At 73.4% G+C, this 114752-nt stretch carries 95 protein-coding genes, 1 pseudogene and 1 riboswitch (1 of these 97 running past the window's edge); of the genes and pseudogenes, 40 read left to right on the plus strand and 56 right to left on the minus strand.

Annotated elements, in window-relative coordinates; genetic code table 11:
* Nucleotides 1-102: 102 nt before the first annotated feature.
* The 3 genes from ABZ861_RS02645 to ABZ861_RS02655 all read right to left on the minus strand — a co-directional run bounded on the left by ABZ861_RS02645 (nt 103) and on the right by ABZ861_RS02655 (nt 3610).
* Nucleotides 103-2043, minus strand: a complete 1941-nt coding sequence (locus tag ABZ861_RS02645; RefSeq protein ID WP_361622498.1) for a S53 family peptidase — start codon at nt 2041-2043, stop codon at nt 103-105.
* 239 nt (nt 2044-2282) lie between these two features.
* Entirely contained in the window at nt 2283-2906 is a 624-nt protein-coding gene (locus tag ABZ861_RS02650) for a DUF305 domain-containing protein (protein WP_361622500.1), read from the minus strand.
* A gap of 11 nt (nt 2907-2917) precedes the next feature.
* Nucleotides 2918-3610, minus strand: a complete 693-nt coding sequence (locus tag ABZ861_RS02655; RefSeq protein WP_361622503.1) for a DUF3105 domain-containing protein — start codon at nt 3608-3610, stop codon at nt 2918-2920.
* 673 nt (nt 3611-4283) lie between these two features.
* On the opposite strand from ABZ861_RS02655, the gene glnA (ABZ861_RS02660) reads away from it, so the two are divergent.
* Nucleotides 4284-5645 (plus strand): type I glutamate--ammonia ligase, encoded by a 1362-nt coding sequence (gene glnA, locus ABZ861_RS02660; protein WP_361622506.1) that lies wholly within the window; start codon nt 4284-4286, stop codon nt 5643-5645.
* 82 nt (nt 5646-5727) lie between these two features.
* On the opposite strand, the gene ABZ861_RS02665 is transcribed toward glnA (ABZ861_RS02660), so the two are convergent.
* The 3 genes from ABZ861_RS02665 to ABZ861_RS02675 all read right to left on the minus strand — a co-directional run bounded on the left by ABZ861_RS02665 (nt 5728) and on the right by ABZ861_RS02675 (nt 9321).
* Nucleotides 5728-6747, minus strand: coding sequence for a TolB-like translocation protein (locus tag ABZ861_RS02665; protein ID WP_361622509.1), 1020 nt, complete (start codon nt 6745-6747; stop codon nt 5728-5730).
* Entirely contained in the window at nt 6744-8246 is a 1503-nt protein-coding gene (locus ABZ861_RS02670; protein WP_361623565.1) for an MFS transporter, read from the minus strand. The genes ABZ861_RS02665 and ABZ861_RS02670 overlap by 4 nt, the downstream gene beginning before the upstream one ends.
* 166 nt (nt 8247-8412) lie before the next feature.
* Nucleotides 8413-9321, minus strand: coding sequence for an alkaline phosphatase family protein (locus tag ABZ861_RS02675; RefSeq protein WP_361623568.1), 909 nt, complete (start codon nt 9319-9321; stop codon nt 8413-8415).
* Between the two features lie 657 nt (nt 9322-9978).
* On the opposite strand from ABZ861_RS02675, the gene ABZ861_RS02680 reads away from it, so the two are divergent.
* Complete coding sequence (locus ABZ861_RS02680) at nt 9979-12978, plus strand: bifunctional [glutamine synthetase] adenylyltransferase/[glutamine synthetase]-adenylyl-L-tyrosine phosphorylase (protein WP_361622512.1); 3000 nt, start codon at nt 9979-9981, stop codon at nt 12976-12978.
* A 405-nt stretch (nt 12979-13383) separates the two neighbouring features.
* Here ABZ861_RS02680 and ABZ861_RS02685 read toward each other — a convergent pair whose 3' ends face one another.
* Both ABZ861_RS02685 and ABZ861_RS02690 read right to left on the minus strand, forming a co-directional pair.
* On the minus strand, nt 13384-14220 hold the full coding sequence (locus ABZ861_RS02685) for a phosphatase PAP2 family protein (RefSeq protein ID WP_361622515.1): 837 nt from the start codon (nt 14218-14220) through the stop codon (nt 13384-13386).
* A 78-nt stretch (nt 14221-14298) separates the two neighbouring features.
* Nucleotides 14299-15318 carry a LacI family DNA-binding transcriptional regulator gene (locus ABZ861_RS02690; RefSeq protein WP_361622518.1) on the minus strand — a complete coding sequence of 340 codons (1020 nt, stop codon included), beginning with the start codon at nt 15316-15318 and terminating at the stop codon, nt 14299-14301.
* A gap of 428 nt (nt 15319-15746) precedes the next feature.
* Here ABZ861_RS02690 and ABZ861_RS02695 point away from each other — a divergent pair, with 428 nt between their 5' ends.
* The 6 genes from ABZ861_RS02695 (at nt 15747) to pulA (ending at nt 28426) form a co-directional block, all read left to right on the plus strand.
* Nucleotides 15747-17021, plus strand: a complete 1275-nt coding sequence (locus tag ABZ861_RS02695) for an extracellular solute-binding protein (RefSeq protein ID WP_361622521.1) — start codon at nt 15747-15749, stop codon at nt 17019-17021.
* 101 nt (nt 17022-17122) lie between these two features.
* Nucleotides 17123-18127, plus strand: coding sequence for a sugar ABC transporter permease (locus tag ABZ861_RS02700; RefSeq protein ID WP_361622524.1), 1005 nt, complete (start codon nt 17123-17125; stop codon nt 18125-18127).
* Nucleotides 18128-18146: 19 nt separating this feature from the next.
* Nucleotides 18147-19055, plus strand: coding sequence for an ABC transporter permease subunit (locus ABZ861_RS02705; RefSeq protein WP_361622527.1), 909 nt, complete (start codon nt 18147-18149; stop codon nt 19053-19055).
* 322 nt (nt 19056-19377) lie between these two features.
* A complete protein-coding gene (locus tag ABZ861_RS02710; RefSeq protein ID WP_361622530.1) occupies nt 19378-21108 on the plus strand; it encodes a glycoside hydrolase family 13 protein in 1731 nt (576 codons plus the stop codon).
* Nucleotides 21109-21411: 303 nt separating this feature from the next.
* Nucleotides 21412-22788, plus strand: a complete 1377-nt coding sequence (locus ABZ861_RS02715) for an alpha-amylase family protein (protein ID WP_361622533.1) — start codon at nt 21412-21414, stop codon at nt 22786-22788.
* Nucleotides 22789-23002: 214 nt separating this feature from the next.
* Nucleotides 23003-28426 carry a pullulanase-type alpha-1,6-glucosidase gene (gene pulA, locus ABZ861_RS02720; RefSeq protein ID WP_361622536.1) on the plus strand — a complete coding sequence of 1808 codons (5424 nt, stop codon included), beginning with the start codon at nt 23003-23005 and terminating at the stop codon, nt 28424-28426.
* 80 nt (nt 28427-28506) lie between these two features.
* Here pulA and ABZ861_RS02725 read toward each other — a convergent pair whose 3' ends face one another.
* The 3 genes from ABZ861_RS02725 to ABZ861_RS02735 form a co-directional block, all read right to left on the minus strand.
* The gene (locus ABZ861_RS02725) at nt 28507-29196 is read right to left on the minus strand and encodes a TetR/AcrR family transcriptional regulator (protein WP_361622539.1); all 690 of its coding nucleotides are present in this window, start codon (nt 29194-29196) and stop codon (nt 28507-28509) included.
* Between the two features lie 266 nt (nt 29197-29462).
* Nucleotides 29463-31382 (minus strand): hypothetical protein, encoded by a 1920-nt coding sequence (locus ABZ861_RS02730; RefSeq protein WP_361622542.1) that lies wholly within the window; start codon nt 31380-31382, stop codon nt 29463-29465.
* A 49-nt stretch (nt 31383-31431) separates the two neighbouring features.
* Nucleotides 31432-31932, minus strand: a complete 501-nt coding sequence (locus ABZ861_RS02735; RefSeq protein WP_361622545.1) for a tetratricopeptide repeat protein — start codon at nt 31930-31932, stop codon at nt 31432-31434.
* Between the two features lie 159 nt (nt 31933-32091).
* Between ABZ861_RS02735 and ABZ861_RS02740 the strand changes: the two genes are divergently transcribed.
* The gene (locus tag ABZ861_RS02740) at nt 32092-32508 is read left to right on the plus strand and encodes a hypothetical protein (RefSeq protein WP_361622548.1); all 417 of its coding nucleotides are present in this window, start codon (nt 32092-32094) and stop codon (nt 32506-32508) included.
* A 79-nt stretch (nt 32509-32587) separates the two neighbouring features.
* Here the strand turns inward: ABZ861_RS02740 and ABZ861_RS02745 are convergent, their stop codons facing one another.
* The 5 genes from ABZ861_RS02745 to ABZ861_RS02765 all read right to left on the minus strand — a co-directional run bounded on the left by ABZ861_RS02745 (nt 32588) and on the right by ABZ861_RS02765 (nt 36993).
* The gene (locus ABZ861_RS02745) at nt 32588-34159 is read right to left on the minus strand and encodes a DUF1996 domain-containing protein (RefSeq protein ID WP_361622551.1); all 1572 of its coding nucleotides are present in this window, start codon (nt 34157-34159) and stop codon (nt 32588-32590) included.
* A gap of 191 nt (nt 34160-34350) precedes the next feature.
* On the minus strand, nt 34351-35349 hold the full coding sequence (locus ABZ861_RS02750) for an NAD-dependent epimerase/dehydratase family protein (protein ID WP_361622554.1): 999 nt from the start codon (nt 35347-35349) through the stop codon (nt 34351-34353).
* A 152-nt stretch (nt 35350-35501) separates the two neighbouring features.
* Nucleotides 35502-36254 carry a winged helix-turn-helix domain-containing protein gene (locus ABZ861_RS02755; protein ID WP_361622557.1) on the minus strand — a complete coding sequence of 251 codons (753 nt, stop codon included), beginning with the start codon at nt 36252-36254 and terminating at the stop codon, nt 35502-35504.
* A 114-nt stretch (nt 36255-36368) separates the two neighbouring features.
* Nucleotides 36369-36491, minus strand: coding sequence for a hypothetical protein (locus tag ABZ861_RS02760; protein WP_361622560.1), 123 nt, complete (start codon nt 36489-36491; stop codon nt 36369-36371).
* A 139-nt stretch (nt 36492-36630) separates the two neighbouring features.
* On the minus strand, nt 36631-36993 hold the full coding sequence (locus ABZ861_RS02765; RefSeq protein WP_361623571.1) for an ArsC/Spx/MgsR family protein: 363 nt from the start codon (nt 36991-36993) through the stop codon (nt 36631-36633).
* A 175-nt stretch (nt 36994-37168) separates the two neighbouring features.
* Between ABZ861_RS02765 and ABZ861_RS02770 the strand changes: the two genes are divergently transcribed.
* Nucleotides 37169-37483, plus strand: a complete 315-nt coding sequence (locus tag ABZ861_RS02770) for a hypothetical protein (protein ID WP_361622563.1) — start codon at nt 37169-37171, stop codon at nt 37481-37483.
* Between the two features lie 216 nt (nt 37484-37699).
* Here ABZ861_RS02770 and ABZ861_RS02775 read toward each other — a convergent pair whose 3' ends face one another.
* The 3 genes from ABZ861_RS02775 to ABZ861_RS02785 all read right to left on the minus strand — a co-directional run bounded on the left by ABZ861_RS02775 (nt 37700) and on the right by ABZ861_RS02785 (nt 39625).
* Entirely contained in the window at nt 37700-38284 is a 585-nt protein-coding gene (locus tag ABZ861_RS02775; protein WP_361622566.1) for a hypothetical protein, read from the minus strand.
* 1 nt (nt 38285) lies between these two features.
* Nucleotides 38286-39209 carry a zinc metalloprotease HtpX gene (gene htpX / locus ABZ861_RS02780; RefSeq protein ID WP_361622569.1) on the minus strand — a complete coding sequence of 308 codons (924 nt, stop codon included), beginning with the start codon at nt 39207-39209 and terminating at the stop codon, nt 38286-38288.
* 158 nt (nt 39210-39367) lie between these two features.
* A complete protein-coding gene (locus ABZ861_RS02785) occupies nt 39368-39625 on the minus strand; it encodes a hypothetical protein (RefSeq protein ID WP_361622572.1) in 258 nt (85 codons plus the stop codon).
* Nucleotides 39626-39922: 297 nt separating this feature from the next.
* On the opposite strand from ABZ861_RS02785, the gene ABZ861_RS02790 reads away from it, so the two are divergent.
* Both ABZ861_RS02790 and ABZ861_RS02795 read left to right on the plus strand, forming a co-directional pair.
* Nucleotides 39923-40231 carry a hypothetical protein gene (locus tag ABZ861_RS02790; protein WP_361622575.1) on the plus strand — a complete coding sequence of 103 codons (309 nt, stop codon included), beginning with the start codon at nt 39923-39925 and terminating at the stop codon, nt 40229-40231.
* 1552 nt (nt 40232-41783) lie between these two features.
* Entirely contained in the window at nt 41784-41981 is a 198-nt protein-coding gene (locus ABZ861_RS02795) for a hypothetical protein (protein ID WP_361622578.1), read from the plus strand.
* 6 nt (nt 41982-41987) lie between these two features.
* Here ABZ861_RS02795 and ABZ861_RS02800 read toward each other — a convergent pair whose 3' ends face one another.
* On the minus strand, nt 41988-42278 hold the full coding sequence (locus ABZ861_RS02800; RefSeq protein ID WP_361622580.1) for a hypothetical protein: 291 nt from the start codon (nt 42276-42278) through the stop codon (nt 41988-41990).
* A gap of 140 nt (nt 42279-42418) precedes the next feature.
* Nucleotides 42419-43828, minus strand: coding sequence for a type I glutamate--ammonia ligase (glnA, locus tag ABZ861_RS02805; protein WP_361622583.1), 1410 nt, complete (start codon nt 43826-43828; stop codon nt 42419-42421).
* Nucleotides 43829-44035: 207 nt separating this feature from the next.
* Between glnA (ABZ861_RS02805) and ABZ861_RS02810 the strand changes: the two genes are divergently transcribed.
* The gene (locus ABZ861_RS02810) at nt 44036-44503 is read left to right on the plus strand and encodes an RDD family protein (RefSeq protein WP_361622586.1); all 468 of its coding nucleotides are present in this window, start codon (nt 44036-44038) and stop codon (nt 44501-44503) included.
* A 121-nt stretch (nt 44504-44624) separates the two neighbouring features.
* On the opposite strand, the gene ABZ861_RS02815 is transcribed toward ABZ861_RS02810, so the two are convergent.
* The 4 genes from ABZ861_RS02815 to lipB all read right to left on the minus strand — a co-directional run bounded on the left by ABZ861_RS02815 (nt 44625) and on the right by lipB (nt 48153).
* Nucleotides 44625-45323 carry a DUF4191 domain-containing protein gene (locus ABZ861_RS02815; protein WP_361622589.1) on the minus strand — a complete coding sequence of 233 codons (699 nt, stop codon included), beginning with the start codon at nt 45321-45323 and terminating at the stop codon, nt 44625-44627.
* Between the two features lie 199 nt (nt 45324-45522).
* On the minus strand, nt 45523-45723 hold the full coding sequence (locus tag ABZ861_RS02820) for a hypothetical protein (protein ID WP_361622592.1): 201 nt from the start codon (nt 45721-45723) through the stop codon (nt 45523-45525).
* Nucleotides 45724-46040: 317 nt separating this feature from the next.
* On the minus strand, nt 46041-47006 hold the full coding sequence (gene lipA / locus ABZ861_RS02825) for a lipoyl synthase (protein ID WP_361622595.1): 966 nt from the start codon (nt 47004-47006) through the stop codon (nt 46041-46043).
* A gap of 349 nt (nt 47007-47355) precedes the next feature.
* Nucleotides 47356-48153, minus strand: coding sequence for a lipoyl(octanoyl) transferase LipB (gene lipB, locus ABZ861_RS02830; protein ID WP_361622598.1), 798 nt, complete (start codon nt 48151-48153; stop codon nt 47356-47358).
* Between the two features lie 243 nt (nt 48154-48396).
* On the opposite strand from lipB, the gene ABZ861_RS02835 reads away from it, so the two are divergent.
* The gene (locus tag ABZ861_RS02835; protein ID WP_361622601.1) at nt 48397-49899 is read left to right on the plus strand and encodes a regulator; all 1503 of its coding nucleotides are present in this window, start codon (nt 48397-48399) and stop codon (nt 49897-49899) included.
* Nucleotides 49900-49969: 70 nt separating this feature from the next.
* Here the strand turns inward: ABZ861_RS02835 and ABZ861_RS02840 are convergent, their stop codons facing one another.
* The 3 genes from ABZ861_RS02840 to ABZ861_RS02850 form a co-directional block, all read right to left on the minus strand.
* Nucleotides 49970-51439, minus strand: a complete 1470-nt coding sequence (locus ABZ861_RS02840) for an NAD(P)/FAD-dependent oxidoreductase (protein ID WP_361622604.1) — start codon at nt 51437-51439, stop codon at nt 49970-49972.
* Nucleotides 51440-51720: 281 nt separating this feature from the next.
* Entirely contained in the window at nt 51721-52617 is an 897-nt protein-coding gene (locus ABZ861_RS02845) for a TIGR01777 family oxidoreductase (protein WP_361623574.1), read from the minus strand.
* 553 nt (nt 52618-53170) lie between these two features.
* Complete coding sequence (locus ABZ861_RS02850) at nt 53171-54355, minus strand: MarP family serine protease (protein ID WP_361622607.1); 1185 nt, start codon at nt 54353-54355, stop codon at nt 53171-53173.
* Between the two features lie 184 nt (nt 54356-54539).
* Here ABZ861_RS02850 and ABZ861_RS02855 point away from each other — a divergent pair, with 184 nt between their 5' ends.
* Nucleotides 54540-55244 carry a hypothetical protein gene (locus ABZ861_RS02855; protein ID WP_361622610.1) on the plus strand — a complete coding sequence of 235 codons (705 nt, stop codon included), beginning with the start codon at nt 54540-54542 and terminating at the stop codon, nt 55242-55244.
* A gap of 178 nt (nt 55245-55422) precedes the next feature.
* Here ABZ861_RS02855 and ABZ861_RS02860 read toward each other — a convergent pair whose 3' ends face one another.
* From ABZ861_RS02860 to ABZ861_RS02895, 8 genes and pseudogenes are all read right to left on the minus strand, one after another.
* Nucleotides 55423-55944 carry a DUF4240 domain-containing protein gene (locus tag ABZ861_RS02860; RefSeq protein ID WP_361623577.1) on the minus strand — a complete coding sequence of 174 codons (522 nt, stop codon included), beginning with the start codon at nt 55942-55944 and terminating at the stop codon, nt 55423-55425.
* Between the two features lie 56 nt (nt 55945-56000).
* Nucleotides 56001-56156, minus strand: a pseudogene (locus ABZ861_RS02865) (transcriptional regulator); the annotation flags it as partial.
* Nucleotides 56157-56385: 229 nt separating this feature from the next.
* Nucleotides 56386-59097 (minus strand): pyruvate dehydrogenase (acetyl-transferring), homodimeric type, encoded by a 2712-nt coding sequence (gene aceE / locus ABZ861_RS02870; protein WP_361622613.1) that lies wholly within the window; start codon nt 59095-59097, stop codon nt 56386-56388.
* 392 nt (nt 59098-59489) lie between these two features.
* Complete coding sequence (locus ABZ861_RS02875) at nt 59490-60113, minus strand: GntR family transcriptional regulator (protein WP_361622616.1); 624 nt, start codon at nt 60111-60113, stop codon at nt 59490-59492.
* A 318-nt stretch (nt 60114-60431) separates the two neighbouring features.
* Entirely contained in the window at nt 60432-62288 is a 1857-nt protein-coding gene (sucB, locus tag ABZ861_RS02880) for a 2-oxoglutarate dehydrogenase, E2 component, dihydrolipoamide succinyltransferase (RefSeq protein ID WP_361622619.1), read from the minus strand.
* A gap of 63 nt (nt 62289-62351) precedes the next feature.
* The gene (gene lpdA / locus ABZ861_RS02885) at nt 62352-63740 is read right to left on the minus strand and encodes a dihydrolipoyl dehydrogenase (RefSeq protein ID WP_361622621.1); all 1389 of its coding nucleotides are present in this window, start codon (nt 63738-63740) and stop codon (nt 62352-62354) included.
* A gap of 286 nt (nt 63741-64026) precedes the next feature.
* A complete protein-coding gene (locus ABZ861_RS02890) occupies nt 64027-65550 on the minus strand; it encodes a leucyl aminopeptidase (RefSeq protein ID WP_361622623.1) in 1524 nt (507 codons plus the stop codon).
* A gap of 443 nt (nt 65551-65993) precedes the next feature.
* On the minus strand, nt 65994-66758 hold the full coding sequence (locus ABZ861_RS02895; RefSeq protein ID WP_361623580.1) for an adenosylcobinamide-GDP ribazoletransferase: 765 nt from the start codon (nt 66756-66758) through the stop codon (nt 65994-65996).
* Nucleotides 66759-67664: 906 nt separating this feature from the next.
* On the opposite strand from ABZ861_RS02895, the gene ABZ861_RS02900 reads away from it, so the two are divergent.
* The gene (locus ABZ861_RS02900; protein WP_361622626.1) at nt 67665-68441 is read left to right on the plus strand and encodes a hypothetical protein; all 777 of its coding nucleotides are present in this window, start codon (nt 67665-67667) and stop codon (nt 68439-68441) included.
* Here ABZ861_RS02900 and ABZ861_RS02905 read toward each other — a convergent pair.
* Together ABZ861_RS02905 and cobT are read right to left on the minus strand one after the other, a co-directional pair.
* Nucleotides 68369-69136, minus strand: coding sequence for a hypothetical protein (locus ABZ861_RS02905; RefSeq protein WP_361622629.1), 768 nt, complete (start codon nt 69134-69136; stop codon nt 68369-68371). The two genes, ABZ861_RS02900 and ABZ861_RS02905, sit on opposite strands and share 73 nt — an antisense overlap.
* A gap of 698 nt (nt 69137-69834) precedes the next feature.
* Nucleotides 69835-71100: a nicotinate-nucleotide--dimethylbenzimidazole phosphoribosyltransferase gene (cobT, locus tag ABZ861_RS02910; protein ID WP_361622632.1), complete on the minus strand. Its 1266-nt coding sequence runs from the start codon at nt 71098-71100 to the stop codon at nt 69835-69837.
* A 189-nt stretch (nt 71101-71289) separates the two neighbouring features.
* On the opposite strand from cobT, the gene ABZ861_RS02915 reads away from it, so the two are divergent.
* On the plus strand, nt 71290-72372 hold the full coding sequence (locus ABZ861_RS02915; protein ID WP_361622635.1) for a class I SAM-dependent methyltransferase: 1083 nt from the start codon (nt 71290-71292) through the stop codon (nt 72370-72372).
* A gap of 228 nt (nt 72373-72600) precedes the next feature.
* Here ABZ861_RS02915 and ABZ861_RS02920 read toward each other — a convergent pair whose 3' ends face one another.
* Nucleotides 72601-73803 carry a bifunctional adenosylcobinamide kinase/adenosylcobinamide-phosphate guanylyltransferase gene (locus ABZ861_RS02920; RefSeq protein ID WP_361622638.1) on the minus strand — a complete coding sequence of 401 codons (1203 nt, stop codon included), beginning with the start codon at nt 73801-73803 and terminating at the stop codon, nt 72601-72603.
* 294 nt (nt 73804-74097) lie between these two features.
* On the opposite strand from ABZ861_RS02920, the gene ABZ861_RS02925 reads away from it, so the two are divergent.
* On the plus strand, nt 74098-74316 hold the full coding sequence (locus ABZ861_RS02925; RefSeq protein ID WP_361622641.1) for a hypothetical protein: 219 nt from the start codon (nt 74098-74100) through the stop codon (nt 74314-74316).
* 332 nt (nt 74317-74648) lie between these two features.
* Here ABZ861_RS02925 and ABZ861_RS02930 read toward each other — a convergent pair whose 3' ends face one another.
* The 3 genes from ABZ861_RS02930 to ABZ861_RS02940 all read right to left on the minus strand — a co-directional run bounded on the left by ABZ861_RS02930 (nt 74649) and on the right by ABZ861_RS02940 (nt 77527).
* A complete protein-coding gene (locus ABZ861_RS02930) occupies nt 74649-75764 on the minus strand; it encodes a trypsin-like peptidase domain-containing protein (protein ID WP_361622644.1) in 1116 nt (371 codons plus the stop codon).
* Nucleotides 75765-76112: 348 nt separating this feature from the next.
* Nucleotides 76113-76814 (minus strand): methyltransferase domain-containing protein, encoded by a 702-nt coding sequence (locus ABZ861_RS02935; protein WP_361622647.1) that lies wholly within the window; start codon nt 76812-76814, stop codon nt 76113-76115.
* An 83-nt stretch (nt 76815-76897) separates the two neighbouring features.
* Complete coding sequence (locus ABZ861_RS02940; RefSeq protein ID WP_361622650.1) at nt 76898-77527, minus strand: DUF3043 domain-containing protein; 630 nt, start codon at nt 77525-77527, stop codon at nt 76898-76900.
* 319 nt (nt 77528-77846) lie between these two features.
* Here ABZ861_RS02940 and ABZ861_RS02945 point away from each other — a divergent pair, with 319 nt between their 5' ends.
* From ABZ861_RS02945 to ABZ861_RS02960, 4 genes are all read left to right on the plus strand, one after another.
* Nucleotides 77847-78662, plus strand: coding sequence for a PspA/IM30 family protein (locus ABZ861_RS02945; RefSeq protein WP_361622653.1), 816 nt, complete (start codon nt 77847-77849; stop codon nt 78660-78662).
* A 163-nt stretch (nt 78663-78825) separates the two neighbouring features.
* The gene (locus ABZ861_RS02950; protein ID WP_361622656.1) at nt 78826-79104 is read left to right on the plus strand and encodes a hypothetical protein; all 279 of its coding nucleotides are present in this window, start codon (nt 78826-78828) and stop codon (nt 79102-79104) included.
* 55 nt (nt 79105-79159) lie between these two features.
* Nucleotides 79160-80455 (plus strand): histidine kinase, encoded by a 1296-nt coding sequence (locus ABZ861_RS02955; RefSeq protein WP_361622659.1) that lies wholly within the window; start codon nt 79160-79162, stop codon nt 80453-80455.
* A complete protein-coding gene (locus ABZ861_RS02960; RefSeq protein WP_361622662.1) occupies nt 80452-81129 on the plus strand; it encodes a response regulator transcription factor in 678 nt (225 codons plus the stop codon). The genes ABZ861_RS02955 and ABZ861_RS02960 overlap by 4 nt, the downstream gene beginning before the upstream one ends.
* Nucleotides 81130-81203: 74 nt before the next feature.
* On the opposite strand, the gene ABZ861_RS02965 is transcribed toward ABZ861_RS02960, so the two are convergent.
* Both ABZ861_RS02965 and nadA read right to left on the minus strand, forming a co-directional pair.
* Complete coding sequence (locus ABZ861_RS02965) at nt 81204-82076, minus strand: hypothetical protein (protein WP_361622665.1); 873 nt, start codon at nt 82074-82076, stop codon at nt 81204-81206.
* Between the two features lie 455 nt (nt 82077-82531).
* Nucleotides 82532-83716 (minus strand): quinolinate synthase NadA, encoded by a 1185-nt coding sequence (gene nadA / locus ABZ861_RS02970; protein WP_361622669.1) that lies wholly within the window; start codon nt 83714-83716, stop codon nt 82532-82534.
* Between the two features lie 340 nt (nt 83717-84056).
* Between nadA and ABZ861_RS02975 the strand changes: the two genes are divergently transcribed.
* Nucleotides 84057-84413 (plus strand): iron-sulfur cluster assembly accessory protein, encoded by a 357-nt coding sequence (locus ABZ861_RS02975; protein WP_361622672.1) that lies wholly within the window; start codon nt 84057-84059, stop codon nt 84411-84413.
* A gap of 39 nt (nt 84414-84452) precedes the next feature.
* Here the strand turns inward: ABZ861_RS02975 and ABZ861_RS02980 are convergent, their stop codons facing one another.
* The 7 genes from ABZ861_RS02980 to ABZ861_RS03010 form a co-directional block, all read right to left on the minus strand.
* Nucleotides 84453-85007 carry a helix-turn-helix domain-containing protein gene (locus ABZ861_RS02980; protein WP_361622675.1) on the minus strand — a complete coding sequence of 185 codons (555 nt, stop codon included), beginning with the start codon at nt 85005-85007 and terminating at the stop codon, nt 84453-84455.
* Between the two features lie 101 nt (nt 85008-85108).
* Complete coding sequence (locus tag ABZ861_RS02985) at nt 85109-85537, minus strand: MarR family transcriptional regulator (RefSeq protein ID WP_361622678.1); 429 nt, start codon at nt 85535-85537, stop codon at nt 85109-85111.
* Nucleotides 85537-85953, minus strand: coding sequence for a polyketide cyclase (locus ABZ861_RS02990; protein WP_361622681.1), 417 nt, complete (start codon nt 85951-85953; stop codon nt 85537-85539). Before ABZ861_RS02990 ends, ABZ861_RS02985 begins: the two co-directional genes overlap by 1 nt.
* A 515-nt stretch (nt 85954-86468) precedes the next feature.
* Entirely contained in the window at nt 86469-88745 is a 2277-nt protein-coding gene (locus tag ABZ861_RS02995) for a hypothetical protein (protein WP_361622684.1), read from the minus strand.
* 287 nt (nt 88746-89032) lie between these two features.
* A complete protein-coding gene (tgmC, locus tag ABZ861_RS03000; RefSeq protein ID WP_361622687.1) occupies nt 89033-90229 on the minus strand; it encodes an ATP-grasp peptide maturase system methyltransferase in 1197 nt (398 codons plus the stop codon).
* Nucleotides 90226-91203 carry an ATP-grasp ribosomal peptide maturase gene (gene tgmB / locus ABZ861_RS03005; RefSeq protein WP_361622690.1) on the minus strand — a complete coding sequence of 326 codons (978 nt, stop codon included), beginning with the start codon at nt 91201-91203 and terminating at the stop codon, nt 90226-90228. The genes tgmC and tgmB overlap by 4 nt, the downstream gene beginning before the upstream one ends.
* A 3-nt stretch (nt 91204-91206) precedes the next feature.
* Entirely contained in the window at nt 91207-91473 is a 267-nt protein-coding gene (locus tag ABZ861_RS03010) for a putative ATP-grasp-modified RiPP (RefSeq protein WP_361622693.1), read from the minus strand.
* A gap of 160 nt (nt 91474-91633) precedes the next feature.
* Between ABZ861_RS03010 and ABZ861_RS03015 the strand changes: the two genes are divergently transcribed.
* Entirely contained in the window at nt 91634-93004 is a 1371-nt protein-coding gene (locus ABZ861_RS03015; RefSeq protein ID WP_361622696.1) for a Tat pathway signal protein, read from the plus strand.
* Between the two features lie 13 nt (nt 93005-93017).
* Entirely contained in the window at nt 93018-93332 is a 315-nt protein-coding gene (locus ABZ861_RS03020) for a DUF6087 family protein (protein WP_361622699.1), read from the plus strand.
* A gap of 61 nt (nt 93333-93393) precedes the next feature.
* Here ABZ861_RS03020 and ABZ861_RS03025 read toward each other — a convergent pair whose 3' ends face one another.
* Nucleotides 93394-93609, minus strand: coding sequence for a hypothetical protein (locus ABZ861_RS03025; RefSeq protein ID WP_361622702.1), 216 nt, complete (start codon nt 93607-93609; stop codon nt 93394-93396).
* A gap of 181 nt (nt 93610-93790) precedes the next feature.
* Between ABZ861_RS03025 and ABZ861_RS03030 the strand changes: the two genes are divergently transcribed.
* A complete protein-coding gene (locus ABZ861_RS03030; RefSeq protein WP_361622705.1) occupies nt 93791-94765 on the plus strand; it encodes a carbohydrate kinase family protein in 975 nt (324 codons plus the stop codon).
* 122 nt (nt 94766-94887) lie between these two features.
* Here the strand turns inward: ABZ861_RS03030 and ABZ861_RS03035 are convergent, their stop codons facing one another.
* Nucleotides 94888-96264 carry an aminotransferase class V-fold PLP-dependent enzyme gene (locus ABZ861_RS03035; RefSeq protein WP_361622708.1) on the minus strand — a complete coding sequence of 459 codons (1377 nt, stop codon included), beginning with the start codon at nt 96262-96264 and terminating at the stop codon, nt 94888-94890.
* Between the two features lie 561 nt (nt 96265-96825).
* On the opposite strand from ABZ861_RS03035, the gene coxB reads away from it, so the two are divergent.
* The 4 genes from coxB to ABZ861_RS03055 all read left to right on the plus strand — a co-directional run bounded on the left by coxB (nt 96826) and on the right by ABZ861_RS03055 (nt 101281).
* Complete coding sequence (gene coxB / locus ABZ861_RS03040; protein ID WP_361623583.1) at nt 96826-97746, plus strand: cytochrome c oxidase subunit II; 921 nt, start codon at nt 96826-96828, stop codon at nt 97744-97746.
* Nucleotides 97743-99482: a cytochrome c oxidase subunit I gene (gene ctaD / locus ABZ861_RS03045; RefSeq protein ID WP_361622711.1), complete on the plus strand. Its 1740-nt coding sequence runs from the start codon at nt 97743-97745 to the stop codon at nt 99480-99482. Before coxB ends, ctaD begins: the two co-directional genes overlap by 4 nt.
* Complete coding sequence (locus ABZ861_RS03050) at nt 99479-99877, plus strand: cytochrome c oxidase subunit 4 (protein ID WP_361622714.1); 399 nt, start codon at nt 99479-99481, stop codon at nt 99875-99877. Before ctaD ends, ABZ861_RS03050 begins: the two co-directional genes overlap by 4 nt.
* 141 nt (nt 99878-100018) lie before the next feature.
* The gene (locus ABZ861_RS03055) at nt 100019-101281 is read left to right on the plus strand and encodes an Ig-like domain-containing protein (RefSeq protein ID WP_361622717.1); all 1263 of its coding nucleotides are present in this window, start codon (nt 100019-100021) and stop codon (nt 101279-101281) included.
* Between the two features lie 239 nt (nt 101282-101520).
* On the opposite strand, the gene ABZ861_RS03060 is transcribed toward ABZ861_RS03055, so the two are convergent.
* Nucleotides 101521-101922, minus strand: coding sequence for a hypothetical protein (locus ABZ861_RS03060; protein ID WP_361622720.1), 402 nt, complete (start codon nt 101920-101922; stop codon nt 101521-101523).
* Between the two features lie 195 nt (nt 101923-102117).
* Between ABZ861_RS03060 and ABZ861_RS03065 the strand changes: the two genes are divergently transcribed.
* From ABZ861_RS03065 to ABZ861_RS03090, 6 genes are all read left to right on the plus strand, one after another.
* Nucleotides 102118-102738 (plus strand): heme-copper oxidase subunit III, encoded by a 621-nt coding sequence (locus ABZ861_RS03065; RefSeq protein WP_361622723.1) that lies wholly within the window; start codon nt 102118-102120, stop codon nt 102736-102738.
* A 61-nt stretch (nt 102739-102799) separates the two neighbouring features.
* The gene (locus ABZ861_RS03070) at nt 102800-103609 is read left to right on the plus strand and encodes a c-type cytochrome (protein ID WP_361622726.1); all 810 of its coding nucleotides are present in this window, start codon (nt 102800-102802) and stop codon (nt 103607-103609) included.
* The gene (locus ABZ861_RS03075; protein ID WP_361622729.1) at nt 103606-104664 is read left to right on the plus strand and encodes a Rieske 2Fe-2S domain-containing protein; all 1059 of its coding nucleotides are present in this window, start codon (nt 103606-103608) and stop codon (nt 104662-104664) included. Before ABZ861_RS03070 ends, ABZ861_RS03075 begins: the two co-directional genes overlap by 4 nt.
* Nucleotides 104661-106298 carry a cytochrome bc complex cytochrome b subunit gene (locus tag ABZ861_RS03080; protein WP_361622732.1) on the plus strand — a complete coding sequence of 546 codons (1638 nt, stop codon included), beginning with the start codon at nt 104661-104663 and terminating at the stop codon, nt 106296-106298. The genes ABZ861_RS03075 and ABZ861_RS03080 overlap by 4 nt, the downstream gene beginning before the upstream one ends.
* Before the next feature lie 149 nt (nt 106299-106447).
* A complete protein-coding gene (gene trpD / locus ABZ861_RS03085; protein WP_361622735.1) occupies nt 106448-107512 on the plus strand; it encodes an anthranilate phosphoribosyltransferase in 1065 nt (354 codons plus the stop codon).
* Nucleotides 107513-107755: 243 nt separating this feature from the next.
* Nucleotides 107756-107872, plus strand: a riboswitch (SAM riboswitch).
* A gap of 271 nt (nt 107873-108143) precedes the next feature.
* Nucleotides 108144-109535 (plus strand): aminotransferase class V-fold PLP-dependent enzyme, encoded by a 1392-nt coding sequence (locus tag ABZ861_RS03090; RefSeq protein WP_361622738.1) that lies wholly within the window; start codon nt 108144-108146, stop codon nt 109533-109535.
* A gap of 61 nt (nt 109536-109596) precedes the next feature.
* Here ABZ861_RS03090 and ABZ861_RS03095 read toward each other — a convergent pair whose 3' ends face one another.
* Nucleotides 109597-109878: an Lrp/AsnC ligand binding domain-containing protein gene (locus ABZ861_RS03095; protein WP_361622741.1), complete on the minus strand. Its 282-nt coding sequence runs from the start codon at nt 109876-109878 to the stop codon at nt 109597-109599.
* Nucleotides 109875-110615 (minus strand): rhomboid family intramembrane serine protease, encoded by a 741-nt coding sequence (locus ABZ861_RS03100; protein WP_361623586.1) that lies wholly within the window; start codon nt 110613-110615, stop codon nt 109875-109877. Before ABZ861_RS03100 ends, ABZ861_RS03095 begins: the two co-directional genes overlap by 4 nt.
* A gap of 218 nt (nt 110616-110833) precedes the next feature.
* On the opposite strand from ABZ861_RS03100, the gene ABZ861_RS03105 reads away from it, so the two are divergent.
* The 4 genes from ABZ861_RS03105 to ABZ861_RS03120 all read left to right on the plus strand — a co-directional run.
* Complete coding sequence (locus tag ABZ861_RS03105) at nt 110834-111073, plus strand: hypothetical protein (protein WP_361622744.1); 240 nt, start codon at nt 110834-110836, stop codon at nt 111071-111073.
* 69 nt (nt 111074-111142) lie between these two features.
* Complete coding sequence (locus ABZ861_RS03110; RefSeq protein WP_361622747.1) at nt 111143-112492, plus strand: NYN domain-containing protein; 1350 nt, start codon at nt 111143-111145, stop codon at nt 112490-112492.
* 293 nt (nt 112493-112785) lie between these two features.
* Entirely contained in the window at nt 112786-113829 is a 1044-nt protein-coding gene (locus ABZ861_RS03115) for an NlpC/P60 family protein (RefSeq protein ID WP_361622750.1), read from the plus strand.
* 247 nt (nt 113830-114076) lie between these two features.
* Nucleotides 114077-114752, plus strand: partial view of an NlpC/P60 family protein gene (locus tag ABZ861_RS03120; RefSeq protein ID WP_361622753.1) — the 5' portion only. It continues 371 nt past the right edge of the window; the window shows 676 of its 1047 coding nt (coding positions 1-676); the start codon lies at nt 114077-114079; the stop codon falls past the right edge of the window.

Genomic DNA, 114752 nt, shown 5'->3' on the forward strand with positions numbered 1-114752 from the left:
CCGCCCATCACCATCGGCTCGTCGCCCAGCGGCAGCCGCCCTTGCCCGGCGGCCTCGACCAGGTCGCTGTCGTCGGCGACGGCGCCGAAGGGGGCTCCTGGGTCAGTGGCGACGGTAGGAGTCGACGTAGCCCCAGGCGGGCGAGCCGACGCCGGTGACGTCGTCGTAGCCCTTGACGGCCTTGAGCGAGCTGTCCTTGCCGAGGCTGCGGACGGAGATGCTCAGACCGCCGGTGGCGTCGTGGCCGTTGACGAAGTCGACGCGCGCCACGGCCAGGTCCTTGCCGGTCGGCTTGTCCACCACGTCGTGGTACAGCTTCGAGCCGTACCGGGAGTAGATCGACGGGTTGGCGAAACCGATCGCCTTGCCGCCGCGGGCCTCCTGGGCGAGGGCCTGCACGGCCGCGATGACCGGCGCGGCCAGCGAGGTGCCGCCGATGCGGTACTCGCTGTAGCCCAGCGTGCCGTCCGTCAAGGACTGCGTCTGGCCCACCAGGAAGCCGGTGTTCGGGTCGGCGATGGCCGCGATGTCCGGGACGACGCGGTTGCCGGCGGCGTTGTTGGCCGTGGCCAGCGCGGCCGGGACGACGCCCTTCTGGTAGTACGGCTGCGGCACGGTCTTGCTGGTGCCGCCGCCCGCACCGGAGGTGTAGGCGCCGGGGAAGCCCGTCCAGCTCTTGCCGTCCGCGGACAGCAGGGCCTTCTCGGTGCCCCAGCCGGTCTCCCACTTGTACGCGTCGCCCTTGCCGACGGCCAGCGACGTGCCGCCGACCGCCGTCACCCACGCCGAGTTGGCCGGGGTGTCGACCTGCTTCGTCTTGGTGTTGGCGACCTCGTCGCCGTTGTCACCGGAGGAGAAGTAGAAGCCGATGCCCTCCACCGCGCCGAACTGGAACACCTGGTCGTACGCGGCGGCCAGGTCCGGCGTCTGGTTGGCCTCGACGTCGCCCCAGGAGTTGGAGACGATGTCGGCCAGGTGGTTGTCGACGACCTTGCTCAGCGAGTCGAGCAGGTCGTCGTCGTAGCAGGAGGCGGCGCCGACGTAGGTGACGTCCGCGGCGGGCGCCACGGCGTGCACGGCCTCGACGTCGAGGGTCTCCTCGCCGTACCAGCCCGCCGCCCCGCACTCCGTCGTCTTGGTGTACTGCGCGGGGAGCACCTGGTGCAGCCGACTGGTCTTCCAGGCCGCGTCGCCGTTGCGCTTGGCGTAGTTCGCCGCGTCGAAGGCGATGGTCGGCGAGGCGTAGGCGTCGGTGATGGCGACGCGGACGCCCTCGCCGGTGTACTTGCCGGCGCCGTAGGCCGAGCGGAGCTGCTTGCCCGTGTAGCCCTTGATCGCGTACGGGATCTTCGTGCCGTACGCGGACGGCAGGCTCTTGGCGATCCGGGAGCCGTAGTACGAGGAGAACGGCCCGGAGTTCTTGAACACCGTCTCCGGCGGAGGGAGCTGGTCCTCGTGGTTCGCCTTGTGCGGGGCGTTGTCCAGACCGGTGACGGTCAGGACGGCGCCCTTCAGGCCCTCCGGCACGGTGGCCGACTGGGCCGGCGCGCGGTAAGTCCGCGAGCCCTTGGCGAAGTCGTGGAGCTGGGTGCCGAACGCCTTCTCGGCGGCGGCGACGTCACCGGTGACGGCGACGTAGTGCGCGGTGACCGAAGTGACCTTCAGGCCCGCCGACTTCAGCCACGACGTGACGGCGGCCTTCTGGGCCTTCGTCGCGCCGAACTGACGCTGCGCCTGCGCGGCGCTGAGGTACTTGCCGTACGAGGGCGAGGACGGGTCGGCGACCGCCTTCGCGTAGGCGGCGAGGCCGGCGGCGTCGCGGCCGGCCAGGAACACCCGGGCGCTGACCTGGGCGCCGTTCGGCGTGGAGCCCTTGTCCGCCTTGGCCGTCGCCCACAAGGGCTTGGTGCCCGCGAGCGCGTTGCGGCCCGAGTGGTCCGCGGCGTGTGCCGCGGGTATGCCGAGCACCAGCGCACCGGCGATCATGGGCAGCGTCGCCGCCATGCTCACCCCGGCGCGTACGGTGGCGCGGTTCGATCTCATAAAACCCCCTGCGATGCGGATCGCATCTGACGCAATGAGTGGTCGGTCTTCGTGCGATGCGCGCAGGGGCCGCGGCGGTTCGGCCCGGGGCTGGATCACACGAGCGAGGGCCACTCTTCCGGATGAACCGTACATGCCAGGGGAATGAAAGGGTCAAGAGAAACCCAAGGAACCGTCAGGCACCGTTCATCTGCGCCGAATTGAGGGCTCCGACGTCCGCATAGCGGACGTCTTCTTGATCAACTGATCGCGGCGCCACGCTTCTTGAGCATGTCGGCCATCAACTGGATCTCCGAGCGCTGCGCCTGCACCATGCCCTGCGCCAGCCGCCGCTCCACGCCGACCGAGCACCGGGCGGCGCAGCCCTCCGCCATGTGGACCCCGCCCCGGTGATGGGCCGTCATGAGCCGCAGATAGTCGATCTCGGCCTTCCGCCCGCTGAGCCGGCCCAGTTCGCGCAGCTCGGCGTTGGTCGCCATGCCCGGCATCAGCGCGCCGTCCTTGCCGGCAGGGGCGTCGCCCATGCCCATCCACGTCATCGGCGGATCCGCCGACACCTTCGGCAGCCCCCACAGGTCGAGCCAACCCAGCAGCATTCCCCGCTGGTTGGCCTGCGTCTGGGCGATGTCGTAGGCGAGGCGGCGCACTTCGGGATCCCGGGTGCGGTCGCGCACGATGTACGACATCTCCACGGCCTGCTGGTGGTGGACGGCCATGTCCCGGGCGAAACCGGCGTCCGCGGAGTCCGCCGCGGGGACCCGCAGCACGCTCCCCGCCCCGCTCCCGCCGCCGTGGTCCTCGGCGACCGCGTAGCTGATCGCGCCGGCCGCGACCAGCGCCGTCACGGCGGCCCCCGCGACCATCCCGGCGAGCCTCACTGGCTCACCCCGCCGGTGCAGGCCGCCCCCGGCTCCGGCGTCTGGGGTCCCTGCACGAACGCGGCGAAGAACTTGTCCAGGGCCGGGTCGTGCGCCCCGGTCACCGTGCGCTGGCGCCCCCAGGCGGAGAGCATGATCGGGTCCTTCTGGTCCGGGACCGGGCTCATCAGGGTGTACGGCGTGCCGTGCACCTTCGCCGCGAGCGCGGTCACGTCGGCCTTCGGGGCCTTGTCGTTGTACGTCACCCAGACCGCGCCGTGCTCCAGCGCGTGCACCGCGTGCACGTTCTGCACCGGCTTGTCGTAGACGTCGCCGTTGCAGTTCTGCCAGACCGGGTTGTGGTCGCCGCCGACCGGAGGCTCCATCGGGTACGTCACGGGGGCGGTGGTGTGGGTGCGGCCCAGGGCGCCCTGCCAGGTGCGCACGCCGTCCGCACCGGTCACGAAGTGACCCGCCCCCTTGGCGCCGCCGCTCGGGCCGGCCGCCTTGCCCGCCGTGTCGTCGCCTGAGCCGGCCTGGATCAGCGCCACGCCGCCGGCGGCCAGCGCGGCGACGGCGACCACGCCCGCCGCGACGGCGATCAGCCGGTTGCGGCGCCGGCGGGCCTGCTCGGCACGGCGCATCTGCTCGATGCGCGCCTTGCGCTGCTCGGCGCCGGCGGTCGTACCGGTCCTGTCGACGGAACCCATGGAGGCAGTCCTTCGCATGTGAAGTGTGAGGGGCGGTCGGGTGCGCCGATCGTAGTGCGGCGGGAGGGGTGCGGGGGAGAGCGCCGGGGCGGCGAACCCGGTGACCCTGGGGAACTCGGCGCCCCCGGAGAGCGTGGACCCCGGTGGCTCCGGTGGCTCCGGTGGCTCCGGTGGCTCCGGTATCTCCGGTGACCCCAGTGACTGCGGCGCTCCGGAGAACACGGCGACCCGGGCGACCCCGGCGACCCTCATGAACCCAGAGGCCCCGAGGCCCGCGCGCAGGCCGTCCCGCGCGCAGGCCGGACCGGGCGCGGACCGGACAGAACGCGAGCCGGACCGGGCGTAGGCCCGACCGGGCGCGGGACGGACCCGGACTCGGCCATGACGGATGACTGTGCGAGCGGGCAAGATGGGCGGCAGAGCGGCGCACCCGCACGGGCCGCCGCCCGCGGCCGCCCGCCCGCCGTGGACCGGCCGCCCGCCGTAGACCGCCGTAGACCGCTCCTCCTAGGGGTACGGCGTGGGCACGCCGGGCGTACCGGCCGGGCACGTGCGGACGATCAAGGTCCGCAACGCGCGTGAAACGCGGTTGTGGTGTGATGCTCGGGTGCCCGACCGCCTCCGCCCGACGGACGAGCAGGCGGCCTGACCAGCAAGGATGGGGAAGCGGAAGATGGACAAGCAGCAGGAGTTCGTGCTCCGGACCTTGGAGGAGCGCGACATCCGGTTCGTACGCCTGTGGTTCACGGACGTGCTGGGCTTCCTGAAGTCCGTGGCCGTGGCGCCCGCCGAGCTTGAGCAGGCGTTCGACGAGGGCATCGGCTTCGACGGCTCGGCCATCGAGGGCTTCGCGCGGGTCTACGAGTCCGACATGATCGCCAAGCCCGACCCGTCCACCTTCCAGATCCTGCCCTGGCGCGCCGAGGCCCCCGGCACCGCCCGCATGTTCTGCGACATCCTGATGCCGGACGGCTCTCCCTCCTTCGCCGACCCCCGCTTCGTGCTCAAGCGCGCCCTGGCCCGCACCTCCGACCTGGGCTTCACCTTCTACACCCACCCGGAGATCGAGTTCTTCCTGCTGAAGGACCGCCCGCTCGACGGCTCCCGCCCCACCCCCGCCGACAACTCCGGCTACTTCGACCACACCCCGCAGAACATCGGCATGGACTTCCGCCGCCAGGCGATCACCATGCTGGAGTCGATGGGCATCTCGGTGGAGTTCTCCCACCACGAGGGCGCCCCGGGCCAGCAGGAGATCGACCTGCGCTACGCCGACGCCCTGTCCACGGCGGACAACATCATGACGTTCCGCCTGGTCATGAAGCAGGTGGCGCTGGAGCAGGGGCTTCAGGCGACGTTCATGCCGAAGCCGTTCTCGGAGTACCCCGGCTCCGGCATGCACTCGCACCTGTCCCTCTTCGAGGGCGACCGGAACGCGTTCTACGAGTCGGGCGCCGAGTACCAGCTCTCCAAGGTCGGCCGCTCCTTCATCGCGGGCCTGCTGCGGCACGCCGCCGAGATCTCCGCGGTCACCAACCAGTGGGTCAACTCCTACAAGCGCATCTGGGGCGGCTCGGAGCGCACCGCGGGCGCCGGCGGCGAGGCCCCCTCCTACATCTGCTGGGGCCACAACAACCGCTCGGCCCTGGTCCGCGTCCCCATGTACAAGCCCGGCAAGACCGGCTCGGCCCGCGTCGAGGTCCGCTCGATCGACTCCGGCGCCAACCCGTACCTGACCTACGCCGTCCTGCTGGCCGCCGGTCTGAAGGGCATCGAGGAGGGCTACGAGCTGCCGCCGGGCGCCGAGGACGACGTCTGGGCCCTGTCCAACGCCGAACGCCGCGCACTGGGCATCGCGCCCCTCCCGCAGAACCTCGGCGAGGCCCTGAACCTCATGGAGAACAGCGACCTGGTCGCCGAGACCCTCGGCGAGCACGTCTTCGACTTCTTCCTCCGCAACAAGAAGCAGGAATGGGAGGAGTACCGCTCCGAGGTCACCGCGTACGAGCTGCGGAAGCATCTGCCGGTGCTGTGAGCCGCCGGGACGGCGGGGCGCCGGTCCTGCCCGGCGCCGGTCCGGCTCAGGCTGCCCCGGTTCGGGCCGCGTACGGGCCGGGTCAGTGGAGGTAGGACGGGGAGAGGGCGGCTCGGCTGATGCGGTGGGGGGCGCCCGTGCCGTCGGACGGGACGGTCCAGAGGTCGGCGCCGTAGTCGCCGGGGAGGGCGTAGACGAGGGTGCGGGCGTCCTTCCAGACCGCCTGGTCGTCCACGCTGCGCCGCTCCGCGAGCGGGGTCTCGCGCTGGGTGCGCAGGTCGAGGACGTACAGGCGCCACGGGGCGTCCTTGGGCAGGCCCGGGACGCGCTTCTTGAAGGCGATCCGGCTGCCGTCGGGGGAGAGGGAGGGGCACTCGACGTTCGCGCGCAGGACGGTGACCGTGCGCGTGCGCAGGTCGCCCCGGACCAGGTGGGTGCGGCCGCCGGTCGCCAGCGTCGCGTAGAAGGCGCGGTCGTCGGCGGCGAAGGTGACGCCCCAGAAGTTGACGTCGGGCGCCTTCAGGGTGCGGCCGTCCTCGATGATCCGGAACGCCTCCAGGCTGGGGATCAGCGCGCCGGTGCGGACGTCCGCAATGGCGGTCCGGGTGGAGAAGTCCGTCCCGGCGTACGAGTCGCCGCCCACGAACGCCGTCCACGCGGCGAAGTGGCCGCTGGGCGAGACGCGGGCGCGGGAGGGGATGCCGGGGACGTCGTAGCGGGCCCGGGTCCGCAGGCGCGCGTCCAGGATCAGGGCGCGGTAGGTGTCCGAGACCGGGCCGTGCACCGCCTGGAGGCACACGCCGGCGCCCGCGGCGGCGTAGAAGCGCAGGCACTTGACGCCCGAGGCGGTGCGCGGGCCTGCCGGGTCGGCGGCCGGGACCGAGGCCAGCTCGTCGCGGTGCGGGCCCCAGGCCATGGTGCGGAAGACCATGCGGCCGGGGGCGGTGAGCGCCACCGGGCCGGAGGCGATCGGCGGTCCGCCCGCCTGGGCCTGGTCGCGCCGGTCGGCCCGAGTCGAGGCGTGCAGGACGGCGGCCGCGGCCACCGCCGCGAGCACGGCCACCGCCGACAGCAGGATCAGGATGCGGTTGCGTGCCGTCATGCTCTCGCCGAGCCCCTCGTGTCGTCTCGCGTGCCGTTCGCCGTGTCGTCGGCCACGTCGTTCGCCATGCCGCGCGGCGCGTCGTCCGCCCCGCCCGCCCCGTCGTCCGCCCCGTTCGCCCCGTCGCCCGTCCCGCCCGCCCCGTCGCCCGTCCCGCCCGCCCCGTCGCCCGTTCCGTCCGCCGTGTCGTCCTGGGCGCCGTCCGTCGTCGCGTGCGCCGTCCGCGGCCGCAGGGTCGCGGAGTAGGCCGCGCACACCGCCAGCGCCGCCGCGGCGGCGGTCAGCGCCGCACGGTCGCCCCACACCGTCCAGGCCGCACCGAACGCCAGCGAGCAGCCGAACCGCGCCAGCGCCTGGCCGGTCTGCACCACGGCCAGGCCGGACGAGCGCAGTCCCGGCGGCACCCCCTCGGAGGCCGCCGCCATCAGCACGCCGTCCGTCGCCGCGTAGAACCCGCCGTGCAGCAGCAGCACCGCGTACGGCAGGGCCGTGCCGTGCCAGGAGGTGAGCAGCAGGCCGTAGACGAGGAGCAGGGCCGCGTGGCCGCCCAGGAACACGTGCCAGCGGCCGATCCGGTCCGCCAGCCGGCCCAGCGGCAGCGCCAGCAGCAGGAAGGCCGCCGCCGTGCCCAGGGGCAGCAGCGCGAACCAGCGGTCGGACACGCCGAGGCGCCGTTGCAGCAGAAGGTAGACGAACGAGTCGCTGACCGTCGCCAGGCCGAGCAGCAGCGCGCCGACGGCGATCCGGCGCAGGTCCCGGCGGCGGAGCAGCGCCAGGGCGGCGCGCAGGGTCGGGGGCGGCGGGTCGGCCGGGATCGCACGCGCCGCGGGTTCTCTCCGGGCGGCGCCGGGGGAGGGCGGGAGCGATGGGGCGGACGGGAGCGATGGGGTGGGCGGGAGGGACGGGGTGGACGGGGTGGACGGGAGCGATGGGGTGGACGGGACGAAGAGGATCAGGACCAGGACGCCCACGGCGGCCACGCAGAAGCTCACGGTGAACACCGCGTCGTAGCCGTCCACCGCGGCCCGCAGGATCCAGAACGCGGCCAGCGGGCCGAGCAGCGCGCCCGCCGTGTCCATGGCGCGGTGCGCGCCGAACGCCCGGCCGCGGTTCTCCGGAGTGCTGGACAGGGAGATCAGCGCGTCGCGCGGCGCCGTGCGCAGGCCCTTGCCGGTGCGGTCGGCGGCCAGCACCAGGCCGATCGGGGTGAGCGAGTGGGCGACCAGGAGCAGCGGCTTGCACAGGGCCGAGATGCCGTAGCCCAGGCCCGCCACCCACTTGTGCCGGCCCCCGCCCCGGTCGGCGAGGTGCCCGCCGACCAGGCGGACGAGGGCCGAGAAGCCGTTGTAGACGCCGTCGAGGAGCCCGAAGCCCAGCGGGGACAGGCCGAGGCCCGCCACCAGGTACAGCGGCAGCACCGCCGTCACCATCTCCGAGGACACGTCGGTGATCAGGCTGACGGTGCCGAGCGCGAGGACCGTGGGGGCCACCGCGGCCAGGCGCCGCCCGGAACCGGTCCGGGCGGCGCCGTGCGCGGACGCCGGTGCGCCCTCAGCGTCCGGACCGCCGTCAGCGCCCGGACCGCCGTCAGCGCCCGGACCGCCGTCGGCGTGCGCGGGGCGGGTGCTGCTCGGGGCGCTCGCCCGGCTGTCCGCTACGTACACGTCAGGAAGCCCAGACGCCGGTGATGTCGTGGGCGGAGGCCGCGTTGCCCGCGTGCGCGGTCAGGCCCTGACCGTCCTCCAGGGTGCGCAGCAGGTCGTAGTGGTTGTACGTGGTCGCGCTGCTGGAGCCGGGGGCCACCGGCTGCCCGTACAGGACCGTCGGGATGCGGTTGCCGCTGAGCTTGTTGTCCTCGTCGAAGGTGACGACGAGCAGGCTGTTGTGCGTCTTGGCCCAGGTGGCGTACGCGCCCAGGTTGTTCTTCAGCCAGGTGTCGCCCGTGGACACCGAGCAGTCGTGCATGTCGCTGCACAGGTTCGGGGTCACGAAGGAGAGCTGGGGCAGCGTGGAGTAGTCCGTCGGGAACTGCGCGAACGTCTTCGCCGACGATGTGGGCACGTTGCTGAAGCCGAACCACGGGTTGTGCTTGCGGGCGTAGTCGCCGCTGCTGCACGTGGTCGAGCCCTGGCTGGGCAGCGACTCGTTGTAGCTCGTCCAGGTGCGGCCGGCGGCGAGTTGCTCGGAGGCGAGGTTCGGCGCCGAGGAGAAGCCGGGCGTGTAGCAACTGTCGTCGGTGATGCCCTGGGTGGAGCCCGAGAACAGGGTGAAGTAGTTCGGCTGGCTGGGGTGGGTCTCGGCGTAGGACTGCGTGAGGTTGGCGCCGCCGGACTTGAGCGAGTTGATGTACGGGGCGCTGGAGGAGCCGATCACCTGGCTGTAGGCGTGGTTCTCCATGACCACGACGACCGTGTGGGCCGGGGCGGGCACCGCGCTCGCGGCCTGCGCGGACGAGGAGCCGGCCAGGCCGGTCCACAGGCCGGCGGCGGCGGTCGCCAGCGCGGCGGCGCACGCCATGGCGGTGCGGCCGCGGCGCGGTCTGGTCTTCTCGGACCTGCCGTTGTTGCCGGGCATTGCTGACACGTCGACCTCCGGGGCGAGGGGGCGGGGGAGCGGGGCGGCGGCGGTGCGGATGGAGCATGCTCACGCCAAGGCGCCGCTATTCCACGTCCGCCGACCCGGCAGGTGAAGACCGGGTGAACGGCCGCCGCGGGGCGGCCGCGGTTCGGCTGCGGTCTGGCCGTGGTTCGGTCGCGGTCTGGCTGTGGCTCGGCTGCGGTCTGGCTGTGGTTCGGCTGCGGTCCGGTTGCCGGGGGGCCGCGGTGGGGTTGGCGTGCCGCGTCCGGGCGCCGTGCGCCCGCCGCATCGCCGCCCGGGGCCGGCTCCGACTGCGGGGCAGCCGCCTGCCCCCTGCCGCCTGTGGCCGACCCTACGTGGGCTGTCGGCCGCGCGCCGTCCGCCGTCCGGGTGGCGGTATCGGTGGCGGGTGGCGGGTGGCGGGTGGCGGGTGGCGGGTGGCGGGTGCCGGTGCCGGCGTCCGGGAGCCGGTGTCGGGTGTCGGGCGCTCTCTGCCGGGTGAAGGCCGCGCGCCGTCTGCCGGGGGCGGTCCGGACGCCCTGCGTACGCCGTCCAGTGCCGCCCACCGGCTTGTCGGCGGGCTCCCCCGGAGCCGGGGAGCCGGGGGCGGGCTAGGCTCTGGCCAGGACCAGCTAGATCGGACGGGAGGCCCGGATGACGGCGGCGCCGGGGCGCAGGAGCAGTACCTTCACACGGCTGCTCCGGCACGGTTTCACCGATGCCCTGGCCGCCGAGCGGCTGCTGGAGAGCCCCGAGCTGGCGCCCGTGCGGAGCGACCCGGTGCTGCTGGAGGCGCTGGGCGCCACCGCCGACCCCGACCTCGCGCTGGGCGGCCTGGTCCGGCTGCTGGAGGCGCAGCCCGACCCGACCGCCCGGCGGGAGCTGCTCGACACCCTGATAGCGGCCAAGCCGCTGCGCGACCGGCTGCTCGGCGTGCTCGGCGCCTCCGCCGCGCTCGGCGACCACCTCGCCCGGCACGCTGGAGACTGGCGCGAGCTGGTCACCTACGAGCCCCAGGACCTGCACCCGGGCGTGGCCGAGTTCGAACGCGGACTGGCGGGCGCCGACGACCCGGTCGCGCTGCGCGTCGCCTACCGGCGCTGCCTGCTGTCCATCGCCGCCCGGGACGTGTGCGGCACCACCGGAGTCTCCGAGACCGCCGCCGAGCTGGCCGACCTCGCCACCGCCACCCTGCGCGCCGCGCTGCGCCTCGCGAAGGCCGCCGCGCCCGAGGACGCCGCCGCCTGCCGCCTCGCGGTCATCGCGATGGGCAAGTGCGGCGGCCGCGAGCTGAACTACGTCTCCGACGTGGACGTCATCTTCGTCGGCGAGGCCGTCCAGGACGGCGACGAGACCGCCGCGCTGCGGGCCGCCACCCGGCTCGCCTCGCACCTGATGCGGATCTGCTCCGAGACGACCGTGGAAGGGTCCATCTGGCCGGTCGACGCCAACCTGCGGCCCGAGGGCCGCAACGGCCCGCTGGTGCGCACCCTGAGCAGTCACGTCGCCTACTACCAGCGGTGGGCCAAGACCTGGGAGTTCCAGGCGCTGCTCAAGGCCCGGCCGGTCGCCGGCGACGCCGCGCTCGGCGCGGAGTACGCCGCCGCGCTCGCCCCGCTGGTCTGGCAGGCCGCCGAGCGGGACAACTTCGTCGCCGACGTGCAGAAGATGCGCCGCCGGGTGGTCGAGAACATCCCCGCCGCCGAGGTCGAGCGCGAGCTGAAGCTCGGCCCCGGCGGACTGCGCGACGTCGAGTTCGCCGTGCAACTGCTCCAGCTCGTGCACGGGCGGGCCGACGCCTCGCTGCGCGGCGGCGCCACGCTGGACGCGCTGTCGGCCCTCGCGGCGGGCGGCTACATCGGCCGCGCGGACGCCGTGCAGCTCGACGAGGCGTACCGCTTCCTGCGCTTCGTGGAGCACCGCATCCAGCTCCACCGGCTGCGCCGCACCCACCTTTTGCCCGAGGACGACGCCGGCCTGCGCCGCCTCGGGCGGTCCCTCGGGATGCGCGCCGACCCCGTCGCCGGCCTCACCCGCGAGTGGAAGCGGCACACCGGCGTCGTACGGCGGCTGCACGAGAAGCTGTTCTACCGGCCGCTGCTCGACGCGGTCGCCCAACTGGCGCCGGGCGAGGCGCGGCTGAGCGCCGAGGCGGCCCGGGAGCGGCTGGTCGCGCTCGGGTACGCCGACCCCGCCGCCGCGCTGCGGCATCTGGAGGCGCTGGCGTCCGGCGTCACCCGGAAGGCCGCCATCCAGCGGACGCTGCTGCCCGTGCTGCTGGGCTGGTTCGCCGACTCCGCCGATCCGGACGCCGGGCTGCTCAACTTCCGCAAGGTGTCCGACGCGCTCGGCAAGACGCCGTGGTACCTGCGGCTGCTGCGGGACGAGGGGGCCGCCGCCGAGAACCTGGCCCGGGTGCTCTCCGCCGGGCGGTTCGCCCCCGACCTGCTGCTGCGGGCGCCCGAGGCGGTGGCGCTGCTCGGCGACGGGGACGGCGGTGGCCTCGCGCCGCGCGGGCGGGCCCCGCTGGAGCAGGAGATCCTCGCCGCCGTCGGCCGCGCCGAGACCGCCGTGCAGGGCGTCGCCGCGGCTCGCGGGGTGCGCCGCCGTGAGCTGTTCCGCACCGCCGCCGCCGACATCATCGGTTCCTACGGCACCGAGGCCCAGCCCGCCGAGGCCGACGAGGGCGCGCTGGTGGACCGGGTCGGCGGCGCGGTCTCCGACCTGACGGCGGCGACGCTGGCGGGCGCCCTGCGGGCGGTGGTGCGCGAGGCGTGGGGCGACGTGCTGCCCACCCGGTTCGCGATCATCGGCATGGGGCGGTTCGGCGGGCACGAGCTGGGCTACGGCTCCGACGCGGACGTGCTGTTCGTGCACGAGCCGCGCGACGGCGTGGACGAGCGGGAGGCCGGGCAGGCCGCCAACCGTGTCGTCGCCGAGCTGCGGCGGCTGCTCCAGGTGCCGAGCACGGATCCGCCGCTGCTGGTCGACGCGGATCTGCGGCCCGAGGGGAAGTCCGGGCCGCTGGTGCGGACGCTCACCTCGTACCGGGCGTACTACCGGCGGTGGTCGCTGACCTGGGAGTCGCAGGCGCTGCTGCGGGCCGAGCCGGTGGCCGGGGACGCGGAGCTGGGGCGGCGGTTCGTCGAGCTGATCGATCCGCTGCGGTATCCGGCGGACGGGCTCGGCGAGGACGCGGTGCGGGAGATCCGGCGGCTGAAGGCGCGGATGGAGTCCGAGCGGCTGCCGCGCGGGACCGACCCGAAGCTGCACACCAAGCTCGGGCCGGGCGGGCTGTCGGACGTGGAGTGGACGGTGCAGTTGCTCCAGATGCGGCACGGGGCGGAGGCAGCGGGGCTGCGCACCACGCGGACGCGGGCCGCGCTGGCCGCGGCGCGCGAGGCGGGGCTGGTGTCGCCGGAGGACGCCTCTACGCTGGACGAGGCGTGGGTGCTGGCTGCTCGGGTGCGCAACGCGGTGATGCTGGTGCGGGGGCGGGCGGGGGACACGTTTCCCTCGGAGCCTCGGGAGCTTGCCGCGGTGGGGCGGTATCTGGGGTACGGGCCTGGGCATGTGGGCGACATGCTCGACGCGTATCGGCGGACTGCTCGGCTGGCTCGGGGGGTGGTGGAGGAGCTGTTCTACGGGACGTGAGGGTGGGGGCGGTTCCGTCTGGGGTGTGCTTGCGGTGCGCAAGGGCCTGCGGTGCGGGCGCCTGGCGTGCGTGGGGCTTGCTGTGCGTTGGCCGGCTGGCTGCGGTGCGTTGGGGGGCGCTTGCGGTCGTCTTCGGGGCGCGGGCCGTGGGGGTGCGGCCGGTCCGCCGCGCACGGACATACGGCCCGGAGATTCTGAGTCGAGGCTGGGTGAGACCGCAGTATGCGGCGGACCTTGGCCGCACCCCCACGGCCCGCTTCCGTTGTCGGGCGGCCTCCGCTGCGTGTTGGCTTGTGCCCGCTTCCGTTGTCGGGCGGGCTCCGCTGCGTGGGGGGTGCCTGCCTGGGTGCGGGTCGGGTGTGCGCTGACGGGGCGCTTTGGCGTCGGGTGGGGTGGGGTTCGTGGTTACGCTCTTGCCGGTTGCCACGTTCTTCTGGGGAGGGATGGGGGGAGGGCGCCGTACCAGAGGCGGGCTGTGGTGACGCCTGCGGTGAGGCACAGGGCGCCGCCTACCGCGTCCAGCCAGAAGTGGTTGGCGGTGGCCACGATGACGAGCAGGGTGGCGGCGGGGTAGAGGAAGGCCAGTACGCGGACCCAGGGGACGGTGGTCAGGGCGAAGATCGTCACGCCGCACCACAGGGACCAGCCGATGTGCATCGAGGGCATCGCCGCGTACTGGTTGGACATGTGCTTCAGGTCGCCGGAGGCCATGGAGCCCCAGGTGTGGTGCGCCTGGACCGTGTCGACGAAGCCCCCGCCGGTCATCAGGCGCGGGGGCGCCAGCGGGTACAGGTAGTAGCCGAGCAGGGCCACGCCCGTGGTGGCGAAGAGGGCCAGCCGGGCCGCCGCGTACCGGCCGGGATGGCTGCGGTAGAGCCAGACCAGGACGCCCACGGTGACCACGAAGTGCAGCGTCGCGTAGTAGTAGTTCATTCCGACGATCAGCCAGGCGACCGAGTCGGCCGCATGGTTGATCGAGTGCTCGACGGCGATGCCCAGGCGGTGTTCGAAGCGCCAGACGGCGGCCGCGTTGGCCAGTGCCTGCGCCTTCTGCTCCGGGACCGCGTTGCGGATCAGCGAGTACGTCCAGTAACTGACCGCGATCAGCAGGATCTCGAACCACAGGCGGGGGTGTCCCGGCTCGCGCAGGCGCCGGGCGAGGGCCGGGCGGGCGCCGTCCGCGACGGGGCGGGGAAGGACCTGCTCGGGGCCTTCCGGTCGCGTCGCCGTCGTGTCACCCATGAGCACAGAGTCTGCCAGAAAAGACCTTCTGCGCCGATCATCCCCCGGCCGGCGGTCCTCCGCATGTCCGGCCGCGGATCACGCCGGGGCCGCGGCCGTGGAGCCCCGCACCACCAGTTCCGGCATGAAGACGAACTCGCTGTGCGGGGCCGGGGTGCCGCCGATCTCCTCCAGGAGCGTGCGCACCGCGGCCTGGCCCATCGCCGGCACCGGCTTGCGGATCGTGGTCAGCGGCGGGTCGGTGAAGGCGATCAGCGGCGAGTCGTCGAAGCCGACGACCGAGACGTCCCGGGGGACGTCGAGGCCGCGCTGCCGGACCGCCCGGATCGCGCCCAGCGCCATCATGTCGCTGGCGCAGACGATCGCCGTGCAGTCCCGCTCGATGAGCGCCGCGGCGGCGGCCTGACCGCCCTCCAGGGTGTAGAGCGAGTGCTGCACGAGCTGCGACTCGATGACGTCCGGCGCCAGGCCGAGCTGGTCCTGCACGGCGCGGACGAAGCCCTCGATCTTGCGCTGCACCGGGACGAAGCGCTTGGGGCCGAGGGCCAGGCCGACGCGGGCGTGGCCCAGCGAGACGAGGTGGGTGACGGCGAGCGCCATGGCCGCGCGGTCGTCGGGGGAGATGAACGGCGCCTGCACCTTGGGGGAGAAGCCGTCCACCAGGACGTAGGGCACGCCCCGGGCGCGCAGGCGCTCGTAGCGCTCCATGTCGGCCGTGGTGTCCGCGTGCAGGCCGGAGACGTAGATGATGCCCGCGACTCCGCGGTCCACCAGCATCTCGGTCAGCTCGTCCTCGGTGGATCCGCCGGGCGTCTGGGTGGCGAGCACCGGCGTGTAGCCCTGGCGGGTGAGCGCCTGGCCGATGACCTGGGCCAGCGCCGGGAATATCGGGTTCTCCAGCTCCGGGGTGATCAGCCCCACCAGGCCCTCGCTGCGCTGCCGCAGCCGCACCGGGCGCTCGTAGCCCAGCACGTCGAGGGCGGCCAGCACCGACTGGCGGGTGGTGGCGGCGACGCCCGGCTTGCCGTTCAGGACACGGCTGACGGTCGCCTCGCTCACTCCCGCCTGCGCGGCGATGTCGGCAAGCCGTGTGGTCACAGGAGTGGACTGTACCGGTCGCCTGCCGCCGTTCCCACCGCTCGGGCGCCTGGGGCGGCCCGTCGAACGAGCCGCTGCGGGCTGCTGCGTCATCGCGTTCCCTCGTGTAGTGGCCGACGTCCCGGCGTCCCCGCCGCAACCGGATGATTCCCCGCACGACACGGTATGGCAAGAGCTTGCAGAGCCTTGCACAAGGGTCCGACGGTCTCTCCGACCCGGTGAATACCGGGGTGAACGGGGTCACGGCGAGGTCACGGCGGGGTAACCGTCGGAGCGGCTTGCGGTTTTTTTCTGCAAGGTCTTTCGGAACGCTTACATGGCTGTTACGTTCACGGTCGCCCGGCGGCGGCAACGGCGCGGTCGGAGTCGGCGGAGGCGGCGGACGGGGCCGTCCTCCACGCACGGGCTTTCACCCTCAAGGAGAACTCATGCGGCGTGGCATTGCGGCCAGCGCGCTGGCGGCGTCCCTCGCCCTCGCGGCGACGGCCTGCGGCGGGAGCGACAGCGGCAGCGACAAGTCGGACGGTCCGGTGACCCTCACCTGGTGGGACACCTCCAACGCCACCAACGAGGCGCCGACCTACCAGGCCCTGGTCAAGCAGTTCGAGGCCGCGAACAAGGGCGTCAAGGTCAAGTACGTCAACGTGCCCTTCGACCAGGCGCAGAACAAGTTCGACACCGCAGCCGGCGCCCAGGGCGCCCCGGACGTCCTGCGCTCCGAGGTCGGCTGGACCCCCGCCTTCGCCAAGAAGGGCTACTTCCTGCCGCTGGACGGCACCGACGCGCTGGGGGAGCGGTCGCAGTTCCAGCCCAGCCTGATCAAGCAGGCCCAGTACGAGGGCAAGACCTACGGCGTGCCGTTGGTCACCGACACGCTGGCCCTCGTCTACAACAAGGCCCTCTTCAGCAAGGCCGGCATCGCCGACGCGCCCAAGACCTGGGACGAGCTGAAGTCCGACGCCGCCAAGATCCAGGCCAAGACCGGTGTGGACGGCTACTGGGGCTCCACCCAGGCGTACTACGCGCAGTCCTTCCTCTACGGCGAGGGCGCCGACACCGTCGACGCGGCCGGCAAGAAGATCACCGTGGACTCGCCCGCCGCCAAGAAGGGCTACGGGACCTGGCTCGGCCTGTTCTCCGGCAAGGGCCTGCACAAGGCCGACATCACCGCCGACGCCTACGCCCACATCCAGGACGCGTTCGTCAACGGCAAGGTCGCCGCGATCCTCCAGGGCCCCTGGGAGATCACCAACTTCTACAAGGGCGCCGCCTTCAAGGACAAGGGCAACCTCGGCATCGCCGCCGTCCCGGCCGGCTCCACCGGCAAGGCGGGCGCCCCGACCGGCGGCCACAACCTCTCGGTCTACGCGGGCTCCGACAAGGCCCACCAGGCCGCCGCCCTGAAGTTCGTGCGGTTCATGACCTCGGCGAAGTCCCAGGAGACCATCGCCCTGAAGAACTCCACGCTGCCCACCCGCGCCGACGCCTACACCGCCCAGGTCAAGGCCGACCCGGGCATCGCGGGCTACCAGGGCGTGCTCTCCGCCGCCCAGCCGCGTCCGGCGCTGCCCGAGTACAGCTCCCTGTGGGGCCCGCTGGACACCGAGCTGCCCAAGATCGCCGGCGGTAAGGAGTCCCTGGACCAGGGGCTGGGCAACGCCGAGCAGGCCATCGCCAAGCTGGTGCCCGACTTCAGCAAGTGAGCCCGGGTGGCCCCCGGATCCTTCCTCTAAGGAGGGGAAGGATCCGGGGCCGCCGTTTCGTGCGCAGGCCCGACCCGAACCTCCCCCGAAGGTGTCGAACCATGACCGTCGCCATCGACCGCGCCACCGGACGGCGCCGCGGTGACCGCGCGCCCCGCCCCGGCCTGGGCCAGCGCGTCCGCAACGGATTCCAGAAATACTGGTACGCCTATGCGATGATCGCGCCGGTCGTCGTCGTGCTCGGCGCCATCGTCGGCTATCCGCTGCTGCGCGGCTTCTACCTGACGCTGACCGACGCCAACAGCCTCAACTCGGCGCGCACCATCGGCGTCAACCACATCGCCGCCACGTACAAGTTCGTCGGGCTCGGCAACTACCGGGACATCCTGTTCGGCCCGACCGCCTACGACCGGTTCTGGTCCCACTTCCTGTGGACCGTGGTCTGGACGGCCTCCTGCGTGGTCCTGCACTACGCCATCGGCCTCGGCCTCGCCCTGATGCTCGACCAGAAGCTGCGCGGGCGCACCGTCTACCGGATGCTGCTGGTGCTGCCCTGGGCCGTGCCGACCTTCGTCACCGTCTTCTCCTGGCGGATCATGCTCGCCGACTCCGGCGTGCTCAACCAGGTGCTGCACGCGCTGCACCTGCCCCAGCCGCAGTGGCTGGAGGACACCTTCTGGCAGCGCTTCGCCGCGATCATGGTCAACACCTGGTGCGGCGTGCCCTTCATGATGCTCTCGCTGCTCGGCGGCCTCCAGTCCATCGACGCCTCGCTCTACGAGGCGGCGGAGATGGACGGCGCGAGCGCCTGGCAGCGCTTCCGCCACGTCACCCTGCCCGGCCTGCGCTCGGTCAGCTCCACGGTGGTGCTGCTCGGCGTCATCTGGACGTTCAACCAGTTCGTGATCATCTTCCTGCTGTTCGGCAAGAACTCCGCGCCCGACGCACAGATCCTCGTCACCTGGGCCTACCAGCTCGGCTTCGGGCAGCAGCCGCGCGACTTCGCCCAGTCGGCCGCGTACGGCGTGCTGCTGCTGTCGATCCTCGCCGTCTTCACCTCCTTCTACTTCCGCTGGCTGAAGCGCAATGACCAGCTCGCCGTCTGACGCCGCAGGAGCCGCCGCCATGACCACCACCGCCGCCCCGGACACGACCGAGGCCCCGGCCGCCCCCGCCGCACCGCCCGCGCGGCGCACCCGCCGGCGCGGCGAGCGCGGCCCGCTGGGCGCCGCCCTGCTGCACGGCGGCCTGGTCGCGGCGAGCCTCGTCGCCGTGGCCCCGGTGGCCTGGCTGTGCTACCTGTCCCTCGGTCCGGGCAAGGAGGACTACCTGCACCCGGGCGAGATCCTGGGCAAGCTCTCCTTCTCGAACTACGGCTTCGTGCTGGCGCACACCGGCTTCTTCGACTGGTTCGAGTCCACGATGATCGTGGCCCTCGGCACCACCCTGATCGGCGTCTTCGTCGCCGCGACCACCGGCTACGCCGTCTCGCGCATGCGCTTTCCGGGCTACAAGCCGCTGATGTGGGTGCTGCTGCTCACCCAGGCGTTCCCCATCGCCATCCTGATCGTGCCGATGTACGAGATCTTCAGCGACCTCGGCCTCATCGACACCTACTGGGCCCTGATCGTCATCAACTGCACCACCGCCGTCCCTTACAGCGCCTGGCTGCTCAAGGGCTACTTCGACACCATCCCGTTCGAGATCGACGAGGCCGGACGCGTGGACGGGCTCAGCCCCTTCGGCGCGTTCTTCCGGCTGATCCTGCCGCTGGCCCGCCCGGGACTGGCCGTCGCCGCCTTCTACAACTTCATCACGGCCGTCGGCGAGGTCGCCTTCGCGACCACCTTCCTGCTGGACGACTCCAAGTACACCTTCGCCGTCGGCCTCCAGACGTTCGTCAGCGAGCACGACGCACAGTGGAACTACATGGCCGCCACCGCGGTGCTGATCGCGATACCCGTGTCGGTGTTCTTCTACCTCGTGCAGAGGAACCTCGTCACCGGCCTGACCGCCGGCGGCACGAAGGGCTGACGGCCCGCCGCGCGCACGGCCCCGCGCCGCGGACGGGTTCCGCGCCACGCCCGGCTTCCGCGCACGCACGGTTTCCGCGCCACGCGCGGCCCTCGCGCCCCGCACGGCTCCGCGCACGCACGGCTTCCGCGTTCCCGCGCGGGCGGTCGGGCGGGTGGGCGGTCGCGGCGTCCCACCGACCCCGCCGTCACCGGGGCCGCCGCCTCACCGCGACCGCCGCCTCACCGCCCGCCGCCGCACGCGCGCCCCGCTCCGGCCCGCCCGCCGCCGTCCGCGCCCCGCCCCCCCGACCCGCATTCCGCCACGCAGCAACAAGGACGCCATGAGCACGCAGCACACCCCTGCCCCGACCCCCCGCTCCGATACGGCCTTCGCCACCGTCGCCGCCCCGCGCCGCGACTGGTGGCGGGACGCGGTGATCTACCAGGTGTACCCGCGCAGCTTCGCCGACGGCAACGGCGACGGCATGGGCGACCTGGAGGGCGTCCGCGCCCGCCTGCCCTACCTGCGCGACCTCGGCGTGGACGCCGTCTGGCTCAGCCCCTTCTACGCCTCCCCGCAGGCCGACGCGGGCTACGACGTCGCCGACTACCGGGCCGTCGACCCGATGTTCGGCAGCCTCCTGGACGCCGACGCGCTGATCCGCGAGGCCCACGCGCTGGGTCTGCGCGTCATCGTCGACCTGGTGCCCAATCACTCCTCCGACCAGCACGAGTGGTTCCGTCGCGCCCTCGCCGAGGGCCCCGGCTCGCCGCTGCGGGCCCGCTACCACTTCCGCCCCGGCAAGGGGGAGCACGGCGAACTGCCGCCCAACGACTGGGAGTCCATCTTCGGCGGACCGGCCTGGACCCGGGTCGCCGAGCCGGACGGCGCCCCCGGCGAGTGGTACCTGCACCTGTTCGCCCCCGAGCAGCCGGACTTCGACTGGGAGCACCCGGCCGTCGGCGACGAGTTCCGCTCGATCCTGCGCTTCTGGCTGGACATGGGCGTCGACGGCTTCCGCGTCGACGTCGCGCACGGCCTGGTCAAGGCCCCGGGACTGCCCGACCTCGGCGCCCGCGACCAGCTCAAGCTGCTGGGCAACGAGGTCATGCCGTTCTTCGACCAGGACGGCGTGCACGCGATCTACCGGCAGTGGCGCGCGCTGCTCGACGAGTACGCCGGCGGGCCGCAAGGGCCGTCGGCGGACGGCCGGGAGGCGGGCGCGCGGATCTTCGTCGCGGAGGCGTGGACCCCGACCGTCGAGCGCACCGCCTGCTACGTCCGCCCCGACGAGCTGCACCAGGCGTTCAACTTCCAGTACCTGAGCACCGACTGGAACGCGCAGGAGCTGCGGAGCATCGTCGACAAGACGCTTGAGGCCATGCGCCCGGTGGGCGCCCCCGCCACCTGGGTGCTCTCCAACCACGACGTGACCCGGCACGCCACCCGCTTCGCCAACCCGCCCGGCCTCGGCACCCAGATCCGCACCGCCGGGGACCGCGCGCTCGGCCTGCGCCGGGCCCGCGCGGCCACCCTGCTCATGCTGGCGCTGCCCGGCTCCGCCTACGTCTACCAGGGCGAGGAACTCGGCCTGCCCGACGTGGTCGACCTGCCCGACGCGGTGCGCCAGGACCCGGCGTACTTTCGCGGCGAGGGCCAGGACGGCTTCCGCGACGGCTGCCGGGTGCCGATCCCGTGGACCCGCGAGGGCTCCTCCTACGGGTTCGGCGACGGCGGGAGCTGGCTGCCGCAGCCGTCCGGCTGGGGCGAGCTGAGCGTGCAGGCCCAGCAGGGCGTGCCCGACTCCACCCTGGAGCTGTACCGCTCCGCCCTCGCCGTCCGCCGCGCCCACCCCGACCTGGGCGCCGGCGACGGCGTGCAGTGGCTGCGCGCCCCCGAGGGCGTGCTGGCCCTGCGCCGCGGCGACTTCGTCTGCGTGGCGAACACGACGGGAGAGTCGGTGACGAGCCCGTCGTATGGCCGGGTGCTGCTGGCGAGCGGCGAGGTGACCGAGGCGGACGGCGAGACGAAGGTCCCGGCCGACACCACGGTGTGGTGGACGGCGGTCTGATCCGCCCCGAGGCCGACGCCCTCGCTCCGGGCCCGCCGTCCCCCGCGGACGGCGGGCCCGCCGTCTGTCCGCAGGCGCGCCGGAGGCCGAACTCCCCTGCGACGAGGCGGGTTTCGCCGGTGCGACGGGAATGTTACCGGGGGGTTGACCGGCGCTGTCCGGGCTCGTACGGTCTGCTCACTGCAAGTGGTTGAAAGGTTGCAGCAACTCCTCTCAAAGGATCGGGGACGTCCCCCAGCTTCCCCGTCCCCCCGGGCCCCCAAAGCCTCCTGCACCCCTCCTTCAACGGAGAAGGACCCCCCCATGGCCATCCGAAGAGCCCTCGCGTGCGCCGCCGCCCTGGCCGCGGCCGCCCCCGCCGTCCTGGCCAGTCCGGCCGCCGCCTCCCCGCCCGGCGCCAAGGACGTCACCGCCGTCCTGTTCGAGTGGAACTACGCCTCCGTCGCCAAGGAGTGCACCAGTTCCCTCGGCCCGGCCGGCTACGGGTACGTCCAGGTCTCCCCGCCCGCCGAGCACATCCAGGGCCCGCAGTGGTGGACGTCGTACCAGCCGGTGAGCTACCGGATCGCCGGGCGGCTCGGCGACCGCGCGGCCTTCCAGAACATGGTGAAGACCTGCCACGCGGCCGGGGTGAAGGTCGTCGTCGACACGGTGATCAACCACATGTCGGCGGGCAGCGGCACCGGCACCGGCGGCTCCTCGTACACCAAGTACGACTATCCGGGCCTGTACTCCGCTCCCGACTTCGACGACTGCACCGCGCCGGTCAGCAACTATCAGGACCGGTGGAACGTGCAGCACTGCGAACTGGTGGGCCTGGCCGACTTGGACACCGGCGAGGAGTACGTCCGCAAGACCATCGCCGGGTACATGAACGACCTGCTCACCCTCGGCGTGGACGGCTTCCGCATCGACGCCGCCAAGCACATCGCCGCCGACGACCTGGCGAACATCAAGTCGCGCCTGACCGACCCGAACGCCTACTGGAAGCAGGAGGTCATCTACGGCGCGGGGGAGGCGGTCCAGCCCACCGAGTACACCGGCAACGGCGACGTGCAGGAGTTCCGCTACGCCTACGACCTCAAGCGGGTGTTCACCAGCGAGAAGCTCGCCTACCTGAAGAACTACGGCGAGGGCTGGGGCTACCTGAGCAGCTCGGTCGCGGGCGTCTTCGTCGACAACCACGACACCGAGCGCAACGGCTCCACGCTGAACTACAAGAGCGGCGCCGACTACACGCTGGCCAACGTGTTCATGCTCGCCTGGCCCTACGGCGCCCCCGACGTCAACTCCGGCTACGAGTGGTCCGACCCGGACGCGGGGCCGCCCAACGGCGGCCGCGTCGACGCCTGCTGGCAGGCGGGCTGGAAGTGCCAGCACGCCTGGCCCGAGATCAAGTCCATGGTCGCCTTCCGCAACGCCACGCGCGGCCAGGCGGTCGTGAACTGGTGGGACGACGGCGCGAACGCCATCGCCTTCGGCCGGGGCGCCAAGGGCTACGCGGCCGTCAACCACGAGTCGAGCGCGCTGACCCGCACCTTCCAGACGTCCCTGCCGGCGGGCACGTACTGCAACGTCCAGAACAGCACCCAGGTGACGGTGAACGGCGCCGGCCAGCTCACCGCCACGCTCGGCGCGAACACCGCGCTGGCGGTCTACGCCGGCAAGTCCGCCTGCTGACGCCCCCGCCGCCCGGCCGCACCCCGTCAACCGCCGGGCGGCGGAGGCCCGTTCGCCTCTGAAATCTCTTGCGGATTCTTTCAGGACTCTTGCTGCAACCCTTTCCCCGGCGATACGGTCGCGCGGGCGTCCGGGGGACCCGGCCGACGGCCGGTGGCCGACCGCGGCGCGGAGCCGGACCCGTTCGAGCCGCGATCGCAAGGAGTTCACGCCCGTGACACCGAGATGGCCGGCGCCCCGAGGGCGCCGCTCCCCCCTGGGCAGACGCGTCGCCGCGGTCACCGCCGCCGCGCTCGCCGCCGCCCTGCTCCAGCCGCTCGCCGCGGGGGCCGCCACGCCGCCCGCGAAGCCGCCCGCGCCGCCGTCGGACGCGCGGCTCGCCGCCGAGCCGGCCCGGCACGGCGACACCCGCGAGCAGTTCTACTTCGTGATGCCGGACCGCTTCGCCGACGGCGACCGGTCCAACGACCGCGGCGGACTGACCGGTTCACGGCTGAGCACCGGCTACGACCCCACCGACAAGGGCTTCTACCAGGGCGGCGACCTCAAGGGTCTGACCCAGCGGCTCGACTACATCAAGGGCCTCGGCACCACCGCCATCTGGCTGGCGCCGATCTTCAAGAACAAGCCCGTGCAGGGCACGGGCAAGGACGCCTCCGCCGGCTACCACGGCTACTGGATCACCGACTTCACCCAGGTCGACCCGCACTTCGGCACCAACGCGGACCTCACCGCCCTCATCTCCCGGGCGCACGCCAAGGGCATGAAGGTCTTCTTCGACGTCATCGCCAACCACACCGCCGACGTCGTCGACTACGCGGGCGGCGCCCACGCGTACCGGTCCAAGGGCGCCTTCCCCTACCTCACCAGGGACGGCCGCCCCTTCGACGACGCCGACTACGCCGACGGCACGCGGAAGTTCCCCGCCGTCGACGCCTCCTCCGCCCCGTACACGCCGACCGTCCCGCCCGCCGAGAAGAACCTCAAGGTCCCCTCCTGGCTCAACGACCCGGCGATGTACCACAACCGCGGCGACTCCACGTACACCGGCGAGAACGCCTCCTACGGCGACTTCTCCGGGCTCGACGACCTGTGGACCGAACGCCCCGAGGTCGTCCGCGGCATGGAGAGGATCTACGAGCGCTGGGTGCGGGACTTCAGCGTCGACGGCTTCCGCGTCGACACCGTCAAGCACGTGAACATGGAGTTCTGGACCCAGTGGGCGACCGCGCTGGACGCCTACGCCGCCGCGCACGGCCGCCCGCACTTCTTCCTGTTCGGCGAGGTCTACTCCGCCGACGCCTCCGTCACCGCCCCCTACGTCACCCGGGGCCGGCTCGACGCCACGCTCGACTTCCCCTTCCAGGACGCTGCCCGCGCCTACGCCTCCCAGGGCGGCAGCGCCCAGCGGCTGGCCGCCGTCTTCGGCGACGACTACAAGTACACGACCGACAAGGCCAACGCCTACGAGCAGGTCACCTTCCTCGGCAACCACGACATGGGCCGGATCGGTTCCTTCCTGAAGCAGGACGACCCCAAGGCCGACGACGCCCGGCTGCTGGCGAAAGACCGGCTGGCCAACGAGGCGATGTTCCTCAGCCGCGGCAACCCCGTCGTCTACTACGGCGACGAGCAGGGCTTCACCGGCGCCAGCGGCGACAAGGACGCCCGGCAGACGATGTTCGCCTCCAAGGTCCCCGACTACCTCGACGACGACGAGATCGGCACCGACCGCACCCACGCGAGCGACTCCTACGATCCGCACGCCCCGCTGTACCGGCAGATCGCCGCGCTGTCCCGGCTCCGCAAGGCCCACCCGGCCCTGACCGACGGCGTCCAGACCGAGCGCTACGCCGCCGACGGCCCCGGGATCTACGCCTTCTCCCGCACCGGCGCCGACGGCGAGGAGTACGTCGTCGCCCTCAACAACGCCGACCAGGCGAAGACCGCGACCTTCGCCACCGGCGCCGCGCACACCGCCTTCCACGGCGTCTACGGCGCCCGCGGCGCCCTGCGCAGCGACGCCGACAAGAAGATCACCGTCACCGTCCCGGCGCTCTCCGCCGTCGTCCTCCAGGCCGCCGCACGCCTTCCCAGGCCCGCCGCCGCGCCCACCGTCGCCCTGACGCCTCCCGCCGCGGGGGCCACCGGCACGGTGGACCTGACCGCGACCGTCGGGGGAGGCGACCAGCGCGACCGGGTCGTCTTCGCCGCCCAGACCGGCGACGCCGCATGGCGGGTCCTCGGCTCCGCCGACCACGCCCCGTACAAGGTCACCCAGACTCTCGGCAAGGACGTGCCGGCCGGGACGGCGCTGCGCTACAAGGCGGTCGTCGTCGACGCGGCGGGCCGCACCGCGAGCGCCGCCGCCGCCTCCACCGCCGGCGCCCCGCCCGTCCAGCAGCCCCCCACCGCCTCCTCCCGCGACTACGCGATCGTCCACTACCGGCGCGCCGACGGCGACTACGCCGACTGGGGCCTGTACGCCTGGGGCGACCTCGCCGACGGCGAGGCGACGAACTGGCCGGCCAGCCACCCCTTCACCGGCCGCGACGCCTACGGCGCCTTCGCCTACGTCCGGCTCAAGCCCGGCGCCTCCAGCGTGGGCTTCCTCGTCATCGACAAGGACGGGAACAAGGACGTCTCCGCCGACCGCGCCATCGACGTCGCCGGGACCGGCGAGGTGTGGATCGAGCAGGGCAAGGACGCCGTCCTGACCCAACGGCCGGACTATCCGCCCCAGGACACGGCCAAGGCGGTCCTCCACTACCACCGCGCCGACGGCGACTACGCCGGCTGGGGCCTGCACGTCTGGACCGGCGCCGCCCAGCCCACCGACTGGTCGAAACCGCTGCCGCCGGTGAAGACCGACCCCTATGGCGCGGTCTTCGAGGTGCCCCTCGCCGCAGGGGCCGCCAGCCTCGACTACATCCTCCACAAGGGCGACCAGAAGGACCTGCCCGCCGACCAGTCCCTGGACCTCACGGCGGCGAACGGCCACGAGGTCTGGCTGGTGAGCGGCCAGGACAAGCCCCTGCTGCCGCAGCCGCCGGGCGCCTCCGCCGCCCTGGACCTCACCGCGTCCAAGGCGATCTGGATCGACCGGGACACGGTCGCCTTCAACGGCGTGGACGGCGCCGCCTCCACCCAGTTGCTGGCCTCCCGCGACGGCTCGATCACCGTCCAGAACGGCTCGCTGACCAGCGACGACGAGCGCTGGCTGCGGCTGGCGCCCACCGCGCTGACCGACGCGCAGAAGGCGCGGTTCCCGCACCTGAAGGGCTACGCCGCCTGGCGCGTCGACCCGCGCGACCGCGGCCGCGTCACCGACGCCCTGCGCGGCCAGCTCGTCCTCTCCCAGCGGACCGCCGACGGCGCCGTGCTGGCCGCGACCGGCGTCCAGCTCGCCGGCGTCCTCGACGACGTCTACGGCGCCCGCGCCGCCGGGGCCCGGCTCGGACCCGTCTTCCACGCCGGGCGGCCCACCCTGAGCGTATGGGCGCCCACCGCGCGGACCGCGGCCCTGGAGCTGGACGGCAGGACCGTCCCCCTGCACCGCGACGACGCCACCGGCGTCTGGTCCGTCACCGGCCCGGCGTCCTGGCGGAACAAGCCCTACCGGTACCGGGTCGAGGTCTGGGCGCCCAGCGTCCGCGCAATGGTGACCAACGAGGTCACCGACCCCTACTCGACCGCCCTCACCGCGAACTCCGAGCGCAGCCTCGTCGTCGACCTCGCGGACGCGTCCCTGGCCCCCCGGGGCTGGTCGCGGCTGGCCAAGCCCAAGGCCGTGCCGCTGAAGGACGCCCAGATCCAGGAACTGCACATCCGGGACTTCTCGATCGCCGACCCGACCGTCCCGGCCGGGCACCGGGGCACCTACCTCGCCTTCACCGACCAGCACGCCGACGGCGCCCGGCACCTGCGCGCCCTCGCGAAGGCCGGCGCCTCCTACGTGCACCTGCTGCCCGCCTTCGACTTCGCCACCGTCCCCGAGCGCAGGGCCGACCAGGCGAGCCCCGACTGCGACCTGGCCGCCCTGCCCGCCGACTCCGAGCGCCAGCAGGAGTGCGTGGCCAAGACCGCCGCGAAGGACGCCTACAACTGGGGCTACGACCCGTACCACTTCACGGTCCCCGAGGGCTCCTACGCCACCGACCCGGACGGCGCCGCGCGCACCGTCCAGTTCCGCCGCATGGTGCAGGCCCTCAACGGGGACGGCCTGCGGGTCGTCATGGACGTCGTCTACAACCACACCGCGGCCAGCGGCCAGGCCGACACCAGCGTCCTCGACAGGATCGTCCCCGGCTACTACCAGCGCCTGCTGGCCGACGGCAGCGTCGCCGACAGCACCTGCTGCGCGAACACCGCGCCGGAGAACGCGATGATGGGCAAGCTGGTGGTCGACTCCCTCGTCACCTGGGCCAAGGAGTACAGGGTCGACGGCTTCCGCTTCGACCTCATGGGCCACCATCCCAAGGCGAACATCCTCGCCGTCCGCAAGGCGCTCGACGCGCTCACCCCGCGCAAGGACGGCGTGGACGGAAAGAAGATCATCTTGTACGGGGAGGGCTGGAACTTCGGCGAGGTCGCCGACGACGCCCGGTTCGTCCAGGCCACGCAGAAGAACATGGCCGGCACCGGCGTCGCCACCTTCTCCGACCGGGCCCGCGACGCGGTGCGCGGCGGCAGCCCCTTCGACTCCGACCCCGGCGTCCAGGGCTTCGCCTCCGGCCTCTACACCGACCCCAACTCCTCGCCCGCCAACGGCACTCGGGAGGAGCAGAAGGCGCGACTGCTGCACTACCAGGACCTCATCAAGGTCGGCCTGAGCGGCGACCTCGCCGGCTACCGGTTCACCGGAAGCGACGGCCAGGAGACCACCGGTGCCGGGATCGACTACAACGGGGCGCCCGCCGGATACGCGAAGGCCCCCGGCGACGCCCTCGCCTACGTCGACGCCCACGACAACGAGTCGCTGTTCGACGCCCTCGCCTACAAGCTGCCGAAGGACACCCCGGCCGCCGACCGGGCCCGGATGCAGGTCTTCGCGATGGCGACGGCCGCCCTCTCGCAGGGCCCGGCGCTCTCCCAGGCGGGCTCTGACCTGCTGCGCTCGAAGTCGCTGGACCGCAACTCCTTCGACAGCGGCGACTGGTTCAACGCGATCCACTGGAACTGCGCGGACGGCAACGGCTTCGGCCGCGGGCTGCCCCCGGCCGCCGACAACCGGGACAAGTGGCCCTACGCCGCACCGCTGCTGACCTCGGTCCAGGTGGGCTGCCCGCAGATCCGGGGCGCCTCGGCCGCGTACCGGGACCTGCTGCGCATCCGCACCGCCGAGCCGGACTTCTCCCTGGGCACGGCCGCCCGGGTGCAGTCCCGGCTGTCCTTCCCGCTCTCCGGGAAGGACGAGACGCCCGGGGTGATCACCATGCGGCTCGGCGGCCTGGTCGTCGTGTTCAACGCGACGCCCCAGCGGCAGGAGCAGCGCGTCGGCGCGCTCGCCGGGGCGCGCTACCGGCTGCACCCGGTGCAGGCGGCGGGCGCGGACCCGGTGGTCAAGACCGCCTCCTACCAGGCGGCGACCGGCACGTTCACGGTGCCCGCCCGCACGGTGGCGGTGTTCCGGGACTGACCGGCCCTTCAGGGCGAGGCGCTCGCCGTAGCGGGCGGCTGTCCGGGAGGCGCCGCGTCAAAGGAAGTTCAGGCCGCTGTTCAGGAGGCGAGCGCGACGAGCCGGGCGACCAGGTCCCCGAAGGGGCCGTGGCCCGGCTCGTCCGCGAAGATCCCGCGCAGCAGCGCGGCTGTCTCCTCGTCGTGGGCGGCGCTGACCGCGGCGAGCGCCGCGAAGTCGTGCACCAACTGCGCCTCCAGCTCGGCCCGCGGGATGCGGCGGCCGTCCAGCCAGATCAGCGCCGTCGACTCGGCGAGCGAGATCCACGAGCGGACCACCAGCTCCAGCCGCACGGGCGGCGCCGGGACCCCCAGATGCCACAGGATCTGGTCGCGCGCGGCCTGCCGGACGGAGTCGACGAGCGCGTTCGTCCTCGACGACCCGACCGCCGGGCCGCCGCGCATCAGGGCGGAGAACCCCGGCCCGTGCTCGTCCACGAAGTCGAAGAACCGCCGCATCACCCGCAGCAGCCGGCCGCCCAGCGGACCCACCCGCGGCTCCTGGAACCGGGACGCCAGATCGTCCGACGCCCGCTGCAACGCGGCCTCGTACAGGCTCAGTTTGCCGGGGAAGTAGTGATACACGAGGGGGCGGGAGATGCCCGCGGCCGACGCTATCTCGTCGATGGAGACGTCGTCGGGCGAGCGCTGGCTGAACAGTTCGAGGGCCACGCCGATCAACTGCCGCCGCCGCTCCTCGACTCCCATCCTGCGCCGCACCCCGGTATTCATACGAACACCTTACCGATCGGATCCGGCCTGCGAACGGAGCGGTCCGGGCCCGCCGTTCACCCGGGACGGTCAGACGTCCAGCACCAGCCGGTCCCCGCGGGCCCGGGAGAGGCGGATCAGCATCGCGTCGCCGCGTCCGCCAGCGGCGCGTTCCGGTGGCCCACGCCGCCCTCCAGCACCCGCTGCCGACAGGTCCGGCAAGTAGCCCTGCGCACAGGAGTACGCGCGGGCATCCGGCAGTCGGCGTCGCCGTACGGCGAGCACCGCTACCCCAGTGCGCCGAGCGGCCGTCCGTTCTCCAGCCTTCCCTTCAGCTCCGCCTGGGCGCCCTGCCGGGCGCGGGCGGTGAGCAGGGGGCCCCGGGAGGAGGCGGCGATCTCGCCGGAGGCGGTGATCGACGCCGTGTCCGCGCCGCCCGCCGCGAGCAGGTACCAGGCGCCCGCCGCCGACTTCCACAGCACCCCGGCCAGCACGTGCGGGGCGCGGGCGCCGCAGGCGGGCACGTCCTGGGCCCTCGCCGCGAGCGCGCCGTACCGCGCGCCGGGCGTGCGCACCTGGGCCAGCACGCGGGAACCGGCGCCGCTCCAGGTCTCCGCCCGGGTGCACACCCAGGACGCGGCGCCGCTCGCGCCGGGCAGCGGCTGCTCGGCGTACCGCCAGGCGTTGACCGACCGCACGCCCTGGGAGCGCGCCGAGCCCAGCGAGCAGGCGAACGGCGCCCAGGCGCGCACGCCCGCCGGTTCCGCCGCCTCGTGCGGGGCGGCGGGGCGGCCCGCGGTCAGGTGGGCCGGGACCAGCTCGCCCAGATCGCTCAGCAGGCGCCGCCCGCCGTCGCCGGTCACCTGGAGCGCGTCCCACGAGGTGCACGCGCCGGACCGCAGCACCGGACTGGCCAGCGGCCCGGTGACGCCGTCCCGCAAGCCCAGGTCCGTCGCCGCCGACCCGGGCGCCATCAGGTCCCGCCGGGCCGCCGCGCGCACCCAGGGCGCCGTCAGATAGCGGACGTCGCCGTCGGAGCGGCCCAGGACCACCGCCGACGCCTCCGCGCCGCTCGCGCCGTCGACCCGGGCGAAGTCCAGCGCGGCCTCGGCCGTGGAGTCCTTCGGCTCGGCGTAACGGGCGATGCGCAGCCCGTCGTAGAGGATCACCACGCGGGCGCTGTCGACGTCGCCCGCGTAGAGCAGTCGGGGCGGTCCGGCGGGGCCGCCGGAGGGGGTGTCCGGGGTGGCCGAGACCCGCACGGTCTCGCCGGGCCGGGCCCACACGGCGAGGGCCCGGCGCAGCAGCGCCGCGTCGCCGGTCAGGTTCCCGCGCGCGGGCCACACGGAGAAGTCCAGGCGCGTGGAGGTCCGCCAGGCGGCGGGGGCGGCGCGGGTCAGTCTCGCCGGGTCCAGGGCCGCCTCCGCGGCCGGGTTGCGCGCGTAGGCGGGGGCGGCGGCGCCGTCCGGGTCCCAGCCGCCGCCGGGCAGCGCGGCCAGCGCCCCGCACACCGCGAGGGCCGCGGCGGCGCCGAGCGCGGCCCGGGTGTGCTGGCGGCGCCGCACCAGGTCGGTGGGCCGGACCTGGAGCGAACAGGGGTCGAACTCGGGGGAGTCCAGCACCGCGTACCGCGCGGGGAGCCGGTCGGCGGCGCGCAGCGCGCCGCGCGGGTCGGCGGCGCCCGCCGCCGCGAGCACCCGCAGCGCCGCGTCGTCCGGCAGCCGCTCCAGGCCGCGCAGCACGTAGGCGGCGCGGGCCGCGGCGGGCAGGGACGCCAGCGCCTGGTCGAGGGCGAGTTCGTCGGCGCCGCCGGAGCGCGGCGAGAGGCGCAGCCCCCACACCCGGGGGAGCAGCGGCGGCAGTCCGCCGCGCCGGGACCACCCCCGGCGCCCGCGCCGCCGGTCCGCCTCCAGCGCCCCGCGGACGACCTGGACGCGCAGGAAGGCGTAGCCCGCGTCGGCGCCGCGCCCGGCCGCCTGGGCCGGGATCGTCCGGGCGGACGAGGACCGGCCCCGGGGCAGGGTCCGCTGGACGAGGGAGTGCGCGGCCATCACCCGGCGCCCGCGGCCCAGTCGGGACGGCAGGACGAGGTAGGCGAGCCGGACGAGCCGCGGGTAGTGCGCGACGAGCGCGGCCTCCGCCTGCTCGACGCCGACGGACGACGGGGAGGCGGACGAGGGACGCGGGGCGACATCCTGTGACTGCACGTTCAGCAGAACGAGCGCGTCGGGGAATGGTCACCGCCGTACGGGTGACTCAGCCGCCGGACTCCACCAGCAGCCGGGCGTAGTTGCCCATCGACCGCTGGTAGCGCGGGAGATGGGGGGCGAGCGCGCCGAGCACCAGCGACAGGCCCTCGCGGTCGCGGCCCAGCGAGGACAGGCACAGCGCCAGCGCCGCCCGGACCGCGTCGTCCAACTCGTCGGAGGGAGCGTCCAGTTCGGGAGTGAGCAGCGTGACGCCCTGCTCCGGCTGCCCGACGTTCCGCAGCGAGCTGGACAACTGGATCTTGGCCCGGCGGCCGCGGTATCCGTCCAGGCCGAGGTCCAGCGCCTCGCGGTACAGCGGCACGGCCCGGTCGGAGCGGCCGGTGGAGTCCCAGGCGCAGGCCCGCTCGAACGGGCCGAGCGCGCTGCCCTCGGGCAGCTCGGCGACGAGCGCGTCGATCACCGCGCGGAAGGCGGGCGCCTCGTCCTCGGCGTAGTCGTCGAAGGCGGCCCAGGCGGCGGCCACCCGGTCTTCCCAGTCCTGGTTCATGGGCCCACTCCACCACACGGGCGACCGCGCTGCCCAGCCGATTTGAGCAGCGCGGGCCGCGCGCCCGTATCGAAGGGCGCGGGAGCCCTCGCCGGGGCTTCCGGCGGCATGCTCGAATCCCATGCCGCCGCGAGGCGGCAGCGGACAGCGGAGGAACAGATGAAGGTGACCCGAGCGATGCTCGCGGCGGCAGGCGCCGCGGCCGCCGCGGCGGTGCTGGCGGGCTGCGGATCCGGTGGCGGCACGGCCGCGAAGACGCCGCCCGTGGCGACCGGCAGCCTGGAGAGCCTGGCCGCCGAGGTGAAGTGCAAGCCGGACATCCAGACCGACGCCGACACCATCCGGCAGGCGATCTGCGTCAACTCCGCCGGGAAGTTCGTCCTGGCCACCTTCTCCACCGACCGCGGCCAGCGGGAGTGGATCAACGAGGCCAAGGACTACGGCGGTCACTACCTGGTGGGCCGCAAGTGGGTCGCCGTCGGCGGCGACAAGGTGGTCACCGCGCTGCGCGGCACCCTCGGCGGGGACGTGGAGGTCGGCGCCGACCACCACGCGCACGCCGGTCACGAGAGCTGAACCGCGCGCAGCACGAAGGCCGGTGACGGGATCCGTCACCGGCCTTCTCGCGTGCGTCGTCGCTCAGGACGTCAGGACGTCACCAGCAGCGCTGCCCGCGGTTGAGGCAGTCGGCGATCTTGTTCGCCAGGCCGCCGGTCGTGATGCTGATGAAGTCGTCGTGGTCGGTGGCCGGCTTGTGGAGCTGCTCCGGGAAGCCGTCCAGCGCGTAGGCGTTCTTCACCACGCCGTTCTGGATCGTGGGGGGCGGCACGTCGTACACCAGGCGCATGGTGAGCTGCGGAATGGCCTTGAAGCCGTTCTGGCAGTTGCCGTTCGCGTCGGCGAAGGCGACGTGCGTGCGGTGGTTGGCGCTGTCGATGTTCTGGCCGTCCCAGCAGCTCTGGAAGGCGAACGAGCGGACCACCTTGCTGCCCTTCGGGCAGATCGGATACTGCGAGGTGAGCTGGACCTTCTTCTCGAAGCCGGTGCAGCTCCAGTGGGCGTTGGCGTTCGCCAGGCCGTTGGTGGTGGTCTTGGCGTCACCGGTGATGATGCGCAGGAACTGCGGCATCGCGACGACCTTGGCCATCGGGCTGCCCACGTAGGTGATCTGGGCCTGCTGGGCGGTCAGGATCTTGCCGACGTTGCCCTCCTTGCCGCCGCCCAGCGCGTTCTGGTCGGCCTCCTGCGTGCCGTCCTGGAGGCGGAGCACCGGCCAGTAGTAGGCGGACAGGTCGTTCTTGTTCTGGCAGCTCGTGCCGCCTTGCAGGAACGTGTCGTTGCTGGAGAACGCGTTGATCTTCTGGTTGCCGACGTAGTCGTGGGTGTGGTGCGCGCCGTCGGTCACGCCGGGCGCCACGATGACGTTGTCGGAGTTGTGGTTCTTGTTGGCGTTCACTCCGCAGCGAGTGGTGAACGTGCCGTTCGACGCGTCGCGCATCTTGCGCGGCTTGGCGGGGACGTTGGGCTTGACCGTGGTGATGTCCACGAAGTCGGCCGCGACGGGGCCGTTGCCCGCCTGACCGCCGTTGCCGCCCTGCTGGCCGCCGTTGTTCTGACCACCGTTGTTCTGGCCGCCGTTGTCGCCTTGCTGGCCGCCGCCCTGCTGACCGCCGGTGTTCTGCTGGCCGCCGTTGTTCTGGCCGTTGCCGCCGTTCTGGCCACCGGTGTTCTGCTGGCCGCCGGTGTTCTGGTCGGCCGGGGCGCCGGTGCACGAGGTGAGCGTGTCCAGGTCGCCGGGAGTGTGCCCGCCGGCCCGGTTGATCTCCAGTTTGATCCGGTCGAAGATCGCGTGCCGCCGGTCCTTCAGCGGTCCGAGAATCGCGTTCTGGACGAAGCTCGCGTCCTTGGCCTGGGCGTCCCGCGTGGTCGCCAGGCGCTGGTAGGCGTCGGTGATCTGGCGGTCCAGGTTGGACAGTTCGCGCGCGACCTCGCCGCGGGCCCGCCAGGGCACGCTGTAGAGCTTCTGGCCGACGTCGGGGCAGGAGATCGTCGCCACCTGGGCGCCCGCGGCCTTCGTCCGGTTGGCCCAGGCGTTGTTGTGCGACTCGTGCGCGGATGCGTAGAAGTTCGCCCAGATCAGCCCGCCCCCGCCGAGCGCTAGGGCCGCCGAGGCGGCAATGGCCTTGGTGGCCAGCGGCGTACGGCGTTTTCGTGTGTTGCGTCCCATGGAACTCCTCTGACTTCCTTGCGGGGCAGCATCGAGGCGCCCGACAGGGGTGAAGCGGCGCCCTTCCATACGGACGCCGCCCCAGAGGTGTTCAGCCGAAACCCGAATCTCTTGCCGTCTCACGCGGCAGAGTCGCCCCAACTGGCCTTTTAAACATGGAAGTTGTTTTCGATCAAGGAGAGGCCGGGACCCTACAGCCCCAGCGCCCTTTTCTCCGCCGCCGGGTCCAGGCCCACCGGGGGCCGGTCCGGGCGCCTGGGCGGCGGGCCGCCAACGTCCCTCAGCCAGCTCCAGGTGTCGTCGACCGTCTCGGTCACCGGACGGCAGCGCAGCCCCGCCGCCACGGCCCGGGAGACGTCCGCGGAGTGCAGCGCGTCGTGCTCCTCGCTGCCCGGCGGCGTCCACACGGGCAGCTCGGTCCACGGCGCGATGCCCGCGGCGAGCACGGCCTCCGGATCCGTCCAGCGCAGCTCGGCGTCCGGCCCGGCGGCCCGCACGCACGCCTGGAGCAGCGTGCCCATGGTCGCGTGCCCCTGCGGGCTCATCAGGTTGTACGGGCCGCTCAACTCCCTTTCCACCGCGCCCAGAATCCACCCGGCGAGATCGCGGACGTCGACGTACTGCAACGGCAGGTCCCGCGGTCCGGGCGCCAGGACGGGACCGCCGCGGGCGATCCGCAGCAGCCACCAGGGCAGCCGGCCGATGTTCTCGTGCGGCCCGAGGATCAGGCCGGAGCGCACCAGCAGGGCGCGCTCCGGACCGAACGCGGCGGTCGCCGCCAGCTCGCCGCCGAGCTTGTCCCGGGCGTAGTCCGTCTGCTCCGCGTCCGGCGCGGCGCCCTCCACCAGCGCCGCCGCCTCGGTGTAGCCGGCGGGCGGGGCCCAGGCGTACACCGAGCAGCTCGACACGTACACATACCGCCCGGCGCGGTCCCGCAGCAGCCGCGCCGCCTCCCCGACCTGGCGGGGCGCGGCCGACCAGGTGTCGACGACCGCGTCCCACACGCCGTCGTGCGCGGCCAGGGCGTCGAGGCCGCCGGGCGTGGTGCGGTCGCCGCGCAGCGACCGCACCCCGGGGACGGGAGGCCGCCGCCCCCGGTTGAGCACCGTCACCTCCCAGCCCCGCCCGACCGCCGCCTCGACGACCGCCCGCCCCGCGAAGTCCGAACCGCCCAGCACCAGAAGTCTCATACGGCGACTCTGCCCCGTACGGCGGTGCGAGGGAACGGGAATCTGCCGTCGGCAGAGGCGGCGGTCGGCGGGCGCGTGGCCTCGGGTCAGCGAGCGGGCGGTGAGCGCGTCGCCTTCGGTCCGCGAGCGGGCGGTGAGCGCGTCGTCTTCGGTCAGCGAGCTGTCGGCGGGGCGTACTTGTAGCCGACCCGGCGCACCGTCTGGATCGCCGTGCGGTGGTCGGCGCCGAGCTTGCGGCGCAGCCGGGCCACGTGGACGTCGACGGTACGGCCGTCTCCCACGTGGCCGTAGCCCCAGACCGAGGTGACCAGGTGATCGCGGGTGTGCACCCGGTGCGGATGCGCGACGAGATGCGCGAGCAGCTCGAACTCAAGGTAGGTGAGGTCGAGTTGGCGTCCGTCCACTTCGGCGGTGCGGCGCTCGGCGTCGATCCGGACGAGCGGGTCGGCGCCCTCGTGGGGGCCGCGTGCTTCGTCGGCGGCGCGGGCGGAGTCGTCGTCGGGGCGCGTGTCGTACGCGGCGGCCGCGGCCCGGCCGTCGGGGAGGGCCGCGCCCCGCGCGTGACCGGGGACCGCGACCGGCGGGAACGGCGGCTGCCGGTCGGCCGGGACGAGCACCAGGTAGCCGACCATCGGCGGCCGGCCCGGCAGGGCGGGCAGGGTGTGCGGAGGGGCGGGGAACCAGGTGGCGCCCGGCGGCAGCAGATCCGCCAGGCTGGCGGCGGCCTCCCGCACGTCGACGACCTCGTCCCGGTCCACGGCCCGCAGCCGGTGGCGCGGTGCGGCGGCGGACGGGCCGGACGCGGCGGAGACGGCGGGAGCTGCGGGAGCGGACGCGGAGGAGGGTGCGGAGGCGTGCGGACCGGCGGGGAGGGCGGCTGTGGTCAGGGAACGGGTGGTCGCCATGAGGTCAGCTCTTTCGCGCGAGGCTTCGTCGGACGGGACGGCGGCCGCGAGTTCATGCTCGGGCACGCCGGGGTCGTACGTCGGTTCGCGCTGGCCGAAGGCCGGGGAACGGCTTTAGAGGGCCCGCGCGTTCACCGCGCGGCGACACAGCCGGTCGAAGTCGTGGTGCTGACGGGAGGGCCAGAAGGGCTGGAGGTCGTGCCGACCCGTCGCGATGCACTTCCGGAAGCTGGCCATGCCCCCATTGAAGCAGAAGCCGGGTCCGGACAGGAGCCCTCTCTCAGTGGTTGGACCGGAGTTGACGCCCCGTCCGTCACCCCCGTGTGTCACCCTCGCCCGAGCGCGTCCCGCACCGCCACTTCCGTCACCCCGTCCGTCACCCCCGTCCGAGCGCGTCCCGCACCGCCTCCTCCGTGCGCGCCACCACCGCGGTGCCGTCGTCGGCCGTGATGATCGGACGCTGGATGAGCTTCGGGTGCTCGGCCAGCGCGGTGATCCAGCGGTCCCGCGCACCGGCGTCGCGCGGCCACTCCCGCAGCCCCAGCTCCCTCGCCTCCGCCTCCTGGGCCCGTACGACGTCCCACGGCTCCAGCCCGAGCCGGCCGAGCACCGTCCGGATCTCGTCCGGGCCCGGCACGTCTTCCAGATAGCGGCGCACGGTGTACTCGGCCCCCTCCGCGTCGAGCACGCTGAGCGCTCCGCGGCACTTCGAGCAGGCCGGATTGATCCAGATCTCTATGGGCTCACGGTACGACGGAAACTCGTTCTCCGCCCGCGCCTCATCCGCCCCTGAAGCCCCTGTGACCAGGGGGCTTTGTCAGTGGCAGACCGTAGAATGGAAGCAGTGTTCGAGGGAGGTTCCGGGGCCGCCGCCGGTCCCGGTCAGACGCCCCGACCGCGACAGGAGGATCCCTGTGCCCGCTGCCGCACTGAAGCCGAAGCCGTTGCCGACCCAGTCCACCGCGAAGCGCTCCGTCCCACTCGACCTGCCCTACACCCCCGTGCAGAAGCGGCCGTTGCCGGCCGGTCGCCCGCGGGAGTGGTACGTCAGGCACAACCGCCGCCTGAAGGCGATGCGGCTCGCCATCGCCCTGCTCGACCTGGGCGTCTACCTGCCCGGTCAGGCCCGCGACGAGACGATACGCGCCGCCGCCGAGCTGATCGGCGTCCACCCGCCGTCGGACACCACGTGCCGTATGGTGCGGGCGCTGTTGCGCTCCACGCGCTGACGTCCGGCCACCGCCGACGCTGGGCGTCCGGCCCGGGGCGCCTCGTCCGAGAGGCGCCCCGGGCCGGACGCCGTCGGTGTACGGCGGCGCCCGAGCGGGCCGGGCGCTGCCCGTTCCGCCGGGCTGGGTGCTTCCCCGTCCCGCCGGGGTGAGTGCTCCCGGTTCACCAGTGCTGGCGCTCCCGGTCTACTCGGGCTGGGGCTGGGGCTGGGCTGCTCACAGCCCCGGCGCCCCCCATAGCGGGAACCAGCGGCTCAGGTCCGGCTCGATGCGCAGGTCGTCGGCGAGGGCGGTCTTCATCTGGAGTTCCAGGGCGTTGTCGCGGCGCCGGGCCTGGCCGGGCAGCGGGGCGAACGGGTAGAAGGCGCCCCGTTTGTAGAGGTACACCAGCGCGAGTCCGCGGCCCGCGTCGTCGCGGAAACCGGCCAGCGAGCAGAGCAGTTGCGGGCCGAAGCCGTTGGCCTCCAAGGCGCTGTTGACCGCGTGCAGGTCGTTGACCAGCTCGGGCAACTGGTCCGGGGCGCGCTGCGAGACCAGCCAGGAGTAGCCGTAGGCGTCCTGGGTCAGTTCCACCGGCGGCCCCGAGCGGCCGGCGTCCGCGTCCAGGAGTTCCCGCACCTCCCGGTGGGTCTGGTCGAAGGCCGCGCCCTCGACCGTCGCGAAGCACACCGCGCCGTGCCCGGTCGGCCGGAAGCCCGCCGCGGCCTGGAGCGTCACCGCCGCCGACGGCAGCCCGAAGAGCTGGTCGAGATCGGGCGGCGCGGGCGGGGTGCGGCCGAGGAGCACGTCCCAGAGCCGCACCTCAGACCGTCCTGCCCGGCGCCGCGGCCTCGCCCAGCTCGGCGGAGATCCGCCCCAACTGCTCCAGCCGCTGCTCCAGGCTCGGGTGGGTGGAGAAGAACCGGGCGATGCCGGGCTCGGCGCCGAGCGCCGGGGTGAAGTAGAACGCGTTGAACGCCTGGGCGGTGCGCAGGTCCTCGGACGGGATGCGGCCGATGTCGCCGGTGACCTTGGTGAGAGCCGAGGCGAGCGCGGAGGGGCGGCCGGTCAGCAGGGCCGCCGCCCGGTCGGCGGCCAGCTCCCGGTACCGCGACAGCGCCCGGATCAGCAGGAAGCTGATCGCGTACACGGCGGCCGAGACCCCCATCACCATGGCGAACAGCGCCAGCGTGTTCTGGTCCTTGCGCCCGCGTCCGCCGAAGATCTCCGAGTAGAAGGCGAACCGGACCACCAGTCCCGCGATCACCCCGAGGAAGGACGCGACCGTGATGACGGCGACGTCCTTGTGCGCCACGTGCGACAGCTCGTGCGCGAGCACGCCCTCCAGCTCGGCCGGCGCCAGCCGGCGCAGCAGCCCCGTGGTCACGCACACCACGGCGTTGTCCGGGTTGCGCCCGGTGGCGAACGCGTTCGGCATGTCCATGTACGACACGGCGACCACCGGCACGGGCATGTCCGCCATCGCGCACAGCCGGTCGATGACCGCGTGCAGCGCGGGGAACTCCTCCCGCTCGACCACCCTGCCGTGCATGGCGAACAGCGCGATCCGGTCGGAGAACCAGTACTGCGCCCCCAGCAGGGCCGCCGCGACCACCACGACCAGCACCCACGACTTGAGCAACACGATCAGCGCGGCCACGAACGCCACGTACAGCAGTCCCAGCAGGAACAGTGTGATCCCCATGCGCACGGTCAGTCGCCGGTCGCTCCGGAAGCGGCTCCGCATCCTGCATCACCCCGCAGTCAGGCACTCGTCCCGCATCCAGTGTGCACCTGCGGCGCGCTGTGGGCGGCCCTCGGTCGGGCCAGGGGGTGGCAAAGGGCGCGTGGGCGTACGCGTCGGGCGCGGGAGCGCGGGGGCGCGGGCCTCGGGCGCGGGGGCGCTCAGTACAGGGAGTGGGTCCGGGCGTAGCCGATGAGGAGGATCAGGGCGACGACGCCGCCCAGCACGAGGGCGGTGGACGCCCAGGACGAGCGGCGCGGCAGGACCGGGTCCGGGTCGGCGCGGAAGGGGGCCGGGCCGGGCGGGCTCGCCTTCCAGCGGGCGGCGAGCATCCGGGCCCGCGCGGAGGGCTCCTTGTGCAGCGCGGCGTCCGCCCACTGGATGTCGAACTCACGATCGAATGCGTCCTGCCCGGTCATCCCCGTCACCTCTCGCGTCCTCTATGTATGTCGGCTTGTATGCCGGCGTGTATGCCGGCGTCTGGGTCCGTCTGGGGGAGACGCGTGAGCGGCCGAAAGGTTGCCTCGCCGGGGACGGGGGCCGCACCTCTCCGCCTGCGAGGACGGCCGCCCGACGGGGTGATCGTTTAGACCGTTCGGCTCAAGATGCCAAGTGGCCGACACGCGGTTAGCCTCGGAACGAGGAACGCGCTGCGGCCGCGGCCTTCCGTCTCGTTCGCCGATCAGCGGCACGAGTGGCTGGAAGGAAGGTATTCCATGAAAGCATCACGTACGAGGCGTCTGAGCGCCCTGACCGCCGTCGGCGCTCTGCTGGCGGGCGGTGCGGCGGTGGGCGCCGCGGGCACCGCCTCGGCGGCCACGCCGACCGGCGCTACGACCTCGGCCACCGCCGTCGTCCACGGCTGCGGCGGCTACTGGAACAACTGCGGCTGGGGCAACCGCGGATCTTTCTACGGACCCGGCTTCGGTTACGGCTATGGCGGCTACGGTGGCTTCGGCTACGGTGGCCTCGGCGGTTACGGCTACGGCTACAACTCAGGCAGCGTCGTCGTGGTCGTGAGGTGAGCTGACGCCGGCGACACGCTCCCCCGACCGAGGGCCGCCGCCTGCGCGCGCAGACGGCGGCAATCTCGCGCGTCTGCGCGCATGCGCCGTTTGCAGCGGTGGGCTCGCGAAACCCCGATGTTGCAGATGAAGATGACCGGTAACTCGTAAATCTGCTCTCTGATCATCCTGCCGATCTCAGCAGCCCGCGGCCGCTGGCAACGCGCCGACGTCGATGATCTGATCGCCTCGGCCCGCCCCAATCAGCGACCGAACGAGAAGCATCACTCAGCCCGGAGAAGCCCCTGCTCAGCCAGTGTCGACCCTGCACGCGCGGGGATGGTCCTCCGCTGTGGATGTCGGTCGCGGCGCTGGTCAAGTCGACCCCGCACGCGCGGGGATGGTCCGCTTCCTCCCACCATGTACCTGGCGCGCCGCAGGTCGACCCCGCACGCGCGGGGATGGTCCGACCCGCGACGACGAGTGGATCCCCAGGACGCCGTCGACCCCGCAGGCGCGGGGATGCTCCCCGGTCGGGGTGCCGGTGACGAACACCTCGGCGGGTCGACCCCGCACGCGTGGGGATGGTCCTTGGTGCTACGCGTGTGTCGGCGGCCGCCCTTATGGGGCGTAACCCGAAGACGATCAAGCGGTATGTCGAGGCGCGTGTCAGCGGACGGAACCCGTTCGAGCGCGAGCCGCGGCCGAGGATGATCCCGGTCTGGGACTGCACCCTGGGCACCTTGGCAGCCTGGCTGGACATCACATTGCGGCGGATCGGCGGGGCCCCGACCTACGTGCTGACCGACAACGCGAAGACGGTCACCGTCGAGCACATCGCCGGGATCCCGGTCCGGCACCCGCAGATGGTCGCCGCGGGCCGGCACTACGGCTGCCAGGTCGTCAGTTGCGTTCCCTGCGATCCCGAGCCGAAGAGTGGAGCGGAGGCCACAGTCCGCATCGCGAAGGCCGACCTGGTCCCCACCGAGGCGAACCTGCTGCCCGCCTACGACACCTTCGCCGAGCCCGCGGACGCCTGCATGATCTGGGGCCGACACGCTGAACACGCGTCGGCACCGGGCGACTGGGCAGATCCCGGCGGACCGGCTCGTTATCGAACGCACTACCTCGCACGTCCCCCCGCTGGAGCCGTTGGATCGACCCGCACCGTGAGCTTCGACTCGGTGCGCTACTCGATCCCGCCTGGCTACACCGGCGCCAGGGTCTGGTGCCGAGGCGTCGGCTGGTGCCAGGGCTTCGCCGAGGAGCTGTCGATCACGGCCCGCACCAGCTCCGGTGACCTGTCGGAGATCTGGCGTCACCGGCTGTCCACAGCCGGCGTCCCACAGATCATTGATGCGCACTACCCCGATCACCCTAATGGCCGGTCGGTCCACCAGCCCAGGCTGCGACCGCGCTCGGAGGTGGAGATCGCGTTCGTGAGCATCGGCCCGGGAGCCGGGAGCCGGGAGCCGGCTGAAGGAGGCCGGACCTGTCGGGGCGTCCCGGATCCGCGCCAAGATGGCCCACGCCGTCGAGCTCGCCGCGGTCGGGGGCAGCGACCGGGTCGACCATGCCCTCGGGCTCGCGGCTGCGGCCGGGCGCTTCGCCAAGGGACGACCTGGTCTCCGTCCTGGAGCACATCGCGGCCAGCAAGCACGTCGGCCAAGTCGTCCGCGTGGACGAGGCCCACTCCGTCCGGAACGGCACCATCGCCTGGCGAGCCCTGGGCCGACAGCAGACGGCGGCCGGGGAGCCGAAGGCAGACTGACCGCAATCAGTCGCCGATGAACCACAGATACAGGTGCAGCCCGCGCTCGACGACCCGGCACAGCTCGCGAGCCTCACCGACCCAGTCACCGCCCAAGTCGACGGGAAGCCGATCGAGTTCGGACAGCAGCAGCGGCACCTGCCGCTGGTTGAAGACCGCATCCCCATACGGCGTCAGGGCCCAGAGCATCGGGAACTCCGCCGACTCCAGATCCGCGAAGGCGGCCGTCCACTCCACACTGGCTTCGGCGCGGGCCACGACGTTCCCGCTGTCGCCACGCACCGCCATATTGATCATCCGCCGAGCCTATCGGCGCCCACCGCGACCCACGAAGGAATTACCGGCCGTGACGTTTCCGCAGGCAGTGAACCCGCAGGTCAGTGCGGCCTCTCGGTGGTGCGCCCCCCGTAGGCGAGGGGCGCACCCACCGGTGTGGATCACACGTCGAAGTACAGCTCGAACTCGTGCGGGTGCGGGCGGAGCTGGAGGGGGGCGATCTCGTTGCTGCGCTTGAAGTCGATCCACGTCTCGATCAGGTCCGGCGTGAACACGTCGCCCTGGAGCAGGAACTCGTGGTCGCCCTCCAGGCGGTCGAGGACCGCGCCGAGGGAGGTCGGGACCTGCGCCACGTTGGCGTGCTCCTCGGGCGCCAGCTCGTAGAGGTCCTTGTCGATCGGCTCGGCCGGCTCGATCTTGTTCTTGATGCCGTCCAGGCCCGCGAGCAGCAGCGCCGAGAACGCCAGGTACGGGTTGCCGGAGGAGTCCGGGGCGCGGAACTCCACGCGCTTGGCCTTCGGGTTCGAGCCGGTGATCGGGATGCGCATCGCGGCCGAGCGGTTGCGCTGCGAGTACACCAGGTTGATCGGGGCCTCGAAGCCCGGGACCAGGCGGTGGTAGGAGTTCACCGTCGGGTTGGTGAACGCCAGCAGCGACGGGGCGTGCCGCAGGATGCCGCCGATGTAGTAGCGCGCGGTGTCCGACAGGCCCGCGTAACCGGCCTCGTCGTAGAACAGCGGGTCCCCGCCCGACCACAGCGACTGGTGCACGTGCATGCCCGAGCCGTTGTCGCCGAAAATCGGCTTCGGCATGAAGGTCGCCGTCTTGCCGTTGCGCCAGGCGACGTTCTTCACGATGTACTTGAAGAGCTGGAGGTCGTCGGCGGCGGCGAGCAGCGTGTTGAACTTGTAGTTGATCTCGGCCTGGCCCGCGGTGCCCACCTCGTGGTGCTGGCGCTCGACCTTCAGGCCGGCCCGGTCCAGCTCCAGGGAGATCTCGGCGCGCAGGTCGGCGAAGTGGTCGACCGGCGGCACCGGGAAGTAACCGCCCTTGTAGCGGACCTTGTACCCGCGGTTGTCCTCCAGCGCGCCGGTGTTCCACGCGCCGGCCTCGGAGTCGATGTGGTAGAACGACTCGTTCGCCGAGGTCTGGAAACGGACGCTGTCGAAGACGTAGAACTCGGCCTCGGGGCCGAAGTACGCGGTGTCGGCGATCCCGGTGGAGGCCAGGTACGCCTCGGCCTTCTTCGCCACGTTCCGCGGGTCGCGGGAGTACTGCTCGCCCGTGATCGGGTCGTGGATGAAGAAGTTGATGTTGAGGGTCTTGTCCCGGCGGAACGGGTCCACGCGCGAGGTGGACAGGTCCGCGCGCAGAGCCATGTCGGACTCGTGAATGGCCTGGAAGCCGCGGATCGAGGACCCGTCGAAGGCCAGCTCCTCGTCGGGGTCGAACGCCTCGACGGGCACCGTGAAGTGCTGCATGACGCCCGGCAGGTCGCAGAAGCGGACGTCGACGAACTTGACGTCCTCGTCCGCGATGAACTTCTTGGCCTCGTCGGCGTTCTGGAACATCCAGCTCCTCCTACTCCCGACCGTCCCGCCGGGGTGGTTGATCGTCCGTGCTGCCAGTGCGGTGGCACACGCTGCCTTGACCCTAGGGACGCGTGATTTCTCGGGCGTGACCCGTTTGTTTCACAGAAGTTAACCGGCCTGGGTGGGGTCACGTCCGCGGACACCCCGGCCGACCTCTCTCCTCCAGCCTCGCAGTACCGTGGTCATGTGGACAACAGGCAAGCAGTGGGGTCGTGGCTCTCCGGGCCGCGCGCGGCCATCGAGGACGCCGGCGGCGACCTCGGCTACCGGGGCGAGCGGCTGGGGCTCCCCGAGGAGGGGCCCGGATCGATCGCCCGTCCAGGCCGCCGACTGGGCGCCGTCGCCGTGGACTGGTGCCTGTGCATGATGATCGCATACGGTCTGATCACGCACGGTTACGGTCAGGCGACCGGCAACTGGGCGCTGCTCATCTTCTTCGTGCTCGGCGTCCTGACCGTCGGCACCCTCGGCTGCACGCCCGGCAAGCGCCTGCTCGGTCTGCGCGTGGTCGCCGTGCGCACCGGCCGGGTCCAGCCGCTGCGCGCCCTGCTGCGCACGGCCCTGCTGTGCCTGGCCCTGCCGGCCCTGATCTGGGACCGGGACGGCCGCGGCCTGCACGACCGGCTGGCGGGCACGGTGGAGGTCCGCCTCTAGGGCGGTCACCGCACCAGTGCGACCTGCGATCTCCCCGTACGACGGACGTACGGCTGTCCCGTACCGTACGACGAGGGGGCGCCCGGAGTGATCCGGGCGCCCCCTCGTCGTACGTACGGGGTCAGCGGGTCTTGCCGCCCCTCGGCATCCGCATGCCCTTGGGCATCGGGCCCTTCGGCAGCGGCATGTTGCTCATCAGGTCGCCCAGGGCGCGCAGCCGGTCGTTGGTGGCCGTCACCTGGGGGCCGGTCAGCACGCGCGGGAACTTCAGCATGGTCGTGCGCAGCTTCTTCAGCTCGACCTGGCCCTCGCCCTTGCCCACGATCACGTCGTGCACCGGGACGTCCGCCACCACGCGGTTCATCTTCCTCTTCTCGGCCGCGACCAGCGCCTTCGCCCGGTTCGGGTTGCCCTCGGCGACCAGCACGATGCCGGCCTTGCCGACCGCGCGGTGCACCACGTCCTGGGAGCGGTTCATCGCGACGGCGGGCGTCGTGGTCCAGCCGCGGCCGATGTTGTCCAGGACGGCCGCTGCGGCGCCCGGCTGGCCCTCCATCTGCCCGAAGGCGGCCCGCTCGGCGCGGCGCCCGAAGACGACCATGGTCGCGATCACGGCGAGCAGGATGCCCAGGATGCCCAGGTAGACCGGGTGGCCGATGAGGAAGCCGATCCCGAGGAGCACGCCGAAGGTGATGATGAAGACGCCCGCCAGTACCAGGCTGATCGTCGGATCAGCCTTCCGGGTCATCTTGAACGTCAGGGCGATCTGCTTCAGTCGCCCCGCATTGGCAGCCTCGGCTGCGGTTTCCTTCCTCGCCATGCCACGAAGTCTACGTGGCCCGGCGGGAGGCCGACGACGGCAGTGCCCGCAGGGGGCGGGGGAGGGCGGCGCGGCGCCGACGTGCCTGGTCAAACCGGTTCGGGACCGGGGGGTGAGTCGCGTCGGGCCCGGATCGGGAGCGGAATCTGGAGCCCGCGTCGGCGGAGCGAAATCAAGAACCCGCGTCGGTGGGGCGGGATCAGGAGCCCACGTCGGCGGACTGGTCGAGGAAGCGCTGAGCCTCGACGCGGTCCTTCGCGCGGCGGCGGTCCTCCAGGACGGAGGTCCAGGCGTTGCGCCGGGCGGTGCGCTGCCCGCTGCTCATCAGCAGCGACTCGACGGCGCGCAGGGCGTCGGTGAAGGACGGGATCGCGGTGGCGCGGACGGGCGCGGCCTGCATGGTGAAGGTCCCCCCTCGAGACGGGCTGCGGTGGTGTACGGGGTGTGATTCCAGGGTCACTGTTCGGTGTTACCAGGACGTGACCGGCCGGTCAAACGCCGGTGAAGCGGCGATTTCGCAGGCCGGCACGACGACGCGGCCCCGGCGTACGCCCTGATCTGGGGCGACGGCCGGGGCCGCGTCGAATCGGTCGCTACTCTTCGGTAGCGTCTTGTGCGGGAGTTCACACATATGCCACGCCTCGCTCGCCCCTGGTGGAGCGGCGGAGGGTGACGGTGGGTCAGGAGCGTCAGGGGAGAGTCAGGCCGGAGGAGAGTTCAGACGGCCTGGGCGGCGATGTAGGCGCCGCGCTTCTCGACGGCCATCTGGTACAGCCGCCCGGCGCGGTACGAGGACCGGACCAGCGGACCGGACATCACGCCGGAGAAGCCGAGCTGCTCGGCCTCCTCCTTCAGCTCGACGAACTCGTGCGGCTTCACCCAGCGCTCCACCGGGTGGTGGCGCACGCTGGGGCGCAGGTACTGCGTGACGGTGATCAGCTCGCAGCCCGCGTCGTGGAGCTGCCGCAGCGCCTCGCTCACCTCCTCGCGGGTCTCGCCCATGCCGAGGATGAGGTTGGACTTGGTGACCAGCCCGAAGTCGCGCGCCTCGGTGATGACCTTCAGCGAGCGCTCGTAGCGGAAGCCGGGGCGGATGCGCTTGAAGATGCGCGGCACCGTCTCGACGTTGTGCGCGAAGACCTCCGGGCGGGACTCGAAGACCTCGGCGAGCTGCTCGGGGACGGCGTTGAAGTCGGGGGCCAGCAGCTCGACCTTGGTCCGGCCGGCCTCGCGGCCGGCGGTCTGCCGGTGGATCTCGCGCACCGTCTCGGCGTACAGCCAGGCGCCGCCGTCCTCCAGGTCGTCGCGGGCGACGCCGGTGATGGTGGCGTAGTTCAGGTCCATGGTGACCACGGACTCGCCCACGCGGCGGGGCTCGTCGCGGTCCAGCGCCTCGGGCTTGCCGGTGTCGATCTGGCAGAAGTCGCAGCGCCGGGTGCACTGGTCGCCGCCGATGAGGAAGGTCGCCTCGCGGTCCTCCCAGCACTCGTAGATGTTGGGGCAGCCGGCTTCCTGGCAGACCGTGTGCAGGCCCTCGCTCTTCACGAGGTTCTGCATCTTCGTGTACTCGGGACCCATTTTCGCCCGGGTCTTGATCCACTCGGGCTTGCGCTCGATGGGGGTCTGGCTGTTGCGGACCTCCAGGCGCAGCATCTTGCGTCCGTCGGGTGCGACTGCGGACACGACCGGCTCCCTGTGACTTCGATTCTTCGGCGTACCCAGCGTACGCCCGTGCTTCCTGCGCCCCGCCTGTGAGGCCAACCTCAGAGACTCGGGGATCATTCCCGCCGTCGGGACGAGCGAGCGGTCGCCCGCGCGGCCCGGGTGGAGCCCGGGGCCGCGCGCGGCGGTCGGCTCCGGCTGTTCACGCCGTCCGGCGGTCGCCCGCGCGGGTCGGGCCTGGCCGATCGTGCCGTCAGGCGGTCGCCCATGCGGTCGGCCCCGGCTGTGCATGCCGTCCGGCGGTCGCCCGTGAGGTCGGCCCCGCCGCCCGTGCCGTCAGACCGCCTGTACTGTCGGACCGCCCGTGCTGTCAGGCGGTCGCCTTCTCGATCGTCCGCGGCCGGAGGTCCGCGTTCGCCAGGACGTCATCCAAGTGCCGCTCGACCGTCGGCAGCACCTCCTCGATCGGCACGTCGCGGCCCAGTTCGGACGCCAGCGAGGCGACGCCCGCGTCCCGGATGCCGCACGGGATGATCTTGTCGAACCACTTGTTGTCGGGGTTCACGTTCAGCGCGAAGCCGTGCATCGTGACGCCCTTGGCGACGCGGATGCCGATCGCCGCGATCTTGCGGTCCTCGCGGCGCTGGCCGGCGTTGGAGGGCGCGTACTCGGGGCCGTCGAGCCGGGGGTCGAACTCCTCGTCGGTCAACCGGGGGTCGAAGTCCAGCGCCAGGCCGCCGAGCGAGGGCCGCCGCTCGACCGGGTCGCCGAGCACCCAGACGCCGCTGCGGCCCTCGACCCGGGTGGTCTGGAGGCCGAAGTCCGCGCAGGTGCGGATCAGCGCCTCCTCCAGGCGCCGCACGTGCGCCACCACGTCCACCGGGCGGGGCAGCTTCTGGATCGGGTAGCCGACGAGCTGGCCAGGACCGTGCCAGGTGATCTTGCCGCCGCGGTCCACGTCGATCACGGGCGTGCCGTCCAGCGGGCGCTCGCTGTCCTGGGTGCGCCGCCCGGCGGTGTAGACCGGAGGGTGCTCCAGAAGCAGCACGGTGTCGGGGACCTCGTCGGCGAACCGGGCCGCGTGCACCCGGCGTTGCTCGTCCCAGGCCGCCTGGTACTCGACGGCCTCGGCGCCGAATCCCATGCGGACGAACCGCAGCTCACTCACGGCAAGCGCCTCCCTGAAGCTCGTAAGGCACGAAACATGCCCACGCCACTGTACGTCCGGCCGGCGGGCGTCAGTCGCGCGGGCGATCCTCACACGATCGGATGAAAGCTGGGCGGGGAACTCAGTCAGTCGCTCACTCTCCGCTACATTCACGCCGTTCACGAGGCCATCAGGGCTGCTCACCGGCGATTCCGGCGCCGTCCGGCCGCGAGGTCGCCCGAACGGCAGGAGAACGCACCGCAGATGACGGACCGACCCGCGCAGCGCACCCCCAACCGCCAGCTCGCCGCCCTCATCGCAGAAGCGGGGTTCTCCCACGCGGGTCTGGCCCGACGCGTGGACCAGCTCGGACTCGAGCACGGACTGGACCTCAGATACGACAAGACCTCGGTCACCCGCTGGCTGCGCGGGCAGCAGCCGCGCGGGGCCACGCCCGCCCTGATCGCCGAGGTGTTCACCCGGCGCCTCGGCCGCCGCCTGACCGCCCAGGACCTCGGCCTGGAGGCCTGCGCGCCCGTCTACGCCGGGCTGGAGTTCGCCGCGGCCCCCGAGGAGGCCGTCGACATCGTCAGCGGACTGTGGCGCAAGGACTGCGGCAGCCACGCCGAGCTGCGCAAGATCGCCTTCTCCCCGGCCGGGCTCGTGGTGCCCAGCCGGGACTGGCTGATCGGCCGCCCCGACGACCAGGTCGCCCGGGGCGAGCCGTTCGCCGGGCATGCGGCGCGGATCCCGGCGCAGGCCGCCGCGGCCGCCGCGGCGCCCGCGGACGTCCTCCCGCCCGTGCCGGGCGTGCCCCGCCAGCGCGGCCGGGGCGAACGGCCGCGGACCGAGCCGGAGGCCGGGCAGCCGGTCACCGCCGGGGACATCGCCGCGCTGCGCTCGGTCGGCGAGCTGTTCGGCGCCCTGGACGCCCTGTACGGCGGCGGCCACGCTCGCCAGGCCCTCGTGCGCTACCTGGAGCACGAGTGCGAGCCGATGCTGCGCGGCGTCTACGGCGAGCAGACCGGCCGCAGGCTGTTCGCGGCGGCGGCCGACCTCACCCGGCTGGCCGGCTGGACCTCCTACGACATCGCCGCGCACGGCATCGCCCAGCGCTACTTCGTCCAGGCGCTCCGGCTGTCCCAGGCCGCCGGGGACCGGCTCTACGGCGCCTTCGTGCTGGCCAGCATGAGCCGCCAGGCCGTCCACCTCGCCCATGGGCGGGAGGCGGTGCAGCTCGCGCGGGTGGCGCAGCAGGGACTCGGCGGCGCCGCGCCGCCCGCGATCCAGGCCCTGCTGCACGCGGCCGAGGCGCGCGGACACGCGGTGCTCGGGGAGACGCGCGCCTGCACGGCCTCCCTGTTGCGCGCCGAGCGCGCCCTGGAGGGCGCCCGGCCCGGCGACGAGGCGCCCGCCTGGGCCCGCCCCTTCGACGAGGGCCAGCTCGCCGACGAGTTCGGGCACTGTCACCGGGACCTGCGCCAGTACCGCGCCGCCGCGCAGCACGCCGAGCGCGCGCTGCACCTGCGCGCCCCGGCGTACGCCCGCAGCCGGCTGCTGTGCCGCGTCGTGCTGGCCACCGCCCGCCTCGGCCTCGGCGACCTGGACCAGGCGTGCCGGCTCGCCGCCGAGTCGGCGGCCCAGGCGGCCGAGATGCGCTCCGCCCGCGCACACGAGTATGTTCGGGATTTCGAACGCCGTCTGGAGCCCTACCAGGACGCGACCGCGGCACGCACCTACCGCGACCGGGTGGCCGCCCTGGGATGACGGACGGCCCCCCGGCATACGATCCCCGGAGCCCGGAGCCCGGAGCCCGGAGCCCGGAGCCCGCGTCCGCTCAGGCCGCCGCCGCTCTCGGGGCCGTCGGCGCCGGGTCGGCGCGGTGCAGGGAGCGGCCCGCGCCGAGGTCCGCCAGGATCGCGGTCGCGGCCCGCCGGGCCGAGCGCAGGGCGCCCTGGACGGTGCTGGTGTCGCGGTGGTCGCCGCACACGTACAGGCCCGCCAGCAGCCGCACCGGGCGCTGCGGGTCGTGCGGCGCCCGCATGGCGGGGACGGCCTCGGGCGTGCGGTGGACGGCGAGCGTCTCCCAGCGCGCGGTCGGGACGCCGTACAGGCGCGCGAGGTGGCGGCGGACCGCCGTGTCCACGTCGGCCGGGGGAGCGCCCAGGACCGTCGAGGAGACCAGGGCGCGGCCCGCCGGGGCGCGGGACGGGTCGACGCGGCTGACCACCGCCGTGTGCGCGACCGGCCCGCCGCGCTCGGAGTCGAGCAGCAGCGAGCCGCCCGTCGCGGGCGGCTCGTCCGTCGTGTGATGCACCACCGTCACCGGGTGGAAGTCCGGCACGCGCAGCCCGGGGAGCAGCGCGCCGGCGGTGCGCGCGCCGGTGGCGACCAGGACCGCGCGGCAGCGGATCTCGCCGTGTTCGGCAGTGGTCACGGAGGTGGTGGACACCCCGGTGACCCGGACGCCGGTGTGCACGGTTCCCGGCGGCAGGGCGGCGGCGAGCAGCTCCGGCAGCACCTGCGCCCCGCCCTCCGGCAGGCACAGCCGGCCGCGCGCGAAGGCGCGCAGCGCCAGGTCCGCGCAGCGGCTGGAGGTGGTGAGGCCCGGGTCGCACAGCAAGGCGGCCAGCAGCGGGCGCAGAAAGCCGTCGACGGTGCGGGCGGGCAGCCCGCGGGCCGCCAGCGCCTGACTCGCGGGCAGTTCGGGGCGGGCCAGGAGGCTTGGGGTCGGGGCGGCGGCGAGCCGGGCGAGGGCGGTGCGCAGCCTCAGGGGTGCGCCGATGCCGAGGGGCGCCGTGCGCTCGCCCGCTCCGGAGCGCGGGCGCGCCGGTACGGAGACGTCGGGGAAAGACGCGTCGGAGAAGGGGGCGTCGAGACGTGCCGCGGGGGCGAGGGCCGGAGGCCGTCCCGTACGGGACCGGGACGCGGCGGAGTGCCGTGGGGCGCTCGTGAGGGCGCGTACGGCGTGAAGTGCGCCCCGTGCGCTCCCCGCGCCCGCCGGGGCGCCCGCGCGGTGGCGCCGTCCCTCGCCGTGCAGCAGAACGCCGGGGGCGAAGGGGCGCAGGACGAGTGCGTCCAGCCCTGGGATCCGGCTCAGTTCGGGATAGGACGTGCACAGGAGCTGCCCGAACCGGTCGAGCCGGAAGCCGTCGACCTTCTCCGTCGACATGCGGCCGCCCACGTAAGGAGCGGCTTCCAGGACTGCGGTCGTTACTCCTGCGCTGGTCAGCTCATGCGCGGCGGAGAGCCCGGCGACCCCGGCTCCCACCACGACGACGTCCACCTGGTACGCGGGCTCAAGCACGTGCCCCTCCTCGAGGTTGCGCGACCGGTGGGGCGCCGATGCCCTCGACCGGTGTGAGGAATACCCGAGTTCGGCACGAGGGTAGGGTGCTGACCGGTCGGGCACAGTCGCGCATGAACAGGGCACGGTCGCATGACGGTCGCATACGGCCCTCAGAGGTGCGATGTGATCTTAAAAGATCTCAAACGGTCAGATGGGTTCGGACGTCCTCCCTTGCGGTCCTCCGCGCTCCTGCGCGGTCCTCTGTGCTCCTCCGCGGTTCTCCGCGGTCCGACGCGGCGTCAGAGCGCCGCCCGCACGGCGTCCTCGACGCGCGGGAACGCGAACGAGAACCCCGACGCCAGCAGCCGTTCGGGAACCACCCGCGCGCTGCCCAGCACGTCCCCGGCCATCTCCCCGAGCACGGCCCGCAGCACCGCCGCCGGCACCGGGAACGGCGCCGGCCGGTGCAGCACCCGGCTCATCGCCTCCGTCACCTCGCGGTTCGTCACGGGGTGCGGCGCGGTCAGGTTGACCGGCCCCGACAGGCTCTCGTCGTCGATGAGACGACGCAACGCCGCGACCTCGTCGTGCAGCGCGACGAACGACCAGTACTGCCGCCCGTCGCCCAGCCGCCCGCCCACCCCGGCCTTGAACAGCGGGAACATCCGCCCCCAGGCGCCCCCCTCACGGGAGACCACCAGGCCGGTGCGCGCGAACACCGTGCGGATGCCCGCCTCCTGCGCCGGCGCCGCCGCTTCCTCCCACTCCACGCACAGCCGGGCCAGGAAGCCGTCCCCGGGCGGCGCGTCCTCGTCGATCACCCGGTCGCCGGTGTCGCCGTAGTAGCCGATCGCGCTGCCGCCGACGTAGACCCGCGGGGGAGTGTCGAGTCCGGCGACGGCCTCGGCGAGCGCCGCCGTGCCGAGCACGCGCCCGTCCCGCAGCGTCTTCTTGTACGCGTCGGTCCAGCGGTGATCGCCCACTCCCGCGCCCGCAAGGTTGATCACGGCGTCGCACCCGGCGAGCCCGGCCGCGTCCACGTACTGCCCCTCCGGGTCCCAGCGGACCTCGTCGTCGGCGCGCGCCTCACGGCGCACCAGGCGCACCACCTCGTGGCCGTCGGCGACCAGGGACTTCACCAGGGCGCCGCCGATGAGACCGGACGCACCGGCCACCGCGACGCGCGAACGCTCCATGCCTTCCATGCGCCCATCCTGCCCGCTCCACCGCATCTGTACCGGCCACGCCCGCCCGTCCGCACACCGCCTGATGCGCCTGCCCCGGCCGCCGGTCCCGCCGGACCGCCCGCCGGTTCCGTCCGGACCGCCCGCCCGACGGGCCGCCCCGTTCCCGCCAAGCGGTCACGGCCGGTGGCCCGGCCGGGTGACCCGGGTCGGCCGGGCGGACCCCTCCGGGCCGGCCCCTGGGCGGTTCCGCGCCGGGTGGCTCGCGGGTGGCTCCGCGCCGTGTGGCTCCGCCTCGGGCGGCCCCGGGTGAAGCGCCTTCTGGGCGCCCCCTAGAGGGCGCTTCGCGCCGCGCCGCGCCGCGCCGAGCCGCGCCCGGTCCGGTCGCTCCGCGCCGTGCGCCCCCGAGGGTCCGGTCGCTCCGCGCCGCTGACCCTCGGGGGCGCTTCGGGTCGTGCCTACGGACTTGGGCCACCCTGCTCGCCGGACCGCCGGACCGCCGGACCGCCGGATCGGACGGGACTGATCCGGACCGGACCGGGTGCCGGGCGGCGGGTCCGGCGGTTCAGGAGGTGACCAGTGCGCCCGTGTCCACCGGGGTCGTGGCGGTGGCCGCTCGGCTCGCGTCCGTGGCGACCTCGGCGGCTGTCAGGGCGTAGCCCGTCCGGCTGTCGGAGGTGGAGCGGGCGAAGACCACGCCGTAGACCCGGCCGTCCGAGGTGAGCAGCGGGCCGCCGGAGTTGCCTGGGCGGACGGTGGAGCGGATCGAGTAGATCTCACGCGTCACCAGGCCGTCGTTGTAGATGTTCTGGCCCGTCGCCCGGAGCCGGTTCGCGACCGTCGCCGCCTGGAGGTTCAGGCCGCCGTCCTGCGGATAGCCCGCGACCACCGCCGCGTCGCCGCGCGCGGCGGTCCGGTCGAAGCGCAGGACCGGGGCGCTCAGCGCGGGCACGTACAGCACGGCCACGTCCCGCTGCGGATCGAACAGCACCACCCGGGCCGCGTACGCGGGCCCCGCGCCGCCGATCTGCACGCTCGGACGGTCGATGCCCGCCACCACGTGCGCGTTGGTCATCACGTGCCGGCGGGCGAAGACGAAGCCGCTGCCCTCGCGGCCCTGGTTGCCCGCCGCGCCCTCGATCTTCACGGTGCTGAACCGGGCGGCCTCCGTCGCACGGCGGGTCACGCTGTCGCCGGTGGGATCGGCGACCCCCGCCGTCGGCTCGTTCTCGAACGGGTTGAAGACCTGCGGGAAGCCCGCCTCGGTCAGCGCGGACGTGGCGCGCGAGAACCACGCCGGCGTGGTGTCCGGCATCGCGTTCTGCACGGCGCCCAGCAGCCGGGAGTCGCGGATCGCCGTCGTCACCAGGGCCGAGGACGACGCGCCCAGGACGCTCGCGGCCACCCAGGCCACGATGAGCACCGCCACCGCGTTGGCGGCGGCCCCGCCGATCCCGTCGGCCACGCGCAACGGCCCGCGGTTCAGCTCGTGCCGCAGCCGCAGGGCCACGCGCCCCGCCAGTTCGTGTCCCGCCACCGCCGGGACCAGCACGGTGAGCACGGCGGTGATCGTCGCCGTCCTCGTCCCGCGCGTAACGAGGTCCATCACCCACGGCAGCGCCCATACGCCGACGGCGGCGCCGCCCACGAACCCGGCCAGGGAGACGCAGCCGGCGACCAGGCCGCGCCGGTAACCGGACGCCGCGTAGCAGAGGATCACCAGCAACAGCACGAGGTCGAGCAGGTCCACGCATGCCGCCTTTCACCCGCCCCCCTGCGCGGGGGCGGGAACCCGTGATCAGTTACGCGCCCGCGGCCCGGCGAACCGGCGCCGCGCACGCGCACTTCCGAAAACGTCCCGGACCAGGACGATGGTTCCACCAGGTGGCACACCACACATCGCGGGCGGCCCGGATGGGGGTGACAGTGAGGTCATGCAGGGAGCGGACGACCAGGGAGCGGGCGACATGAGGCGGGCCGGGAACCGGCGGATACCGCGGGCGGCGCGCGGCGTCGGCGCGGCGGCGCACCGGAGCGCCCAGCGGTTGCGCCGGGCCCTGGTGACCTTGCTGTGCTGCCTGCCCGCTGCCGTCGCCGTCGCCGCGCTGCCGCTCGGCGCCCGTGGCGCGGAACGCGCCGTGCCCGCCTGGACGCGCGCCGAAGCGGACAGCCGGGCGGGCACGGTGCGCTCCGCGTCGGACCGGCCCCCCGCGCTCGACCAGGAGCGTCACACGCCCGACCGGCTTCCCGCGTCGGACCGGCCCTCCGTGCTTGACCAGCAGCCTCCCGCGTCCGGCCAGCGGCCTCCCGCGTTCGACCGGCCCCCGGCGTCCGATCGGCTTCTCCTGCCCGGCCCGGTGCACGGCGCGCTCGGGCCGATGTACGGCGCACCCCGCCCGCACCTCCTGCCGCGCTCGGCCTGGCTGGACGCCGCCGCGCGGCACACCCAGCCGGCGCCGCGCCACGACGACCTGCGGCACGACGACCTGCGGCAAGACGACCTGCGGCAAGACGACGTGCGGCACGACGACCGGTGCCGCCCCAACGTGCGGCACGACGACCGGCACCACCCCGACCTGCGCCGCCACGGCAAGAGCGCCGCCGTCTTCGGGCGCCGCACAAGCTCGCCCCGCGACTGAACCCGCCCCGGCGCCCCGCGCGAGCGGCTCCGCACCGACCGCCGCCGCGCGGCTCCGACGGTCCGCCTCCCGGCGTCCGCGACGCCTCCGCCCGCCGTCGGCGCCGGACCCGGCCGGGAGGGCGCCGGGGGCCCGCCGCCCCGCCCTCCCGACAGGGCGGGGGAGGCCGCCTGGGCCGTCACAGCTCCCGGAACCTGTTCCACAGTCCCGGATAGCGCTGGGCGAGCGCGCGGTCGTCCTCGAACTCCACCGGAGCGCCCTCCGGCTCGGCCGGGGCCGCCGCGATGCCGAGGTCGGGGGCGACGGCGCCGGTGAGCTGCTCGTACGCCTCGTCGGCCGCGTACCCCAGTTCCTCGCCGTCGCCGTCGATCTCCTCGTCGAAGTCGTTCAGGAGCCCGGCGAGCGAGTCCGGGTCGTGCAGGGCGCCCTCGTAGACCTCCCGGCCCTGGCCGATCAGCCAGCACCGGAAGAAGTCGAACGCGTCGTCGCTGGCCCCGTCCAGAAGCACCCACGCGGCGCCCCACAGGTCCCAGCGGTACGCGCGGTTGTAGCGGGCCTCGAAGTGACGGGCGAAGTCCAGGACCAGTTCCGGATCGAGTCCGAGCAGACGCTCCAAGAGCAGGTCTGCCTGCTCCTCGGGGTCCCCCTCGGCGGTCCTGCGCGTGTCGTCGATCAGCTCCCAGAACTCCGTCTCGTCCATCACGGGTCAAGCATCGGCCCTGGGACCGGGGCCCGCACGCGGAGTACGGCGGATCGTTACCAGCCGTACCGCGCGGCAGGACGCGCCGCGCCCCGCGCGAACCGCTCACGCGGCGTCCGCGCCGCCGACGTCTCCGCCTCCGGGCCGAGCGCGGTGAGCTGCGTGTGCGCGACCCCCTCGGATTCCACCGGCGGCGTCTACGTCACGCGTCCACGCGCGTCCGGGACGCCCGCGTCCGGGGCACCCGCGGCGGCCAGGGCCGTACGGGCCACCGCCGCAGAAAGCCCCAGAAAGCTCCAGAAAGCTCCAGAAGGCCCCACAGACCTCACGGCCGTACGGCCCCCAGACCCAGGCCCCCGCAACAGCACGCCCCCCGACAGACGGAGGGGCACGGCGTGATCGCCGTGCCCCTCCGCCCGTGTCGTGCTTCCCGGCCCGTCCCTACAGGCCGTACTTCTCCCGGGCCTCCTTGATGGCCGAGCCCTTCACCTCGCCGCGCCGGGACAACTGGGCCAGGGCGGCGACGACGATGGACTCCGCGTCCACGCCGAAGTGGCGGCGGGCGGCCTCACGGGTCTCCGACAGGCCGAAGCCGTCGGCGCCCAGCGAGGAGTAGTCCTGCTCGACCCACTGCGCGATCTGGTCCGGGACCTGGCGCATGTAGTCGGAGACGGCCAGCACCGGGCCCTCGGCGCTCTGGAGCGCACGGCGGACGAAGGGCGTCCGCTCCTCGCCGCGCAGCAGCGCCGCGTCGGCCTCCATGGCGTCCCGGCGCAGCTCGCCCCAGGAGGTCGCGGACCACACGTCGGCGGCCACGCCCCACTCCTCGGCGAGCAGCCGCTGCGCGGTCAGCGCCCAGTGGATCGCGGTGCCCGAGCCCAGAAGCTGGATCCGCGGGGCGTTGGCCGGGACGGTCAGGCCCGCCGACTCCGCCGTGTTGAAGCGGTACAGGCCCTTGACGATGCCCTCGTCGACGCCGGGGGCGGACGGCTTCGCCGGCTGCGGCAGCGGCTCGTTGTAGACGGTGAGGTAGTAGAAGACGTTCGGGTCCTCGCCCTCGGCGCCCTCGCCGTACATCCGGCGCAGACCGTCCTTGACGATGGCCGCGACCTCGTACGCGAACGCCGGGTCGTAGGTCAGCGCCGCCGGGTTGGTCGCCGCGATGACCGGGGAGTGGCCGTCGGCGTGCTGGAGGCCCTCGCCGGTCAGCGTGGTCCGGCCGGCCGTGGCGCCGACCAGGAAGCCGCGGCCGAGCTGGTCGCCGAGCTGCCACATCTGGTCGGCCGTGCGCTGCCAGCCGAACATCGAGTAGAAGATGTAGAACGGGATCATCGCCTCGCCGTGCGTGGCGTACGCCGTCGACGCGGCGATGAAGTCGGCCATCGCACCGGCCTCGGTGATCCCCTCGTTGAGGATCTGCCCGTCCTTCGCCTCCTTGTAGTACATGAGCTGGTCGCGGTCGACCGGCTCGTACGTCTGGCCCTTGGGCGAGTAGATGCCGAGCGAGGGGAACAGCGACTCCATGCCGAAGGTGCGGGCCTCGTCGGGGACGATCGGCACCCAGCGCCTGCCGGTCTCCTTGTCCCGGACCAGGTCCTTGACCAGGCGCACGAAGGCCATGGTGGTGGCCACGTTCTGCGAGCCGGAGCCCTTGTCGAAGGCGGTGAACGCCTTGTCGGCGGGCGCGGGCAGCGGCGCCAGCGGGTGGACGCGGCGGGCCGGGGCCGGGCCGCCGAGGGCCGCGCGGCGCTCCTGGAGGTAGCGGACCTCGGGGGAGTCGGCGCCGGGGTGGGCGTAGGGGACCTGGCCGTCGGCGAAGGCGCTGTCGGCGATCGGCAGGTCCAGCAGGTCCCGCATCGCCTTGAACTCGTCCGTCGTCAGCTTCTTCATCTGGTGGTTGGCGTTCTTCGACGCGAAGCCGGCGCCGAGGGTGTGGCCCTTGACGGTCTGGGCGAGGATCACCGTCGGGGCGCCCTTGTGCGCCAGGGCGGCCTTGTAGGCGGCGAAGACCTTGCGGGCCTCGTGGCCGCCGCGCGAGAAGTGGAAGCACTCGATGATCTTGTCGTCGCTGAGCAGCTTCGCCATCTCGGCCAGCGCCGGGTCGGCGCCGAAGAAGTCCTGGCGGATGTAGGCGGCGTCGCGGGTCTGGTACGTCTGGATCTGCGCGTCCGGCACCTGGCGCAGCCGGCGCACCAGCGCGCCCGTGGCGTCGAGCCGGAAGAGCTCGTCCCAGGCCGAGCCCCACAGCGTCTTGACCACGTTCCAGCCGGCGCCGCGGAACTGGGCCTCCAGCTCCTGCACGATCTTGAAGTTCGCGCGGACCGGGCCGTCCAGGCGCTGGAGGTTGCAGTTGACGACGAAGGTGAGGTTGTCCAGCTCCTCACGGGCGGCCAGCGCGAGAGCGGCCGTCGACTCCGGCTCGTCCATCTCGCCGTCGCCGAGGAACGCCCACACGTGCGAGGCGGAGACGTCCTTGATGCCGCGGTTCATCAGGTAGCGGTTGAAACGCGCCTGGTAGATCGCGGAGAGCGGGCCGAGGCCCATGGAGACGGTGGGGAACTCCCACAGCCAGGGCAGCCGCCGCGGGTGCGGGTAGGACGGCAGGCCGTCGCCGGCCGCCTCCCGGCGGAAGCGGTCCAGGTGGTGCTCGGTCAGCCGGCCGTCGAGGAAGGCGCGGGCGTAGATCCCGGGGGAGGCGTGGCCCTGGACGTAGAGCTGGTCGCCCGAGCCGGCGGCCGCCGGGGACTCCTTGCCCTGGAAGAAGTGGTTGAAGCCGGTCTCGTACAGCCACGCGGCGGAGGCGAAGGTGGCGATGTGGCCGCCGACGCCGTACTTGCTGCCGCGGGTGACCATCGCCGCCGCGTTCCACCGGTTCCACGCGGTGATGCGGGCCTCCAGCGCCTCGTCACCGGGGACGGCGGGCTCCGCGGCGGTCGGGATGGTGTTGACGTAGTCCGTCTCGAGGAGCTTCGGCAGGGCGACGCCGGTCCCCTCGGCGCGCTCCAGCGTGCGACGCATCAGGTACGCGGCGCGGTGCGGCCCGGCCGCCTCGGCGACCGCGTCCAGGGAGGCCCGCCACTCGGCGGTCTCCTCCGGGTCGCGGTCGGGGAGCTGGTCGAGCGCGCTCGGCTGGATGGCGTAGGGGTCGGTCATGTCGCCGCCTTCCTCAGTCGAAGGGGGATCCCTCATGCGTAAGGGTTCGGGGGTGCCCTCGGTCTTTGGCAGGACAGGGCTGGAGCTCTGGTAGGAGCCCATCGAGGACTGTAACTCCCTGATCGATGATCGATCAAAGTATGCAGGGCCAAAATCTCTCGATGTCGAGAAAGTAGGCACGCGGTGCCTGTCGGACAGGCACGCGGTGCCGGGCATTTCGGTCGTTCGCGCAGGTGAAGCCGGGGGCGCTCGAATGGCTCAGGGGAGCGGCGCGCGACCGAGAACACGCGCCCCCACGGACGCGGTGCTCAGCTCACGGCAGGCGGTTTCAACGGCGTACGGCTCCCACGGCGTGCGGCTCCCACGGCGTGCGGCTTCCCCGCAGTGCGGCTTCAGGGGCGCGGCGCGCAGCCCAGGACGTGTGCCTTCACCAGCTCCGCGATCCGCGGATCGCGCCGCCTGAACGCCTGCACCAGCTCCTCGTGCTCCTCCGCGTACGACTGCTGCACGGTGCCCAGCCAGCGGATCGACAGCGCGGTGAAGACCTCGATGCCCAGGCCCTCCCAGGTGTGCAGCAGCACCGAGTTGCCCGCCGCGCGCACCAGTTCGCGGTGGAAGCCCACGGTGTGGCGCACCTGCGCGGTGCCGTCGGCCCGGCGGTCGGCCTCGTAGAGCGCGGTCACGTGCGGCTCCAGCGCCGAGCAGTCCTCCGCCAACCGCCCGGCCGCCAGCTCGGCCGCGATGGCCTCCAGACCGGCCCGCACCGGGTAGCTCTCCTCCAGGTCCGCGGCGGTCAGGTTGCGCACCCGCACGCCCTTGTTCGGCGCCGACTCGATCAGCCGCAGCGACTCCAGCTCGCGCAGCGCCTCGCGCACCGGGGTCTGGCTGACCTCCAGTTCGGTCGCGATCCGCCGCTCCACGATCCGCTCGCCCGGCTTCCAGCGCCCGCTGACGATCCCCTCCACGATGTGCTCGCGGATCTGCTCGCGCAGCGAGTGGACGACGGGCGCGGTCATGACGGCTCCTTATACCGGGACCCTGCGGCCCCCGGGGCGGTGACGCTTAGACAATACGGCCGCCGAAGACCGGGAGATGGGCGCATGCGGAGGCTTTCACGCAGGTGAGACGAGGCTTACACCTCCGGCGACGGACGCCGGAACGCCGCTCAGGCACGCCCGCGCTCCCCGCTCCGGCACGCCCGCGCCTCCCCCTCCCAGCACGCCCCCGCACGCTGGCGCCCTCGCCTCGGCACGCACGCCCCCCGCGACGTCGGCGCCCCCGCCCGGAGAGTCCGGACGGGGGCGCCGAGGGGCCGCTTGCGCAGGCGTGCGGGGTCAGAGCCCCAGCTCCACCTCGAACTCGCCCGCCTCCAGGATCGCCTTGACCGCCGTGAGGTAACGGGCCGCGTCGGCGCCGTCCACCAGACGGTGGTCGTAGGAGAGGGTCAGGTAGGTCATGTCGCGGACGCCGATGACCGTGCCCTCCTCGGTCTCGATCACGGCGGGGCGCTTGACGGTGGCGCCGATGCCGAGGATCGCGACCTGGCCCGGCGGCACGATGATCGTGTCGAACAGCGCGCCGCGCGAGCCGGTGTTGGAGACGGTGAAGGTCGCGCCGGACAGCTCGTCCGGAGTGATCTTGCTGGCCCGGACCTTGGCCGCGAGGTCGGCGGTGGCCTTGGCGATGCCGGCGAGGTTGAGGTCGCCCGCGTGCTTGATGACCGGGGTCATCAGGCCCTTCTCGGAGTCCACCGCGATGCCGACGTTCTCGGTGTCGAAGTAGGTGATGGTCCCCTCGGCCTCGTTGATCCTGGCGTTGACGGCCGGGTGGGCCTTCAGCGCCTGCGCGGCGGCCTTCACGAAGAACGGCATCGGGGAGAGCTTCACGCCCTCGCGGGCCGCGAAGGCGTCCTTGGCGCGGGCGCGCAGCTTCATCAGCCGGGTCACGTCGACCTCGAGCACCGAGGACAACTGGGCCTGCTCGCGCAGGGCCTTGACCATGTTGTCGCCGATGACCTTGCGGATGCGCGGCATCTTCACGGTCTGGCCGCGCAGCGGGGACGCCTCCAGGACCGGCGTCTTCTTCGCGGCGGCGGGGCTCTCGGCGGCCGCCGGGGCCGGGGCGGCGGCCTTCGCGGCCTCGGCCGCGGCGATCACGTCCTGCTTGCGGATCCGGCCGCCGACGCCGGTGCCCTTGACGGCGGACAGGTCGACGCCGTTCTCGGCGGCGAGCTTGCGCACCAGCGGGGTGACGTAGGCGCCCTCGTCGGTCGCCTGGGCGGCGGGGGCCGCGGGAGCGGCGGCCGGGGCGGGCGCGGGCTGCTGCGGCGCCGGAGCGGCGGGCGCCTGCGGCGCCGGAGCGGCCGGGGCCTGCGGCGCGGGGGCGGCCTGGGCCTGCGGGGCCGGGACGGCGGGGGCCTCGGGAGCGGCGGCCGGTGCCTGGGCCTGGGTCTCGGCGGCGGGCGCCTGGGCCTCGGCGGCGGGCGCCGGGGCCTCGGCGGCGGGCGCCGGGGCCTGCGGAGCGGGAGCGGCGGCCGGGGCGGCGGCGCCCGCGGCGCCGATCACGGCCAGCTTCGCGCCGACCTCGGCGGTCTCGTCCTCGCCGACCGTGATCTCCAGCAGCGTGCCCGAGGCGGGCGCCGGGATCTCGGTGTCGACCTTGTCCGTGGAGACCTCGAGCAGCGGCTCGTCGGCCTCGACGGAGTCGCCGACCGACTTCAGCCAGCGGGTGACGGTGCCCTCGGTGACGGACTCGCCGAGCGCGGGCAGGACCACGTCCGTGCCCTCGGCGGAACCGCCGCCCGCGGCGGCCTCGGCGGACGGGGCCGGCGCCGGGGCGGGCTGCTCGGTGGAGGGCGCGGCCTGGGCGGGCGCCTCGGCCTCCGCCGGGGCGGGGGCGGCCTGCTCGGCGGCGGGGGCGGCCTCGGCCGCGGGCGCCTCGGCGGGGGCGCCGGAGCCGTCGTCGATGACGGCCAGCTCGGCGCCGACCTCGACCGTCTCGTCCTCGGCGACCTTGATGGAGGACAGCACACCGGCGACGGGCGAGGGGATCTCGGTGTCGACCTTGTCGGTCGAGACCTCGAGCAGCGGCTCGTCGGCCTCGACGCGCTCGCCCTCGGCCTTCAGCCAGCGGGTGACGGTGCCCTCGGTGACGCTCTCGCCGAGCGCCGGCAGGGATACGGAAACCGGCATGGTTTCGGTTGCTCCTAACGGATTGCGGAAGTCTGTGTCGTCGTGCCTGGTGTCCGAGGGGCGTCAGTCGTGGGCGTGCAGGGGCTTGCCGGCCAGCGCCAGGTGGGCCTCGCCGAGCGCCTCGTTCTGCGTCGGGTGGGCGTGCACGAGCTGTGCCACCTCGGCCGGCAGCGCCTCCCAGTTGTAGATGAGCTGGGCCTCGCCGACCTGCTCGCCCATGCGGTCGCCGACCATGTGGACGCCGACCACCGCGCCGTCCTTGACCTGGACGAGCTTGATCTCGCCCGCGGTCTTCAGGATCTTGCTCTTGCCGTTGCCCGCCAGGCTGTACTTCAGCGTGACGACCTTGTCCGCACCGTAGATCTCCTTGGCCTTGGCCTCGGTGATGCCGACGGAGGCGACCTCCGGGTGGCAGTACGTCACCCGCGGCACGCCGTCGTAGTCGACCGGCACCGTCCGCAGACCGGCCAGGCGCTCCGCGACGAGCATGCCCTCGGCGAAGCCGACGTGCGCGAGCTGGAGCGTCGGGACCAGGTCGCCGACGGCGGAGATCGTCGGGACGTTGGTGCGCATGTACTCGTCGACCAGGACGTAGCCGCGGTCCGTGGCGACCCCGGCCTCCTCGTAGCCGAGGCCCTGTGACACCGGGCCGCGGCCGACGGCGACGAGCAGGACCTCGGCCTCGAACTCCTTGCCGTCCGCCAGGGTGACCTTGACGCCGTCCTGCGTGTACTCGGCCTTCTGGAAGAAGGTGCCGAGGCTGAACTTGATGCCCCGCTTGCGGAACGCGCGCTCCAGCAGCTTGGAGGAGTTCTCGTCCTCGACCGGCACCAGGTGTTTCAGGCCCTCGACGACGGTGACGTCGGCGCCGAAGGACTTCCAGGCGGAGGCGAACTCCACGCCGATGACACCGCCGCCGAGGATGATCGCGGACTTCGGCACGCGATCGAGGACCAGGGCGTGGTCGGAGGAGATGATCCGGTCGCCGTCGATCTCCAGGCCGGGAAGGGACTTCGGCACGGAGCCGGTCGCCAGGAGCACGTGACGGCCCTGAACGCGCTGCCCGTTCACGTCGACGGACGTCGGGGAGGAGAGCTTGCCCTCGCCCTCGATGTAGGTCACCTTGCGGGACGCGATGAGCCCCTGAAGACCCTTGTAGAGGCCCGAGATCACGTCGTCCTTGTACTTGTGGACGGCCGGGACGTCGATGCCCTCGAAGGTGGCCTTGACGCCGAACTGCTCGCTCTCGCGCGCCTGGTCGGCGATCTCGCCCGCGTGCAGCAGGGCCTTGGTGGGGATGCACCCCCGGTGCAGGCAGGTACCGCCGACCTTGTCCTTCTCGATCAGGGCGACGTCCAGGCCAAGCTGCGCCCCGCGCAGCGCCGCGGCGTAACCGCCGCTGCCGCCGCCGAGGATCACTAGGTCGAAAACGGTGCTGGCGTCGTTCGCCACGTCACGTCCTCCATGCATGTGCGCCGTACGCCGGTCGTCGGCGACCGGTCGGCGGCTGGTGTCCGGCCGCTCGTTCTTCGGCCCTTGGTGGGGGCCCTGTCCTGCCGACGCCCATCTTCGCACTTGTCGGGGGCGGACGGGACGCGGGGCCGGGGTGTGAGACACGCCACCCCGGCGGCGCGACCCGCGGCGCACCGGCCCGCGGACGGGCCGCGACCGGACGCCGCGGCCCCGGGCGCGCGGGGCGCCCGGGGCCGTAGCGGCACGTCACCTAGGGGAACGGGACTCAGCCGAGGTCGCCCGCCGCCGTCAGCTCCGCGAGCCGGACCAGGGTGCGGACCGACGAGCCGGTGCCGCCCTTGGGGGTGTACCCGTAGGGGCCCTGCTCGTTGAAGGCCGGCCCGGCGATGTCCAGGTGCGCCCAGGTGATGCCGTCGCCGATGAACTCGCGCAGGAACAGGCCGGCGACCAGGCCGCCGCCCATGCGCTCGCCCATGTTCGCGATGTCCGCGACGGGGGAGTCCATGCCCTTGCGCAGGTGCTGGGGCAGCGGCATCGGCCAGGACTCCTCGCCGACCTCCTCGGCGGCCACGGTGATCGCGGCCCGGAACGCGTCGTCGTTGGCCATCACGCCGAAGGTGCGGCTGCCGAGCGCCAGGACCATCGCCCCGGTCAGGGTCGCCACGTCCACGATCGCGTCCGGCTTCTCCTGCGAGGCCGCCCACAGCGCGTCCGCGAGCACCAGGCGGCCCTCGGCGTCGGTGTTGAGCACCTCCACCGTCTTGCCGCTGAACATGCGCAGCACGTCGCCGGGGCGGGTGGCGGAGCCGGAGGGCATGTTCTCGGCCAGCGCCAGCCAGCCGGTGACGTTGACCTCGAGGCCCAGGCGGGCGGCGGCGACCACGGCGGCGAACACCGCGGCGGCGCCGCTCATGTCGCACTTCATCGTCTCGTTGTGGCCGGCCGGCTTCAGCGAGATGCCGCCCGAGTCGTAGGTGATGCCCTTGCCGACCAGCGCGAGGTGCTTCTTCGCCTTCGAGTGGCTGTACGACAGCTTCACCAGCCGCGGGGCCGACGCCGAGCCCGCGCCGACGCCCAGGATGCCGCCGTAGCCGCCCTTGGCGAGCGCCTTCTCGTCGAGCACCTGCACCTTCAGGCCGTTGGCCTTGGCCGCGTCCTGCGCGAGGGCGGCGAAGGCGGCCGGGTTCAGGTCGTTGGGCGGCATGTTGATCAGATCGCGGGCGCGGTTCAGCTCCTCGGCGACCGCGACGGCGCGCTCGACGGCCGCCTTGTAGGCGCGGTCGCGAGGCTTGCCGCCCAGCAGCACGACCTCCGCGAGCGGCGCCGAGCCGCGCCGGGACGCGGCGGCGCCGTTCTCCTTGTAGGCGTCGAAGGAGTACGCGCCGAGCAGCGCGCCCTCGCCGACCGCGGCGGCGTCGGCGGCCTGGTCCAGCGGCAGCGCGAACGCGGCCTTCTTCGCCCCGGCCAGGGCGCGGGAGGCCACGCCGGCGGCCCGGCGCAGCGCCTCGGCGCCGTACCCGGCGCCCTTCTCGGGCGCGGCGCCCAGGCCGACCGCGAGGACGAGCGGGGCCTTGAACCCGGACGGCGCGGGCAGCTTGGTCGCCTCGCCCTCGGCGCCGGAGGCGCCGAGGGTCTCCAGGACGTCGGCCAGCTTGCCGTCGTACGCCTTGTCGACGGCCCCGGCGCCCGGCGCGACGACCGGGCCCTTGGGGCCCTGGGCGACACCGACGACGATCGCGTCGGCCCGCAGGCCGGACGCCCCTGCGGTGCTGAGAGTGAGAGCAGTCACGGTGGTGATTTCTCGCTTCCCTGTGAAAGGTGGTGTGGCCGAATGCGGGTGGGTCGGCCGGGCCCGAGGACCGGCTCCCTAGGGGCCGGCCCGACGACCGACCCTAGAACCCCTGTGCGGTGCGGTCTTCACCCGGGCGGGCGGACTCCGGTGCACGAGCCTACGCGCGTCACCGCGCCGAGCCGCCCTACGGGCGTTCACCTGCGGGCGGCGTCCCCGTCACCCCCGGGCCGCCGAGCCGTCCGGGGGTGACGGGGACGCGGCCGCCCGGGGGTGGTGACGTGGCCCCGTAAGGGGTGGTGACTTGATCCCGTACGGGTGCTGACTCGGCCCCTTACGGGGGGCTGCGGGGCTGCTTACGGGGGGCTGCGCGAGGCCGGGCGTCCGCGCCGACTGGCGTGTCAGCGCGGCGACATGGCGCGTCAGCGCAGCGACATGGCGCGTCAGCGCAGCGACATGAGGACCAGGGCGGCGGTGGCCGCCGTCTCCGCGAGGGCGCCGAAGACGTCGCCCGTCACGCCGCCGAAGCGGCGCGTGCAGTGACGCAGCAGCAGTTCCGCGGAGGCCAGGGCGGCGAGCACGGCGCCCCCGGCGAGCAGCGCGGTGCGCGTCCCCAGGGCCGCGCCCGCCGCGGCGGCCGCCGCGGTGACGGCGAGGGCCGCGCCGATCGCCCCGGCCGCCGGGACCGCCCCGGCCACGGCCGCGCCCAGCCCCTCCGGCCGGGCGGCCGGCACCCCGGCGCGGGCGGCGACGGTCAGCGCGAGACGGGCGGCGACCGCCGCCACCACGGCGGCCAGTGCGCCCCGGCTCCAGGAGTGGTCGTAGGCCCGGGTCAGGGCGGCCGTCTGGGCCAGCAGCACGAAGACGAGGGTGATCACGCCGAACGGGCCGATGTCCGACTGCTTCATGATCCGCAGCGCGTCCTGCGCGGGCTTGCCGCTGCCCAGGCCGTCGGCGGTGTCGGCGAGGCCGTCCAGGTGCAGTCCGCGGGTCAGGACGGCGGGCGTCGCGGCGGTGACGACCGCGGCGAGCAGCGGACCGGCGCCCACGGCCGACGCCAGCAGGCCCGCCGCCGCGGCGGCGCCCCCGACCACGAGCCCGGCCAGCGGCGCGCACAGCATGCCCGCCCGCGCCGCCCGCCGGTCCCACCGCGTCACCCGGACCGGAAGGACGGTCAGCGTCCCGAAGGCGAAGCGCAGCCCGTGCAGCCCACGAGCCGAGGGAGCGGGCGAGGCAGGCGAGGACGGGGAAGGGGCAGCCGAGGAGGGGGTAGAGGGGGGCGGCGGGGAGGAGGGCGGCGGTGGGGAGGGCGCGGACACGCGGGCAGACTACGGGACCCCCGCGCACCGGCCCGCGGACGGGCGGACCGCGCGGGCGACGCGTGAACCGGCGGTGCGCGGGCGGGTGATCCGCGGGAAGTGGCGCACGGACCGGTGGCACCCGAAAAGGCGAACCGCGCGCGAGTGGCGCCTCAACCTGTGGCGCACGGACAGGCGACCTGTGGGCGGCTGGCGCACGGACCGGTGGTGCCCGGAAAGGCGAACCGCACGCGAGTGGCGCCCCAACCTGTGGCGCACGGACAGGCGACCTATGGGCGGGTGACGCACGAACCGGCTGCACTCGGACAGGCGGACCGTGCGCGGGCGGCGCCCGAACCGGTGGCCTGCGGACCGGCGGCCCGTGCGCGGATGGCTCTCGGACCGGCGGCGTACGGACCGGCGACCTATGGGGGTGGGGGCGCACGGAGCGCGAGCGCGCGGGCGGGCGGGCGACGAGTGGACCGGGGGCGTATGGACAGGCGGACTGTGCGCGGGTGACGCGTGAACCGGTGGCCCGCGGACCGGCGGCCCGTGCGCGGATGGCTCTCGGACCGGCGGCGTACGGACCGGCGACCCATGGGGGTGGGGGCGCACGGAGCGCTGGCGCGCGGGCGGGCGACGCGTGGACCGGGGGCGTATGGACCGGCGACCCGTGTGGGCGGCCGGCACCCGAACCAGCGACGCGTGGGCGGTCGGCGCACGGGCGGTGGCGCGGGCGGGGCCTGCGCGGTCGCTGCCTGCACGGACGGGCGGTGACGGCGGGCGGCGTACCAGGGGTCGCGGCACACTGAAGCCATGGGGCACTGGCTGTACCGCAACGTCGTCGAGCCCGGCAAGCTGCCCCTTCTTCTGGCGCTCGGCGCCTTCGTCCTCACCTTCCTCGTCACCCGTGTCATCACCCGTCTGATCCGCGCGGGCAAGGGACCCTTCGGGAACGTCAAGGCCGGCGGGCTGCACATCCACCACGTCGTGCCCGGGGTCGTGCTCAGCGTCGTCGGCGGCTTCGGCGCGGTCGCCAGCGGCCGGCACGGCTTCGGGGCGGCCGCCTTCGCGGTGGTCTTCGGGGTGGGCGCGGGCCTGGTCCTGGACGAGTTCGCGCTCATCCTGCACCTGGACGACGTCTACTGGAGCGAGGCCGGCCGCAAGAGCGTCGAGGTCGTCGTCCTGACCGCGGCCCTGGTCGGCCTGGTGCTCGCCGGGTTCGTCCCGTTCGGCGTCAACGACCTGTCGCCGGACGAACTCCAGGACCGCGGGACCGTCATCGCCAGCGTGGCCGTCAACTTCCTGTTCTCCCTGGTGTCCCTCGGCAAGGGCAAGCTGCGGCTCGCCGTCTTCGGCGTGATCGTGCCGTTCGTCGCCCTGATCGGCGCGGTGCGGCTGGCCCGCCCCGGCTCGTACTGGGCCCGGCGCTTCTACCGCCGCCGCCCGCGCGCCCAGGCGCGCGCCGACCGCCGGGCGCTGCGCCACGACCGGCGCTGGGCGGTTCCCCGCCGGGCGTTTCAGGACTGGATCGGCGGCAAGCCGGACGCGCAGCCGGTACGGCTGCCGGGTCCCGGACGCGGCGGTGAGTGAACGAGCCGCCTCCCGCGCCACCGGCGCCACGCGGCGGACAGCGCGCACACCAGGGCCACGCACGTGATCGCCGCCAGATGCTCCCTGCCCGCCAGGTTGTTCTTCAGGATCACCTCGACGGACATCGCGGCGACGACCGCGCCCGCGGTGAGGTACGCGCGGTAGCGCCAGCCGAGGTAGACCGCGAGGCCGACCACGGCCGCCGACGGGCCGGTGTCCACCGCCGCCGCGTCGGCGCCGGACAGCCCGAGGAACCGGCCGGGTCCGAGCGCGACGCCCACGCGCGCGTACAGCGTGCCGGCGAGCGTGGCGGCGTAGGCGACGGCCAGGGTGCGCGAGCGGCCCAGGCAGATCTCGGCGACGCCGAACACGCACAGGATCTGGGTCAGCGCGCCCCACACCGGCAGGTCGAGGGCCGGCACGAACAGCGACACCGGCGTGCGCAGCAGGGCCGTCCACAGCGGGTCCACGGCCCGTACGGCGCCGATGAGCTGCACCGGCCCGTATCCCCACGGCCGGTTCTGCGCGAACTGGAGCAGCGCGGTCAGCGCCACCGCCGCCAGCGTCGCCGGGAACGCCCGCACCCAGGCCGTGACCGCGGGCCGGTGCCGCAGGGGCCCTTCGGCGAGCACCTCGCGGGCGGTGGCGTGCACCAGCCCCCATTCGGCTCGGGCCCAGCGGGCGACCGCCTTCACCGGGCGCCCCTCCCCGGCGCCTGGCGCCGCCGCCGGGGAGGGAGGGGGCCGAGCGGCGCCACGCGCGGCCGCGGCGCCGCACCGGATTCCCGGTGCCCGCTGGGTTCCAGGCCCCGCGGCGGCCCCGCGGCGGTCAGCGGGCGGCCCGCCGCGGTCAGCGGGCGCCGGGGGCGGTGACCCGCCGGATGACGCCGACGCGGGTCACGGCCGGGCGGGGCGCACGCAGCGTTAAGGCGGCTGAGGCGTTCGATGTGGACGAGTCGGAGGAGTCGGACGAGGTGTGCGACGTGGGCGGCGAGCCGCGGGGGCCGGGCGGCGCCGACGGCGGCCCGCCGTGAGACCGCGCTGACGGAGCGTGCGGGTGCGACGCGGGCATCTCCCATAAAGAGGGATCATATGTCCGCCTTTGCGGCATAGAGTCGCTTTTCGGGCACGTGGATCGGCGTCCGCACCGGACCGCCCCCCGGGCCCTGCCTCGCGCGACTCCGGTGCGGCGAGGGCGACGCCTTCGCCCGACGCGCCCTGCGGGCGATGCGCCCATTGGAGTGGTGCGCCCACGGGGGTGATGCGCGAGCGCGTCGGAGGCCGGGCGAGGCGCGGTCCGCCCGGCACGGGACGGCGGCGCTCGCTGACCCCGGGCGGCGCTCACGCAAGCGGGGTGCGCCCGGCACGGGACGGCGACGACTGGGAGGGTGCGGTCAGCGCGGTGACTGCGCCTCAGCGTTCCCGGCGGCCTCAGCGTTCCCGCCGCCGCCGACGTTCCCGCCGCCGCCGACGTTCCCGCCGCCGCCGACGTTCCCGGCGTCACCGGCGTCACCAGAGCCGGCAGCGCCCCCACCCGCCTCGGCGTCCCCACCGTTCCCGGCGCCACCAGCGCTCCCACCCGCCTCGGCGCCCCCAGCAGCCGCACCGGCCTCGGCGGGCCGCTCGGGGAGTTCCGCCGCCAGGGCCGCCGCGGCCTGGACCAGGGGAAGCGCCAGCAGGGCGCCCGCGCCCTCTCCGACGGTCACGCCCTGGTCGAGCAGGGGCTCCAGCGCCATCCGGTCCAGGGCCTTGGCCTGGCCCGGCTCCCCGCTGCTCTGCCCCGCCAGCCACCAGTCCGGCGCGCGGAACGCCACGCGCTGCGCCACCAGAGCGCACGCAGCCGAGACCACGCCGTCCAGGATCACCGGCAGCTTGCGCACCGCGGACTGCAACAGGAAGCCGGTCATCGCGGCCAGATCCGCCCCGCCGACCGCCGCGAGCAGGAGCAGTTGGTCCCCGAGCACCGGCCGGGCCCGCCGCAGCGCGTCCCGGATCGCGGCGCACTTGCGCATCCACGCCAGGTCGTCGATCGGTTCGCCGCCCCGCCCGGTCACCACGGACGCGTCCGTGCCGCACAGCGCGGCGATCAGCACGGCCGCCGCGGTGGTGCCGCCCACGCTGACGTCGCCGAGGACCGCCAGGTCCGTGCCCGAGTCGGCCTCCTCGTCGGCGACCGCCATGCCGACGCGGAGCGCGGCCTCCGCCTCCTCGGCCGTCAGCGCGTCCTCGACGTCGATCCGCCCGCTGCCGCGCCGCACCCGGCGCCGGACGACGTCCTCGGGCAGCGTCTCGGGCGGGCAGTCCAGCGCCATGTCCACCACCCGCAGCGGCACTCCGAGCCGCCGGGCCAGCACCGACACCGGCCGGCCGCCCTCCAGCACCGCCCGCACCAGTCGGTCCGCCCCGCCCGCGGGCCGTGCCGACACGCCGAGTCCGGCGATTCCGTGGTCGCCGGCGAACAGGACGGCCCGCGGCCGTTCGACCGGCCGCACCGGAACCGCGCCCTGCGCGGCGGACAGCCACTCGCCCAGGTCGTCGAGGCGGCCCAGCGCGCCGGGCGGCACGGCCAGCCGCTCCCGGCGGCCCTCCGCGTCCCGGCGCACACTTCCGGCGGGGCGCTCGATCAGATCGGTGAAGTCGTCGAGATTCAGCGAGCTCATTCGTCGAACAGTACCGGCCCCGGTCGTACGCGGCGGAGCCAGATCGGCGCCACACCCGTACGGCGTCTTTCGACCGCCATCCCGATCCCCTACGTTCCCTTTGCCCCTTTGTGGTGCATTGTCGACAGCATCGTGCCGATCCACCGGTTCCACCGCCGTACGTCCCCTCGCCCCCTCCGGGAGCCGCCCATGCCGCCCCTGCCGAACGCCGCCCGCGCCCACGACCCGCGCCGCACGGCGTACGCCGCCGAACTCGCCCAGGGCGTCGAGCGGTTCCATGAGCCGCGCCGCGAGGACTGCCCATGGTGCGGCTCGGGGCGGCTGCGCACCCGGCTGCGCGCACCGGACCTGCTCCAGCACAAGCCCGGCAGGTTCGCCCTCGACCAGTGCGCGGACTGCGGGCACGCCTTCCAGAACCCCCGACTCACCCCCGAGGGGATGGCGTTCTACCACCGGGACTGCGAGGAGGCGGACCTCGGCGGCCTGCCCGGCGCCGCGCTCGCCGCCCGCCGCGCCCGCCGCAGGCGCCGGGGCGACGCTCGCCTGATGCGCGAGGTGGGCGAGCCGGAGAGCTGGCTGGACGTGGGCACCGGCCACGCCCGCTTCCCCGAGGCCGCGCGGGAGGTGTTCCCGTACACCTCCTTCGACGGGGTCGACCCGACGCCGCGGGTGGAGGCGGCGCGCGAGGCCGGGCGGATCGAGGAGGCGTACGTCGGCCGCCTCGCCGATCCGGAGGTCGCCGAGCGCCTGCGCGGGCGCTACGACGTGGTCAGCGTCTTCCGCCACCTCGCCCACGCCCCCGATCCGCGCGCGGAGTTGCGCGGCGCCCTCGCCGTGCTGCGGCCCGGCGGCCACCTCCTGGTCGAACTCCCCGACCCCGGCTGCGCGTTCGCCCGGCTGTTCGGCAAGTGGTGGCCCGCGCACGGGCTGCCGCGCCATCTGCACCTGCTGCCCCTGCACAACGTGTGCGCCGAACTGGAGGCCGCCGGCTGCACGATCCTCGTCATCGACCGGCGGCGCCCGCACACCCCGAACGACCTGTCAGCCGCCTTGGCGCTCGTCCTCCGCCGCGCCCTGCCCTTCGCCGACGTCCCCTGGCGGCACGAGCCGCCGCACCCCGCGCAACGCGTCCTGCGCGCCGTCCTCGCCTTCGTCGCCGCGTCCCTGGTGCAGAAGGCCGCGCTGCTGGACCTCCTCCTGTCCCCCCTGCTGCGCCGCGCCCCCGGACTCTCCAACGCCTACCGCGTCGTCGCCCGCCGGGACACGGCGTAGACCCGTGCGGGCGCGGCCCGCACGGACCCGGGCAGACACACCGGGTGCTACCGACCCCACCGGGGCCGCAGATCGGCGCCCGCACAGCCCGGCGCTCGCGGGGACCGGTGACCCGCGCAGCCTGGTGACCGGCGCGGGCCAGTGCCCCGTACAGCCCGATGACTCGCGCGCCGACGCCCGTACGGGTCGCCCCCCACCCCGGGATCCGCCCGGGGCCAGGGGCGCCGCTCAGCCGCGCAGCACCAGCGCCTGGCCCGCCGTCACCAAAAGCACCTGTTCGCACTGGGCGGCGAAGGCGGCGTTCAGGCGGCCGAGTTCGTCGCGGTAGCGGCGGCCCGAGGCGGTGGCCGGGACGATGCCGGCGCCGACCTCGTTGGAGACCGCGACGACCGTGCGCCGGGCCGCCCGGACGGCGGACGTCAGGAGGGACACCCGGTCCCGCAGCGCCGCCTCGCCCCCGCCCGCCCACTGGGCGTCGTCCCACGCGCCGACGGCGTCCATCGCGTCGGTCAGCCACAGCGACAGGCAGTCGATCAGGAGCGGCGGGCCCTGCTCCGTCAGCAGCGGCGCCAGGTCGCAGGTCTCCACGGTGCGCCACGACCCCGGCCGCCGCTCCCGGTGCGCGGCGACCCGGGACGTCCATTCGCCGTCGCCGGCCCGGGTCCCGCCGGTGGCCGCGTACAGCACGCCGGGGAAGGTCTCCAGCCGCCGCTCCGCCTCCACCGACTTGCCCGACCGGGCGCCGCCGAGCACCAGCGTGCGGCGGGGCACGTCCGGCACGTCCTCGCACGCGCCGATCGCCAGCGTGCTGCCGTCCGGCGCCGCGCGGGCCCCGGCCGCCGCGAGCCGTCGGGACAGTTCGGCTCCCGGCGGCACGTCGTGGTCGAGATGGACGGCGACGACGTCCGTGGTCGGCCCCACCGCGCCCGCCGCGCGCAGCCTGGCCAGCGCCTCCGGGCGGCCCACGACGTCCGCGAGCACCACGTCGTACGTCCCGTCCGCCGCACCCTCCAGCCCGGCCGGCGCGCCGCCCGGCGGCAGGTAGAGCAGCCGGCGCCCGTCCGGGCCGGTCACCGCGTACCCGGTGCCCGGCGCGTCCAGCGCGACCGCCCGCACCCGGTGCCCCGTCAGCAGCGCCAACTCCCGCCCGTCCGGCACCCGGACCGGCTGCGGCAGCCCGGCGGGCGCCTCGACAGCCGGCCCGTCGTGCGGGTGCGACAGCAGCACCTGGGCCACGCCGGTCAGCGACCGCCCGGCGCGGGCCGCCGCGAGCGCCGCGCCGGGCGTCAGGTCCAGCAGCAGCGCCCCGTCCACGAGCAGCGCCGTCGCCGCGCGCGCCTGCGCGCCGAGGGCCGTCGCGCAGGCCGCGCAGGGGCAGTAGGGGCGGGGGAGCCCCGCGGGAGCACCGGTGCCGAGCAGAGTCACGTCCACGGCCCCGATTTTCCCAGGTCGCCATAGGTCCCGCGCATCCGGTGGGCCCTGCCGCCCGCTGCCCGCCGTCCCCTTCGGAGGGCGGCCGCCGCGGCGTCGGACGCGCGCTCCGGACGGACGGCGGGCGCGCGAAGGGCGTACGGCGGGCGTACGACGGGTGTGCGACGGGTGTGCGCGCGGGGAGTTGCGGGGCAGGCGGAAGGGTGAAGTCAGAGCACAGCATTAGGCTGCGGGCAGGTGCCGGACCAAGATCCGGACCGTGCCGTGCAGGGTGCTCACATCAGGGAGGCGTACATGGCGTCATGGACGTGGCGGTTCGAGACGGCTGACGGGACGGAGGTCCAGCCCGCGGTGGAGCCGGAGGAGTTCACCACTCAGGGCGACGCCGAGTCCTGGATCGGCGAGCACTGGAAGGCCCTGCTCGACGGCGGTGCCGACCAGGTGCGGCTGCTGGAGGACTCCACGGAGATCTACGGCCCGATGAGCCTGCACGCCGACGAGGCGCAGGCGTAGCCGACGGCCGGGCGGGAGCGCGTACCGCGCGGGATCGCGTACCGGGTGGGGGCGCATACCGCGCGGGAGCGCGTACCGCGTGGGGGAGCGGCCGGGCACGGGTGACGGCCAGGCATGGGCTTGTGCCGGGCGTAGCCGCTTCTGCTGGGCGGGGCCGCGTGGCGGGCATGGGCTGCGGCCGGGCGGAGGCGCTTGCCGGGTACGGGCTGCGGCCAGGCATGGGCTACGGCCGGTCACGGGCTGCGGTCGGCCGGGGCCGCTTCTGCCGGGCGTAGACCACGGCCTGGCGGGGGTGCGAGTCGCCCGCGGTTCGGGCCCCCGCCCGGCCCGGCTCACTGCTCGCCCAGCGTGACCTCCACCGTGTGCTCGCGGCCGTCGCGCGTGTAGGTCACCTTCGTGCGCTGCCCCGGCCGGGCGACCGCCAGCGCCTCGGACAGGGAGGTGACCGTGGTGAGGTCCGTGCCGCCGAGCCGGGTGACGACGTCCCCGGACCGGATGCCCGCCCGGTCGGCCGGGCCGCCCGGCGACACCTGCGCCACCGCGACCCCCTCGGGCTGGTAGTCGGCGTCGACGACCGTGCGGCCGGTGATGCCGAGCGCCGCGCGCCCGGAGTCGACGACCCTGCCGTACTTGACGATCTGCTCGGCGATCGTCCGCACCGTCGACGACGGGATCGCGAAGCCGATGCCCGGCGCCGCGCTGCCGCCGAGCTGGGGGTCGGCGGCGGCCAGCGTCGGAATGCCGATCACCTGGCCGTCCAGGTTCACCAGCGCGCCGCCGCTGTTGCCGGGGTTGATCGCGGCCGAGGTCTGCACCATGCCCGCGATGGTCGCCCCGGTGCCGCCCCCGCTCTGGCCCTCGCCGCCCTCGCTGACGGTGCGGCCGGTCGCCGAGACGATCCCCTGGGTCACGCTCGACGACAGCCCCAGCGGCGAGCCCATGGCCAGCACGATCTGCCCGACGTCGACCTTCTTCGAGTCGCCGAAGGACGCCGCCTTCAGCCCCGGGGGCAGCTTGTCCAGCTTGACCACGGCGAGGTCCTGGTCGGGGTAGGAGGAGACGAGGGTCGCGGTGAGGGGCGCCTCGCTGCCGGCCGTGGTCACCTGGAACCGCTTCTCGCTCCCGACGACGTGCGCGTTGGTGACGACGTGCCCCGCGCCGTCGAAGACGATCCCCGAGCCCAGCTCCTGGCTGGCCTGGATCTGCACCACCGACGGCAGCACGTCCTTGATCACCTGCTGGTAGGCGTTCTGGAGGTCGGTCGCGACCGTCGGCGCGCCCCCTCGCCGGTCCTGGGCCGGGGAGGCGGAGGCCGCCGGGTCCTTGGCGCCCGAGGCCGCGTCGCACCCGGTCAGCGGCATGGCGCAGCAGAGCAGGGCGGCGAGCGGAACCGCCGTACGGAGGGCACGAGCACGCGGCCGCGGGTTCCGGGCACGGGAAACGTCCATGATCCAAGCCTCACCGCGCGGCACGGCGCCGGCCTGCCCGGCGCGTCCGAAAGAGCGCCGCCCGAACGGGGCCCGGACCTCAGCCGGTGGCCGGTGTTCCGGTGCGACCCCGCACCCTGTTCCAGGCTGGCCTGTATCCCGGTCCGGGCCCGCACCCCGTTCCAGGCGGGCCCATATTCCGGTCCGGGCCCGCACCCTGTTCCAGGCAGGCCCGTATGCCGGTCTAGGCCCGCACCCTGTTCCAGGCAGGCCCGTATGCCGGTCCGGGCCCGGCCCCAGTTCCAGGGCCGCGCCATGCTCCAGGCCCGTAGTACACGCCAGGCCCGTACCTCGGTCCGGTCCCGGACCCTAGTCGCGCACCCCACACAGATGCAGCAGCGCCGCCACCGCGCGGTAGGGGTCGGTCCGTCCGGCCCGCTCCTCCGCGGCCAGCAGGGTCTCCGGGTCGGCCGGGGGCTCGGCGCCGTCCGCCGCCGTGTCCGTGAACACGCGCACCCCGTACCAGGCGTGCAGCGGCGCCCCGATCCCGGCGAGCGTCGCCGTCAGATCGGTGAGCCGGTCCGCGCGCACGTCCAGGCCCAGCCGGTTGCGGTAGACCGCCGTGCCGAACGCCGCCAGCGCCCCCGCCCAGTCGCCGGAGAGCCCCGGGCGCAGCGCCAGCGCGTCGGCGTTGCGCACCAGCAGCGACAGCAGACCGCCCGGCGCGAGCATCCGCGCCAGCCCGGCCAGCAGCGGATCGGGCTCCTCGACGTACATCAGCACGCCGTGGCACAGCACGACGTCGAAGCTGCCCGGCAGGAAGTGGACGCCCGTGTCCTGCCCGTCGCCCTCGACGATGCGCATCCGCGCGCGGATGCCCTCCGGCTCCCCGGCCAGCTCCCGGCGTGCGACGGAGATCATCGTCTGGTCGCGTTCCAGACCGGTCACCTGGTGCCCGGCGCGCGCAAGGCGCAGCGCCTGGGTTCCCTGGCCCATGCCCACGTCGAGCACCCGCAGCCGCCGCCCCACCGGGAACCGCGCGGCGATCTGCTCGTCGAGCTGCCGGGCCACCAGTTCCTGCCGTACGACGTCCCGCAGGGCGCCCAGCCCGCTCAGCCAGGCATCGGCGGCGCCCCCGGTGAACGCGGTTCCGGTCAGGGCCGCTGCCCCCGCTTGACCTGGGGCTTGGGCAGCCGCAGCCGGCGCATCTGGAGGGAGCGCATCAGGCCGTAGGCGACCGCGCCCCGCCGGTTGGCGTCGGGGAAGCGCTCGGTGAGCCGCTTCCGCATCCGGAAGCCGCTGAAGACCGAGTCCAGCACGATCGCCACGATCACCACGAGCCACAGCAGCAGCGCGATGTTCTGGAGATAGGCCACGTGCACCAGGCTGAGCGCCAGGATGATCACGGCCATCGGCAGGAAGAACTCCGCGATGTTGAACCGCGAGTCGATGAAGTCCCGCACGAACCGGCGCACCGGGCCCTTGTCGCGGGGCGGCAGATAGCGCTCGTCGCCGCTGGCCAGCGCTTGGCGCTGGCGCTGCATCTGGACGCGGCGGTCCTCGCGCTGGCGCTTGGCGGCGTCCTTGCGCGTCTGCGGCGTCGAGGCGGCGCTGCGGCGCTGGGACTGCGCCGCACTCCGCTTGGGAGTGGGGCGGCCCTTGGGCGCCTGGGGGTCACGGGGCTGCTTGGAGATGCTCACCGTCGTCTTGTCGGCGACTGGCGACTTCTCGTCCTTGGCACGGCTACGGAACACAAAACCCAAGGGTACGGTCTTGACCCGCATGGACCCCAGTCCGGTCGGGAACGATCCGGCAACGCCGGACGTCTTCAGGGTGCGGGGCCGGTAAGGGGCCGGTACAAGCGGAGATGGGCGGAGATGGGCGGGGACGGAGAGCGGAAGCCGGGCGCCGGACCTCGCGGACCGCTGCCAGGAACCCTCCTCCTCTTCGTCCTCCCTGCGCGGGAGCGGAGGCGAGCGCAGTCGTCCTTGGGGATGACCGCATCCGTCCTGGAACAGTGCGGTAATGGAGGCGGGCCCCGTACTGTGGGTTCTGTCGCAAGGCTGTGAGCTGGAGTCCGTCAGAAGGGGGCGCGCGAAGCCCATGAGCGGTGTCATGAAGCGTATGGGGATGCTCTTCCGCGCGAAGGCGAACAAGGCCCTTGACCGGGCCGAGGACCCGCGCGAGACCCTCGATTACTCGTACCAGAAGCAGTTGGAGCTGCTCCAGAAGGTGCGGCGCGGCGTCGCCGACGTGGCGACCAGCCGCAAGCGCCTGGAACTCCAGCTCAACCAGTTGCAGTCGCAGTCCACCAAGCTGGAGGACCAGGGCCGCAAGGCGCTGGCGCTCGGCCGGGAGGACCTGGCCCGCGAGGCGCTGTCCCGCAGGGCCGCGCTCCAGCAGCAGGTCACGGACCTGGAGACGCAGCACGCGACCCTTCAGGGCGAGGAGGAGAAGCTCACCCTCGCGGCACAGCGCCTCCAGGCCAAGGTCGACGCCTTCCGCACGCGCAAGGAGACGATCAAGGCCACCTACACCGCGGCCCAGGCGCAGACCCGGATCGGCGAGGCGTTCTCCGGCATCTCCGAGGAGATGGGCGACGTCGGCCTGGCCATCCAGCGGGCCGAGGACAAGACCCAGCAGTTGCAGGCGCGGGCCGGCGCGATCGACGAGCTGCTCGCCTCCGGCGCCCTGGACGACCCCTCCGGCATGGCGAAGGACGACATCCAGGCCGAGCTGGACCGGCTCTCCGGCGGCACGGACGTGGAGCTGGAGCTCCAGCGGATGAAGGCCGAGCTGGCCGGAGGGCCGGCCGCCGACCGTCAGGCGCTGGAGGGCGGCCAGGAGCAGGCGCAGCCCCAGCAGCAGTCACAGCATCGGCAACAGCCGCAGGACGCCCCCCGCTTCGACAAGCAGTGAGCCGCGCTCATGCGGCGGGCCGCATGAACATCAAGCGGCGAGCCGCCTGAAACCGTCGGCCTCCTGCCTTAGCGGGCCGCCGGCAACAGGCCGCACGAATCAGTGGACCGCGTGAGACAGCACGTCACCGACAGCCGTGGCACACGCCGCCGAGGAGGGCGACATGATCGTACGGATCATGGGAGAGGGACAGGTGAGGCTGGCCGACGGTCACCTCGCCGAACTCGACAGGCTGGACGACGAACTCCTCGCCGAGATGGAGAAGGGCGACGGTCCGGGCTTCCGCCGCACCCTGAGCGCCCTGCTCGACAAGGTGCGCGAGCTGGGCGAGCCGCTGCCCGACGACGCCCTGGCGCCGTCCGAGCTGATCCTGCCCGCCCCGGACGCGACCTTGCAGGAGGTACGGGAACTGCTGAGCGACGACGGCCTGATCCCGGGCTGAGCGCCCCCGGGCGCGCCCTGCCCCGCCGCACACCGACCCCGTACCGTACTCAGCCGTGACCACTGTCTGCGACCGCGCCCGGCGCCGGCTGAAGGCGTACCCCCTCGCGCTGGACGCGGTCCTCGCGGCCGCGGTCCTGGCGAGCATGCTGGCCGGCTCCTTCGCGGACCCGCGCGGCGACCACGGCGTGACCTGGAACGTGCACCGGCCGTCCTCGCTCAGCCTGACCCTGATGACGCTGAGCGCGGCGGCCCTGGTCCTGCGCCGTCGCGCCCCGCGCACCGTCCTCGCCCTCACCGGCGCGCTGTCCGTCGTCGAGTGCGTCACCGGCGATCCGCGCGCCCCCGTCGCCATGTCCGCCGTCCTCGCCCTGGGCACCGTCGCCGCCCGCACCGACCGCCCCACCGCCTGGCGCCTCGGGCTGCTCACCATGACCGTGCTGACCGGCGCCGCCATGCTCGGCGGACCGCTGCCCTGGTACGCCCAGGAGAACCTGGCGCTCTTCGCCTGGACCGGGATGGGCGCCGCGGGCGGCGACGCCGTGCGCAGCCGCCGCGCCCTGCTCAGCGCCATGCGCGAGCGCGCCGAGCGGGCCGAGCGCACCCGCGAGGAGGAGGCCCGCCGCCGCGTCGCCGAGGAGCGGCTGCGCATCGCCCGCGAGCTGCACGACGTGGTCGCCCACCACATCGCCTTGGTCAACGTGCAGGCTTCCGTCGCCTCCCACGTCATGGACCAGCGCCCGGACCAGGCCCGGCAGGCCCTCGCCCACGTCCGCGAGGCGGGCCGGTCCGCGCTGGACGAGCTGCGCGCCACGGTCGGCCTGCTGCGGCAGTCCGACGACCCGGAGGCCCCGACCGAGCCCGCCCCCGGCCTGCACCGCCTGGAGGACCTGGCCGGCACCTTCCGCAGCGCGGGACTGCACGTCGAGGTCGCCCGCGCCGACCAGGACGCCCCGCTGCCCGCCGCCGTCGACCTGGCCGCCTTCCGCATCGTCCAGGAGGCCCTCACCAACGTGCACAAGCACGCCGGGAGCCGCGCGCGGGCCGAGGTCAGCGTGGTGCGGGTCGGACCGGACGTCGAGATCACCGTCCTGGACGACGGCGCCGGCGCGGGACCGGGCGATGCCTCCGCCGGGCCGGACGCCTCCGCCGGGCCGGGCGGCACCTCCGTCGAGCCGGGCGACGCGTCCGCCGAGTCGGGCGGCGGCCACGGGCTGCTCGGCATGCGCGAGCGGGTCACCGCCCTGGGCGGCAGCCTCAGCGCCGGCCCCCGGTACGGCGGCGGTTTCCGCGTCCAGGCGGTCCTGCCCCTGGTGACCGCCGCCCGCACCGTCCCGGAGGACGCCGCATGACCATCCGGGTCCTGCTCGCCGACGACCAGGCCCTGCTGCGCAGCGCCTTCCGCGTCCTCGTCGACTCCGAGCCCGACATGGAGGTGGTCGGCGAGGCGGCCGACGGGGAGGGGGCGGTGCGGCTGGCCCGGGAGCGGCGGGCCGACGTGGTGCTGATGGACATCCGCATGCCCGGCGCCGACGGCCTGACCGCCACCCGCCTGATCAGCGCCGATCCCGCCCTCGCCGGGGTCCGTGTGGTCATCCTGACCACCTTCGAGGTCGACGACTACGTGGTGCGGGCGCTGCGCGCGGGCGCGGCCGGGTTCCTCGGCAAGGGCAGCGAACCGGAAGAACTGCTCAACGCCATCCGGGGCGCCGCCCAGGGAGAGGCGCCGCTGTCCTCGGCGGCCGCGAAGGGCCTGATCGCCCGCTTCCTCGCGCAGAGCGACGCCGCCGACGGCGACCCGGCCCGCGCCGCGCTCCTGGACGCGCTGACCGTGCGGGAGCGCGAGGTGCTCGTCCAGGTCGCGGGCGGCCACTCGAACGACGAGATCGCCGCCCGCCTGGAGGTCAGCCCGCTGACCGTGAAGACCCACGTCAACCGGGCCATGGCCAAACTCGGCGCACGCGACCGGGCCCAACTGGTCGTCATCGCCTACGAGTCCGGCCTGGTCCGCCCGCACACGCACTGACCGCCGGCCGGACCCGTACGGCGTGTACGGGTCCGGCCGTGTTCGGCCGTGTTCGGCCGGCTCATTCGGTCGGCTCAGTAGCGGTCGAGGATGAGCTGCGTCTTGAGGACATCGCCGCGGTAGAGCCAGCCGTGCGCGTCGGCCGTCGCGATGGCGTCGCTGTGCAGCGCGGCGGCGTCGTCGTAGTCGTCCGTCTTGAACGACAGCTCGACCACGTACTCCGTGCCGCTCCCGCTGGCGGCCTTCACGGGGAGCACCTCCAGGGAGGCGTCGTCGGAGGACTCCCAGGCGCCCGACCAGACCTGCGAGGTCACCGGCCCGTGGGCCCGGGACGCCGCGAGCGTGGTCGAGCCCCAGCCGGAGGACCCCCAGTCCTGGAGCTTGCCGGGGATGTCGTTGACCAGCCAGCCGCGGCCGGTGCTGCTGGAGGGCATCGCGGTGCCCGAGTAGCCGCTCGCGCTGTGGCTCTTCTCGTCGCTGAAGCTGAGCGTCTGCTTGGCGTAGCCCCAGTCGACCTCGGCGTCGTAGTTGGTGTCCGAGCTGTCGAAGCCCGCGTCGTTCGCCTGGTCCAGCGCGGCGTCGATGTCGCCGCCGGTCACCGTGAACCGCTTCTTGTACGTCTCCTCGAAGGACGAGCCCGACTTGTGGCGCAGGCGGACGTCCCAGCCCTGCGCGTTCAGGGCGAGCGCGTCGGTGTCGAAGTACTCGTAGGAGCGCGCCTTGGCGGAGCCGGTGATGCCGAAGGCGGACTTCACGGCGGAGGTCGGGTTGTGGGACGCGTCGAGTGCGGCCGTGGTCAGGTCGATCTTGACCTCGTAGGTCGGCACGGCGTTGGAGGCGGCCGACGCCGGCTGCGCGGGGGCGAGTACGGCGGCCGTGGCGGAGAGGGAGGCGGCCAGGGCGAACGCCGTGAGCGGGCGACGGGCCCGCCAGGAAGCAATGCTCATGCCAAGAGCGTCACCGCGTCGGATGAGCGGCAGGTGGGCCCCCGGTGGGCAGCACGTGAAGCCGGGGCGTCGGGCGGGTGCGGCCCCCGTCGGCGCCCCGGCCGTGAGCCCCCGTTCGGGCGGGTTCGCGCCGCTTGCCGGTGGGCGCGCGCCGGGCGCCGTCGGCTGTGCAATCGGCGCGGGCGCCCGCCCAGTGCGGGAGCTGCGCGCCCGGGGGCGCAGCTCCCCGCGCGGGGGCCGCGCGCCCGGGGCTGTCGCTCCCCGGGTAGGGGCTGCGCGCCCGGGGCCGTCGCTCTCCGCGCAGGAGCCGTGCGCCCAGGGGCGTCGCCCCCGCACAGGGGTTACGTCCGGCGCCGTCGCCCCTGCGCAGGGGTCGCGTCCGATGCCGTCGCCCCCGCGCAGGGATTGCGTCCGGCGCCGCGGCTCCCCGCGCGGGGAGCCGCGGACGCTCCGGCTTACGGAAGCGCCAGCATCCGCTCCAGCGCCAGCTTCGCGAACGCCTCCGTGTCCTTGTCGACCTCGATGCGGTTGACCAGGGCGCCGTCGGCCAGGGACTCCAGTGCCCAGACCAGGTGGGGCAGGTCGATGCGGTTCATGGTCGAGCAGAAGCAGACCGTGCGGTCCAGGAAGACGATCTCCTTGCCCTCCGGCGCGAAACGATTCGCCAGGCGCCGTACGAGGTTCAGCTCCGTGCCGACCGCCCACTTCGAGCCGGCCGGGGCGGCCTCCAGGGCCTTGATGATGTACTCGGTCGAGCCGACGTGGTCGGCGGCGGCGACCACCTCGTGGCGGCATTCGGGGTGCACCAGGACGTTGACGCCCGGGATCCGCTCGCGCACGTCGTGGACGGACTCCAGGCTGAAGCGGCCGTGCACCGAGCAGTGGCCGCGCCACAGGATCATCTTCGCCGCGCGCAGCTCCTCGGCGGTCAGCCCGCCGCCCGGCTTGTGCGGGTTGTAGACGACGCAGTCCTCCAGCGACATGCCCATGTCGCGCACCGCCGTGTTGCGGCCCAGGTGCTGGTCCGGCAGGAACAGGACCTTCTCGCCCTGCTCGAAGGCCCACTCCAGGGCCCGCCGGGCGTTCGACGACGTGCAGACGGTCCCGCCGTGCCGGCCGGTGAACGCCTTGATGTCCGCCGAGGAGTTCATGTAGGACACCGGCACGACCTGCTCGGCGATCCCGGCCTCGGTCAGCACGTCCCAGCACTCGGCGACCTGCTCGGCCGTCGCCATGTCGGCCATGGAGCAGCCGGCCGCGAGGTCCGGCAGGACCACCTTCTGCTCGTCGGAGGTCAGGATGTCCGCGGACTCCGCCATGAAGTGCACCCCGCAGAACACGATGTACTCGGCCTGCGGGCGGGCCGCCGCGTCCCGCGCCAGCTTGAAGGAGTCGCCCGTGACGTCGGCGAACTGGATGACCTCGTCGCGCTGGTAGTGGTGGCCGAGGACGAACACCCTCTCCCCGAGCTTCTCCTTGGCCGCGCGGGCGCGCGCCACGAGGTCCGGGTCGGACGGGGCGGGCAGGTCGCCGGGGCACTCCACGCCGCGCTCGCTGCGCGGGTCGGCCTCGCGGCCGAGCAGCAGCAGGGCGAGGGGCGACGGCTGCACGTCGAGATCCTGGGTTTGGGCGGTGGTCACGACACGCACCCTTTCTAGTTTTCGTCGAACTGACGTTATCTATCATAACCGCTTCACGTCACTTTGACGACTGCGATAGCGTCCATGTGACGTGAATCCCGACGCGGTCCCGCGGCGCCGCGCGACCGCGCTGTCCACAAGTCGCCGCCCGCCGCCACGGGCGTGTGCGAGCATGAAGAGGACGAAGGGCGACCGACCGACGACGAACGACGCATGCCGACGCACCACGACGAGCCTGGAGCGACGAAGAAAGGGCGGGCGCCCGACCCGGAATGAATCCGCGGCCCCGCCGGTTGCACTCGTCAGCAAGCAGTCTCCGTACAAACCGGGAGAGATGTAGATGTCCGTATCGGACGAGACCACCACCGTCAGCGACGGCATCATCCTGACCGACGCCGCCGCGGCCAAGGTCAAGGCCCTGCTCGACCAGGAAGGCCGCGAGGACCTCGCCCTGCGCGTCGCCGTTCAGCCCGGCGGCTGCTCCGGCCTGCGCTACCAGCTCTTCTTCGACGAGCGCTCCCTCGACGGAGACGTGGAGAAGGACTTCGGCGGCGTGAAGGTCGTCACCGACCGGATGAGCGCCCCCTACCTCGGCGGCGCCAGCATCGACTTCGTGGACACGATTGAGAAGCAGGGCTTCACGATCGACAACCCGAACGCGACGGGCTCCTGCGCCTGCGGCGACTCCTTCAGCTAAGCCGGTCCGCCCGGACGGCGAAGAGGCGGCGGCCCCCCCCTAGGCGGGGGACCGCCGCCTCTGGCGTACGCGCTGCCGCGTCCTAGTTCGGACGCCTGGGTCTTGGCGGCCGCTTCCGGGGGCCTGGGCTTCGGCGCCTGCGTCCGGACGCGTGGGCCTTGGCGGCCGCATCCGGAGGCGCACGGTGGAGGCGGATACGGTCCCGGTGATGCCGCGTTCCACGGCCGCTCGGGCCAGTTCCGGGCACGACCGGCGTGCCAGTGGCACTTCACTCCCGGCGGGTAACCGGCAGGCCAATGCCTTGACCTCGGCGGTCTGCACGGGGGCGAACAACGGTGGTCGACCGGACCGCTTGCGGTCGGCCAGGGCGGGCAGCCCACCGCTGGCGAAGCGGCCCCGCCAGGTACGCACCGTGTCCAGGTGCAGGCCGGTGTCCCGCGCGATCCGGGCGTTGGAATGCCCACGGGCTGCCGCGAGCACCACCTCGGCCCGGCAGCGGAGTTGATGGGGGGTCTTGTGGCCGTAGGCCGACTTCTTCAGTCGATGGCGCGCGCAGGCACGCAGCGAAACAGGTACGGCGGAGCGGACGGTCACGAAGGAGTCGCCGTTCCTCGGCGTTGGGGTGGACCGGGCGGTGTCACGCGGACGCCGTCGGCTGGCGGGTTCGGGGGCCGACGGCGTCCGCCCTGGGGGCTTCAGGATTCAGGGTTGGCCAGGCGGCCGAGCAGGGCTACGACGTCGTCGTGCGCCACCGGCTGGAAGAAGCGTGCGTCGACGTTCTCGACGGCGGCGATCGCGCGCGGGGCCAGCTCGGCGCCGGCGCTGGTGACACGCAGCCGTTTGGCGCGGGTGTCGGCGGGGTCGACCTCGCGCTCGATCAGACCCTTGGCCTCCAAGGCGCGCAGGACCTGCGAGGTCATCTTGACGTCGGTGCCGGCCTGGCGGGCCAGAGCCTGCTGGTTGGGGTGTTCGCCGCGCGTGTTCAGCCACCAGGTGCAGGCGAGCAGAACGAACTGGACGTGGGTGAGGTCCAGGGGGCCGAGGGCCGCGGCGATGTCGCGCTGCCAGCGCAGCGTGGCATGCCAGAGCAGGAATCCGGGGCTGTCGCCGGGGCTGAGCGCCATCAGTCCTGTGCCTGCTTGACCAGGGCGGCCATGGTCTCGGGCCAGTCTGCGGTGACGGCCGGACCGAACTGCGGGCCGAGTTCGTCGGCGCCGGCGCCGGTGATCTCCATCCGGTACGTCACCCGAGTGCGGCCTCGCTCGCCCTGGTCGAGCCGGTGAATGGTGCGCAGGAGCAGTCCGTCGAACCGGGCCTCGTCCACGAACAGCTCGTTGACGGTCGCCTCGGCGACGATCAGGCGCACCGGGTCCTGGTCGGCCGGCGTCATCACGATCTCAGTGCCCGCCGCGAACGGGCCGCTGATCTGGATGCTCGCGATGTCGGCGTTCCAGACTCCCCAGTTCTCGACGTCAGCCCACAGACGCCAGATCGCCTCAGGCGCGGCGTCGGTCTCGATGCTGTGCTCGTACGTCCACATCAGTAGCCTCCCGGCAGGTAATAGATTATCTTCGAGAAGACTATCTGCGCGGAGACTATCTGTCTACAGGCCCCTCGGCGCCCCTCCTTCGGCCCAGGGTCAGCCCTGACGCAGCACTGCTTCCACGTCGACCCCCGAAGGACTTCCGGAGCCGACCACTTAGTTCGGGCGCCTGGGTCTTGGCGGCCGCTTCCGGGGGCCTGGGCTTCGGCGCCTGCGTCCAGACGCGTGGGCCTTGGCGGCCGCATCCGGAGGCCCTGGGCTTCGGCGCCCGTATCTGGGCGCCTGGGCTTCGGCGTCTGCTTCCGGGCGCCTGGGCCTCGGCGCCTGCGTCCAGGCACCTGGGCTTCGGTGCCCGCGTCCGGGCGCCTGGGCTTAGGCGTCCGCGAGTCCGACCGTCCGAGCCTCGGTGCCCTGGGCCCCCCGCCCGTTCACGTCACGGGCGCGTGCGCCAAGGCTCGGCGCCCGCGCCCCCGACGGGTTGCCGCCCGCTCACCTCACGGGCTGCCGCCCAGTCACCTCACGGGCTGCCCGACGGACCGCGGCGGGGCGGCCGGCTTGGCGCCCGACTGCGCCTGCGGCACCCGGTCGCCGTCGGACCCGACCACCGCGCGGTCGCCCAGCGGCCGGTCGAGGGGTACCCGCTCCTCGTACTGCTTGGCGATCAGGATGCAGGTCCTGCCCGGCCAGGGCTTCTCCGTCACCGTCACCGTGACCCGGCCGGAGTCCTCCTTAGCCGACACCCGGTAGTCCGCGCACACCCCGCCCTCGAACCGGACCACCAGCCCGTCGCCCTCGGCGCGGTAGCCGGACACCCGTACGGCCCGCGGGGCCGGAGCGCCGCCCGATCCGCTGGGCCGCGGCGCCGGCCGCCCCGACTGTCCGGTCGACGCAGACGGCCCGGTCGGCTGAGACGGCGCGGCAGGCGAGGCCAGGTAGCGCGGGTCGACGGCCGGGTAGGTGACCGTGAAGGCGTCCTGCCCGGCGCCGCCGTGCACCTGGAACAGCCAGGACGGGATCAGCGTCCGCCGACCGCCCGAGGAGTGCGCGGCCAGCCCGAACACGGCCCGGTCGACCGTGAGCACGTCCGCGCCGCCCGCCGCCGTGCCCGAACCGCCGCACGGCGCCTCCAGGCGGTCCTTCAGCGGCTCGGGGCTCGCGCAGCCGCCGATGCCCATCCGGTGGTCGGTGTGCGGGGCCCCGTTCATCAGGTCCAGCGTCTTCCGCGCGCTCAGCACCGGGTACGTCCCGCCCTTGACCGGCGCCTTCAGCAGGCCGCTGCCGCCGACCAGTTCGCCCCGCGTGCCGACGGTCAGGCTGGTCGTCCAGCCGTACGTGGGCAGGCGCCCCACCACGGGGTCGGCGTTCACCACCCGCTGGGCGCCCATCACCTGGCCCGCGTCCACCTTCGCGTCGCCCTGCCCGAGCGCCGCGAGCACCGGGGCCGCCGCCTTCTGCGCCGCCGCGCCGCTCACCGGGCGGTCGGCCGGGGCGGCCGGGTCGTGCGTGCACAGCACGCCCTTGCAGTCGTCGGTGCCCGGGGCGTACCGGCTGAACGTCCAGGCCCCCGGCGCCTGCCGGTCCACCCGCAGCACCGGCCCCGCCCCGTCCTTGCCCGCCCCGACCTGCCATGCGCCGGCGTCGGCCACGGGAGTCCCCGCGACGCCGAGCGCCTCGGCAAGACGGGCCACGTCCGCCCGGCCGACCTCGCCCCGGGGCGCGTACACAGGCGCGGCGGACGGTCCGCCGGGCAGCGGCCCGGCCGCACGGTAGGAGGCGCCGTAGGGGTCGGGCTCGCCGGGCGCGATGCCGTGCGCGCCGCCGCCCGCCGCACCGGCGGCCGCACGGTCGTCCAGGACGAGCGGCGGGGGAGTGGTACCCCGGTCGCCGGACGCCGCCGGGCCGGTACGGCCCTCGGCGCCGCCGTCCGCGTGCGCGGCGAGATAGGCCCCACCACCGCCCACGAGCAGCACAGCGGCGACGACAGAAGCAGCGACCACAGCCCCCCGCCCCCGCACGCGCCCCGCCCGAGCCCTGTCCACGCGGCGCTCGGCGTCCGCACCGCCTGCGCCGTGCGCACGGTACTCGGCGCGCGCGCCGTCCTCGCCGTGCACACGGTGCTCGTCGTCCGCGCCGTGCTCGTCATCCACGCCATCCTGGCCGTGCGCGCCGAGCGTGCGGCGCGCCCCATGCGCGCGGTGCTCGCCGTCCTTGCTGTGCTCGCCGTCCGCCCCGCCCTCGCGGTGCTCGCTGTCTGCGCCGTCAGCGCCACCCTTGCCGTCAGCGCCACCCTTGCCGTCGGCGCCGTCGGCGCCGTCTTTGCGGTGCTCGGGGTCCGTACCGTCCCCGCCGTCCGCGCTGTGCTCGCGGTCCCCACCGTGCTCGGCGTGCGCGCCGTGCTCGTGGTGCGCGGCGTCCCCGCCGTCCGCGCCACCCGCACCGTCAGCGCGGTCACGCTGTCGTGCGCCCTCGGACCGGTCGGTGACGACGGCCTTCTCCTCGCCCACGGATCCGGACCCGGCGCCGACGGACCCGTCCGCGCCCTCGGCTCCAGCGGCGGCACCGACGGACTTGTCCACGCTCTCCGCCTCTGCGGCGGTCGCAGCGGCCCCCTCCGCACCCTTGGCCCCAGCGGCACCGCCGTCAGCTCCCTCCGCGCCCGCGGATCCTGTCGCCCCCGCCGTGATCCCGGGCTCCCGCGCCCCCGTCCGCCCCGCGGTCTCCCCGGCGCCGTCCGCGGCCTGAGCCTCGGGCCCGGTCTCGCCGTCGTGGTCGGGTCGTTGGGTGTTCACCGCATCGCTCCTTCGGCCGCACGCTGCCCGCGAAACTGACCCGACCCTGACAATGAGCCGCACAGGTGGGTCGCTTTCCGCATCCCCGGGAGGGGACGCCGATGGGACGCGACCGAGGAGCACACGGTTCCCGGTCACCGCCTCCTCGCGGCTCGTACACCAGCCGGTCGCCGTAGTACCTAGCACCTCGCGTGAATCCCGACACCCGGCATGACCGGAGCCCGAGCGGGGGCCGACCGTCACGTTTTTCCGCCCGGACTCCAAGATCTTCCAGGCCCCGGCCCGGATCAGGGTCTGGGCAGCGGCAGGCCGGGCATGCGCGGGTGCCGCAGGCGCTGCCCGCCGTCGTCGACGTGCAGAGTGAACGTCTCCGGCCGGGGGCGGCCCGCCTCGTCGTATGCGGACAGCACGCCCTCGACCCGCTCCCACAACCGCACGGAGCCGCCCTCGCGCACCTCCCACCGGTCTTCGACGGGGGTGAGGGTGGCGGCGGAGCCGGTCACGACGTCGACCAAGTGCACCACCTCGCCGACGGTCGTCATCTGCGCGTCCGGCACAGCGCACTGGGCGAGGAACCGCAGGTGGAACGCCTCCTCGGTCGCGGCCGTGATCCGCTCCGGGCTGTGGTGGGCCGTGCGGCCCATCACCGGGAGCCCCGCGGCCCAGTGGGCGGGGTTGCCGAACGCCGGCGCCGCGTGCGTACGGGCGGACATGAACGACACCGTGCCACCCAGGAACCGGCCCTCAGCGGTGCCGTCGCCGTTCGCGGTCAGCAGGACGCGGGCGTACCCGTACAGCCAGCCCGAGAGGGTGAGCAGGATCGTCCCGCCCGGCCGGGTCTGCGCGAGCAGCGCCGGGGGGACGGCTCGGAAGGAGCAGGCGGCCACGATCCGGTCGAAGGACGCCTCCGGCCAGTACCCGTACAGCCCGTCCGCCGCCGCCAGGGTGGGCGTGTACCCGCAGGCGTACAGCGCGCTCGCGGCCTGCTGGAGCCGGTGCGGATCGACCTCGATCGAGGTCACGTCCGCCGAGCCGAGCCGTTCGCAGGCCAGCGCGGTCGAGTAGCCCGTGCCGCTGCCGATCTCCAGCACCGTGTGCCCCTCGTGCACGTCCGCGTCGGCCCACATCCGTACGACGAGCGAGGGCAGCGTGGACGACGAGGTCGGCGCCCCGCCGTGCCGCACGGCAGGGGCCTTCCAGTCGGGTTCGTCGCCGTCGAACTGTGTGATGAGCGTGGTGTCGGAGTACGCGGCGGCCAGCCAGCGGCCGTAGTCGAGTCCGGCGGTGACCGGCTCCCAAGCCGTCAGCCCGTGGGCGTCGGGCTCGTGGGCGGGCAGGTAGAACCCCGGCAGGAACCGGTGCCGTGGCACCGCCTCGACGGCCTGCCGCCAGGCCGGATCGGCGAGCACGCCGTCTTCGGTGAGCGCCTTCGCCATCGCCTCGCGCAGGCGGACGGAGTCGGTCTCAAGGTCGGCGGGCATCATGGCGCCGCCTCCTTCCTGGTCAGGATGTTGGCGAACGCGGTCGTGATGGCCGGTGCGTCCGGGAGCCAGCCCCACTGTCCGTTCGGATTGCATTCGATGAAGACCCAGCTCGCCGCCTCGTCGGCGGTCCCGGTCAGGGCGAAGTCGAAGCAGCCGAAGACCAGGTTCAGCCCGGCCAGGTAGCGGTGCAGCAGCGCCTTGACGGGACCCGGCACTTCGGCGGGCGTGTGCACCAGGTCGTTCCAGTCGCCGCGACGCCAGTCCAGGACGCCGCCCGGCGCCTCGATCCGGCTGGCGAACACCCGATGGCCGACCACGGTCACGCGGACGTCGCCCGTCTTGGGGATCTCGGCCTGGAACAGGTGCGGCATCACCGTGAGCGAGTCGTCGAAGGCGGAGGCGTCGACGCGCTGAGCCCAGATCACCCCGGCGTTCCCGTTCTCACCCATGGGCAGCCCGCGGAACGGCTTGTAGATGACGTGGCCGTGCTCGGCCGCGAACTTCCGCGCTTCCTCCGGGTCGTTGGTGACCAGGGTGGGCGGGATGGCGAGACCGAGCCGGGCGGCGAGCTGGAGTTGGGCGGGCTTGAACTCGGCCTGCATCACCGCCAGCGGGTGGTTGACATACCGGGCGCCGTGCAGGGTGTGCAGGATGCCGCCGAGCCCGTGGCGGGCCTCGGCGACGCAGAAGTCCCGCTGCTGGGCGGGCAGGGGCCCGTACCGGGCGGCGTAGGGGGTGGGGCGGCGGTGGTACACCGCCGCCACCTCCCCGAGTTCCACCTCCCGGCTGTCGGTGACCAGCCGCCCGCCCCAGCCCCGCGCCCCGGCGCCGATGCGGGCCCCGAAAGACAGGCCGGCGCCGAGATCGGCCGGGTCGGCGCGGACGACCGGCGTCTCACGCTCGTTCAGCGCGGAGATCACCAGATCCGCGGTGACGTCCTCCAGCGCGGTGAGGACCAGGACGGTGGAGGCCATCGGTCAGTCCGAGCTGTAGTCGGTGGTGGAGTCGTCCGCCGTCTGAGGCTGCGGGTTGGTCCCGTCGCCGCCACCGGACATGGACGTCGTCGGACTGGTCTGGTTGGTGCCGTGCTTGCCCATCTCCACCACCTGGCCGGCGGCGTCGATGTGGCGGGCGGTCTGCGTGGACGGATCCAGCGTCACCGCTGTGTACGACGGCGGGCCGATCGGCAGCCGGTCGGTGACCAGCCGCATCGCCCACGGAGCCTGGGGCGCCAGCGTCTGCATGCGCGATCCCTTCCCCTTGTACGTCCCAACGGGCAGCCGGGCGGCTGCCGCCCGAGCAGAATCCCTGCCCGCCCAGGGTCGGCACCAGTACCGTAGGGGTCGCGAATGGTGGCGGAAAAGACACTCTCTGTCACCAGAGAATGAGAAGGACGAGGCGTCGATGGCCAGCAGATCCGGCAACCCGCACCTGGCGCTGTGGATCGCGGCGTCCGGCCTGTCCCACGGCGAGATCGCCCGCCGCATCGCCGCGGCGGCCAAAGCCCGAGGCCACAACCAGATCGCTCCAGACGCGACCCGTGTCCGCCGCTGGATCGACGGCGAGCGGCCTCGCCCGCCGGTCCCGGCGCTGCTCGCCGAGGTGCTGTCCGAAGCAGCCTGCCAGCCGCTCACGCCGGGTGATCTGGGTCTGACGGCCACCGGTCCGGAGCTGGACGGCATCCAGCTCCCGCTGCTGACCGAAGCAGCCGCCCAGGCCCTGGTCGGATGGACGCAGATGGACCTGCTCATGAACCGCCGCGACACCCTCACACTCGCCCTCGGCGCCCCGCTGGTCCTCGCCGCCGAACGGATGCTCGGCGCCGCCGCCCACGCGCTGAACCGCGGCGCGTCGGGCTTCGACGCCGAGACCGTCACCGCGCTGGAGGAGGTGACCGCCTTCTTCACGAAGGCGGACGCCTCCCAGGGCGGCGGTCTGTACCGCTCAGCGATCGTCGCCCAGCTCGCCGAGGTCGCCCGCCGCATCCAGGACGGCGTCCCGCCCTCCCTGAAGACCCGGGTCTTCGCGGCGACCGCCGACCTGGCGGCGCTGGCCGGGTGGGTCAGCCACGACTGCGGCCGCTACCCGCAGGCACAGCGGTACTGGAGCTACGGCACATACGCCGCCGGCGAGGCCGGACAGCCGGATCGCGGGGTCGAGATCGTCACCCGCATGTCCCACCAGATGATCTACCTCGGCCACCCGGCCGACGCCCTCGGGCTCCTCGGCGTCGCCGCCGAGAAGGCCACCCTGCCCGCCACGAAGGCGCTGGTCGCCTCGCAGACCGGCAGGGTGCACGCGGCCCTCGGCGACGAGCGCCAGGCCGACCGTCATCTCGGCGCCGCCGACCAGCTCCTGGCGGACGGGCTCGGCGCGGGCGTCCCCGAGTGGGTGAGCTACTTCGACGCCGCGGAACACGCCGGCGCCCGCGCGGTCTCCGCCCGCGACCTCGCCGGAGTCGGCAGCGCACGGAGGCCGGCGAGCACGCACTTCGAGGACGCCCTCAAGCTCAGAAAGCCCGGATTCGACCGGGTGACGGTGATGGACCGGGTCGGGCTGGCCGCGGCCCTGTTCGACGAGGGCGACGCGGAGCGAGGCGCCGCCGCGGCCCACCAGGCGCTCGACGGCGCCGCCCGCGTCGACTCCGCCCTCGTCGCCTCCCGGCTCAACACGCTGCTGGACGCCGCCCGCCCGTACGACACGGCCTCGGTCGAGGACGTACGGGCCAGAGCGAAGGAACTCGCCGCCGCCCGCCCGACCACGATCGCCGCCTGAGAGCATCGCGCACATGGGCAGGCGCCGCCGACTCGGCCCCCCGAACCAGCCGTCCCGAGCCGTCCCGCGCGCGGACGCCGACGACCCGCTCGCCGCGTACGACAAGCGGCGCCGCCCGCCGCTGGACGTCCACCGTCGGCACCGCCCGCTCCACGGCGGCGGCGGTCACCTCCAGCCGGAGGGGCCGAGGGCGCTGGAGGAGTGGAACGGATTCTCGTACGAGCCTGCGGGGACCGCCGTGAACCTCGCGGAGGCCCAGCGGTGGGTGAGCGAAGAGGCGACCGACGCTACCGGCGGCTCGGGTGGGACTGGTGGGCTCGCAGGGTGAGGTGCCGCGTATTCCTCAGTGTGCGAGGGCCCGGGGGAGGCACTCACCCCCCCCGCCCCCCTCAGTCCCCGTACTCCGACATCGCGTCCAGCAGCCGGGCGGAGGCGGCCGGGACGTTCACGCCGTGGATGTGGGACGGGGGCACCGGGCGGGAGGCGCGGCGCCGGGGCGGGGCCGTCCAGTGGGGGGCCATCCGGGCGCAGTCGCCGCGCAGGGACGCCAGGTCGCCCTCCAGGTCGGCCGGGGCGGGGGCAGGATGAACGCCGAGGTTCGTCATATCGGCACCGTAAGCACGGAGAGGGCCGTCGGGAAAGTTCTACTATCCAGTAGTTTCGTCCGCTTCAGAGCCGCCCGCCGACCCGGTAGCGTGAACTGTCCGTCCACCCCATACCCCGCCCCCCCTGAACTCGAGCGCCGACGCGCGCCCCTTCCCTCGTTCCTCCAGGAGAGTCCACGCCGTGCGCATCGCAGTCACCGGCTCCATCGCCACCGACCACCTCATGACCTTCCCCGGCCGCTTCGCCGACCAGCTCGTCGCGGACCGGCTGCACACGGTCTCGCTCTCCTTCCTGGTCGACCAGCTCGACGTGCGGCGCGGCGGGGTCGGCGCCAACATCGCCTTCGGCATGGGCCAGCTCGGGACCGGCCCGATCCTGGTGGGGGCCGCCGGCGCGGACTTCGGCGAGTACCGCTCCTGGCTCGACCGGCACGGCGTCGACACCGACTCCGTCCGCATCTCCGAGACCCTGCACACCGCCCGCTTCGTGTGCACCACCGACGCCGACCACAACCAGATCGGCTCCTTCTACACCGGCGCCATGAGCGAGGCCCGGCTCATTGAGCTGAAGACCGTCGCCGACCGCGTCGGCGGCCTGGACCTGGTGCTGATCGGCGCCGACGACCCCGAGGGGATGCTCCGGCACACCGAGGAGTGCCGCTCGCGGTCCATCCCGTTCGCCGCCGACTTCTCCCAGCAGATCGCCCGGATGGACGGCGGCGAGATCCGGATACTGCTGGACGGCGCCGCGTACCTGTTCTCCAACGAGTACGAGAAGGGCCTGATCGAGACCAAGACCGGCTGGAGCGACGCCGAGATCCTCGACCGCGTCGGCTATCGGGTGACCACCCTCGGCGCGCGCGGCGTGCGCATCGAGCGCGTCGGCGAGGACCCGATCGAGGTCGGCACCCCGGACGAGGAGCGCAAGGCCGACCCCACGGGCGTCGGCGACGCCTTCCGCGCCGGCTTCCTCTCCGGCCTGGCCTGGGGCGTCTCCCTGGAGCGCGCCGCCCAGATCGGCTGCATGCTCGCCACCCTCGTCATCGAGACCGTCGGCACCCAGGAGTACCAGCTCCGCCGCGGCCACTTCATGGAGCGCTTCACCAAGGCCTACGGCGACGACGCCGCCCACGAGGTCCGCACGCACCTCGGCTGACGGCCCCTCGGTCGAGACGCCGACGGCGCCTCAGCCGAGACGCCGACTGCTCAGCCAAGGCGCCGACTGCTCAGCCGGGCCCCGTCGGCCCCTGACCGTCGCGGGCCCGGAGCCCGAGGCGGTCAGGAGACCCGGCGGACGACGTAGGCCGCGCCCGCGTCCGCCGGCTCCTCGCCCACGTACTCCTGCCCCCGCATCGCGCACCAGGCCGGGATGTCCAGGCGGGCCGCCTCGTCGTCCGCCAGGACGCGGACCGTGCCGCCGACCGGCACCTGCCCGATGACCTTGGCCAGCTCGATCACCGGCAGCGGGCACAGCTTGCCGAGCGCGTCCAGGACCGTCTCGGCCGGGCCCTCGGCGGTCCGCGGCGCCGGCGCCCCCAGCGCCTCCCGCACCCCCGCCACCGCGCCCGGCAGCACGGCCAGGAAACGCTCCACGTCCTCCCGCGGCGTCCCGGGCGGCAGCGACACCCGTACGTTCCCCTCGCTCAGCACGCCCATCGCGCGCAGCACATGACTCGGCGTCAGCGTGCTGCTCGTACAGGAGGAGCCGGAGGAGACCGAGAAACCCGCGCCGTCCAGCCGGTGCAGCAGCGCCTCGCCGTCGACGTAGAGGCAGGAGAAGGTGACGACGCCCGGCAGCCGCCGCACCGGATCGCCCACCACCTCCAGGTCCGGCACGAGCCGCGGCGCCCGGGTCCGGATCAGCTCCGTCAGCTCCCGCAGCCGGGCCGCCTCTTCGGCCGCCTCGGCCCGCACCGCGCGCAGCGAGGCCGCCGCCGCCACGATCGCCGGGATGTCCTCGAACCCGGCGGCCCGGCCCCGCTCCCGCTCGTCCGCCGGGGCGCCGGGCGCGAACCGCACCCCCTTGCGCACGGCCAGCAGCCCGACCCCCGGCGGCCCGCCCCACTTGTGGGCGCTCGCCGTCAGCAGCGACCAGTCGCCCGGCGGCGCCGACCAGCCCAGCGACTGCGCCGCGTCCACCAGCAGCGGGACGCCCGCCGCGCGGCACGCCTCGGCCGCCTCGGCCACCGGCTGTTCGGTGCCCACCTCGTGGTTGGCCGACTGAAGGCACGCCAGCGCGGTGTCCGGGCGCAGCGCCCGCGCGTACGACGCGGCCGCCACCGCGCCCGCGCGGTCCACCGGCACCCGGGTCACGCTCCCGCCGGCCGCCTCGTGCGCCTCGGCCGAATGGAGGACCGACGAGTGTTCGACGGCCGACACGATCAGGTGATGTCCGACGCGGCGGCGGCCGGCCAGGGCGCCCGCGATCCCGGTGTGCACGGCGCGGGTGCCGGAGGAGGTGAAGCTCAGCTCGTCGGGACGGCAGCCCGCCGCCTCCGCGACCGCCTCCCGCGCCGCGTCCAGCAGCAGGCGGGCCCGCCTGCCCTCCCGGTAGAGCCGGGACGGGTCGGCCCACCCCTCGTCGAGCGAGGCGAGCAGGGCCTGTCGGGCGACGGGATGGAGGGGAGCGGCGGAGGCCGCGTCGAAGTACACCACGGTGCAACGCTACGACCCGCGGAACTGCGGCGGCGGTTCGCCCGGGGGGCCGGGGGAACGGCGGCGGTTCGCCGGGGGCTCGTGGAACGGCGGCAACGGTCCGCCGAGGCCCGCGACCGTCCGCGACCGCGCTCGCCGCCGCGCCGCGCACCGACCGCGCCCGCCGCCGCGCCGCGCACCGACCGCGCTCGCCGCGGCGCCGCGCCGCGCACCGCCCGACCGGCCGCGACCGCGCCCGCCGCCGCGCCCCGCCGACCGGCCCAATCGGCGTGCGCGGGCCAGCGGTTCGCGGCCCGGCGCGCGGCCGTCCCACCCCTTCGGGGTGACCCGCGGCGCGTATGGCACCCTCCCCGCGACCCTCCGGAAGGCGTCCAGTAGGGTTTGGTCCGCATAAACATCCAAACCCCTGCCCGACGCAGGGCGGCGACCGACCAGCGAGAAGGCAGGCCGCAGCCAACCGCGCGGGCGAGACTCTCGGGAAGGCGCTACGTGAGTCCCAACGGCTCCGACCTCCCCCACTGCCCGAAGGGCGTGGGCGGTACCCCCGTGCTGCGGCGCCCGATGCGGCGGAAGCTGCTGCAGGCGCTGACTGCGGGGCTGGTCCTGGCGACCGCGACCGGTTGCACCTACAAGGACTTTCCCCGGCTGGGTATGCCCACCCCGACCACGGAAGAGGGTCCGCGGGTCCTCTCCCTCTGGCAGGGCTCCTGGGCCGCCGCCATCGCGGTCGGCGTGCTGGTGTGGGGTCTGATCCTGTGGAGTGCGTTCTTCCACCGGCGCAGCCGCACCAAGGTCGAGGTACCTCCGCAGACTCGGTACAACATGCCGATCGAGGCCCTGTACACGGTGGTGCCGCTCATCATCGTCTCGGTCCTCTTCTACTTCACGGCCCGCGACGAGTCGAAGCTCCTCGACGAGTCGAAGAAGCCCGACGTGACGGTCAACGTCGTCGGCTTCCAGTGGAGCTGGGCCTTCAACTACGTCGCGCCCGTCGCCGGTTCCTCCGGCGACGCGAAGACCGACAAGAACCTGCTGGACATTCCTGACCGGTTCCGGAAGGACTTCCCGGCCGGCGCCGGCGGTGTCTACGACGCCGGCACGCCCGCCACCCGGAACCCGCAGACCGGCAACCCGGGCCCGACGCTGTGGCTGCCCAAGGGCGAGACCGTCCGCTTCATCCTCACCTCGCGGGACGTCAACCACTCCTTCTGGGTGCTGCCGTTCCTGATGAAGATGGACGTCATCCCGGGCCACACCAACTCCTTCCAGGTGACCCCCGACCAGGAGGGCACCTTCCGGGGCAAGTGCGCCGAACTCTGCGGCCAGGACCACTCCCGGATGCTGTTCAACGTGAAGGTCGTCTCGCCGGACCGCTACGAGCAGCACCTCAAGGACCTCGCCAAGAAGGGGCAGACCGGTTACGTTCCCGCCGGCATCGCGCAGACGGGCCACGAGAAGAACCGGGAGACGAACAACCTGTGAGCATCCTCAACGAACCCCAGGGCGCCGCCGCGGCGACCAGCTCTCCCGGGAGCGAGGCGCCCATCCGGCGCAAGCAGCCCGGCAACTCCGTGGTGAAGTGGCTGACGACCACCGACCACAAGACGATCGGCACGATGTATCTGGCGACGTCGTTCGCGTTCTTCTGCATCGGCGGCGTGATGGCGCTCCTGATGCGCGCCGAGCTGGCCCGCCCGGGGCTCCAGATCATGTCGCTGGAGCAGTTCAACCAGGCGTTCACGATGCACGGCACGATCATGCTGCTGATGTTCGCGACGCCGCTGTTCGCCGGCTTCACGAACTGGATCATGCCGCTCCAGATCGGCGCCCCGGACGTGGCGTTCCCGCGGCTGAACATGTTCGCCTACTGGCTCTACCTGTTCGGCTCGCTGATCGCGGTGGGCGGCTTCCTCACCCCGCAGGGCGCCGCCGACTTCGGCTGGTTCGCCTACGCCCCGCTGTCCGACGCGGTGCACTCGCCCGGCATCGGCGGCGACATGTGGATCATGGGCCTGGCCTTCTCCGGCTTCGGCACGATCCTCGGCTCGGTCAACTTCATCACCACCATCATCTGCATGCGCGCGCCCGGCATGACCATGTTCCGCATGCCGATCTTCGTGTGGAACGTGCTGCTGACCGCGGTGCTGGTCCTGCTCGCCTTCCCGGTGCTCGCCGCGGCCCTCTTCGCGCTGGAGGCGGACCGCAAGTTCGGCGCCCACGTGTTCGACGCGGCCAACGGCGGCGCCCTGCTGTGGCAACACCTCTTCTGGTTCTTCGGCCATCCAGAGGTGTACATCATCGCGCTGCCGTTCTTCGGCATCGTCAGCGAGGTCATCCCGGTCTTCTCCCGCAAGCCGATGTTCGGCTACACGGGCCTGATCGGCGCGACCATCGCCATCGCGGGTCTGTCCGTCACCGTGTGGGCGCACCACATGTACGTCACCGGCGGTGTGCTGCTGCCGTTCTTCTCGTTCATGACCTTCCTGATCGCGGTCCCGACCGGTGTGAAGTTCTTCAACTGGATCGGCACCATGTGGAAGGGCTCGCTGTCCTTCGAGACGCCGATGCTGTGGGCGACCGGCTTCCTGATCACCTTCACCTTCGGCGGTCTGACCGGCGTCATCCTGGCCGCGCCGCCGATGGACTTCCACGTCTCCGACTCCTACTTCGTGGTGGCGCACTTCCACTACGTCGTGTTCGGCACCGTGGTCTTCGCGATGTTCTCCGGCTTCCACTTCTGGTGGCCGAAGTTCACCGGCAAGATGCTCGACGAGCGCCTGGGCAAGCTGACCTTCTGGCTGCTGTTCATCGGCTTCCACGGCACCTTCCTGGTCCAGCACTGGCTGGGCGCCGAGGGCATGCCGCGCCGGTACGGCGACTACCTGGCGGCCGACGGCTTCACCGCGCTGAACACCCTGTCGACGATCTTCTCGTTCGTGCTCGGCCTGTCGGTCCTGCCGTTCTTCTACAACGTGTGGAAGACGGCCAAGTACGGCAAGCCGGTCGGCGTCGACGACCCGTGGGGCTTCGGCCGCTCGCTGGAGTGGGCCACCTCCTGCCCGCCGCCGCGGCACAACTTCCTCACCCTGCCGCGGATCCGCAGCGAGTCCCCGGCGTTCGACCTGCACCACCCCGAGATCGCCGCGCTGGACCAGCTTGAGAACGGCGCCCACGGCGCGAAGCCCGCCCTCGCCGGCGGCAAGGAGGCCGGCAAGTGAAGATCCAGGGCAAGATGTTCATGTGGCTGAGCATCTTCGTGCTCGCCATGGCGATCGTCTACGGCGTGTGGTCGAAGGAGCCGGCCGGTACGACGGCCCTCTTCCTGGCCTTCGGCCTGTGCATCATGATCGGCTTCTACCTGGGCTTCACCGCCAAGCGGGTGGACGCCGGCGCCCAGGACAACATGGAGGCCGACGTCGCGGACGACGCCGGTGAGCTGGGCTTCTTCAGCCCGCACAGTTGGCAGCCGCTCGCCCTCGGCGTCGGCGGCGCGCTGGCCTTCCTCGGCGTCGCCCTCGGCTGGTGGCTGCTCTACTTCGGCGCTCCGCTGATCATGATCGGTCTGTGGGGCTGGGTCTTCGAGTACTACCGCGGTGAGAACCGCACCCAGTAACACACGACGATCAAGCACATGAACCCGGGCGCCCCTGATGGGGGCCCGGGTTCCTGCATTTCGCCTACGGCGCCACGCCGACGTTCGCTCGAACGGACGATCCACCGCGCCGGACGCCTCCGGGCTACTTAGCGTGAGCCCATGAGTACCACCACTCAGCGCACCCGCATGGTCGTCAGCGGCACTCTTCTGGCGGCCTTCCTCGGCGCCGGCGCCACCGCTTGCGGCCCGGACGGCAATCCGCTGGCCTCGACTCCGTACGACGCTGCGGACCAGATCTCCTTCAGCGCCTCCATGGACGCCGGGAAGAAAGCAGACCCGGACAAGCCCCTGGAGGTCACCTCCAAAGGCTCGGGCGGGCGGATCACGGACGTCGCCGCCGTGGACGGGCAGGGCCGGCAGGTCACCGGTGAGCTGGCCGCCGACGGCAGCCGATGGCACAGCACCTCGCCGATGGCCGCCGGCGCCCACTACACCCTTACCGTGAAGACCGAGAACGACGACGGCGCGCCCGGCCGCAAGGTCTTCGCCTTCGAGACGAGCAAGCCGAAGTCCCAGAAGCTCCTCAAGGTCACGTTCGGGCCCGACGCGGGCGCCTACGGCGTCGGCCAGCCTCTGACGGCGGAGCTGGACCAGCCGGTCAAGGACAAGGCCCAGCGCGCGATCGTGGAACGCGGCCTCCAGGTCACCTCCACGCCCGCCGTGGAGGGCTCCTGGTACTGGGTGAACGACAAGCAGCTCCACTACCGCCCGCGCACCTACTGGCCCGCCCACGCCACCGTCCAGGTGCGCAGCAACCTGGAGGACATCCGGATCAACGACCGGCTCTGGGGCGGCGCCGCCAAGCCTCTGAAGATCACCACCGGGGACCGGATCGTCGCCGTCACGGACGCCGCCGCCCACGAGATGACGGTGTACCGCAACGACGAGAAGATCAAAGAACTCCCGGTCACCACCGGCAAGCCCGGCTTCGAGACCCGCAACGGCTTCAAGGTCGTGCTGGCCAAGCAGTACTACGTCCAGATGAAGAGCAGCACGGTCGGCATCGCGGCGGGCTCCCGGGACTCGTACGACCTTCCGGTCTACTACGCCACCCGGGTGACCTGGAGCGGCGAGTTCGTGCACGCGGCCCCCTGGTCGGTGGGCTCCCAGGGCGTGGCCAACGTCAGCCACGGGTGCACCGGCATGAGCACCGCCAACGCCAAATGGTTCTTCGACCACATCCACGAGGGCGACGTCGTCCAGGTCGTCAACTCCAACGGCGACCCGATGGAGCTGTTCGACAACGGCTACGGCGACTGGAACATGCCCTGGGAGAAGTGGGTCCAGGGCAGCGCCCTGCGCGGCGGCAAGACCGGCGCCTCCCAGGACGCCCCGACCAGACTGCTCCCACAGGGGCACTAGGAAGCCGACACGAGGCCGATACGAAGCCGATCGCCGAAACCCCGCCGACAGAGCAGGCAGAGCAGGCAGAGCAGGCAGAGCCGACAAGGGCAACAGGCTCAACACGGTCACGGGCGGCCCTGTGCGGCCCGTGGCACGACGCACAGCGCCCCCGGCGGCCAGCCAGGCCGCCGGGGGCGCTCAGGCGCTCAGCGGCGCACTGACCGGGGCGCGCGGGCGCGCCGAGGACCGGGTGAGGGTCAGGCGCTCACCGCGGCTCTTTTGCGGAGCAGGGCGGCGAGCGCGGACGCGAACTCCACCGGCTCCACCGGAAGCGTCACCGCCGCGTCCGCCCGGCTCCAGGTCGCCAGCCAGGCGTCCTGCGGCCGGCCGATCAGCAGCAGCACCGGCGGGCAGCCGAAGATCTCGTCCTTGATCTGCCGGCACATCCCCATGCCGCCCATGGGCGCCGCCTCGCCGTCCAGGACGCACACGTCGATCCCGCCCCGGTCCAGCTCCGCGATCACGGCCGCGGGCGTCGCGCACTCCACGAACTCCACGACCGGCGCGTCCTGGGCGGGCCGGCGGCCGGTGGCCAGCCGCACCTGCTCCCTGGCGCCGGCGTCGTCGCTGTAGACCAGCACCGTGGCGGTCGCCTGCATTGTTCCTCCACGCGTCTCGAGAAGACTCAGCATTGGCCGGGATCCCCGGGTACCGATGGCGCGGATGCTACTCCCTCCGCCCCCCGGTCAACACCGAGCGGATCACCTTTCGAGTGGGCCGAACAGGCAGCGCACACCCCGTAGACACTCCGAACGGCACCCCCCGGAGTGAGGGCGGGATAAGCGACCGACATAATGTCGGTCGTGGCGACAGCAACGACAGTAGAAACCGGGCACGCGCACCCGTCGGTCAACCGGCCGAACCTCACCAGCGTCGGAACCATCATCTGGCTGAGTTCCGAGCTGATGTTCTTCGCGGCCCTCTTCGCGATGTACTTCACCCTGCGCTCGGTGACGGGTCCAGCGCACTGGAAGCAGATGGCGGACCACCTCAACGTCCCCTTCTCGTCGGCGAACACCACGATCCTGGTGCTCTCCTCCCTCACCTGCCAGCTCGGCGTCTTCGCCGCCGAGCGCGGTGACGTGAAGAAGCTCCGGGGCTGGTTCACCGTCACCTTCATCATGGGTGCGATCTTCATCGGCGGTCAGATCTACGAGTACACGAGCCTGGTGAAGGAAGACGGCCTCTCGCTGTCCTCCGACCCCTACGGCTCGGTGTTCTACCTGACCACCGGCTTCCACGGCATGCACGTGACGGGCGGTCTCATCGCCTTCCTGTTCGTCCTCGGCCGCACCTACGCGGCCCGGAGGTTCACCCACGAGCAGGCGACCGCGGCCATCGTCGTGTCCTACTACTGGCACTTCGTCGATGTCGTCTGGATCGGTCTCTTCGCCACGATCTACCTGATCAAGTAGCCGACGTTCCGATCCCAGTCCGCAAGCATCGACGCAGAAGATCCTGACACCGGGGTAATCCGTGAAAAAGCTCTCCGCACGACGACGCCATCCGCTGGCGGCGGTCGTCGTCCTACTTCTCGCGCTGGCGGCCACGGGGGGCCTGTACACCGCGTTCGCGCCCGCCACCCAGGCGAAGGCCGACACGTCCGCGCAGTCCCTCACCATCGAGGAGGGCAAGAAGCTCTACGAGGTCGGTTGCGCCAGTTGTCACGGGACCGGCGGTCAGGGCAGCTCTGACGGCCCGTCCCTAGTGGGCGTGGGCGCCGCCGCCGTCGACTTCCAGGTCGGCACCGGCCGCATGCCGGCCCAGCAGCCCGGAGCGCAGATCCCCAAGAAGAAGGTGATCTACAGCCAGGGCGAGATCGACCAGCTCGCGGCCTACATCGCCTCCCTGGGCGCGGGCCCCGTCGTCCCGACGAAGAACCAGTACAGCCCGGAGGGCGCGGACATCGCCAAGGGCGGCGAACTCTTCCGCACCAACTGCGCGCAGTGCCACAACTTCACCGGCAAGGGCGGTGCGCTCACTCACGGCAAGTACGCCCCCAACCTCGAGAACGTCGCGCCGAAGCACATCTACGAGGCCATGCAGACCGGCCCGCAGAACATGCCGTCCTTCCCCGACACCACGATGACGTCGAAGAACAAGAAGGACATCATCGCGTACCTGAACGCGGTCAACAGCGACCAGACGCAGAACCCCGGCGGTCTTGAGCTGGGCGGCCTCGGGCCGGTCAGCGAGGGTCTGTTCGCGTGGATCTTCGGACTCGGCGTCATGATCGCGGTCGCCGTGTGGGTCGCCGCCCGGACCGCAAAGGCCAAGAAGTCATGAGCAGCCAACACATTCCAGACGAGCACCTGCCGGCCGAGCAGGGCGCGGCGCACGGCGCCGTACGCGTGGCGGACGAGAAGAACCCGTTCGCCGACCCGGGGCTGCCGCCCCACGAGCACCGGATCCAGGACGTCGACGAGCAGGCCGCCAGGCGGTCCGAGCGCGCCGTCGCCCTGCTGTTCACGGTGTCGATGCTGGCCACCGTCGGCTTCATCGCGTCCTACGTGACGATCCCGGACGACAAGTCGGTCTTCGTCTTCCCGATCGGGCACCTCAACGCGCTGAACTTCGCGCTCGGCCTGACCCTGGGCACGGCGCTGTTCTGCATCGGCGCGGGCGCGGTCCACTGGGCCCGCACCCTGATGTCCGACGCGGAGGTCGCCGACGAGCGTCACCCGATCGAGGCGTCTCCCGAGGTTCGCGCGAAGGTCCACGCGGACTTCCAGCAGGGCGCCAAGGAGTCCGCGATCGGCCGCCGTCCGCTGATCCGCAACACCTTGCTGGGCGCGCTCACGCTGCTGCCGCTCTCCGGCCTGTTCCTGCTGCGCGACCTGGGCCCGCTGCCCAAGGAGACGCTGCGCCACACGCTGTGGGCCAAGGGCAAGCGCCTGGTCAACATGAACACCAACCAGCCGCTGCGGCCCGAGGACGTCGCCGTCGGCTCGCTCACCTTCGCCAAGCCGGACGGCCTGGAGGAGGCGGGCGAGGACTTCCAGACGGAGATCGCCAAGTCGGCCCTCATGATCATCCGGCTTCAGCCGGACAACATCAAGGACAAGCGCGAACTGGACTGGTCGCACCAGGGCATCGTCGCGTACTCGAAGATCTGCACCCACGTCGGCTGCCCGATCTCCCTGTACGAGCAGCAGACGCACCACGTGCTGTGCCCCTGCCACCAGTCCACCTTCGACCTCTCCGACGGCGCCCGTGTGATTTTCGGCCCCGCCGGCCACGCCCTGCCGCAATTGCGCATCGGGGTGGACAATGAGGGTTACCTCCAGGCGTTGGGCGACTTCGAGGAGCCTGTCGGTCCTGCATTCTGGGAGCGCGGATGAGTACTACAGCGAGCAACACCTCCCGCTCGCGCGGGAAGGAGCCGGCCGGTGAGAAGCTGGCCGACTGGGTCGACGGCCGGCTGGGCGTGTACAGCCTGGCCAAGGCCAACATGCGCAAGATCTTCCCCGACCACTGGTCGTTCATGCTGGGCGAGGTCTGCCTCTACAGCTTCCTGATCATCATCCTCACGGGTGTGTATCTGACGCTGTTCTTCCACCCGTCGATGAACGAGGTGGTGTACCACGGGAGCTACGTCCCGCTCCAGGGACAGCTCATGAGCGAGGCGTTCAACTCGACCCTGCACATCTCCTTCGAGGTGCGCGGTGGCCTGCTCATCCGGCAGATCCACCACTGGGCCGCGCTGGTCTTCCTGGCCGGCATGTTCGTGCACATGATGCGCGTGTTCTTCACCGGCGCGTTCCGCAAGCCGCGTGAGATCAACTGGATGTTCGGCTTCCTGCTGTTCGTCCTGGGCATGTTCACCGGCTTCACCGGCTACTCGCTCCCGGACGACCTGCTCTCCGGCACCGGCGTCCGCTTCATGGAGGGCGCGATCCTGTCCGTGCCGATCGTCGGCACGTACGTCTCGTACTTCCTCTTCGGCGGCCAGTTCCCCGGTCACGACTTCGTCGCCCGGTTCTACTCGATCCACATCCTGCTGCTGCCGGGCATCATGCTCGGTCTGGTGGTGGCCCACCTGATCCTGGTCGTCTACCACAAGCACACGCAGTACGCGGGTCCGGGCAAGACGAACAACAACGTCGTCGGCATGCCGCTGCTGCCGGTCTACATGGCCAAGGCCGGAGGCTTCTTCTTCCTGGTCTTCGGCGTCATCGCGGCCATCGCGGCCATCGCGCAGATCAACCCGATCTGGGCCATCGGCCCCTACCGGCCGGACCAGGTGTCCACCGGCGCCCAGCCCGACTGGTACATGGGCATGGCCGAGGGCCTGATCCGCGCGATGCCGGGCTGGGAGATCAACTTCTGGGGCCACACGCTGGTCCTGGGCGTGTTCATCCCGCTGATGCTGTTCGGCGTGATCCTCGCGGTCCTCGCCCTGTACCCGTTCATCGAGGCGTGGGTCACCGGGGACCGGCGCGAGCACCACATCCTGGACCGCCCGCGCAACGTGCCCACCCGCACGGCCTTCGGCGCCGCGTGGATCGCCTGGTACTTCGTGCTGCTGGTCGGCGGCGGCAACGACCTGTGGGCCACCCACTTCGACCTGTCGATCAACTCCATCACCTGGTTCGTCCGCGTGGCGTTCTTCCTGGCGCCGGTGCTCACGTTCATCGTCACCAAGCGGATCTGCCTCGGCCTCCAGCGCCGGGACAAGGACAAGGTGCTGCACGGCCGCGAGTCGGGCATCATCAAGCGCCTGCCGCACGGCGAGTTCATCGAGGTCCACGAGCCGCTCAGCCAGGAGCAGCTCTACACGCTCACGGCGCACGAGCAGTACCAGCCGGCCGCGCTGGGCCCGGCCGTCGACGGCAACGGCGTCGAGCGCAAGGCGTCCGGACCGAAGAAGCTGCGCGCCAAGCTCAGCAACGCCTACTTCGGCGAGGACAGCCAGATCCAGAAGCCGACCGTCGAGGAGTACAAGGAGATCACGAGCGGCCACGGCCACCACTGATCGCCTGCCCCGGGCGTCGCCACGCCACGGCCGAAGGGCCCCGTCCGCATCCGGACGGGGCCCTTCGCCCTGTCCGGGGCTGGATAGGGTGGGGGCAGCAGTCCGAGATGCACGTCCCGCGGTGCGGGACACCGACCCAGGAGCGGCTTATGAGCGCTGTGACCCCCGCCGGAGGCGACACCGCGGCGGCCCGCTCCTGGCCCCTGGTGCTGAACGGCCTGCTGGAGGGCCGTGACCTGGCCGCCGACGACACCGCCTGGGCCATGGACCGGATCATGGGCGGCGAGGCGACGGACGCGCAGATCGCCGGCTTCGCGGTGGCGCTGCGCGCCAAGGGCGCGACCGTCGAGGAGATCACCGGCCTGGTCCGCACGATGTACGCGCACGCGAACGTGATCGAGGTGCCCGGCGCCACCGTCGACGTCGTCGGCACCGGCGGCGACGGCGCGAGGACGGTGAACATCTCCACCATGTCGTCGATCGTGGTGGCCGGGGCCGGCGCGAAGGTCGTCAAGCACGGCAACCGGGCCGCGTCCTCCGCGTCCGGGGCGTCCGACGTGCTGGAGAAGCTGGGCGTCAACCTCGACCTCACCCCGCAGCGGGTGGCCGAGGTCGCCGAGGAGGCCGGCATCACCTTCTGCTTCGCGGTGCGGTTCCACCCGGCGCTGCGGCACGTCGGCGCGGCCCGCGGGCAACTGGGCATCCGCACGGTGTTCAACCTGCTCGGCCCGCTGACCAACCCGGCGAAGGTCCGGTCCCAGGCGGTCGGCGTCGCCGTGGCGCACGAGGCGCCGATCGTGGCGGGGGTCTTCGCCGAGCGCGGCAACTCGTCGCTGGTGTTCCGCGGCGACGACGGCCTGGACGAGCTGACCACCACCGCCCCCTCGCGGGTCTGGGTGGTCCGGGACGGCGCGGTCGCCGAGCAGTCGTTCGACCCGCGCGACGTCGGCATCGACCTGGTGCCGGTGGAGGCGCTGCGCGGCGCCGACGCGTCGTACAACGCGGAGGTCGCGCTGCGGCTGCTGGACGGCGAGCGGGGGCCCGTCCGGGACGCCGTGCTGCTGAACTCGGCGGCGGCCCTGGTGGCCCTGGAGCCGGGCCCGGGGACGCTGGAGCGGCAGATCCGGGCCGCGATGGACCGGGCGGCGGAGTCGATCGACTCCGGGACCGCCGGACGGACGCTGGAGCGCTGGGCGGCCGCCAGCAAGGCGTAGGCCGTGAGCGGCCTTTCCCGCCGGACGGCCGCCGACCCGGGCTGCCGCCGATCCGGGTGGCCGTCGATCCGGGCGGACACTGATCCGGACGGCCGCCGATCCGTGCGGACACTGATCCGGGCGGCCGCCGATCCGGCGGAGAGGGTCACGGCACTCTGCCGCCCCGGCCGAGGCGGGCGCCGCGGTCCCGCGATCCGGACACCGGTTGCGGGACCGCGATCACCTCGCGTAGCTTCTCGTGCAGGTCATGAGTGACAGCCATGTGGCCCCGGCCGGCTGTCCGGCAACCCTCCGTCCGTGGCGGGGTGCCCCGGGTGAAGACCAGGCCGCAGGCAGCGAGGTCTGCGGCAAGCGCGGACCCCATCGCCCTCTTCCGAGCGGACACCTAGGGGTCCTGGTCGTAGAGGAGCCTTCCCGTGAGTCAGCGAATGTTCTAGGGCCTGTCGTCCGGCTTCCGGCGTCCGCCCCCCTGCCGGTGCGGCGGCCGAAGCTCTGGGACAGGCCCCAGGAGCCCGAGGGGCCGCTCCACGCGCCCCTCGCGTCCTTCTTCCGCTCTTTCTTTCCGTCTCCCCGCGCTGGAGCGTCGTGTCGCTCGCGCGGCGAGTCCCGCCTGCCCGCACGGGAGTTCACCATGTCCGTCGCCGCCCCCGCCGCCTCTTCCGCCCCCGCCGTCGCCCCTTCCGCCGACCCGTCCCGCCGCGCCCCGCTGCCCGTCCTCGGCCGGGACGTCTCCGTGCCGCTCGTGACCGGCGGGGAGGCCCCCTACGCCGCCCTCGACTACGCGGCCAGCGCCCCCGCCCTCCAGCGGGTCTGGGACGACGTGGCGGCGTACGCGCCGTACTACGGCAGCGTCCACCGCGGCGCCGGGTACCTCTCGCAGGTGTCCACCGAGCTGTTCGAGAACGCCCGCCGGACGGTGGCCCGCTTCCTGGACTGCCGGGAGGACGACCAGGCGGTGTTCACCCGGTCCACCACCGACTCGCTCAACCTGCTGGCCCGCGCGCTTCCGGCCGACTGCCGGGTGTTCGTCTTCGAGACCGAGCACCACGCCGCGCTGCTGCCCTGGCGGGACGCGTCGGTGACCTGCCTCGACGCCCCGCGCAGCCACCAGGAGGCGGTCGCGTCCCTGGAGCGGGCGCTGGCCGCCCGGGACCCGCACGGCCCGGCCCTGGTGTGCGTCACCGGCGCCTCCAACGTCACCGGCGAGCTGTGGCCGGTGCGGGAGCTGGCCGCCGTCGCGCACGCGCACGGCGCGCGGATCGTGCTGGACGCCGCCCAGCTCGCCCCGCACCGCCCGGTCTCGGTCAGGGACCTGGACGTCGACTGGGTCGCCTTCTCCGGGCACAAGCTCTACGCCCCGTTCGGCGCAGGCGTGCTGGCCGGGCGGCCGGACTGGCTGGACGCGGCCGATCCCTACCTGGCGGGCGGCGGCGCCAGCCGCAGGGTGGTCCGGCGCGCCGACGGGGGAGTGGACGTGGACTGGCACGACGGCGCCGCCCGGCACGAGGCGGGCTCCCCGAACGTGATCGGCGCCCACGCGGTCGCGTCCGCCTGCACGGCGCTGACCGAGGCGGGCTTCGACGCCCTCGCGGCCCGCGAGCGGCGGCTGACCGACCTGGTGCGGGCGGGGCTGGCCTCCGTGCCGGGAGTCCGGGTCCTGTCCCTGTTCGGGGACGGCGCCCCGCGGGTCGGCGTGATCTCCTTCGTCGTCGACGGCTGGAACAGCTCCCACCTCGCCGCCGCGCTCTCCGCCGAGTACGGCATCGGCGTGCGCGACGGGCTGTTCTGCGCCCACCCTCTGGTCGGCGCCCTGCTCGGCGGCGACGCGGGCGGCCGGGGCGAGTGCGGCGCCCCGGAGGCCGCGCCCGGCGAGCGTTCCCTGAACGCCGTCCGGGTCAGCTTCGGCGCGGGCACCCCCGACGAGCACGTGGAGCGCTTCGTGCGGGCGGTGCGGGAACTGGTGCGCGACGGCGCCCGGTGGACCTACCGCACGGAGGACGGCCGCTGCGTCCCCGCGGTGTGAGGCGGGCGCCCGGCGCGCGACGGTGCCTCCCGGAGCCCGGCGCGGGGAGGCGCCGCGGCGGTCAGGAGTCCAGCCCGATCGCGAACGCCGCCTCCAGGTCGTGCTGCGAGTACGTGCGGAAGGCGACGTGCGTGTCCGTGGCCTCGACGCCGGGGATCTTGCTGATCCGGCCGGGGATGACCTCCGCGAGGTCCTCGTGCCGGCCCACCCGGACCATGGCGATCAGGTCGTAGGTGCCGGTGACGGAGAAGACCTCGCTCACCGTGTCCAGCGAGGCGATCTGCTCGGCGATCTCGGGGATCCGGTCCACGCTGGTCTTGATGAGGACGATCGCGGTGATCACGGCTGGTTCTCTCCCTCGGGGGCCGGAGCAGGGGCCTTCACTTTAGGCCCTGCCGCCGGGCTCCCGTCCTCGGCCCGGTACGGCCGCCGCCCGGCGCCCGCGGCGCGGCCGTACCGGGCCCACGCGTAGAGGAAGCCCAGCGCGAAGCCGACGACGTGGGCCAGGTAGGCCACGCCCGGCCCCTGCGCCGCCCGGCCCGCGGCCAGCCATTGCAGGGCCGCCCAGAAGGGCAGCACGACCCAGGCGGGCAGCCGCAGCGGAAGGAAGAACAGGAAGGGCAGCAGGCTGGTCACGCGCGCCCCGGGGCACAGGTAGAGGAACGCGCCGAGCACCGCAGAGATCGCTCCCGAGGCGCCCACCACGCTCTGCCCGGAGCCGGGATCGGCGGCCGCGTAGCCCAGCAGCGCGAGGCAGCCGCAGCCGAGGTAGAACAGGGTGAACTGGACGCGGCCCATCCGCTCCTCGGTCATCGCCCCGAACACGTGCAGGAAGAGCATGTTGCCGAGCAGGTGCACCCAGCTTCCGTGCACGAACAGGGCCGTCACCGGCGTCCACAGGGCCCGCGGCGCCCCGGAGAGCAGCTCGGCGGGCACCACCCCCCAGCGCCGGAAGTAGGACCGCTGGGCGGCCAGCAGGGCGTCCCCGGCGCCGTAGGCGGGATCGAGGCCCGAGGCCGGGCCGATCGCGAAGGCGAGGCAGCACAGCGCGATCAGGGCGCACGTCATCGGCGCCCGCATGGTCCGTGCCGCCCTCAGCGCCCTGACCGTCCGCTCGGCCACCGCGTTCCTGTGCCTGATCATGTGCACAGAGCATGACGTAAAGGGACGCGTCGGCGCAGACCGCCTCGCCGCCGCGGACACTCGGGCGGCGAGGCGCCGCCAGGCCATAAGGTACGAGCGGCGCTCCGGGTAATCCGGCGCGTCGCGGACACTAGAAGGAAGGCGAACAGGCCACGATGACGGTTCCCCTGCCGACCGACGCCACCCGGTGGCGCTGCACCCTCTGCGGCAACCTCACCCGCTTCGACGTGACCCGCTCGTCCAAGGTCGTCGAGTACGTGCACCTCGACCTCGCCGGAGAGCCGAGCGTCGAGGAGCGCGAGGTGGTCGATGAGACCATCGAATCGGTGCGCTGCCGCTGGTGCGGGGCGGTGGACCAGGTGGAACTGGTGGACAGGCCGGGCGCCGGCTCCTGAGCGGAGCGGGCCCCGCGCGGCGGAGCCCCCGCGGGGGCTCCGGCAAGGCATGAGGCATAGGGGTGACGGATGGCGGAGACACACGGCGGGGAGCCGGGCGACGGCGCCGCTGAGGTGCTCGACCGCCCGCTGCCCGACGGCGTGCGCCGCCGGGTCGTGCAGATCGCGGCCGACGCCTTCGGCGGCCTGACGATGGCCGAGCTGCCCGCCCCGCTGCGGCAGTACGCCCGGTTCGCCCCCAACCGCCGGATCAAGTTCGCGGGCAACGCGATGGCGGCGGCGCTGGAGAGCGACGCGCTGTTCCGGCAGCGGATCGGGGAGAAGTTCCGCGAGGCCCACCCGGAACTGGCCGGCGCCCTCGACTCCGGCGCCCCGCCGCCTGCCGCGGAGCCGCTCGACGTGGCGGCCGCGGCCTACGTGCTGCGCCCGGTGGGCTGGGTGAAGCTGGTGACCGCCGCGGGCGAGGAGGCCCAACGGGCCCACGCCGAGCGCGCCGACGAGGAGAGCCGGGCGGAGCTGGAGCGGCTGCGCGCGGAACTCGCCGGGGCCCGCGAGCACACCCGCGCCGAGACCGAACGGCTGCGCGCCGAGCTGGACGCGGTCCGCAGGGAGGCCGAGGCGCTGCGCCGCAAGCTGCGCGCCGCGCTCAGCGACGTCAAGCGGGGCGACGCCGCGCTGCGCAAGGCGCGCGGCGACGCCGACGCGGCGCGCGCCGAGGGACAGGCCCAGGTGTCGGCCGCCGAGAGCGAGAGCAGGCGCCTCAAGGCGCGTCTGGGCGAGGCGGAGGCCGCCCTGGAGGCGGCACGCCGAGCGGCCCGCGAGGGGCGCAGCGTGGAGGACATGCGGGTGCGCCTGCTCTTGGACACCGTCCTCGAAGCGGCCCAGGGGCTGCGCCGCGAACTGGCGCTGCCGCCGGTGTCCGTGTGGCCCGCGCAGACCGTGGACGCGGTGGAGCCCGGCCGGATGACGCCCAAGGACATCGCCGCACGGGCGCTGTCCGAGCACGACCCGGCGATCCTCGACCAGTTGCTGGCGCTGCCGCAGGCCCACCTGGTCGTCGACGGCTACAACGTCACCAAGACCGGCTATCCCCAGATGCCGCTGGAGAAGCAGCGGCTGAGGCTCCTCGGGCAGCTCTCGCAGCTCGCCGCGCAGACCGGCGCCGAGGTCACCTGCGTCTTCGACGGAGCCGAGCTGGCCGCTCCGGTACTGCTGGCCCCGCCGCGCGGAGTGCGGGTGCTGTTCTCCAAACCCGGCGTCACCGCGGACGAGTTGATCCGCCAACTGGTGCGCGCCGAGCCGCCCGGCCGGCCGGTCGTGGTGGTCTCCACCGACCGCGAGGTGGCCGACGGCGTCGCACGGGCCGAGGCGCGGCCGGTGGCGTCGGCGGTCCTGCTGAAGCGCTTCTCGCGCGGCTGAGCGCGCAAGCGCTTTTTCACCCGGCTGAGGGCGCCGGCGCATCTCGCGCGGTCGAAAGCGGACTTGAGGCGAACTGCCGCCCATCGCCGCTGTTGACGCCTGCTGTCCGAATTGATCCGTCACATGCGCGACGTAGCGTCAACTGAAACTCACATCCGGTGAGTTGATTGCAAAAACTGTATGCTGTGACAGGATTTTCAGTCGTGAGGATTTGAATTCATCACGATGAGGTCACTAGGGTCGGGGCTCGAACCTCCAAGCGGGTGATCGCTCAGAAGAAGGAGCTCGCTTTCGTGGCGTCCCACCGTCGACCCAAGCAGCCGAGCCGTGCGCGTGTGACCGTGCTCACCACCGCAGCGGCCGCCGCCGTAGCCATCAGCGCTCAGGCGGCCAACGCGGCGCCCAGCGAGAAGCCCAGCAAGGACGAGGTCAAGTCCAAGGTCGACGCGCTCTACGAGCAGGCGGAGCAGGCCACCGAGAAGTACAACGGGGCCAAGGAGAAGCAGGAGAAGCTCCAGAAGGAGATCTCCACCATCCAGGACAACGTCGCCCGCGGTCAGCAGGACCTCAACAAGCTGCGCGACGGCCTCGGTTCGCTCGCGGCCGGCCAGTACCGGGCCGGCGGCATCGACCCCTCGGTGCAGCTCTTCCTCTCCTCCGACCCGGACAGCTACCTGGACAAGGCTTCCACGCTGGACCAGTTGAGCGGCCAGCAGGTCGACGCGCTGAAGAAGATCCAGAGCAAGCAGCGCGAACTCGCCCAGGAGCGCGCCGAGGCGAGCGAGAAGCTCAAGGACCTCGCCTCCACGCGCACCGAGCTGGGCAAGAAGAAGCAGGAAGTCCAGGGCAAGCTGGCCGAGGCGCAGAAGCTGCTCAACTCCCTCACCGCGAAGGAGAAGGCCGCCCTGGCCGCCGCCGACCAGGAGCGCGCCACCCGGGCCAGCGACCGCGCCTCGCTGGGCGGTCCGAGCGCTCCCGCCTCCGGCCGGGCCGGCGCCGCCTTCTCCGCCGCCCAGAGCAAGATCGGCACGCCGTACGTCTACGGCGCCACCGGCCCGTCCTCCTACGACTGCTCGGGCCTGACCTCCTGGGCCTACGCCCAGGCCGGGGTGTCCATACCGCGCACCTCGCAGGAGCAGGCCAACATCGGCACCCGCATCTACTCGGTGAGCCAACTCCAGGTCGGCGACCTGGTGTTCTTCTTCAACGACATCCACCACGTCGGCCTCTACGCGGGCAACGGCCAGATCCTGCACGCCCCGCGCACCGGCACCGTCGTCCGGTACGAGTCCATGAGCACCATCGGCGGCCCGTTCATGTTCGGCGTCCGCGTCTGACCCCGGTCCCCGCCCCCGCCGGGGCGCCGCCCGAACGGGCGAATCCCGGCGACCTGCGCTGACCCCGCGCCCCGCCCCTGACCTGTGTCGAGGGCGGGGCGCCGCGTTGTGCGGCCCTCGGCGCCCTTGGCCGCCGCGTGTTCGCACGGCTACTGTCTGGCGCGTTTCCTCCGCCGCAGGGACGCGTCGTGCGCGTCCGCCGCGAGGGACGCGTCCGTGTCCGCCAGCAGAGGGAGTTCGGCTTCCCGTGGGGTTCCATCGCCGCCATGCACCGTCCGGGTTCGACCGGGGCGCCGCCTTCTCCGTGCTGTCCGCGGCGGCCGTGTCCGCGGCGGCCGCCGCGCTCGGCGCCCTCCCGGCCGCACCGGCCCACGCCGCCACGCCGCGCGGCGACGCCCGCGCCGAGGTGGACCGCCTCTACCAAGAGGCGGAGAAGGCGACCGAGGCGTACGACCAGGCGGGCGAGAACGCGGGCCTGCTGCGCGGCCGGGTCAGCGCATCCCAGGACCGCATCGCCCGCAGCCAGCAGCGCGTCAACGCCCTGCGCCAGGAACTCGGTTCGCTGGCCGGCGCCCAGTACCGCTCCGGCGGCCTCGACCCGTCGGTGGCCCTGCTGTTCTCCCGCGACCCCGCCGACTACCTGGACAGGGCCAGCACGCTGGACCGGATCAGCGTCCAGCAGGCGGGCCGACTGCACGAACTGCGTCAGGCCCTGCGCCAACTCACCCAGGAGCGCGCCGAGGCCGCCCACACCCTGGCCCAACTCGACCGCACCCGCAGGGACGTCGCCGCGCACAAGCGGACCGTCGAGCAGAAGCTGGCGCGAGCCCGGCGCCTGCTCGCCGCCCTGTCCCCGGGCGAGCGGGCGGACTACGACCAGGCGTCCCGCTCCGGCCGGGACGACCTCCTGGTCCCCCTCACCG

It is taken from the genome of Streptomyces sp. NPDC046985, from assembly GCF_040644415.1.
Lineage (GTDB): Bacteria > Actinomycetota > Actinomycetes > Streptomycetales > Streptomycetaceae > Streptomyces.

Bases quoted from the DNA above. Each gene is read 5' to 3' on its own strand.
- ABZ861_RS02800 (WP_361622580.1), bottom strand. From the start codon at position 42,278: ATGATCAATATGGCGGTGCGTGGCGACAGCGGGAACGTCGTGGCCCGC.
- ABZ861_RS02760 (WP_361622560.1), bottom strand. From the start codon at position 36,491: ATGGCCAGCTTCCGGAAGTGCATCGCGACGGGTCGGCACGACCTCCAG.
- ABZ861_RS02835 (WP_361622601.1), top strand. From the start codon at position 48,397: ATGACGGACCGACCCGCGCAGCGCACCCCCAACCGCCAGCTCGCCGCC.
- glnA (WP_361622583.1), bottom strand. From the start codon at position 43,828: ATGTTCCAGAACGCCGACGAGGCCAAGAAGTTCATCGCGGACGAGGAC.
- ABZ861_RS02755 (WP_361622557.1), bottom strand. From the start codon at position 36,254: ATGGCGACCACCCGTTCCCTGACCACAGCCGCCCTCCCCGCCGGTCCG.
- ABZ861_RS02900 (WP_361622626.1), top strand. From the start codon at position 67,665: ATGGGGCACTGGCTGTACCGCAACGTCGTCGAGCCCGGCAAGCTGCCC.
- coxB (WP_361623583.1), top strand. From the start codon at position 96,826: ATGCGGCGGAAGCTGCTGCAGGCGCTGACTGCGGGGCTGGTCCTGGCG.
- ABZ861_RS02820 (WP_361622592.1), bottom strand. From the start codon at position 45,723: ATGCAGGCCGCGCCCGTCCGCGCCACCGCGATCCCGTCCTTCACCGAC.
- aceE (WP_361622613.1), bottom strand. From the start codon at position 59,097: ATGACCGACCCCTACGCCATCCAGCCGAGCGCGCTCGACCAGCTCCCC.
- ABZ861_RS02790 (WP_361622575.1), top strand. From the start codon at position 39,923: ATGAAAGCATCACGTACGAGGCGTCTGAGCGCCCTGACCGCCGTCGGC.
- ABZ861_RS02875 (WP_361622616.1), bottom strand. From the start codon at position 60,113: ATGACCGCGCCCGTCGTCCACTCGCTGCGCGAGCAGATCCGCGAGCAC.
- ABZ861_RS02650 (WP_361622500.1), bottom strand. From the start codon at position 2,906: ATGGTCGCGGGGGCCGCCGTGACGGCGCTGGTCGCGGCCGGCGCGATC.
- ABZ861_RS03020 (WP_361622699.1), top strand. From the start codon at position 93,018: ATGGGCAGGCGCCGCCGACTCGGCCCCCCGAACCAGCCGTCCCGAGCC.
- ABZ861_RS02990 (WP_361622681.1), bottom strand. From the start codon at position 85,953: ATGTGGACGTACGAGCACAGCATCGAGACCGACGCCGCGCCTGAGGCG.
- sucB (WP_361622619.1), bottom strand. From the start codon at position 62,288: ATGCCGGTTTCCGTATCCCTGCCGGCGCTCGGCGAGAGCGTCACCGAG.
- ABZ861_RS02940 (WP_361622650.1), bottom strand. From the start codon at position 77,527: ATGCGGGTCAAGACCGTACCCTTGGGTTTTGTGTTCCGTAGCCGTGCC.
- ABZ861_RS02845 (WP_361623574.1), bottom strand. From the start codon at position 52,617: ATGGAGCGTTCGCGCGTCGCGGTGGCCGGTGCGTCCGGTCTCATCGGC.
- trpD (WP_361622735.1), top strand. From the start codon at position 106,448: ATGAGCGCTGTGACCCCCGCCGGAGGCGACACCGCGGCGGCCCGCTCC.
- ABZ861_RS03060 (WP_361622720.1), bottom strand. From the start codon at position 101,922: ATGCAGGCGACCGCCACGGTGCTGGTCTACAGCGACGACGCCGGCGCC.
- ABZ861_RS02860 (WP_361623577.1), bottom strand. From the start codon at position 55,944: ATGGACGAGACGGAGTTCTGGGAGCTGATCGACGACACGCGCAGGACC.
- ABZ861_RS02700 (WP_361622524.1), top strand. From the start codon at position 17,123: ATGACCGTCGCCATCGACCGCGCCACCGGACGGCGCCGCGGTGACCGC.
- ABZ861_RS02695 (WP_361622521.1), top strand. From the start codon at position 15,747: ATGCGGCGTGGCATTGCGGCCAGCGCGCTGGCGGCGTCCCTCGCCCTC.
- ABZ861_RS02965 (WP_361622665.1), bottom strand. From the start codon at position 82,076: ATGAGCATTGCTTCCTGGCGGGCCCGTCGCCCGCTCACGGCGTTCGCC.
- ABZ861_RS02750 (WP_361622554.1), bottom strand. From the start codon at position 35,349: ATGAGACTTCTGGTGCTGGGCGGTTCGGACTTCGCGGGGCGGGCGGTC.
- ABZ861_RS03010 (WP_361622693.1), bottom strand. From the start codon at position 91,473: ATGCAGACGCTGGCGCCCCAGGCTCCGTGGGCGATGCGGCTGGTCACC.
- ABZ861_RS02655 (WP_361622503.1), bottom strand. From the start codon at position 3,610: ATGGGTTCCGTCGACAGGACCGGTACGACCGCCGGCGCCGAGCAGCGC.
- tgmB (WP_361622690.1), bottom strand. From the start codon at position 91,203: ATGGCCTCCACCGTCCTGGTCCTCACCGCGCTGGAGGACGTCACCGCG.
- ABZ861_RS02645 (WP_361622498.1), bottom strand. From the start codon at position 2,043: ATGAGATCGAACCGCGCCACCGTACGCGCCGGGGTGAGCATGGCGGCG.
- ABZ861_RS02715 (WP_361622533.1), top strand. From the start codon at position 21,412: ATGGCCATCCGAAGAGCCCTCGCGTGCGCCGCCGCCCTGGCCGCGGCC.
- ABZ861_RS03090 (WP_361622738.1), top strand. From the start codon at position 108,144: ATGTCCGTCGCCGCCCCCGCCGCCTCTTCCGCCCCCGCCGTCGCCCCT.
- ABZ861_RS02985 (WP_361622678.1), bottom strand. From the start codon at position 85,537: ATGGCGCTCAGCCCCGGCGACAGCCCCGGATTCCTGCTCTGGCATGCC.
- ABZ861_RS02665 (WP_361622509.1), bottom strand. From the start codon at position 6,747: ATGACGGCACGCAACCGCATCCTGATCCTGCTGTCGGCGGTGGCCGTG.
- cobT (WP_361622632.1), bottom strand. From the start codon at position 71,100: ATGAGCTCGCTGAATCTCGACGACTTCACCGATCTGATCGAGCGCCCC.
- ABZ861_RS03065 (WP_361622723.1), top strand. From the start codon at position 102,118: ATGTCGGTCGTGGCGACAGCAACGACAGTAGAAACCGGGCACGCGCAC.
- ABZ861_RS03105 (WP_361622744.1), top strand. From the start codon at position 110,834: ATGACGGTTCCCCTGCCGACCGACGCCACCCGGTGGCGCTGCACCCTC.
- ABZ861_RS02680 (WP_361622512.1), top strand. From the start codon at position 9,979: ATGACGGCGGCGCCGGGGCGCAGGAGCAGTACCTTCACACGGCTGCTC.
- ABZ861_RS02745 (WP_361622551.1), bottom strand. From the start codon at position 34,159: ATGGGACGCAACACACGAAAACGCCGTACGCCGCTGGCCACCAAGGCC.
- ABZ861_RS03055 (WP_361622717.1), top strand. From the start codon at position 100,019: ATGAGTACCACCACTCAGCGCACCCGCATGGTCGTCAGCGGCACTCTT.
- ABZ861_RS03075 (WP_361622729.1), top strand. From the start codon at position 103,606: ATGAGCAGCCAACACATTCCAGACGAGCACCTGCCGGCCGAGCAGGGC.
- ABZ861_RS02925 (WP_361622641.1), top strand. From the start codon at position 74,098: ATGGCGTCATGGACGTGGCGGTTCGAGACGGCTGACGGGACGGAGGTC.
- ABZ861_RS03110 (WP_361622747.1), top strand. From the start codon at position 111,143: ATGGCGGAGACACACGGCGGGGAGCCGGGCGACGGCGCCGCTGAGGTG.
- ABZ861_RS02945 (WP_361622653.1), top strand. From the start codon at position 77,847: ATGAGCGGTGTCATGAAGCGTATGGGGATGCTCTTCCGCGCGAAGGCG.
- ABZ861_RS02915 (WP_361622635.1), top strand. From the start codon at position 71,290: ATGCCGCCCCTGCCGAACGCCGCCCGCGCCCACGACCCGCGCCGCACG.
- ABZ861_RS02705 (WP_361622527.1), top strand. From the start codon at position 18,147: ATGACCACCACCGCCGCCCCGGACACGACCGAGGCCCCGGCCGCCCCC.
- ABZ861_RS02815 (WP_361622589.1), bottom strand. From the start codon at position 45,323: ATGGCGAGGAAGGAAACCGCAGCCGAGGCTGCCAATGCGGGGCGACTG.
- ABZ861_RS02930 (WP_361622644.1), bottom strand. From the start codon at position 75,764: ATGGACGTTTCCCGTGCCCGGAACCCGCGGCCGCGTGCTCGTGCCCTC.
- ABZ861_RS03025 (WP_361622702.1), bottom strand. From the start codon at position 93,609: ATGACGAACCTCGGCGTTCATCCTGCCCCCGCCCCGGCCGACCTGGAG.
- ABZ861_RS02740 (WP_361622548.1), top strand. From the start codon at position 32,092: ATGAAGGTGACCCGAGCGATGCTCGCGGCGGCAGGCGCCGCGGCCGCC.
- ABZ861_RS02960 (WP_361622662.1), top strand. From the start codon at position 80,452: ATGACCATCCGGGTCCTGCTCGCCGACGACCAGGCCCTGCTGCGCAGC.
- htpX (WP_361622569.1), bottom strand. From the start codon at position 39,209: ATGCGGAGCCGCTTCCGGAGCGACCGGCGACTGACCGTGCGCATGGGG.
- ABZ861_RS02795 (WP_361622578.1), top strand. From the start codon at position 41,784: ATGCCCTCGGGCTCGCGGCTGCGGCCGGGCGCTTCGCCAAGGGACGAC.
- ABZ861_RS02675 (WP_361623568.1), bottom strand. From the start codon at position 9,321: ATGCCCGGCAACAACGGCAGGTCCGAGAAGACCAGACCGCGCCGCGGC.
- ABZ861_RS02855 (WP_361622610.1), top strand. From the start codon at position 54,540: ATGCAGGGAGCGGACGACCAGGGAGCGGGCGACATGAGGCGGGCCGGG.
- ABZ861_RS03080 (WP_361622732.1), top strand. From the start codon at position 104,661: ATGAGTACTACAGCGAGCAACACCTCCCGCTCGCGCGGGAAGGAGCCG.
- ABZ861_RS02710 (WP_361622530.1), top strand. From the start codon at position 19,378: ATGAGCACGCAGCACACCCCTGCCCCGACCCCCCGCTCCGATACGGCC.
- tgmC (WP_361622687.1), bottom strand. From the start codon at position 90,229: ATGATGCCCGCCGACCTTGAGACCGACTCCGTCCGCCTGCGCGAGGCG.
- ABZ861_RS02685 (WP_361622515.1), bottom strand. From the start codon at position 14,220: ATGGGTGACACGACGGCGACGCGACCGGAAGGCCCCGAGCAGGTCCTT.
- ABZ861_RS02735 (WP_361622545.1), bottom strand. From the start codon at position 31,932: ATGAACCAGGACTGGGAAGACCGGGTGGCCGCCGCCTGGGCCGCCTTC.
- ABZ861_RS02785 (WP_361622572.1), bottom strand. From the start codon at position 39,625: ATGACCGGGCAGGACGCATTCGATCGTGAGTTCGACATCCAGTGGGCG.
- ABZ861_RS02950 (WP_361622656.1), top strand. From the start codon at position 78,826: ATGATCGTACGGATCATGGGAGAGGGACAGGTGAGGCTGGCCGACGGT.
- ABZ861_RS02725 (WP_361622539.1), bottom strand. From the start codon at position 29,196: ATGAATACCGGGGTGCGGCGCAGGATGGGAGTCGAGGAGCGGCGGCGG.
- ABZ861_RS03015 (WP_361622696.1), top strand. From the start codon at position 91,634: ATGGCCAGCAGATCCGGCAACCCGCACCTGGCGCTGTGGATCGCGGCG.
- ABZ861_RS03100 (WP_361623586.1), bottom strand. From the start codon at position 110,615: ATGCGGGCGCCGATGACGTGCGCCCTGATCGCGCTGTGCTGCCTCGCC.
- glnA (WP_361622506.1), top strand. From the start codon at position 4,284: ATGGACAAGCAGCAGGAGTTCGTGCTCCGGACCTTGGAGGAGCGCGAC.
- ABZ861_RS02975 (WP_361622672.1), top strand. From the start codon at position 84,057: ATGTCCGTATCGGACGAGACCACCACCGTCAGCGACGGCATCATCCTG.